At 30.9% G+C, this 112,736-nt stretch carries 139 protein-coding genes and 1 other RNA gene (1 of these 140 running past the window's edge); 66 read left to right on the top strand and 74 right to left on the bottom strand.

From position 1 onward, the window contains the following. From purQ to HA151_RS04160, 5 genes are all read right to left on the bottom strand, one after another. Window positions 1–156: the 5' end (the start) of a phosphoribosylformylglycinamidine synthase subunit PurQ gene (gene purQ, locus HA151_RS04180; RefSeq protein WP_025945869.1), read on the bottom strand. It extends 510 nt beyond the left edge of the window; the window shows 156 of its 666 coding nt (coding positions 1–156); its start codon is at window positions 154–156; its stop codon lies beyond the left edge, outside the window. Window position 157: 1 nt separating this feature from the next. Then, entirely contained in the window at window positions 158–412 is a 255-nt protein-coding gene (gene purS / locus HA151_RS04175; RefSeq protein ID WP_011376342.1) for a phosphoribosylformylglycinamidine synthase subunit PurS, read from the bottom strand. A gap of 99 nt (window positions 413–511) precedes the next feature. Further along, window positions 512–676 carry a hypothetical protein gene (locus HA151_RS04170; protein WP_209106259.1) on the bottom strand — a complete coding sequence of 55 codons (165 nt, stop codon included), beginning with the start codon at window positions 674–676 and terminating at the stop codon, window positions 512–514. 45 nt (window positions 677–721) lie between these two features. Then, the gene (locus HA151_RS04165; protein ID WP_209106258.1) at window positions 722–1,786 is read right to left on the bottom strand and encodes a GTP-binding protein; all 1,065 of its coding nucleotides are present in this window, start codon (window positions 1,784–1,786) and stop codon (window positions 722–724) included. Between the two features lie 9 nt (window positions 1,787–1,795). Further along, window positions 1,796–2,308 (bottom strand): pentapeptide repeat-containing protein, encoded by a 513-nt coding sequence (locus HA151_RS04160; protein WP_209106257.1) that lies wholly within the window; start codon window positions 2,306–2,308, stop codon window positions 1,796–1,798. A 63-nt stretch (window positions 2,309–2,371) separates the two neighbouring features. On the opposite strand from HA151_RS04160, the gene HA151_RS04155 reads away from it, so the two are divergent. From HA151_RS04155 to ilvD, 3 genes are read left to right on the top strand one after another with little or no spacing between them, the layout of a single operon-like run. Further along, window positions 2,372–2,989, top strand: a complete 618-nt coding sequence (locus HA151_RS04155; RefSeq protein ID WP_209106256.1) for a uracil phosphoribosyltransferase — start codon at window positions 2,372–2,374, stop codon at window positions 2,987–2,989. 29 nt (window positions 2,990–3,018) lie between these two features. Next, on the top strand, window positions 3,019–3,309 hold the full coding sequence (locus HA151_RS04150; RefSeq protein WP_032526055.1) for a hypothetical protein: 291 nt from the start codon (window positions 3,019–3,021) through the stop codon (window positions 3,307–3,309). Between the two features lie 23 nt (window positions 3,310–3,332). Beyond that, window positions 3,333–5,006 carry a dihydroxy-acid dehydratase gene (gene ilvD / locus HA151_RS04145; RefSeq protein ID WP_209106255.1) on the top strand — a complete coding sequence of 558 codons (1,674 nt, stop codon included), beginning with the start codon at window positions 3,333–3,335 and terminating at the stop codon, window positions 5,004–5,006. Window positions 5,007–5,027: 21 nt separating this feature from the next. Here ilvD and HA151_RS04140 read toward each other — a convergent pair whose 3' ends face one another. The 7 genes from HA151_RS04140 to glpX all read right to left on the bottom strand — a co-directional run bounded on the left by HA151_RS04140 (window position 5,028) and on the right by glpX (window position 11,977). After that, entirely contained in the window at window positions 5,028–5,414 is a 387-nt protein-coding gene (locus tag HA151_RS04140) for a hypothetical protein (RefSeq protein WP_011818278.1), read from the bottom strand. Continuing rightward, window positions 5,404–5,952, bottom strand: coding sequence for a CIA30 family protein (locus HA151_RS04135; protein ID WP_209106254.1), 549 nt, complete (start codon window positions 5,950–5,952; stop codon window positions 5,404–5,406). The genes HA151_RS04140 and HA151_RS04135 overlap by 11 nt, the downstream gene beginning before the upstream one ends. A gap of 30 nt (window positions 5,953–5,982) precedes the next feature. After that, window positions 5,983–6,720 (bottom strand): 6-phosphogluconolactonase, encoded by a 738-nt coding sequence (gene pgl, locus HA151_RS04130; protein WP_209106253.1) that lies wholly within the window; start codon window positions 6,718–6,720, stop codon window positions 5,983–5,985. Beyond that, window positions 6,708–8,126, bottom strand: a complete 1,419-nt coding sequence (gene gndA / locus HA151_RS04125) for an NADP-dependent phosphogluconate dehydrogenase (protein ID WP_209106252.1) — start codon at window positions 8,124–8,126, stop codon at window positions 6,708–6,710. Before gndA ends, pgl begins: the two co-directional genes overlap by 13 nt. 94 nt (window positions 8,127–8,220) lie before the next feature. After that, window positions 8,221–9,516 carry a glucose-1-phosphate adenylyltransferase gene (locus tag HA151_RS04120; RefSeq protein ID WP_209106251.1) on the bottom strand — a complete coding sequence of 432 codons (1,296 nt, stop codon included), beginning with the start codon at window positions 9,514–9,516 and terminating at the stop codon, window positions 8,221–8,223. 139 nt (window positions 9,517–9,655) lie between these two features. Further along, entirely contained in the window at window positions 9,656–10,957 is a 1,302-nt protein-coding gene (locus tag HA151_RS04115) for a glutamyl-tRNA reductase (RefSeq protein WP_209106250.1), read from the bottom strand. Window positions 10,958–10,975: 18 nt separating this feature from the next. Continuing rightward, complete coding sequence (gene glpX / locus HA151_RS04110; protein WP_209106249.1) at window positions 10,976–11,977, bottom strand: class II fructose-bisphosphatase; 1,002 nt, start codon at window positions 11,975–11,977, stop codon at window positions 10,976–10,978. Window positions 11,978–12,164: 187 nt separating this feature from the next. On the opposite strand from glpX, the gene rpe reads away from it, so the two are divergent. Next, the gene (rpe, locus tag HA151_RS04105) at window positions 12,165–12,920 is read left to right on the top strand and encodes a ribulose-phosphate 3-epimerase (RefSeq protein ID WP_209106248.1); all 756 of its coding nucleotides are present in this window, start codon (window positions 12,165–12,167) and stop codon (window positions 12,918–12,920) included. Window positions 12,921–12,943: 23 nt separating this feature from the next. Here the strand turns inward: rpe and ccsB are convergent, their stop codons facing one another. The 5 genes from ccsB to HA151_RS04080 all read right to left on the bottom strand — a co-directional run bounded on the left by ccsB (window position 12,944) and on the right by HA151_RS04080 (window position 17,828). Further along, complete coding sequence (gene ccsB / locus HA151_RS04100; protein ID WP_209106247.1) at window positions 12,944–13,873, bottom strand: c-type cytochrome biogenesis protein CcsB; 930 nt, start codon at window positions 13,871–13,873, stop codon at window positions 12,944–12,946. Between the two features lie 112 nt (window positions 13,874–13,985). Further along, window positions 13,986–14,714 carry an LPS export ABC transporter ATP-binding protein gene (gene lptB, locus HA151_RS04095; RefSeq protein WP_209106246.1) on the bottom strand — a complete coding sequence of 243 codons (729 nt, stop codon included), beginning with the start codon at window positions 14,712–14,714 and terminating at the stop codon, window positions 13,986–13,988. 94 nt (window positions 14,715–14,808) lie between these two features. Beyond that, complete coding sequence (locus HA151_RS04090; protein WP_209106245.1) at window positions 14,809–15,177, bottom strand: DUF309 domain-containing protein; 369 nt, start codon at window positions 15,175–15,177, stop codon at window positions 14,809–14,811. An 11-nt stretch (window positions 15,178–15,188) separates the two neighbouring features. Continuing rightward, on the bottom strand, window positions 15,189–16,985 hold the full coding sequence (gene typA / locus HA151_RS04085; protein ID WP_209106244.1) for a translational GTPase TypA: 1,797 nt from the start codon (window positions 16,983–16,985) through the stop codon (window positions 15,189–15,191). A 135-nt stretch (window positions 16,986–17,120) separates the two neighbouring features. Next, window positions 17,121–17,828 (bottom strand): M15 family metallopeptidase, encoded by a 708-nt coding sequence (locus HA151_RS04080; protein WP_209106243.1) that lies wholly within the window; start codon window positions 17,826–17,828, stop codon window positions 17,121–17,123. A 113-nt stretch (window positions 17,829–17,941) separates the two neighbouring features. Here HA151_RS04080 and chlP point away from each other — a divergent pair, with 113 nt between their 5' ends. Beyond that, entirely contained in the window at window positions 17,942–19,282 is a 1,341-nt protein-coding gene (chlP, locus tag HA151_RS04075) for a geranylgeranyl reductase (RefSeq protein ID WP_209106242.1), read from the top strand. Here chlP and glyS read toward each other — a convergent pair. Beyond that, a complete protein-coding gene (gene glyS, locus HA151_RS04070; protein WP_209106241.1) occupies window positions 19,263–21,425 on the bottom strand; it encodes a glycine--tRNA ligase subunit beta in 2,163 nt (720 codons plus the stop codon). The genes chlP and glyS overlap by 20 nt on opposite strands. 87 nt (window positions 21,426–21,512) lie before the next feature. On the opposite strand from glyS, the gene HA151_RS04065 reads away from it, so the two are divergent. After that, window positions 21,513–23,300 (top strand): NADPH-dependent assimilatory sulfite reductase hemoprotein subunit, encoded by a 1,788-nt coding sequence (locus HA151_RS04065; protein WP_209106240.1) that lies wholly within the window; start codon window positions 21,513–21,515, stop codon window positions 23,298–23,300. 3 nt (window positions 23,301–23,303) lie between these two features. Here the strand turns inward: HA151_RS04065 and HA151_RS04060 are convergent, their stop codons facing one another. The 11 genes from HA151_RS04060 to HA151_RS04010 all read right to left on the bottom strand — a co-directional run bounded on the left by HA151_RS04060 (window position 23,304) and on the right by HA151_RS04010 (window position 33,840). After that, window positions 23,304–23,987 (bottom strand): M15 family metallopeptidase, encoded by a 684-nt coding sequence (locus HA151_RS04060; RefSeq protein ID WP_209106239.1) that lies wholly within the window; start codon window positions 23,985–23,987, stop codon window positions 23,304–23,306. A 57-nt stretch (window positions 23,988–24,044) separates the two neighbouring features. Next, complete coding sequence (gene recG / locus HA151_RS04055) at window positions 24,045–26,501, bottom strand: ATP-dependent DNA helicase RecG (protein WP_209106238.1); 2,457 nt, start codon at window positions 26,499–26,501, stop codon at window positions 24,045–24,047. A 22-nt stretch (window positions 26,502–26,523) separates the two neighbouring features. Beyond that, window positions 26,524–27,600 carry an adenylate cyclase gene (locus HA151_RS04050; RefSeq protein ID WP_245151588.1) on the bottom strand — a complete coding sequence of 359 codons (1,077 nt, stop codon included), beginning with the start codon at window positions 27,598–27,600 and terminating at the stop codon, window positions 26,524–26,526. 9 nt (window positions 27,601–27,609) lie between these two features. Then, complete coding sequence (gene tsf / locus HA151_RS04045; protein WP_209106237.1) at window positions 27,610–28,266, bottom strand: translation elongation factor Ts; 657 nt, start codon at window positions 28,264–28,266, stop codon at window positions 27,610–27,612. Between the two features lie 44 nt (window positions 28,267–28,310). Next, entirely contained in the window at window positions 28,311–29,015 is a 705-nt protein-coding gene (gene rpsB, locus HA151_RS04040) for a 30S ribosomal protein S2 (RefSeq protein ID WP_075487803.1), read from the bottom strand. A 129-nt stretch (window positions 29,016–29,144) separates the two neighbouring features. Beyond that, window positions 29,145–30,056 carry a glycosyltransferase family 2 protein gene (locus HA151_RS04035; RefSeq protein WP_209106236.1) on the bottom strand — a complete coding sequence of 304 codons (912 nt, stop codon included), beginning with the start codon at window positions 30,054–30,056 and terminating at the stop codon, window positions 29,145–29,147. Window positions 30,057–30,118: 62 nt separating this feature from the next. Continuing rightward, window positions 30,119–30,268, bottom strand: coding sequence for a hypothetical protein (locus tag HA151_RS04030; RefSeq protein WP_011376314.1), 150 nt, complete (start codon window positions 30,266–30,268; stop codon window positions 30,119–30,121). Between the two features lie 17 nt (window positions 30,269–30,285). After that, a complete protein-coding gene (locus tag HA151_RS04025; protein ID WP_209106235.1) occupies window positions 30,286–31,014 on the bottom strand; it encodes a DevA family ABC transporter ATP-binding protein in 729 nt (242 codons plus the stop codon). 14 nt (window positions 31,015–31,028) lie between these two features. Beyond that, window positions 31,029–32,201, bottom strand: coding sequence for an ABC transporter permease DevC (gene devC / locus HA151_RS04020; RefSeq protein WP_209106234.1), 1,173 nt, complete (start codon window positions 32,199–32,201; stop codon window positions 31,029–31,031). Next, window positions 32,201–33,115: an HlyD family efflux transporter periplasmic adaptor subunit gene (locus HA151_RS04015; protein WP_209106233.1), complete on the bottom strand. Its 915-nt coding sequence runs from the start codon at window positions 33,113–33,115 to the stop codon at window positions 32,201–32,203. The genes devC and HA151_RS04015 overlap by 1 nt, the downstream gene beginning before the upstream one ends. After that, window positions 33,115–33,840: a phycocyanobilin:ferredoxin oxidoreductase gene (locus tag HA151_RS04010; RefSeq protein ID WP_209106232.1), complete on the bottom strand. Its 726-nt coding sequence runs from the start codon at window positions 33,838–33,840 to the stop codon at window positions 33,115–33,117. Before HA151_RS04010 ends, HA151_RS04015 begins: the two co-directional genes overlap by 1 nt. Before the next feature lie 41 nt (window positions 33,841–33,881). On the opposite strand from HA151_RS04010, the gene HA151_RS04005 reads away from it, so the two are divergent. Together HA151_RS04005 and HA151_RS04000 are read left to right on the top strand one after the other, a co-directional pair. Beyond that, entirely contained in the window at window positions 33,882–35,147 is a 1,266-nt protein-coding gene (locus HA151_RS04005; RefSeq protein ID WP_209106231.1) for a M16 family metallopeptidase, read from the top strand. Continuing rightward, entirely contained in the window at window positions 35,141–36,358 is a 1,218-nt protein-coding gene (locus HA151_RS04000) for a M16 family metallopeptidase (RefSeq protein ID WP_209106230.1), read from the top strand. The genes HA151_RS04005 and HA151_RS04000 overlap by 7 nt, the downstream gene beginning before the upstream one ends. Window position 36,359: 1 nt before the next feature. Here HA151_RS04000 and HA151_RS03995 read toward each other — a convergent pair whose 3' ends face one another. Further along, the gene (locus tag HA151_RS03995; RefSeq protein ID WP_209106229.1) at window positions 36,360–36,569 is read right to left on the bottom strand and encodes an NAD(P)H dehydrogenase assembly family protein; all 210 of its coding nucleotides are present in this window, start codon (window positions 36,567–36,569) and stop codon (window positions 36,360–36,362) included. A 105-nt stretch (window positions 36,570–36,674) separates the two neighbouring features. On the opposite strand from HA151_RS03995, the gene ftsH reads away from it, so the two are divergent. Then, window positions 36,675–38,588: an ATP-dependent zinc metalloprotease FtsH gene (gene ftsH, locus HA151_RS03990; RefSeq protein ID WP_209106228.1), complete on the top strand. Its 1,914-nt coding sequence runs from the start codon at window positions 36,675–36,677 to the stop codon at window positions 38,586–38,588. Here ftsH and clpP read toward each other — a convergent pair. Further along, the gene (clpP, locus tag HA151_RS03985; RefSeq protein WP_348535620.1) at window positions 38,585–39,175 is read right to left on the bottom strand and encodes an ATP-dependent Clp endopeptidase proteolytic subunit ClpP; all 591 of its coding nucleotides are present in this window, start codon (window positions 39,173–39,175) and stop codon (window positions 38,585–38,587) included. The two genes, ftsH and clpP, sit on opposite strands and share 4 nt — an antisense overlap. Before the next feature lie 32 nt (window positions 39,176–39,207). Between clpP and psb29 the strand changes: the two genes are divergently transcribed. Then, window positions 39,208–39,852, top strand: a complete 645-nt coding sequence (gene psb29, locus HA151_RS03980) for a photosystem II biogenesis protein Psp29 (protein WP_209106226.1) — start codon at window positions 39,208–39,210, stop codon at window positions 39,850–39,852. A gap of 140 nt (window positions 39,853–39,992) precedes the next feature. Here the strand turns inward: psb29 and petN are convergent, their stop codons facing one another. Further along, entirely contained in the window at window positions 39,993–40,094 is a 102-nt protein-coding gene (petN, locus tag HA151_RS03975; RefSeq protein ID WP_011376303.1) for a cytochrome b6-f complex subunit PetN, read from the bottom strand. 115 nt (window positions 40,095–40,209) lie between these two features. Between petN and HA151_RS03970 the strand changes: the two genes are divergently transcribed. Further along, window positions 40,210–40,482 carry a DUF2103 domain-containing protein gene (locus tag HA151_RS03970; protein ID WP_209106225.1) on the top strand — a complete coding sequence of 91 codons (273 nt, stop codon included), beginning with the start codon at window positions 40,210–40,212 and terminating at the stop codon, window positions 40,480–40,482. A 258-nt stretch (window positions 40,483–40,740) separates the two neighbouring features. Here the strand turns inward: HA151_RS03970 and HA151_RS03965 are convergent, their stop codons facing one another. Further along, window positions 40,741–41,010 carry a hypothetical protein gene (locus HA151_RS03965; RefSeq protein ID WP_209106224.1) on the bottom strand — a complete coding sequence of 90 codons (270 nt, stop codon included), beginning with the start codon at window positions 41,008–41,010 and terminating at the stop codon, window positions 40,741–40,743. A gap of 194 nt (window positions 41,011–41,204) precedes the next feature. Here HA151_RS03965 and HA151_RS03960 point away from each other — a divergent pair, with 194 nt between their 5' ends. The 3 genes from HA151_RS03960 (at window position 41,205) to HA151_RS03950 (ending at window position 42,217) form a co-directional block, all read left to right on the top strand. Then, on the top strand, window positions 41,205–41,570 hold the full coding sequence (locus HA151_RS03960; protein WP_245151587.1) for a hypothetical protein: 366 nt from the start codon (window positions 41,205–41,207) through the stop codon (window positions 41,568–41,570). A gap of 87 nt (window positions 41,571–41,657) precedes the next feature. Further along, on the top strand, window positions 41,658–41,834 hold the full coding sequence (locus tag HA151_RS03955; RefSeq protein ID WP_209106223.1) for a hypothetical protein: 177 nt from the start codon (window positions 41,658–41,660) through the stop codon (window positions 41,832–41,834). Between the two features lie 32 nt (window positions 41,835–41,866). Further along, window positions 41,867–42,217: an alpha-2-macroglobulin gene (locus HA151_RS03950; RefSeq protein WP_209106577.1), complete on the top strand. Its 351-nt coding sequence runs from the start codon at window positions 41,867–41,869 to the stop codon at window positions 42,215–42,217. Window positions 42,218–42,527: 310 nt separating this feature from the next. Here the strand turns inward: HA151_RS03950 and HA151_RS03945 are convergent, their stop codons facing one another. Beyond that, complete coding sequence (locus HA151_RS03945; protein WP_209106222.1) at window positions 42,528–42,710, bottom strand: hypothetical protein; 183 nt, start codon at window positions 42,708–42,710, stop codon at window positions 42,528–42,530. Window positions 42,711–42,851: 141 nt separating this feature from the next. Between HA151_RS03945 and HA151_RS03940 the strand changes: the two genes are divergently transcribed. Then, a complete protein-coding gene (locus HA151_RS03940) occupies window positions 42,852–43,046 on the top strand; it encodes a hypothetical protein (protein ID WP_209106221.1) in 195 nt (64 codons plus the stop codon). On the opposite strand, the gene HA151_RS03935 is transcribed toward HA151_RS03940, so the two are convergent. Then, window positions 43,037–43,246 carry a hypothetical protein gene (locus HA151_RS03935; protein WP_209106220.1) on the bottom strand — a complete coding sequence of 70 codons (210 nt, stop codon included), beginning with the start codon at window positions 43,244–43,246 and terminating at the stop codon, window positions 43,037–43,039. The two genes, HA151_RS03940 and HA151_RS03935, sit on opposite strands and share 10 nt — an antisense overlap. A 134-nt stretch (window positions 43,247–43,380) precedes the next feature. Here HA151_RS03935 and HA151_RS03930 point away from each other — a divergent pair, with 134 nt between their 5' ends. Beyond that, the gene (locus tag HA151_RS03930; RefSeq protein ID WP_209106219.1) at window positions 43,381–43,557 is read left to right on the top strand and encodes a hypothetical protein; all 177 of its coding nucleotides are present in this window, start codon (window positions 43,381–43,383) and stop codon (window positions 43,555–43,557) included. A 57-nt stretch (window positions 43,558–43,614) separates the two neighbouring features. Here the strand turns inward: HA151_RS03930 and HA151_RS03925 are convergent, their stop codons facing one another. Next, a complete protein-coding gene (locus HA151_RS03925) occupies window positions 43,615–43,818 on the bottom strand; it encodes a hypothetical protein (RefSeq protein WP_209106218.1) in 204 nt (67 codons plus the stop codon). A 225-nt stretch (window positions 43,819–44,043) separates the two neighbouring features. Between HA151_RS03925 and HA151_RS03920 the strand changes: the two genes are divergently transcribed. The 9 genes from HA151_RS03920 to HA151_RS03880 all read left to right on the top strand — a co-directional run bounded on the left by HA151_RS03920 (window position 44,044) and on the right by HA151_RS03880 (window position 53,051). Then, window positions 44,044–44,412: a CopG family transcriptional regulator gene (locus HA151_RS03920; RefSeq protein ID WP_209106217.1), complete on the top strand. Its 369-nt coding sequence runs from the start codon at window positions 44,044–44,046 to the stop codon at window positions 44,410–44,412. Between the two features lie 134 nt (window positions 44,413–44,546). After that, entirely contained in the window at window positions 44,547–45,866 is a 1,320-nt protein-coding gene (locus HA151_RS03915) for a DUF2130 domain-containing protein (RefSeq protein ID WP_209106216.1), read from the top strand. 96 nt (window positions 45,867–45,962) lie between these two features. Beyond that, the gene (locus tag HA151_RS03910) at window positions 45,963–46,244 is read left to right on the top strand and encodes a translation initiation factor IF-2 N-terminal domain-containing protein (protein ID WP_209106215.1); all 282 of its coding nucleotides are present in this window, start codon (window positions 45,963–45,965) and stop codon (window positions 46,242–46,244) included. A gap of 85 nt (window positions 46,245–46,329) precedes the next feature. Further along, the gene (locus HA151_RS03905; protein WP_209106214.1) at window positions 46,330–46,743 is read left to right on the top strand and encodes a competence protein ComC; all 414 of its coding nucleotides are present in this window, start codon (window positions 46,330–46,332) and stop codon (window positions 46,741–46,743) included. Window positions 46,744–46,778: 35 nt separating this feature from the next. Beyond that, complete coding sequence (locus HA151_RS03900) at window positions 46,779–47,765, top strand: ligase-associated DNA damage response exonuclease (RefSeq protein WP_209106213.1); 987 nt, start codon at window positions 46,779–46,781, stop codon at window positions 47,763–47,765. Window positions 47,766–47,767: 2 nt separating this feature from the next. Then, a complete protein-coding gene (locus HA151_RS03895) occupies window positions 47,768–49,408 on the top strand; it encodes an ATP-dependent DNA ligase (protein ID WP_209106212.1) in 1,641 nt (546 codons plus the stop codon). Next, the gene (locus HA151_RS03890; RefSeq protein WP_209106211.1) at window positions 49,405–51,891 is read left to right on the top strand and encodes a ligase-associated DNA damage response DEXH box helicase; all 2,487 of its coding nucleotides are present in this window, start codon (window positions 49,405–49,407) and stop codon (window positions 51,889–51,891) included. Before HA151_RS03895 ends, HA151_RS03890 begins: the two co-directional genes overlap by 4 nt. Further along, entirely contained in the window at window positions 51,892–52,536 is a 645-nt protein-coding gene (gene pdeM / locus HA151_RS03885) for a ligase-associated DNA damage response endonuclease PdeM (protein WP_209106210.1), read from the top strand. Between the two features lie 212 nt (window positions 52,537–52,748). Then, window positions 52,749–53,051 carry a hypothetical protein gene (locus HA151_RS03880; protein ID WP_209106209.1) on the top strand — a complete coding sequence of 101 codons (303 nt, stop codon included), beginning with the start codon at window positions 52,749–52,751 and terminating at the stop codon, window positions 53,049–53,051. A 177-nt stretch (window positions 53,052–53,228) separates the two neighbouring features. Here the strand turns inward: HA151_RS03880 and HA151_RS03875 are convergent, their stop codons facing one another. The 4 genes from HA151_RS03875 to pstC form a co-directional block, all read right to left on the bottom strand. Then, on the bottom strand, window positions 53,229–53,375 hold the full coding sequence (locus HA151_RS03875) for a hypothetical protein (protein WP_002808068.1): 147 nt from the start codon (window positions 53,373–53,375) through the stop codon (window positions 53,229–53,231). A 394-nt stretch (window positions 53,376–53,769) separates the two neighbouring features. After that, window positions 53,770–54,579 (bottom strand): phosphate ABC transporter ATP-binding protein PstB, encoded by an 810-nt coding sequence (gene pstB / locus HA151_RS03870; protein ID WP_209106208.1) that lies wholly within the window; start codon window positions 54,577–54,579, stop codon window positions 53,770–53,772. Next, window positions 54,580–55,473: a phosphate ABC transporter permease PstA gene (pstA, locus tag HA151_RS03865; protein WP_025952644.1), complete on the bottom strand. Its 894-nt coding sequence runs from the start codon at window positions 55,471–55,473 to the stop codon at window positions 54,580–54,582. 6 nt (window positions 55,474–55,479) lie between these two features. Beyond that, window positions 55,480–56,427 carry a phosphate ABC transporter permease subunit PstC gene (gene pstC / locus HA151_RS03860; RefSeq protein WP_209106207.1) on the bottom strand — a complete coding sequence of 316 codons (948 nt, stop codon included), beginning with the start codon at window positions 56,425–56,427 and terminating at the stop codon, window positions 55,480–55,482. Window positions 56,428–56,605: 178 nt separating this feature from the next. Here pstC and HA151_RS03855 point away from each other — a divergent pair, with 178 nt between their 5' ends. After that, the gene (locus HA151_RS03855) at window positions 56,606–56,812 is read left to right on the top strand and encodes a hypothetical protein (protein ID WP_209106206.1); all 207 of its coding nucleotides are present in this window, start codon (window positions 56,606–56,608) and stop codon (window positions 56,810–56,812) included. An 18-nt stretch (window positions 56,813–56,830) separates the two neighbouring features. Here HA151_RS03855 and HA151_RS03850 read toward each other — a convergent pair whose 3' ends face one another. Continuing rightward, window positions 56,831–57,151, bottom strand: coding sequence for an ArsR/SmtB family transcription factor (locus tag HA151_RS03850; RefSeq protein ID WP_029975563.1), 321 nt, complete (start codon window positions 57,149–57,151; stop codon window positions 56,831–56,833). 118 nt (window positions 57,152–57,269) lie between these two features. On the opposite strand from HA151_RS03850, the gene HA151_RS03845 reads away from it, so the two are divergent. The 3 genes from HA151_RS03845 to chrA are packed head-to-tail and all read left to right on the top strand — an operon-like array spanning window position 57,270 to window position 60,820. After that, on the top strand, window positions 57,270–58,292 hold the full coding sequence (locus HA151_RS03845; protein WP_209106205.1) for an ArsJ-associated glyceraldehyde-3-phosphate dehydrogenase: 1,023 nt from the start codon (window positions 57,270–57,272) through the stop codon (window positions 58,290–58,292). Between the two features lie 11 nt (window positions 58,293–58,303). After that, window positions 58,304–59,563 carry an organoarsenical effux MFS transporter ArsJ gene (arsJ, locus tag HA151_RS03840; RefSeq protein ID WP_209106204.1) on the top strand — a complete coding sequence of 420 codons (1,260 nt, stop codon included), beginning with the start codon at window positions 58,304–58,306 and terminating at the stop codon, window positions 59,561–59,563. 30 nt (window positions 59,564–59,593) lie between these two features. Beyond that, window positions 59,594–60,820, top strand: a complete 1,227-nt coding sequence (gene chrA / locus HA151_RS03835) for a chromate efflux transporter (RefSeq protein ID WP_209106203.1) — start codon at window positions 59,594–59,596, stop codon at window positions 60,818–60,820. Window positions 60,821–60,866: 46 nt separating this feature from the next. Here the strand turns inward: chrA and pstS are convergent, their stop codons facing one another. Continuing rightward, window positions 60,867–61,841: a phosphate ABC transporter substrate-binding protein PstS gene (gene pstS, locus HA151_RS03830; protein WP_209106202.1), complete on the bottom strand. Its 975-nt coding sequence runs from the start codon at window positions 61,839–61,841 to the stop codon at window positions 60,867–60,869. A gap of 356 nt (window positions 61,842–62,197) precedes the next feature. On the opposite strand from pstS, the gene HA151_RS03825 reads away from it, so the two are divergent. Further along, entirely contained in the window at window positions 62,198–63,379 is a 1,182-nt protein-coding gene (locus tag HA151_RS03825) for a porin (protein ID WP_209106201.1), read from the top strand. A gap of 120 nt (window positions 63,380–63,499) precedes the next feature. Here HA151_RS03825 and HA151_RS03820 read toward each other — a convergent pair whose 3' ends face one another. The 7 genes from HA151_RS03820 to HA151_RS03795 all read right to left on the bottom strand — a co-directional run bounded on the left by HA151_RS03820 (window position 63,500) and on the right by HA151_RS03795 (window position 68,511). Next, window positions 63,500–64,639: a sensor histidine kinase gene (locus tag HA151_RS03820; RefSeq protein WP_245151586.1), complete on the bottom strand. Its 1,140-nt coding sequence runs from the start codon at window positions 64,637–64,639 to the stop codon at window positions 63,500–63,502. A 2-nt stretch (window positions 64,640–64,641) separates the two neighbouring features. Then, window positions 64,642–65,370: a response regulator transcription factor gene (locus HA151_RS03815; protein WP_209106199.1), complete on the bottom strand. Its 729-nt coding sequence runs from the start codon at window positions 65,368–65,370 to the stop codon at window positions 64,642–64,644. A 193-nt stretch (window positions 65,371–65,563) separates the two neighbouring features. Next, a complete protein-coding gene (locus tag HA151_RS03810) occupies window positions 65,564–65,833 on the bottom strand; it encodes a c-type cytochrome (protein ID WP_245151585.1) in 270 nt (89 codons plus the stop codon). 138 nt (window positions 65,834–65,971) lie between these two features. Further along, window positions 65,972–67,027, bottom strand: a complete 1,056-nt coding sequence (locus tag HA151_RS03805) for a potassium channel family protein (protein WP_209106197.1) — start codon at window positions 67,025–67,027, stop codon at window positions 65,972–65,974. Window positions 67,028–67,210: 183 nt separating this feature from the next. Beyond that, entirely contained in the window at window positions 67,211–67,342 is a 132-nt protein-coding gene (locus HA151_RS09340) for a hypothetical protein (RefSeq protein WP_011818220.1), read from the bottom strand. 77 nt (window positions 67,343–67,419) lie between these two features. Beyond that, window positions 67,420–67,773 (bottom strand): DUF1499 domain-containing protein, encoded by a 354-nt coding sequence (locus HA151_RS03800; protein ID WP_025890629.1) that lies wholly within the window; start codon window positions 67,771–67,773, stop codon window positions 67,420–67,422. Between the two features lie 354 nt (window positions 67,774–68,127). Continuing rightward, window positions 68,128–68,511 carry a DUP family protein gene (locus HA151_RS03795; protein ID WP_209106196.1) on the bottom strand — a complete coding sequence of 128 codons (384 nt, stop codon included), beginning with the start codon at window positions 68,509–68,511 and terminating at the stop codon, window positions 68,128–68,130. Window positions 68,512–68,794: 283 nt separating this feature from the next. Between HA151_RS03795 and HA151_RS03790 the strand changes: the two genes are divergently transcribed. After that, window positions 68,795–69,106 (top strand): DUF3303 domain-containing protein, encoded by a 312-nt coding sequence (locus HA151_RS03790; protein ID WP_011818215.1) that lies wholly within the window; start codon window positions 68,795–68,797, stop codon window positions 69,104–69,106. A gap of 310 nt (window positions 69,107–69,416) precedes the next feature. On the opposite strand, the gene HA151_RS03785 is transcribed toward HA151_RS03790, so the two are convergent. Further along, window positions 69,417–69,659: a hypothetical protein gene (locus tag HA151_RS03785; protein WP_209106195.1), complete on the bottom strand. Its 243-nt coding sequence runs from the start codon at window positions 69,657–69,659 to the stop codon at window positions 69,417–69,419. A gap of 22 nt (window positions 69,660–69,681) precedes the next feature. Then, complete coding sequence (locus tag HA151_RS03780) at window positions 69,682–69,918, bottom strand: hypothetical protein (protein WP_209106194.1); 237 nt, start codon at window positions 69,916–69,918, stop codon at window positions 69,682–69,684. A gap of 948 nt (window positions 69,919–70,866) precedes the next feature. Between HA151_RS03780 and HA151_RS03775 the strand changes: the two genes are divergently transcribed. The 4 genes from HA151_RS03775 (at window position 70,867) to HA151_RS03760 (ending at window position 71,860) form a co-directional block, all read left to right on the top strand. Further along, complete coding sequence (locus HA151_RS03775; RefSeq protein ID WP_209106193.1) at window positions 70,867–71,118, top strand: molecular chaperone DnaJ; 252 nt, start codon at window positions 70,867–70,869, stop codon at window positions 71,116–71,118. Between the two features lie 17 nt (window positions 71,119–71,135). Beyond that, window positions 71,136–71,291, top strand: a complete 156-nt coding sequence (locus HA151_RS03770; protein ID WP_012007524.1) for a hypothetical protein — start codon at window positions 71,136–71,138, stop codon at window positions 71,289–71,291. Between the two features lie 87 nt (window positions 71,292–71,378). Beyond that, window positions 71,379–71,606, top strand: a complete 228-nt coding sequence (locus HA151_RS03765) for a hypothetical protein (RefSeq protein WP_209106192.1) — start codon at window positions 71,379–71,381, stop codon at window positions 71,604–71,606. Continuing rightward, complete coding sequence (locus HA151_RS03760; protein WP_209106191.1) at window positions 71,606–71,860, top strand: hypothetical protein; 255 nt, start codon at window positions 71,606–71,608, stop codon at window positions 71,858–71,860. Before HA151_RS03765 ends, HA151_RS03760 begins: the two co-directional genes overlap by 1 nt. A gap of 534 nt (window positions 71,861–72,394) precedes the next feature. Here HA151_RS03760 and HA151_RS03755 read toward each other — a convergent pair. Continuing rightward, window positions 72,395–73,060, bottom strand: coding sequence for an SDR family oxidoreductase (locus HA151_RS03755; protein WP_209106190.1), 666 nt, complete (start codon window positions 73,058–73,060; stop codon window positions 72,395–72,397). A 166-nt stretch (window positions 73,061–73,226) separates the two neighbouring features. On the opposite strand from HA151_RS03755, the gene HA151_RS03750 reads away from it, so the two are divergent. From HA151_RS03750 to HA151_RS03715, 8 genes are all read left to right on the top strand, one after another. After that, a complete protein-coding gene (locus tag HA151_RS03750; RefSeq protein ID WP_209106189.1) occupies window positions 73,227–73,433 on the top strand; it encodes a hypothetical protein in 207 nt (68 codons plus the stop codon). A 60-nt stretch (window positions 73,434–73,493) separates the two neighbouring features. Next, a complete protein-coding gene (locus HA151_RS03745) occupies window positions 73,494–73,685 on the top strand; it encodes a hypothetical protein (protein WP_209106188.1) in 192 nt (63 codons plus the stop codon). After that, window positions 73,675–73,884 (top strand): hypothetical protein, encoded by a 210-nt coding sequence (locus tag HA151_RS03740; protein WP_209106187.1) that lies wholly within the window; start codon window positions 73,675–73,677, stop codon window positions 73,882–73,884. The genes HA151_RS03745 and HA151_RS03740 overlap by 11 nt, the downstream gene beginning before the upstream one ends. A gap of 181 nt (window positions 73,885–74,065) precedes the next feature. Then, window positions 74,066–74,278 (top strand): TIGR02450 family Trp-rich protein, encoded by a 213-nt coding sequence (locus HA151_RS03735; protein ID WP_209106186.1) that lies wholly within the window; start codon window positions 74,066–74,068, stop codon window positions 74,276–74,278. 97 nt (window positions 74,279–74,375) lie between these two features. Further along, complete coding sequence (locus tag HA151_RS03730) at window positions 74,376–74,549, top strand: hypothetical protein (RefSeq protein WP_209106185.1); 174 nt, start codon at window positions 74,376–74,378, stop codon at window positions 74,547–74,549. A 525-nt stretch (window positions 74,550–75,074) separates the two neighbouring features. Beyond that, a complete protein-coding gene (locus HA151_RS03725) occupies window positions 75,075–75,329 on the top strand; it encodes a chlorophyll a/b-binding protein (protein WP_209106184.1) in 255 nt (84 codons plus the stop codon). 92 nt (window positions 75,330–75,421) lie between these two features. Continuing rightward, window positions 75,422–75,619, top strand: coding sequence for a hypothetical protein (locus HA151_RS03720; RefSeq protein ID WP_209106183.1), 198 nt, complete (start codon window positions 75,422–75,424; stop codon window positions 75,617–75,619). Between the two features lie 6 nt (window positions 75,620–75,625). Beyond that, a complete protein-coding gene (locus HA151_RS03715; protein WP_209106182.1) occupies window positions 75,626–75,808 on the top strand; it encodes a hypothetical protein in 183 nt (60 codons plus the stop codon). A 492-nt stretch (window positions 75,809–76,300) separates the two neighbouring features. Here HA151_RS03715 and HA151_RS03710 read toward each other — a convergent pair whose 3' ends face one another. Together HA151_RS03710 and HA151_RS03705 are read right to left on the bottom strand one after the other, a co-directional pair. Continuing rightward, window positions 76,301–76,534 (bottom strand): hypothetical protein, encoded by a 234-nt coding sequence (locus HA151_RS03710; protein WP_209106181.1) that lies wholly within the window; start codon window positions 76,532–76,534, stop codon window positions 76,301–76,303. Between the two features lie 2 nt (window positions 76,535–76,536). Next, window positions 76,537–76,827 carry a DUF1651 domain-containing protein gene (locus tag HA151_RS03705; protein WP_209106180.1) on the bottom strand — a complete coding sequence of 97 codons (291 nt, stop codon included), beginning with the start codon at window positions 76,825–76,827 and terminating at the stop codon, window positions 76,537–76,539. Window positions 76,828–77,019: 192 nt separating this feature from the next. Between HA151_RS03705 and HA151_RS03700 the strand changes: the two genes are divergently transcribed. From HA151_RS03700 to HA151_RS03690, 3 genes are all read left to right on the top strand, one after another. Further along, window positions 77,020–77,247, top strand: coding sequence for a hypothetical protein (locus HA151_RS03700; protein ID WP_209106179.1), 228 nt, complete (start codon window positions 77,020–77,022; stop codon window positions 77,245–77,247). Window positions 77,248–77,324: 77 nt separating this feature from the next. Next, window positions 77,325–77,582 (top strand): Notch domain-containing protein, encoded by a 258-nt coding sequence (locus HA151_RS03695; RefSeq protein ID WP_209106178.1) that lies wholly within the window; start codon window positions 77,325–77,327, stop codon window positions 77,580–77,582. Between the two features lie 237 nt (window positions 77,583–77,819). Beyond that, a complete protein-coding gene (locus tag HA151_RS03690) occupies window positions 77,820–78,569 on the top strand; it encodes an NAD-dependent DNA ligase (protein WP_209106177.1) in 750 nt (249 codons plus the stop codon). A gap of 138 nt (window positions 78,570–78,707) precedes the next feature. Here HA151_RS03690 and HA151_RS03685 read toward each other — a convergent pair whose 3' ends face one another. The 6 genes from HA151_RS03685 to HA151_RS03660 all read right to left on the bottom strand — a co-directional run bounded on the left by HA151_RS03685 (window position 78,708) and on the right by HA151_RS03660 (window position 81,119). Beyond that, window positions 78,708–78,875: a hypothetical protein gene (locus tag HA151_RS03685; protein ID WP_209106590.1), complete on the bottom strand. Its 168-nt coding sequence runs from the start codon at window positions 78,873–78,875 to the stop codon at window positions 78,708–78,710. Next, complete coding sequence (locus tag HA151_RS03680; protein WP_209106176.1) at window positions 78,850–78,990, bottom strand: hypothetical protein; 141 nt, start codon at window positions 78,988–78,990, stop codon at window positions 78,850–78,852. The genes HA151_RS03685 and HA151_RS03680 overlap by 26 nt, the downstream gene beginning before the upstream one ends. Next, on the bottom strand, window positions 78,987–79,286 hold the full coding sequence (locus HA151_RS03675) for a DUF1651 domain-containing protein (protein ID WP_209106175.1): 300 nt from the start codon (window positions 79,284–79,286) through the stop codon (window positions 78,987–78,989). The genes HA151_RS03680 and HA151_RS03675 overlap by 4 nt, the downstream gene beginning before the upstream one ends. Before the next feature lie 85 nt (window positions 79,287–79,371). Further along, window positions 79,372–79,620, bottom strand: a complete 249-nt coding sequence (locus tag HA151_RS03670) for a DUF1651 domain-containing protein (RefSeq protein WP_209106174.1) — start codon at window positions 79,618–79,620, stop codon at window positions 79,372–79,374. Window positions 79,621–79,726: 106 nt separating this feature from the next. Beyond that, window positions 79,727–79,911: non-coding RNA, 6S RNA (gene ssrS / locus HA151_RS03665), on the bottom strand. A gap of 17 nt (window positions 79,912–79,928) precedes the next feature. Continuing rightward, entirely contained in the window at window positions 79,929–81,119 is a 1,191-nt protein-coding gene (locus HA151_RS03660; RefSeq protein ID WP_209106173.1) for a 5-(carboxyamino)imidazole ribonucleotide synthase, read from the bottom strand. A 125-nt stretch (window positions 81,120–81,244) separates the two neighbouring features. Between HA151_RS03660 and aroB the strand changes: the two genes are divergently transcribed. After that, window positions 81,245–82,336: a 3-dehydroquinate synthase gene (aroB, locus tag HA151_RS03655; protein ID WP_209106172.1), complete on the top strand. Its 1,092-nt coding sequence runs from the start codon at window positions 81,245–81,247 to the stop codon at window positions 82,334–82,336. Here the strand turns inward: aroB and HA151_RS03650 are convergent. After that, entirely contained in the window at window positions 82,333–83,523 is a 1,191-nt protein-coding gene (locus HA151_RS03650; RefSeq protein ID WP_209106171.1) for an SAM-dependent methyltransferase, read from the bottom strand. The two genes, aroB and HA151_RS03650, sit on opposite strands and share 4 nt — an antisense overlap. 31 nt (window positions 83,524–83,554) lie before the next feature. Here HA151_RS03650 and HA151_RS03645 point away from each other — a divergent pair, with 31 nt between their 5' ends. Beyond that, window positions 83,555–84,352: a TPM domain-containing protein gene (locus tag HA151_RS03645; RefSeq protein ID WP_209106170.1), complete on the top strand. Its 798-nt coding sequence runs from the start codon at window positions 83,555–83,557 to the stop codon at window positions 84,350–84,352. Window positions 84,353–84,375: 23 nt separating this feature from the next. On the opposite strand, the gene HA151_RS03640 is transcribed toward HA151_RS03645, so the two are convergent. Continuing rightward, on the bottom strand, window positions 84,376–85,149 hold the full coding sequence (locus HA151_RS03640) for a TIGR04168 family protein (protein WP_245151584.1): 774 nt from the start codon (window positions 85,147–85,149) through the stop codon (window positions 84,376–84,378). A gap of 118 nt (window positions 85,150–85,267) precedes the next feature. On the opposite strand from HA151_RS03640, the gene nadA reads away from it, so the two are divergent. Further along, on the top strand, window positions 85,268–86,227 hold the full coding sequence (gene nadA / locus HA151_RS03635) for a quinolinate synthase NadA (protein ID WP_209106575.1): 960 nt from the start codon (window positions 85,268–85,270) through the stop codon (window positions 86,225–86,227). Here nadA and HA151_RS03630 read toward each other — a convergent pair. From HA151_RS03630 to HA151_RS03620, 3 genes are read right to left on the bottom strand one after another with little or no spacing between them, the layout of a single operon-like run. Then, window positions 86,224–87,579 (bottom strand): S41 family peptidase, encoded by a 1,356-nt coding sequence (locus tag HA151_RS03630; RefSeq protein WP_209106169.1) that lies wholly within the window; start codon window positions 87,577–87,579, stop codon window positions 86,224–86,226. The genes nadA and HA151_RS03630 overlap by 4 nt on opposite strands. A gap of 43 nt (window positions 87,580–87,622) precedes the next feature. After that, window positions 87,623–88,840: a (E)-4-hydroxy-3-methylbut-2-enyl-diphosphate synthase gene (gene ispG / locus HA151_RS03625; protein WP_209106168.1), complete on the bottom strand. Its 1,218-nt coding sequence runs from the start codon at window positions 88,838–88,840 to the stop codon at window positions 87,623–87,625. 34 nt (window positions 88,841–88,874) lie between these two features. After that, window positions 88,875–89,378, bottom strand: a complete 504-nt coding sequence (locus HA151_RS03620) for a uracil-DNA glycosylase (RefSeq protein ID WP_209106167.1) — start codon at window positions 89,376–89,378, stop codon at window positions 88,875–88,877. 162 nt (window positions 89,379–89,540) lie between these two features. On the opposite strand from HA151_RS03620, the gene HA151_RS03615 reads away from it, so the two are divergent. The 5 genes from HA151_RS03615 to HA151_RS03595 are packed head-to-tail and all read left to right on the top strand — an operon-like array spanning window position 89,541 to window position 94,560. After that, entirely contained in the window at window positions 89,541–90,719 is a 1,179-nt protein-coding gene (locus HA151_RS03615; RefSeq protein WP_209106166.1) for a pyridoxal phosphate-dependent aminotransferase, read from the top strand. A gap of 12 nt (window positions 90,720–90,731) precedes the next feature. After that, window positions 90,732–91,625 carry a putative selenate ABC transporter substrate-binding protein gene (locus HA151_RS03610; RefSeq protein ID WP_209106165.1) on the top strand — a complete coding sequence of 298 codons (894 nt, stop codon included), beginning with the start codon at window positions 90,732–90,734 and terminating at the stop codon, window positions 91,623–91,625. Beyond that, window positions 91,622–92,362: an ATP-binding cassette domain-containing protein gene (locus tag HA151_RS03605; protein ID WP_209106164.1), complete on the top strand. Its 741-nt coding sequence runs from the start codon at window positions 91,622–91,624 to the stop codon at window positions 92,360–92,362. Before HA151_RS03610 ends, HA151_RS03605 begins: the two co-directional genes overlap by 4 nt. A 4-nt stretch (window positions 92,363–92,366) precedes the next feature. Continuing rightward, window positions 92,367–93,866, top strand: a complete 1,500-nt coding sequence (locus HA151_RS03600) for a PhnE/PtxC family ABC transporter permease (RefSeq protein ID WP_245151582.1) — start codon at window positions 92,367–92,369, stop codon at window positions 93,864–93,866. Window positions 93,867–93,915: 49 nt separating this feature from the next. Beyond that, window positions 93,916–94,560: a GDSL-type esterase/lipase family protein gene (locus tag HA151_RS03595; RefSeq protein WP_209106163.1), complete on the top strand. Its 645-nt coding sequence runs from the start codon at window positions 93,916–93,918 to the stop codon at window positions 94,558–94,560. A 16-nt stretch (window positions 94,561–94,576) separates the two neighbouring features. Here HA151_RS03595 and HA151_RS03590 read toward each other — a convergent pair whose 3' ends face one another. From HA151_RS03590 to HA151_RS03580, 3 genes are read right to left on the bottom strand one after another with little or no spacing between them, the layout of a single operon-like run. Then, window positions 94,577–95,320, bottom strand: a complete 744-nt coding sequence (locus HA151_RS03590; protein WP_209106162.1) for a TIGR00297 family protein — start codon at window positions 95,318–95,320, stop codon at window positions 94,577–94,579. Window positions 95,321–95,322: 2 nt separating this feature from the next. Further along, entirely contained in the window at window positions 95,323–96,096 is a 774-nt protein-coding gene (locus HA151_RS03585; RefSeq protein WP_209106161.1) for a 16S rRNA (uracil(1498)-N(3))-methyltransferase, read from the bottom strand. A gap of 9 nt (window positions 96,097–96,105) precedes the next feature. After that, complete coding sequence (locus HA151_RS03580; RefSeq protein ID WP_209106160.1) at window positions 96,106–96,549, bottom strand: DUF3531 family protein; 444 nt, start codon at window positions 96,547–96,549, stop codon at window positions 96,106–96,108. Window positions 96,550–96,632: 83 nt separating this feature from the next. On the opposite strand from HA151_RS03580, the gene HA151_RS03575 reads away from it, so the two are divergent. Together HA151_RS03575 and hslO are read left to right on the top strand one after the other, a co-directional pair. Further along, window positions 96,633–97,259 carry an ABC transporter ATP-binding protein gene (locus HA151_RS03575; RefSeq protein WP_209106159.1) on the top strand — a complete coding sequence of 209 codons (627 nt, stop codon included), beginning with the start codon at window positions 96,633–96,635 and terminating at the stop codon, window positions 97,257–97,259. An 8-nt stretch (window positions 97,260–97,267) separates the two neighbouring features. Further along, window positions 97,268–98,170: an Hsp33 family molecular chaperone HslO gene (gene hslO, locus HA151_RS03570; RefSeq protein WP_209106158.1), complete on the top strand. Its 903-nt coding sequence runs from the start codon at window positions 97,268–97,270 to the stop codon at window positions 98,168–98,170. On the opposite strand, the gene HA151_RS03565 is transcribed toward hslO, so the two are convergent. From HA151_RS03565 to HA151_RS03555, 3 genes are read right to left on the bottom strand one after another with little or no spacing between them, the layout of a single operon-like run. Beyond that, window positions 98,171–98,845 carry a CPP1-like family protein gene (locus HA151_RS03565; protein ID WP_209106157.1) on the bottom strand — a complete coding sequence of 225 codons (675 nt, stop codon included), beginning with the start codon at window positions 98,843–98,845 and terminating at the stop codon, window positions 98,171–98,173. Window positions 98,846–98,896: 51 nt separating this feature from the next. Next, on the bottom strand, window positions 98,897–100,534 hold the full coding sequence (locus HA151_RS03560; protein WP_209106156.1) for a peptide chain release factor 3: 1,638 nt from the start codon (window positions 100,532–100,534) through the stop codon (window positions 98,897–98,899). Between the two features lie 31 nt (window positions 100,535–100,565). Continuing rightward, window positions 100,566–101,261 carry a class I SAM-dependent methyltransferase gene (locus HA151_RS03555; protein ID WP_209106155.1) on the bottom strand — a complete coding sequence of 232 codons (696 nt, stop codon included), beginning with the start codon at window positions 101,259–101,261 and terminating at the stop codon, window positions 100,566–100,568. Between the two features lie 135 nt (window positions 101,262–101,396). On the opposite strand from HA151_RS03555, the gene nrdJ reads away from it, so the two are divergent. Both nrdJ and HA151_RS03545 read left to right on the top strand, forming a co-directional pair. Then, window positions 101,397–103,730, top strand: coding sequence for a ribonucleoside-triphosphate reductase, adenosylcobalamin-dependent (gene nrdJ / locus HA151_RS03550; protein WP_209106154.1), 2,334 nt, complete (start codon window positions 101,397–101,399; stop codon window positions 103,728–103,730). 84 nt (window positions 103,731–103,814) lie between these two features. After that, window positions 103,815–104,081 (top strand): RNA recognition motif-containing protein, encoded by a 267-nt coding sequence (locus tag HA151_RS03545; protein ID WP_209106153.1) that lies wholly within the window; start codon window positions 103,815–103,817, stop codon window positions 104,079–104,081. Here the strand turns inward: HA151_RS03545 and HA151_RS03540 are convergent. Continuing rightward, a complete protein-coding gene (locus HA151_RS03540; RefSeq protein ID WP_079317583.1) occupies window positions 104,078–104,272 on the bottom strand; it encodes a hypothetical protein in 195 nt (64 codons plus the stop codon). The genes HA151_RS03545 and HA151_RS03540 overlap by 4 nt on opposite strands. Before the next feature lie 306 nt (window positions 104,273–104,578). On the opposite strand from HA151_RS03540, the gene HA151_RS03535 reads away from it, so the two are divergent. Together HA151_RS03535 and HA151_RS03530 are read left to right on the top strand one after the other, a co-directional pair. Continuing rightward, window positions 104,579–104,680, top strand: a complete 102-nt coding sequence (locus HA151_RS03535; RefSeq protein WP_209106152.1) for a DUF4278 domain-containing protein — start codon at window positions 104,579–104,581, stop codon at window positions 104,678–104,680. Window positions 104,681–105,037: 357 nt separating this feature from the next. Then, window positions 105,038–105,187, top strand: coding sequence for a hypothetical protein (locus HA151_RS03530; RefSeq protein WP_209106151.1), 150 nt, complete (start codon window positions 105,038–105,040; stop codon window positions 105,185–105,187). Window positions 105,188–105,245: 58 nt separating this feature from the next. On the opposite strand, the gene HA151_RS03525 is transcribed toward HA151_RS03530, so the two are convergent. Beyond that, entirely contained in the window at window positions 105,246–106,076 is an 831-nt protein-coding gene (locus HA151_RS03525) for a prepilin peptidase (RefSeq protein WP_209106150.1), read from the bottom strand. Window positions 106,077–106,152: 76 nt separating this feature from the next. Here HA151_RS03525 and HA151_RS03520 point away from each other — a divergent pair, with 76 nt between their 5' ends. The 6 genes from HA151_RS03520 (at window position 106,153) to HA151_RS03495 (ending at window position 112,339) form a co-directional block, all read left to right on the top strand. Continuing rightward, complete coding sequence (locus tag HA151_RS03520; RefSeq protein ID WP_209106149.1) at window positions 106,153–106,614, top strand: type IV pilin protein; 462 nt, start codon at window positions 106,153–106,155, stop codon at window positions 106,612–106,614. Window positions 106,615–106,676: 62 nt separating this feature from the next. Further along, on the top strand, window positions 106,677–107,168 hold the full coding sequence (locus HA151_RS03515; protein WP_209106148.1) for a hypothetical protein: 492 nt from the start codon (window positions 106,677–106,679) through the stop codon (window positions 107,166–107,168). A 109-nt stretch (window positions 107,169–107,277) separates the two neighbouring features. Continuing rightward, window positions 107,278–108,465, top strand: coding sequence for a prepilin-type N-terminal cleavage/methylation domain-containing protein (locus tag HA151_RS03510; RefSeq protein ID WP_209106147.1), 1,188 nt, complete (start codon window positions 107,278–107,280; stop codon window positions 108,463–108,465). Then, entirely contained in the window at window positions 108,462–110,120 is a 1,659-nt protein-coding gene (locus HA151_RS03505) for a GspE/PulE family protein (protein WP_209106146.1), read from the top strand. The genes HA151_RS03510 and HA151_RS03505 overlap by 4 nt, the downstream gene beginning before the upstream one ends. Window positions 110,121–110,126: 6 nt before the next feature. Beyond that, window positions 110,127–111,170 (top strand): type IV pilus twitching motility protein PilT, encoded by a 1,044-nt coding sequence (locus HA151_RS03500; RefSeq protein ID WP_209106145.1) that lies wholly within the window; start codon window positions 110,127–110,129, stop codon window positions 111,168–111,170. Window positions 111,171–111,172: 2 nt separating this feature from the next. Next, complete coding sequence (locus tag HA151_RS03495; RefSeq protein WP_209106144.1) at window positions 111,173–112,339, top strand: type II secretion system F family protein; 1,167 nt, start codon at window positions 111,173–111,175, stop codon at window positions 112,337–112,339. On the opposite strand, the gene HA151_RS03490 is transcribed toward HA151_RS03495, so the two are convergent. Beyond that, window positions 112,336–112,736 (bottom strand): hypothetical protein (locus tag HA151_RS03490; protein WP_209106143.1); only part of this gene is annotated, 401 nt, incomplete at its 5' end. The genes HA151_RS03495 and HA151_RS03490 overlap by 4 nt on opposite strands.

Raw genomic sequence — 112,736 nt, 5'->3', positions numbered from 1 at the left:
TCCAGGTAAAACTATTGCATCTACATCACTTAAATCTGAAGACTCATGCCACAAGTATTTTGTTCTTATGTCTAGACAACCTTCCAATGCCCATGAAACATCACGATCACAATTAGAACCAGGGAAGACAACAACTCCTACAGTAAAATTATCCATCTTATAATTTTTCTAGTGAATACTCATAATCTTCAATAACAGTATTTGCGAATAACCTATCACACAATAAATCAATTTTTTCTCTTACTTCGTTTTCACCATTACCTTCTATTTTCACTTCAATCATTTTTCCTATACGTAATGATTTTATTCCCTCGGCTCCAAGTTTTATAGAAGCAGATTTAGTAGCTTCCCCTGCTGGATCTAAAACTGAGGGTCTTAGTCTTACAAAAACTTTTACAGCAAATTGGTCCAATTAAAAATTAATTTCTACTAGAAGATTAGTTTAAATTTTAATAAAAAGTACTATTGATTAATAAACAAATATTTTTTTACCTTAAGGTTTTCTGAGTTTTTAAATGTCTATGTAGCCTCTACCAAAACAAACTAAACAAGTTTTTCTTGAATTTTCAGGTGTTTTAAAATTTCCTGACCCTCCACATTTTGAACATTTTATTTTATTAATTGAAGAAACTTCGTTAGAGATTATTTGTTTTAAAGCAATTTTTGGATTTTCCATCTTGGGCTATCTACTAATTAAGTATCCCGACAAGTAACTATAAAGTCAAATTGCTATTTTTGGTTCACTTAAAATCTTAAATTTCTCTTTAATTTTTTTATTGAAAGTTTTTATGGATTTTTCATCAAAGGAAATTATTACTAATTCAAGCCCAGCATTATCATTTGGTCTCCAACAATTGTCTGGAGCTTCTTCAAACCAAGTATTAATTTTCTTTCCAACAATTTGTATTTGTAAAGGCAATGATTTGTTTGGTATCCAAATACGTCCTTTTATTCGAAGAATGTTTAATTCATCCAAGATTTTTGACATCTCCTTTTCAAAGTCATTTTTTTCAAGGAAATAATTTAATTTAAATGAATCTGTTACAAGCTCAACATGATTATGGTCATGTTCTTCCGTTAAAAATTCTTTATAAGTCTCTTTTTTAAAATTAAAATCAAATAGATAATTTAAATCAATTTTGCCATTCCTGGATTTAAGGACTGGTGTAGATGAATTTAGACTTCCTTGAATTTTATTTTTTACAACGTCAAACTGATCATCATTTAAGATATCTGATCTAGAGACTAAAACGATATCAGAAACTTCTAGTTGCTCCTCAAAAAGTTCATCTATAGTGGCGTTATGATCAATTTTATCTGTTTCGTTATATTGTTTTGTTATTTTATTTAAATCATTAATTGGTGAACCATTTAGCATTGATTCTCCATTAACGATACCAACAACAACATCAAGGTAGATGGAAGACCTAATCTCAGGCCAGTTAAGCGCTTGAATTAAGGGAATTGGTAGTGCCAACCCACTTGTTTCGATAATTATTGATTCGATAGGAGGATTAAATTCTAGGAGAGCTTTTATTGATGGAACAAAGTCATCTTGAACAGTACAACATAAGCATCCATTATTTAATTCGATAACGCAGTCGTCTTCAGATTCATCACATTTATCACAACTTTTAATCAAATCACCGTCAATTCCAACATCACCAAATTCATTAATTATTAAACCAAATTTTTTATTACTCTCTTTTAGTAGATATCTTAGAAAAGTTGTTTTACCTGAACCAAGAAATCCCGAAACAACAATAACTGGAATTTTTTTTTTCATCTTTGATTATTAACAACCTAAGCTATATTCTGTACTCTCTCCTGTAGAACTATTTGTGCCATTAGCAATCGCACATAATTGTTTTTGTTGTGTACGACTTAGAACAGCATCAGTAAAATCTGCACCATCTATTTTTGCGCCTTCAAAATTACTCTCCATTAATAAAGCATTAGTAAAATTAACATCTGAAAGATCAGCATCTGTAAAGTCTGTTGCATAAGCCAGTGCATCTCTTAAATTTGCTCCCGTAAAGTTTGAGTTTTGCAATTTACTATTATTGAACACCGCCCCTTCTAAATTACTTTCACTGAAATTAAACCCATTCAAATCAAACTTAACATATTCGTTTCCGCTTAAGTCTTGACCATGCATATCTGGCTCTAAATTAAGGTCTTGCTGGTTTCTAATCTCAGGAGGTCTTTTAGCCCATGCAGAATTTACAAAATTAAAAAATAAAATCCCAACGAATAACAAAGTAATTAATGCATTCTTAAGTGAGGGGAAGACAATTGATTTAATCATAATAAGACTGTATTTTAGAACTTAAGTATTTAAAGCTTGTAAGAGTATCTTAAAGGAAAATATATGGCAATGTCACTAAAGGTTATTGTTCCTCCTCATCCATTAATAAAACATTGGCTTTCAATATTGCGAGAAAAAAATACTCCAAATATTTTGTACTCAACAGGATATGAGCAATTAGGGAAATGGCTTACATATGAAGCATTACGTAATTGGCTGCCATATAAAAAAGAAATAGTAAATACTGATAATGGAGACGCAGATGGATTCTTTATTAATAATGATTATCCTATAAAAGTGCTCGCAATGATGCCCGAAGGTTTATCTCTTTGGTTTGGATCTAAAGAAGTAATTCCTAATTCAACCCTCTCATTAGGAGAACTTCCTAAAACTATTGAATCAAATGAAGGAATTATATTTTATTCAGAACAAATAACAACAAAATCAGCAACCTTAGAAACTTTAATTAAATTAAAGGAATTAGGTGTTGATTCAAATAGGATTCTTTTAATAACTGCTATTTGCTCAAATAAAGGGTTAAATGAAATTGCGAAATTACTCCCTAATCAGGTAATTTACACGTCTTGCATAGATGAGGAAGACGAAAAAACACAATTATTAGTCCCGGGTATTGGAAATCCTCTATCGCGTTTAAGTACTATATTTCAAGATAAGAACTAATATAGAATATAGGAGTAAATATTTTACCAATGTCTGAATACAGAGATTCGTCTTCAAATAATCTTTTATCATTAATAAGCGGTGCTTTTATTGGAGCAGCAGGTCTAGCTTGGTGGTTAATATCCGAAGCAGACAAAAGAAAGGAGGAAAAAAAACAAAAAGCAATGATGTATTCTTCCAGAATTCAAGACGGCTCAGAAGCGATTGATTCAAATAAAAATATAAATGAAGTTGAAGGAGAGAATCTGGAGAAGAAAGTTGAGCAACTTAATTCTGCAATTGCTGATGTGAGGAAGCAACTTGAAGAGTTGGGGCAATAGAATAAAAAAGGTTCTCAAATAATATGAATAAACTCAGATCATCTGCAATAACCCAAGGTGTGCAAAGATCCCCTAACAGATCGATGTTAAGAGCTGTTGGATTTAATGATGAAGATTTTAATAAACCTATTATTGGAGTTGCAAATGGATACAGCACCATAACACCATGCAATATGGGTTTAAATAAGTTAGCTCTAAAAGCTGAAGAGTCAATAAAAAGATCAGGTGGGATGCCTCAGATGTTTGGGACTATAACAGTAAGTGATGGTATTTCCATGGGAACAGAGGGCATGAAATATTCTCTAGTTTCAAGAGAAGTTATTGCTGATTCAATTGAAACAGCATGCAATGCTCAGAGTATGGATGGAGTACTTGCTATAGGTGGATGTGATAAAAATATGCCTGGTGCCATGATTGCGATTGCAAGAATGAATATTCCCTCAATTTTCATTTATGGAGGGACAATAAAGCCTGGAAAATTGCATGGAGAAGATCTTACTGTTGTTAGTGCATTTGAAGCTGTTGGACAATTAACATCAGGCAAAATTAATGAAGAAAGGCTAATCCAAGTTGAGAAAAATTGTATTCCTGGTGCTGGTAGCTGTGGAGGAATGTTTACAGCAAATACAATGTCTGCGGTTATTGAAGTATTAGGGTTAAGTCTTCCTCACAGTTCCACTATGGCTGCTGAAGATCTTGAGAAAGAACTAAGTGCAGATAAAAGTGCTGAGATATTAGTCTATGCAATAGAAAAAGATATAAGACCTCTAGACCTAATGACAAAGAAAGCATTTGAAAATGCAATATCAGTAATTATGGCAATTGGCGGATCAACAAATGCGGTATTGCACATCTTAGCTATTGCGAATACTGCAGGAATAGATATCAACATTAATGATTTTGAGAGAATCAGACAAAAAGTACCCGTTATTTGTGACCTTAAACCGAGCGGTAAATATGTGACGGTGGATCTTCATAAGGCAGGTGGGATTCCACAAGTAATGAAAATACTTTTGAATGCAGGATTAATTCATGGCGATTGCAAAAACATTGAAGGCAAAACCATCTCAGAATACTTACAAAATATTCCAGATAAGCCACCAACAAATCAAAATGTCATAAGAGACATAGATGATCCTCTTTATAAAAAAGGACATCTAGCTATATTAAAAGGTAACTTAGCGAGCGAAGGTTCTGTAGCCAAAATTAGCGGAGTAAAAAACCCTGTATTAACAGGTCCCGCAAAGATTTTTGAAAGTGAAGAGGATTGTTTAAAATCGATATTAAATAACGATATCAAAGCTGGTGATGTCGTTGTTATTAGAAACGAAGGTCCTGTAGGAGGTCCAGGAATGAGAGAAATGTTAGCTCCAACATCTGCGATTGTTGGTCAAGGGCTAGGAGAGAAGGTGGCTTTAATTACCGATGGCAGATTTAGCGGGGGTACCTATGGTCTTGTTGTGGGTCACATAGCTCCAGAGGCTGCTGTAGGAGGAAATATTGCTCTAATAAAACAAGGTGATTTAATTACAGTAGATGCTGTAAAACAACTTATTGAAGTTAATTTATCTGACGAAGAATTAGAAAAAAGAAAAAAAGATTGGGTAAAACCTATTCAAAAATACAAAAGAGGAATTCTTTCAAAATATTCGAGAATCGTAAGCACATCAAGTTTAGGGGCTGTTACTGATTTATAAATCTGCTCAAATTTTATTTTCTTAATCAATAAAACTTTTTATCCTATTTGCTAAATTTTCCAATCTAGCGCTGTATTTGGGTGAGTTACATTTTTTCCCATTATTGCTATCCATCCATAATGTTTTAACTCCACACCATAATATTGGTTCATCAGGGAAGTTAAGCTTAGAGATTACTAAAACCAATTCTTTATTTGATTTAAAAAGTTCTAACTCAAGATCATAAATTTCTAATCTTTTACCTTCTTTATCTCGACATAAGATATTAACTGTTAAATCAATATCTTCATCTTCGAATTCGTATTCACCATTTATTTTTACTACAGAATGTACAAAAGGTTTATTTGTTAAATCTGCTGACTTAGCGATTAAGCTCTCTATATTTTTAGGTGGATTTTCAAACAACACTTATCGATTTAATTAAAACTTTTATTGAACCCTGTTTAAACTTATTATTAAGTAATCCATCATCACCGAACTTAGAGTGTAGTAGTTGCAATCTTTTAATTTTAGATGGCTTGAATTTAAATGGAAAACGTACTTTATTAGCTCTTACTGAAGGTTTTAACTCACTAAAAGGAATTTGAACATTTGTTGTCCCGAATTTTTTTGTTGGGAATGATTTAATCCATCTAAGTCCACCCGGAATAAATTCGGTTAGTCCTAGTAAATCATCTTCACAAGCGACAGCAAATTTAAAAGTTCTTCCTTGTCCATCAATATTTAATTCAAAGGATGAATACTCAGATACATTTAAAGAAGGTTTATATATAGACGATCTACAACTAACAAATCCTCCTGCTTTCTCTACAATATTACCCTTTAATATCAACCCCGAATTTGAAGTTTCGCAAAAAGCTGAACTTGATCCACCCATAACAGTATCATTTAATGTTTTCCAACCGTCGAACTCCTTTTTCTGGAATAAAAATTTTTTCTTACTCATTAAATAATTTGAATTATTAATAGACTTTAACTAAATTTTTAATTCTTTTGCTGATTCCTGATCACAAAATATTGAAATTTGATTAATAGATTTTATCAATTTTGATGGTGTTCTATCTGGTGGCTCTTTTTCATCTAATAACCTCTCAAGAGCAACTCTTTTAGAAGCTCCACTAACTAAAAATACTATCTTTAAAGAAGCTGAAAGAACCTTTGGAGTTAATGAAATTCTTTTTAAACCTTTACCTTCATTAAAAATAACAAAATCATCTACATTATTATTTTTTTGATAAGGGAATAGTGAGGCTGTATGACCATCGTCTCCAAGACCTAATAATGTTAAATCAAAAGTTGGAGGGTTTGATCCGCATTTTTCAAATAATTTAGAAATAAATTGATTTTTTGTAGCTTCATCATCAGCATTTAAATCATTGAAAATTTCATAAAAAAAAGCTTTAGATCCAAAATTAGTTAACAATGAATTCTTCAACATTAACGAGTTACTCAATTCTGAATTTGGATTAACACATCTTTCATCCCCTAAAAAGACATCAACCATATCCCATCTAAGATCACTTTTTGATAAAAGCTTATAGACAGATTTAGGAGTTGAACCTCCACTTACACAAAATTTAAACCTGTCTTTCTTTTTTAAAGTATGAATAATGTGACTTTCAATAAACTTAAAAACCGCTGTAGATAGGTCTAACTTGTCTTTGTAAATGTAAATTGTATATCCATTTTTAACCTTTTCAATCATTTCATCCATTCAGTATGAAAACTACCTTCCTTATCAATTCTTTCATAAGTATGAGAACCAAAACAGTCTCTCATTGCCTGAACAAGATTCTGAGGAAGTCTGTTGGTTCTGTAACTATTCAAATAATCTAAGGTACTGGATAGACACGGGACTGGTATACCAGCTTTTGTGGATAAAGAAACAACTTTAGCTAAGTTATCTAATCTTGTCGCAATTTCATTATTGAACCAATCATCAAAAATTAAATTTTTTAGATTAGGATCTTTGTTATAAGCATCTTGAATTTTACTTAATAATTTTGATCTGATTATGCAACCACCTTTCCATATTTGAGCAATTGACGGCATATTCAAACCATAGTTATATACTGCAGATGCTTCTCTTAAAATATCCATACCCTGGGCATAGCTAGCAATTGTGGCAAGGACTACAGCATCAAATAAAGGTTTCATTCCATCTGATTTATTTCCTAAATCAAAATCCTCTATCTCTTTAGATGGAATAGTTTTTTCAATCTCACTACGTTGCTCTTTTAAAGAACTCATTACTCTTGCATTTAAAGATGCATAAATAGTTGGGACTGATACCCCCAGTTCTAGAGCACTTACAACAGTCCATAACCCTGTACCTTTCTGCCCAGCTTTATCTAATATTTTTTCCACGACATCATCTCCAGTTATCTCATCTTTTGTATTTAGACAAATCTCTGTTATCTCAACAAGATAAGAAGCTAGTTCATCAGTGTTATTCCAAATACCAAATACCTCTGACATTTGCTGACCGTTCATACCTTTGACTCTCTTCATAAGGTCATAAGCTTCTGCAAGTATTTGTTCAATTCCATATTCAATTCCGTTATGAACAGTTTTCACAAAATGACCTGAGCCTCCTGGTCCAACATATGCAACACATGGTCCGTCTTCAACTTTGGCAGCCATTTTTGTTAATAAGCTTTCTATTGCATCATATGAAGCCTTAGTACCACCAGGCATCATACTTGGACCCTCTAAAGCTCCTTTGGCCCCTCCAGAGACTCCCATCCCAATATATCCAAAACTTTTACTTTCAAGAGTATTCACCCTTCTTTCTGTATCTTTAAATTGAGAGTTGCCGCCATCTATTAATAAGTCTCCTTCCTCGAGATATCCAGAAATATTATCAATGACAGCATCTGTTGCAGGCCCAGCTTTTACCATCATTAGAATTCTTCTAGGTCTCTCTAGCTTGTTAACAAATTCTTGAAGAGTTTCAGCTCCTTCTATATTCTTCCCAAGTCCTCGACCTTGTAAAAATTCTTCAGTTTTTGAGTAAGTCCTATTAAAAACTACACTAGAAAATCCATTTCTCTCTGCGTTAAGAACTAAATTTTCGCCCATAACACCAAGACCTATTAAACCAAAATGTGCCTTGGACATAAAAAATTAAAAAACTCGATAAATACAGTGTGCCTGCAACTTAACAAAATTGCTCAAAAAAAAAACTTATGTCAGCGAAAAACGATGGAAAATTTTAAATAACAGTTCCGTTTGCAATGGTTGCATTTTTAACTACTACAACAATTCCATTTCTGATATAAAAGCCTAATTCTGGCTTATCTGCTTCTTCTACTCGATCTTTATTAATGATCACGACATTATCGCCAATTCTTGTATTCTTATCAAGAATTGCTCTTTTTACAGTAGTCCCTTCGCCTACTCCAAGTGGAGTTCCGCCCCCTTTTCTTAATTCAATCCTCTCTTCAGGGGATTCAAAGAAATCGGCTCCCATAACAAGAGTATCCTCAAGAACCGAGTCACTTTCAATCCTGCTTCTTACACCTAAAACACAATGTAAAATACTGCATGACTTCAAGATTGTGCCTTCACAAACAATTGAATCAGTAATTTGAGCATCTACAAGTTTAGAAGGGGGTAAAAATCTAGGTCTAGTATAAATTGGAAATTTCTCATCATAAAAACTAAATGGAGGTTTTGGTTGCTCAGTCAATGCAAGGTTTGACTCAAAGAATGCTCCAATTGTGCCGATATCTTCCCAATAATCATCGAATACATAACTTTTAAGAGTATCGCCTCTATTTAGGGCTTCTGGAATTATGTCCTTACCAAAATCCGTATAATTAGGAAATTTATTTAGAAGATCGAAGAGAGTATTTCTGCTAAAAACGTAAATCCCCATAGAGGCTAGATATGGTTTTTCGGCAGCTGACTCTTTACTTAATCCGAATTTTGAAGTATCTACTGCCATTGCCTTCAACTTCTCTCCAGTAGGCTTTTCACTGAATTCTTTTATATTTCCTAAATCATCTGTTCTCATGAGGCCAAAACCTTCTGCTTGAGATTCATCCACTGGCAAAGCTGCGACAGTTAAGTCAGCTCCATTATCTCTATGATGTTGAACGAATAAACTGTAATCCATTCTATACAGTTGATCACCTGACAATATTAAATACTCGTCAACATCCCATTCTTGAAATAGCCATTGGTATTTTCTTACAGCATCAGCTGTACCTTCAAACCACTTCGGACTATCAGGAGTCTGCTGCGCAGCCAAAACCTCCACAAATCCTTGGCCAAAAGGTCCATTTAAATTATATGTTCTTCCTATATGTCTATTTAGAGATGCACTATTGAATTGGGTCAATACGTACATTTTTTCAATGCCTGAATTTATACAATTACTAATTGGGATATCTATTAAACGATATTTACCTGCCAACGGCACAGCAGGTTTAGCCCTCATTTTTGTTAGAGGGTAAAGTCTAGAACCTTTTCCTCCTCCGAGGATTATGGCCAACACACGCTTCATTAAATCTAATGGAGGTAGATATACAACTATTTAAAGTAACTGATTATGGACATATTTAGAAATACAGATGGTCAGTTTACAAAGGTATTTCGATAAATCACTAGAAAAACTTAATATAAATCGAAAAAAATTAGTAATTTTAATCCTCTTCTACCAAAGAAAACAATTTTTCAACGATTTTCAAAGAAACTTGTCTTTCTTCTCTTGACTGAGGACTTCTCAGCTTGGTAACAGGCGTGTGAAGTATTTTATTGATAATTCCCTTAGTAAGAGCTTCCACAACTTTTCTTTCTCGAGCCGAAAAATCTGGCCCCATCCTGCTAAGTGCTTTTTGCAATTCCTCTTTTCTAATCAACTCCAAATCTGATCTAAGTTTATTAATTACTGGAACCGCCTCTAAACTTGCCCACCATTCTAGAAAAATTATCATTTCTTCTTCTACTAAAGATTCCGCTTCCTTTGCTATTTTCTTTCTAAATTCTTGATTTCTTGAAACGACCTCTTGTAGGTCATCCACATCAAATGATTTTACAAATTCATGGTGTTTGACATCATTAGATATATTTCTAGGCACACCGATATCTATAAATTTAAGTTTATTACTCAAATTTAATTTTTCAATTTTAGCTAGATCAATTATTGGCTCTTCAGAAGCTGTACTTGTGAAAACAAGGGAACATATTGATATGCTTTCATCTAATTCGTTTAACCCCCTACAAACAATCTCTAAGTCAGGGAAGTCTAGAGCAAGATTTAATGCTCTTTCAATATTTCTATTAACAAGAATAAGTTTTTGACATCCTTTTGATTTTAAATGAGTTATTAGAAGCCTACTCATTCGTCCGGCACCAACTACAAGAACGTTCTCTGATTCCAAACTTACAAGAGTATCTAAACCCTTTTCTTGTCCAATTTTTAATTGAGCAAGTTCTACCGCTGCTGAACTTATTGATACGGCTCCAGTTCCTAAATTAGTTTCGGATCTTACTTTTTTACCTGTACTAACTGATTGAGTTAATAATCTATTAAGAATTGGTCCAGTGGATTGATTCTCTTGACCTAATCTCATCATTTTTTTTACTTGAGAAAGAATTTGTCCTTCCCCTAGAACGAGGCTATCGAGTCCTGCCGAGACTTTCATCAAATGCAAAACTGCTTCTTCCTGTCTAAAGCAAAAAAGATGTGGATTTAAATCTTCAAAAATAATTCCAGAATATTCTGATATGAATTCAGTAATGGATGAAATCCCAGTATTTTTATCCTTTACTAGCGCATATATTTCAAGCCTATTACAAGTACTTAAAATTGATACCTCCAGTATATCAGAGAAAGCTTTTAATGCCTTCAATGATTCTGTTATGGATTGGTCAGGAATACTTAACTTCTCACGCACTTCGACAGGTGCCGTGCGATGACTCAGTCCGACGACAACAATATGCATAAAATCAAAAGTGGATTTTTAAAGGCTGATACTCTTAGCACCATCTTTTATATGGACAGTATTTGTGAACCTTGCAGTACTATCTAATGTACTAATAACTAGACTACTTGTTCTAACACAATCTTTTTCAAATTTAACTCCGTCAAATAATAATCCATCAGTTATTCCACTTCCAGCGAAAACAACATTTTCCCCCGATGCTAATTCGTTAGCTTCATAGATTTTATCTATATCAGTTATGCCCATTTCATTAAGACGTTTTATATTGCCTTCTTTTGTGTAATCAGCCCATTCAGAGGTTTGAGCGATTGCTGGATCATAGACTAGTTGTCCTTGAAAGTGTCCGCCTAGAGCTCTCATCGCAGCGGCTGAAATAACACCCTCTGGAGCTGCACCTATACCCATCAAGCAATGTGTTCCAGTTCCTGCAAAACCACATGCAATTGCGGCTTGCACATCACCATCAGAAATCGGCTGCACTTTTGCACCACAGCCTCGAATCTCTTTAATTAAATCTTTATGCCTTGTTCTATCCATTACAACGACGGTTAATTCATCAATAGCAAGTTCCAAGCAATCACTGAGAATTTTCAAGTTTTCACTAGCCGAATTTCTGATATCTACCTTTCCTTTAGCAGCAGGAGGTGCCGCTAATTTGTTCATATAAAAATCAGGTGCATTAAAAAGACCACCTGTGTCTGAAGCTGCCAAAACAGCCATAGAGCCTCTTTGATTATTTGCACAAAGATTAGTTCCTTCACAAGGATCTACTGCAAAGTCAACCCCTGGACCACTTCCACTACCAACCTCTTCACCTATATAAAGCATAGGTGCTTCATCTCTTTCACCTTCTCCAATAACAATTTTCCCTTTCATTTCTATTTTGCCCATTCGCAATCTCATTGCTTCGACAGCTGCAGCATCAGCTTCATCTTTTTGACCAAGTCCTGTTAGTTTTGCTGATGCAATTGCTGCTTGCTCGACAACTTCGAGAATTTCTTGAATTAAAGTTTGATTCACAATTAAATTTTTGAGGATTTTCTAAAAGGTTTTGAGTATGATCTCACAAAAAACGTCATTTTTTATGAGAAATATTATGCTAGTAAGCTTTTTTAACTCTTTACAGCTGTTACTTTATCAGGCCGTGACTTGAAATTAGGAATAAACAACTAAATATAGTATCTTTATTAAATATTTTAAAAATTAAATGACTGAGTCAAATCAAACAAATTTAGCTGGTGTTAATAGGCCAATTCAAATAATTCCTTCAGTTTTACCAGCAGATTGGGCAAATATGGGTGCATGTGTGAAAGAGCTCGAGGAAGCTGGGGTAGATAGAATTCAATTTGATGTAATGGATGGTAATTTCGTACCAAATCTTACATTCGGTCCTGAAATGATTGCTGCATGCAGGAAATATTGCGATGTCCCTTTCGAAACTCAATTAATGGTAAGCCAATACAACTGTGAAACCATGCTTGAATCTTATGTAAACGCTACAAAAGGGGCTAATGGTGAACCAGGGGTGGTAATAGCTCATGCCGAAGCAAATATTCATTTGCATAGAGTTCTCGGAAAAATAAGAGATTTAGGAGGATCTCCTTCTGTTGCATTAAACCCTCATACTCCTTTTGAAATGATTAAAAATATTATGGATATGGTTGATCATGTTTTGGTTATGACAGTTAATCCAGGCTTTGGAGGACAAGCTTATATACCAACAATGCTTAATAAAATAAGAGAGATAAGAAACTTTATTATCGAAAAGAACTTAAATGTAGATATTGAAGTTGATGGGGGGATAAAAGCAAATTGGACTATTGCACAATGTGCCGATGCTGGTGCCAATTGTTTTATTGCAGGTAGTGGGATGTTTGCTTACCCAACATTAAAAGAGGGATGTGATGACTTGAGAAAAGTTGCAGAAGAAGCACAAAAAGGGAATGTTCTTTCAGAAACTTAATAAATATTCAGGGTGATTAAAAATCATCCAAAAATCCAGCCATAACTATGCAATCCTATTCCTAAGAAATTAACCCCTAAATAACATACTAAAACCACTAAAAAGCCTGTAGATGCTAATAATGCAGGTCTGCGGCCTTGCCAACCCTTGCTTATTCGCATATGCAGATAAGCAGCATAAAACAACCATGAGATAAATGCCCATGTTTCTTTTGGATCCCAACTCCACCATGTGCCCCAAGCCTCATTAGCCCAGACCGCACCAGAAATTAAACCGAGAGTTAAAAGAACAAAGCCGATTAATATAGAACGATAACTTAATGTATCTAATTCTTCTGAATGAGTAAATTCAATAGGTGCAACTAAATCATTTAAAGGATAGTTATTAGAAATTTTGAACCCCCCAATACCTGTTGAACTACTCCTAATTTGAAGCGGATTATTTTTATTTATGAATAAAACAGATACTGAGAGTAAAGAACCTATTATTAGTGCCGCATAACTAAGCATTACGACACTAACATGCATTACTAACCAACTAGATCTTAAAGCTGGAACCAAGTTGGATGATAATTTCAAATCATCAGGCAACACAAAGCAGGCAAAGGCCGCAGTCAGTAACTCAATAGGTATTGCAATTGAGGGAATTATTGGAGATTCGTATTCCCTTTCAATCAATAGTTGTCCCAATGTAATCCCCCAAGCAAGGAAATAAAGAGATTCATATAAATTGCTAATGGGAAAGTGTCCAGAAATTGACCACCTAAAAAGTAATTGTAACGATATTAATAAATTCACTAAAATTGTTAAGAGTCTTACAGTAAAGGAAGGTTTTTTTTTAAAAACTGCGACTAATGATATTGGTAAGTTAACTAATAAGAGATAAAACACTAAAAGACCCAAGACGGAAACTGGGTCGTATATTAAATTTTTAAAAAGATTATCTAGTATCATCCAAGAAATTAACCTGGTTTTAATATTTTAAGACAATCAAATAATAATTTAAATCATCCCTATATGAGTAAATCTTTAATAATAAAGTTTTAATTTATTTTGCAAAAAGATTTCAAAGTTTGAAATTTTCTCCTAAATAGTACTTCTTGACTATTGGATTATCAGCTAATTCACTTGATGATCCGTTAGCTAAAATTTTTCCCTCGCTTAATACATATGATTTGTTTGTAATTAAAAGGGTTTCCCTCACATTATGGTCTGTAATAAGAATCCCTACCCCGTCACTACTTAATTTAAGAATTAGTTTCTTTAAATCATTCACAGCCAGAGGATCGATCCCAGCAAAGGGTTCGTCTAATAACAAATATTTAGGTCCTTTTCTACCTACAGTGAGAGCCCTGGCTATTTCACATCTCCTCCTCTCTCCTCCAGAAAGTTGATAACCATAATTATCTACAAAATTATTCAAATTAAATTCATTTATTAGTTGTTCTCTTCTATTTCTAATTGCAGCTCTACTATATGATGAATTCTGCAAAGCCAAATCTATATTATCCTTAACAGTGAGGTCTCTAAATATACTCGCTTCTTGAGTTAAATAACCCAACCCAAGTCTTGATCTAATCGGGAGAGGGAGATTTGTTATATTTTTACCATTCATAAAAATTTCACCTTTATCAGGTTTTATATTCCCAACTGCAAGGTTAAATGTAGTAGTTTTCCCGGCACCGTTAGGTCCCATTAAACCTACAACCTCCCCTGGATTTACAGTTACTGAAACATCATTTACTATTAATCTTCCTTTAATTGAAAGAGATACATTATTAATTTTTAGGTTCATTTGCCTTGAGATCGATTAGTTTTCTTATTTTCTTTAAAAAAAAACGAAATAGTAAATATAAATTTAATTGAAGATAAAAATATGATCATATTCATCAAAGAAGTTTCAAAAAAGGCTTATCACTCTCATTTAAGAGCTCTTTATATTGTAATTTCCTCAATAAATTTTCCAAACATCGGCAGAAGGATTCAAGATCAATTCCTAAATTAATCTTGGTTCTAGTTTTTATCCTCCCTAAACCCTCTCCAAGCAAAATAGTAGCTCCATTTAAATTACCCTTACTTAAGTGAAACTGAGAAACAGATACTTGTAAAATTCCTTGGATAACTTGTCTTTCGTCACCATCAACGGAATTCCATATTTCTTCAAAAGCATCATGAGCCTCATACCATTCATGATTGTTAAAAAGTTTTAAAGCATTAAAAAGGGAATCTTTAAAGCTTTTTGTACTTTCTTCGTTCATGAAACTAATTATTAATTTTTTTTCTTTTTATTTATTTTTCTCATTCTTATCGAATCCGGTGTAACCTCTAGCATCTCATCTGGACCTATATATTCAAGTGCTCTTTCAAGTGTAATATCAACAGGCGACTGCAATGTATCAAGTTCCTCTGCACCTGCAGACCTCATGTTAGTCAACTGCTTAGTTTTACATATATTCAACTCGAGATCTTGAGGTCGATTATTCTCTCCAATTATCATTCCTTTATAAACTTTAACTCCAGGTTTAATAAAATAAACTCCCCTATCTTCAGCATTCTTTAATGCATAAAATGTAGCCACGCCTTCCTCAAAAGCTATAAGAACTCCATTCCTCCTAGTTTCAAAATCTCCTGTTTTGGGTTTATATTCATAAAAAGAGTGACTCATGATACCTTCACCTCTCGTTATACGAACAAATTCACCGCGAAATCCAATAAGTCCTCTTGATGGCACAAGAAATTCTAATTGAGTTCTCCCATCTGAACTTGTTTGCATGTTTTTCATTTCTGCTTTTCTTGATCCAAGTTTCTCTATACATGAACCAACGGATACTTCAGGCACATCTAAAACCAAAGTCTCAATAGGCTCACATTCAACATTATCAATTTCTCTAAAAATTACTTGAGGTTGTGAGATTTGAAACTCAAACCCCTCTCTTCTCATTGTTTCAATCAATATACCTAAATGTAATTCTCCTCTTCCTGAGACTGAAAATCTATCAGGAGAATCAGTTTCTTCGACCCTTAAGGCAACATTTGTTAAAAGTTCCCTTTCCAATCTATTTTTTAATTGTCTACTAGTAACAAATTTCCCTTCTTTACCCGCAAATGGAGAATCATTAACAACAAAAGTCATATTTAATGTAGGTTCATCAACTTTAATTAATGGAAGTGGATGGGGAGAATCGGGACATGCTATGGTCTCACCAATATTGACGTCATCGAAACCAGAAACGGCTACGATATCACCTGCGAATGCTTCATTTATATCAATCCTTTGTAATCCTTCGAATCCTAGAAGTTTACTAACTTTACCTTTAATAGTTTTTCCATTTTCTTTAATTAAACTAGCTTGTTGACCATTTTTTATAGTTCCATTATGAATTTTACCAATTACAATTCTGCCCAAGAAATCAGAATAGTCCAAAGTAGTTATTTGTAGCTGAAGAGGCTTATTTTCATCACCTACTGGAGGTGGAACATGTCTGATAATAGCTTCAAAAAGAGGCATCATATTGTCACTGTTAGATTCCATCTCTTCTTTTGCGAAACCAGATAGGCCGCTTCCAAAAAGATAAGGGAAATCACACTGATCATCATCAGCTCCTAATTCCAGAAACAAATCCAGTACTTTATCAATTGCTATTTCTGGTACTACTCTTGGTCTATCAATTTTATTTACAAAAACTATAGGCCTAAGTCCTTTTTCTAATGCTTTTTTTAAAACAAATCTTGTTTGAGGCATAGGTCCCTCATTTGCATCAACGATAAGCAGACAACCATCAACCATTCCCAAAACCCTCTCGACTTCTCCTCCAAAATCTGCATGTCCTGGTGTATCTATAATGTTAATTCTGGTATCTTTGTAGTTAACTGCAGTATTTTTTGAAAGTATTGTTATTCCTCTTTCTCTTTCAAGATCATTTGAATCCATTACACATGTAGGAATGACTTCATTGTCTCTAAATATTCCTGATTGAGATAACAATGCATCAACAAGAGTTGTTTTCCCATGATCTACATGGGCAATAATTGCGACATTCCTAATTTCTTTTATCGTAGATGACATTTATAAGATTTATATAAATAGTTGATTGACTTTATTAAGGCTAACTCAAAGAATGCTTATTATGAGAATTTTCTCTTTAAGACTTTGAAAAACATAATCATATTGAACAATTTAATTAATGAATTAGGTTAATGACTATCTATTTGAACTTTCAAAAACTTTTAAAGCTTCAATTGATCCCTCATATCTCCAATGCCAAGGTTCATAATCTATATATTTATTATCTTTGGAGAACGATAACTTAAAGTGAAATTTAGCGGCATTCTTCATTAACCATTTAAAGGCGTCAGTATTTTCGAATTCGGTCTCAAAGTCTGTTTCTCTTTGGGTAGCATCACCAATATCAATTGCAAATCCAGTACTATGTTCAGAATAGCCCGGGGGTGCTGAAACCCTAGCTCTTTCTGCAGCTTCTTGATTTCTAAAAGATTTTAAGGAATAGAAGATTTCATTTTGCAAATTTATTGATCTATATCCACTCAAGAAAACTAAGTATATCCCGTCCTTTTTTGCTTCGGCTCTCATCTTTAATAAAGAATCACGCATATCAATATGAACTTCAATATTTGGCTCAATAAAAACTAATTTCTCCTTAGAAATTTCAGCATAGGGTAAATGGCCCAAAATTCTATGGTCATGATTTATTTGAGCCTGAAAATTGAGGTTGCGGAGAGATCCTATTTCTATATTTCTAACTAAACGCAATGCAAAGATAGCAAAAAGGAAGAAAAGAAATGGAGAAATTATTAATAATTTTTTTAAAAATATTGAGTTGGAATTATCTAAGTAGATTCTTTTGGCTTGAGGTAAATCAAATTGATTTAGATCTTTGTTTTGTTCCAATATTTAGAGAAGAATTTGGAAAACATATTTCGATATTAACTATTATTTTAAGAAATGCACTTTTATAAGCAAAAAAGATGTAGCTTTTATATACAGTATTATTTTTTTTTCGTATGTTGAGGGTAGCTGTTATTGGAGGAGGTCCAAGTGGATCATGTGCTGCAGAAATACTTGCTAAAGCTGGTATAAAAACTTGGCTCTTCGAGAGAAAATTAGATAATGCGAAACCATGTGGAGGAGCTATTCCTCTTTGTATGGTAGAAGAATTTAATTTACCTGAATCAATTATTGATAGAAAAGTAAGGCATATGAGAATGATATCTCCATCAAATAGAGAGGTAGATATAAGTCTAGATAGAGTTTATGGGAAAAGCGACAATGAGTTTATTGGGATGTGCAGAAGGGAGGTTATGGATGCTTTTATGCGTAATAGAGCATCAGACCTTGGGGCCACACTAATTAATGGACTAGTTACTTCTATTGATACTGGCAATAATAATCAAGGGCCATACAAACTCTCCTATTCTGACTTTACGAATGGAGACAAGAAAGGGGAACTTAAGGAGCTTACTGTTGACCTTTTAATCGGAGCTGATGGAGCCAATAGCAGAGTAGCAAAAGCAATGGATGCAGGGGATTACAAAGTCGCTATTGCATTTCAGGAGAGAATTAAACTACCTAAACAAGAGATGAGTTACTACGAAGATCTTGCTGAAATGTACGTCGGTACTGATGTTTCTCCAGATTTTTATGGGTGGGTATTTCCTAAATATGATCATGTTGCAGTGGGTACTGGAACCATGCAAAAGAATCAGTCATTAATTAAAGGACTTCAAGAGGGAGTAAGGAATAGGGCAAAGAAAAGACTTGTTAATGGTGAAGTAATAAAGGTAGAAGCACATCCTATCCCTGAGCATCCAAGACCAAGAAGAGTTGTCGGTAGAATGGCTTTGGTTGGTGATGCAGCTGGTTATGTTACGAAGAGTTCTGGAGAGGGTATTTATTTTGCTGCAAAGAGTGGAAGAATGTGTGCTGAAGAAATTGTTCAGGCATCAAAAAACGGTCAAGTAATTCCGTCAGAAAAAGATTTAAAAAACTATCTTAAAAAATGGGATAAAAAATATGGAACAACTTATAAGGTACTAGAAATACTTCAAAATATTTTCTATAGAAATGATTCTGCGAGAGAAGCCTTTGTTGAAATGTGTGATGACATGGATGTACAAAGACTTACTTTTGATAGTTACTTATACAAAAAAGTTGTATCCATGAAACCTTTGCAGCAGCTTAAAATTACGATGCTTACACTTGGTTCGATTTTAAGAGGGAAAGCCCTAGCACCCCTAAAATATAAACCCGTTGATAGTGCTGTTAGGGAAAATAAAGAAGTAGAAAAAATGCTAGAAAATTATTCAATAAAGGGAGGAATTAAAGTTAAGAGTTCAAAAGTGTAAAGTCAGCTATTTTAAGAGAATAATTTCTAATTAAGCTCAACAAATTGAGTCTATTATTTCTTATTTTTAAATCCTCTGACATTATGAGGACTCCCTTTTTATTATCAAATAAATCCTCGATGGTGTTTACATTTTTCTCAAACAAATTTAAAAGTTCCAAATAATTGCAATAATCTTCTGAAAAAAGTTTTTCTAATTCTCCAATAAATTCAAAAACTTTCAATTCACAATCTTTTTCAAAAAGTTTTGTGTTTACATAATCTCCTGCTGAGAGAACGTCTCTTGAAAGATAACTATTATTTGCTAATTTGCTTACCCTAGTAATTACCTTTTGGATCTTAACAAAATTATCCTTTTCGTTAAAATTGATAATAGATTTAATCCTATTTTTAAGATCAACAATATTCAATACTCTTTTTTGAGATAATTCATTAGAAGAGCAAACGGCCTTTATTAATTCTTTACTTAGTGACATTTCTTCTAGATGACTAACAATTCTTTGAATTAAAAATTCATTTAAATCATTAAATACTGTTTCTCTTGAGAAGTTTAAATTCGGAAATACGATTTTCCAAAAATCAATAAGTTCGTTGAATAATTTATCTAAAGGTAAATCAAGTTCATAATCCCAAATTATTTTAATCACTCCATTCAAATTTCTTCTTAAAGCATAAGGATCAGATGATCCACTAGGACGTTTACCAGAAATAAATATACTTATTAAAGTTTCAACCTTATCTGCTATGGAAACTATTGCACCATATTTTGTGGATGGCAAAGCATCTTTATAAAAAGAAGGTAAATAATGTTCAGCGACAGCTAAGCAAACATCCTCAATAAATCCCTCATTTTTAAGATATTTACCACCCATTATTCCTTGCAGCTCAGGGAATTCGAAAACAATTTCGCTACATAAGTCGTTTTTACAGAATCTAGCGGCTTCTATTATTTTTGTTTCTTCTATAGATTTATCATTTAAAAACTTAAGAATTGTTTTAGCAACTACCTCTATCCTTTCTACCCTCTGAAATATATTTCCAAGTCCTTTCAAATATGAAACGGATTTAAGCTTTTCATTTCTATTGATTGAGGCAACTTTTTTGTCACTTTCTACGAAAAATTTTGCATCTGAAAACCTTGCCCTTAATACTTTCTCATTACCTTTGGCAATATTATTATTTGATTCTTCCAGACCATTTGAAATAAGGCAGAAAGTTGTACTAATATTTTTTTCAGAGCTTAAATCTAGTTTAGAAAAACTTTCGTTTTTCAAAAAAAGAGGAACGTATCTCTGATGATTTTTCATGACTGTTGAGAGAACTTCAACCGGAAGATCTAGAAATTCATCACTAAATTTGCCAATAATTAACTCTGGCCATTCAACCAAATCAGTTAGTTCATTTAGTAATCCTTCTGAAAGGTCAGGTTTCAGATTTAAAGATTTGGATGCCTGATTTATTAAACTTTCAATTTTTTCTTTTCTTTCATTTCGAATAGCCATTACTCTATTTCGTTTCAATAATTCAAAAAAATCATCAAGATTCTGAACTTCTAAAACTTCATTGATTAGCCTATGACTTTTTGTTTTATTACTTATTTTGATCTTTGGATCACATTCATCAAGTTCAAAATCAAGAATTTCTTCATTATAAACAGAGGCAATCCACCTAATAGGTCTTGAAAATTTCATGTTCCCAGCCCCCCATTTCATAAATCGAGGGCCTTGAAGACTCTTTACTAATTTTGGGATAATCGAAGACAAAGAAATTTTTGTTGATAATCCTTTCTCAACTTTCTTTCCAAATACAAAATCACCCTTTTCTGTATTTTTTATTTGTAGCTCACCTACATCTATATCTAAGCTATTAGCAAATCCTAAAGCAGCATTAGTAGGACATCCATTTAAATAAGCTGAATTTGCTTTAGGCCCTTTTCTTTCTATTATCTTATCTTCTGCATAATCAACTAAACCTTCGAGAAGAAGCACTATTCTCCTTGGTGTGGAGGTAACAACTATATGTTCGAATTTGATTAACTTTTTATCCAATTCAAATTCTATTAGAGATTTAAATTGCTTTAGAACAGAATGAGAAAATTTTGCAGGCAACTCTTCTGTTCCTATCTCAAGTAAATATTTAGACAAGAAAAAAATATGACTTCACTTACTATAATTTACTACCAGTTAAATAAGCTTTTCGCTAATGTATAAAAAGAGATATGTTTTGGTCCTTTGATCAAGGTTGAGAAAGTAAAAAAGAAAAAAGATTCTGCAAATGAAGAGACTGTTTGTTTAGCAAATGGACTAGAAGTTTCTAAATTTGAGAATTTCAAAAAAAGTAGCCAATTTCTTAAGGAACCACTTGCTACGGAATTAGTTAATGAAAGTGATCATTTTACTAATGATGCAGTTCAGTTATTAAAATTTCATGGTAGTTATCAACAAGATAACAGGGAAAATAGAAGGCCGGGCAAAAGTAAAGATTGGCAAATGATGCTTAGGTTAAGAAATCCAGGTGGTGAAGTTCCTGGGAAATTATTTTTAGCATTAGATGAATTATCTGAGAAACTAGGTAATGGAACACTTAGGGCCACTACAAGACAAGCCTTTCAAATGCATGGAATCAGAAAGGAGAACCTAAAGGAAGTAATTCAAACAATAGTAAATTCAATGGGCTCTACATTAGCTGCATGTGGAGACATAAATAGAAACGTTATGGCTCCTGCAGCTCCATTTGATTCACCAGACTATAATATTGCAAGAGCATTGGCAAAAAAAGTTGCAGATCTTCTCACCCCAATGGCTGGCCAAGGCACTTTTTTAGAACTTTGGGCTGATGGAGATTTAGAGTACACCATAAAGCCTGACAAAGATATTGAAGCAATTAGGAAGCTCCAATTTAAAGATAATGTTTTTAGTGGGATAAAAGATGAGCCTCTTTATGGTTCAACTTATTTGCCGAGAAAATTCAAATGTGCCGTGACAGTTCCTGGGGACAATTCTGTTGATCTTCTTACCAATGACATAGGAATAGTTGCCTTTACTTCTAGAGATGGAAACTTAGAAGGGTGCAATTTTTATGTTGGAGGTGGCATGGGTCGCACACATAATAATGAGGAGACCTTCGCCAGAATTGCAGATCCACTTGGATATGTTGAAGAACCTGATGTTTATGAATTAATACAAAGCATTGTGGCTATTCAAAGAGATTATGGTGATAGAAAATCAAGAAAAAATTCGAGAATGAAATATCTCCTTCATAGAAAAGGTATTAAATGGTTCAAAAAGATACTTTCTGACAAGTATTTCAAAAAAGAAATTAAAAAAATCAGAAAAGAACCTGATAAAGTTCTTATTGATTACCTAGGTTGGCATAAACAAAATAAAACCTCCCATTTTGTAGGTTTACCGTTATTATCAGGTAGATTATCTGGAGAGAAGAAGAATACCATCACAAGTATCGTTAAAAAATATAATTTAGATTTAAGACTCACACCTAATCAAGATATTTTACTTTGTAATATCGCCAATAAAAACAAAGGTGAAATTCAAAAATCTCTATCAAAAATTGGATACGAAAATTTAGAAAACATTAATGAAATTCAAAGACACGCTTTAGCTTGTCCTGCTTTACCTCTTTGTGGTCTTGCAATGACTGAAGCTGAAAGAATATTACCTGATGTACTAAAAAGAATTGAAAATTTACTATTAGATCTAAAAATACAAAAGACAATATTATTCAGAATGACAGGATGTCCGAATGGATGTACCAGGCCTTACATGGCCGAATTAGCACTTGTTGGAAGTGGGCAAAACAAATACCAATTATGGTTGGGGGGAAGTAAAAATCTACAAAGGCTTGCTAAACCATTTTTACAAAGAATGGAACTCAACGATTTAGAAAAAACTCTTCAACCATTATTTGATAATTGGAAGAGTAATTTGGATTTGGATTTCGGAGATTTCATAAATACTCAAGATGAAAATTATATATTGAATTTACTAAATGAAAATCAATAGATTTTAAATTTTTCCATAAAGGGCATTTGCTTTTTTATTTTTCCAAGCCCATAATTGATCACCATAACTAAAATGCCACCATTCATTAGGATGTTGAGCAAATCCGAATTTAGTCATAATTTCCCTTAATAAATTTCTTCTACCATTCCAAATAATTGCGTCTTCATTCTTTATGTTTGCATAAAAATAAGGATTTGAGGTCTCATCCATTTGATCAACCATGCTTCCCATTTCAACAAGATTTCCGTCTTTATCTGATAAACAAACATCCAATGCACCCCCAGTTGAATGAGGGGGAGGACACCTAGTGTCATAAGAAGGATATGCCCAAAATTTTTCAACTTTTTTTAAAATGGATGGATAAGATTTTATATTTTCAAAAGAAATATTCATATTGGATTTTTCACACTCTAATAAAAATGCTCTTTTAAACATAAATTCCTGGACTTCTAAAGGTCGCCAACTGTCATAAATTAAAAGGTTAAAACTACTCTTTGATATCAAATAATCATTTACTTTTACTAATCTATTTACGACCTCCTCTCTTAATTTCCAAATAGAAGTTTTATCTTTATAAGGTGCTCCCAAATGAGAGTAAGGATGGGGATCTAAAAACTTTAGGCAGCCAGGTATAGCTATTAATTTATCTCCATTATCTTTAATTGGTATTTTATTCCAAATTTTCAATTGAAATTTGCAATTGATTTATAGTGGCATATATATCAAAAATTACAATGATATTTTTCAATTTAAGAAATCATGAATGAATTTATTATCAGAATTATCAACAAGTATATTCCTTAAAACAATATTTTCTTTTAAATCAGGATCATCACTAACAATCTTATTAGCCTCTTCACGAGCCTTATCAATAAGAAATTTATTATTAGGTAAATTGTCCAGTACAAAATCAGGCAATCCGGATTGTCTATATCCTAAAATCTGGCCTGGTCCTCTAAGCTCCAAGTCTTTTTCAGCAATATAAAAGCCATCATTAGATTTTTGCAAAACGCGAAGTCGTTTATTTTCTAATCCATGTTTATCAGGGGTTACCAGATAACAAAAAGATTTTGTTGATCCTCTACCAACTCTCCCCCTTAATTGATGTAGCTGGGACAACCCAAATCTCTCCGAATTATAAATAATCATAATTGTGGCGTTAGGCACATCAATGCCAACCTCAATTACTGTGGTTGAAACTAATATATTAATTTCATTCTTTAAAAAAGAATTAATTACTTCATTCTTTTCTTGTGAACTTAATTTGCCATGTAATAAACCAACTTTTTTGTTAAAAAAGACCTCTTCTGATAAATGTTTGAATGTTTTCTTTGCGGAGCTTAAATTCATTTTTTCTGAATCTTCTATAAGTGGCAAAATCACATAAGCTTGCTTTCCCTTATTGATCTCATCTTCAACAATCTTGAACAAGTTAGTTAAATCGTCTTCTGAAATTATTTTAGTTGTAATAGGAACTCTCCCAGGAGGGAGTTCTGTAATTTGACTCACATCTAAATCACCATAAATAGAAAGCGCAAGAGTTCTTGGAATTGGCGTTGCTGTCATTGATAACAAGTTAGTATTTTCTCCTTTATTTAATAATCTATTTCTTTGAGTGACTCCAAATCTATGTTGTTCATCAATTACGACCATGCCTAATGCATTAAAGATGACTTTATCCTCAAATAATGCATGAGTACCTACGAGGATATCAACTAAACCATTGTTCAAATTAGAAAAAATTTCTTTTCTCTTTTTTTGAGGAGTATTCCCAGTAAGTAGTTCGACAGAAACTAAAAGGGGATTCAAAAATTTTAATAAATTTTTGTAATGCTGTTCTGCTAATACCTCAGTTGGGACCATAAATGCACCTTGCAGATTTTTTTCAACGACTAGTAAAAGAGACGCTATTGCAATTATAGTTTTACCGCTTCCCACATCTCCCTGAAGCAATCTAGACATTGGGACGGGACGAGATAAATCTTTCTTAATTTCATTTAAAACATTTTCTTGTGATTTTGTTAATTCAAAAGGAAAAGTATTTAAAAATTCTTTTAATAAAGATTTCTTTTGAGGTAATTTTCGGGAAATTACATTTTTATTAGTCTTTCGTTTTCTAAGTAGGAACTTTATTTGAAGTAGGAATAACTCATCAAAAACCAAACGTTTTTTTGACTCAATTAGTGCCTGTTGAGTTGGTGGGAAATGAATATTAATCAAAGACTCTCCTTTTGATAATAAAGATAATGAATCAAGTTGTTTTTTATTTAAAATTTCTGGATATTGCTTTGCATAAATTAGTACCTTTTTCATAAGTTTTATAAAACTCATATTTGATAATGTTTCACCTATTGAATACAAGGGTAATATTTTTCCTGAGAAATTAAAATTATCGTTGTTATCCTTAAGAATTTCAATCTGCGGATCTACAAAAGTTTTGCCATACTCTGTCAATTTAACCTTACCGGAAATTGCTAATTTGGTTCCAGGAGTATACAAAGATTTTTGAGATGTGAAGAAGGAGTAAGATCTAAATCTTCTTCCTAAAAAAAATTTTGTAACCTTTATTGAAGACGTTTCATCAGAAACTAAAATATTCATTATTGATAAATTATTATTTTTTTTACTCTTATGGATATAAAATCTTTTAACGTTTCCGATGCAGGTGTATAAATTATCTGGTTTTAAATTTATTATCTTGACTCTATTCGTATAGTCTAGATATGTTCTTGGGAAATAATTAATTAGATCTTTTATATGAAATATCCCTAATTCATTAAGCTTATTTGTATAAACTTTTCCAACATTTTTTATTAATGAAATATCTGAATTAAAAGACAAATTTGAATCAGCTTTATTAAGAAAAACATTATTAGAAATATTATTAGAACTTTCTTTTTCTAGAGTTTTACTTAGTTTATAAAGATTTTTTCTTGTATCTATAATTAACCTTTTTCTTTGATTTTCATCTAATTTATTATATTCATTATATTTTTTCGAAAATTCATAAAATATCCTTAAATATTCGTCTGAGAGATTTAGATTATCTAGTTTTTTTAATGATTCATGCAAATAATCATTAAAATATTTTTCTCTTCCTAAAGTATTAATGAATTTGTTTTCAGTTTCAATAGTAAGAGATTTTTGAAGAGGTCTTATCCAATCTTTAATTAATTTATTTTTATTCCCGCTAATAGTCACACCTGAAAAAAGATTTGTTTTTTCAACGTATCTTATTCAAAGTTATTTCTTTTTGCCTCCAGTATTTCTCTTTTTTAATCAAACGCTGAAATTGATTTTTTAGCTCATTTATTTTATTCCTTTGAATAGAAAGATTTAAATTTTTAAACTCTAACTCAACAGTAGATATATAGAAGAAAATAATACTTTGAAGATTAACATCGTTTGATGATGACTGATTTATATTGAATTCGAAATTAATAATAAAAGGTTGTGGGTGTTTTAGCATCAATTTTTTGCCTACTAAGTATAAAAAGGAATCTTTAGATATCATCTTTTTTATTAAATTGGCCTTAAATAATTCTTGGTTAATCTCATGTGAAAGATTCAATAGTACATTTTCCAATGACTTATCTATTAAATCAAAATTTTTAAAATTTTGATATTTGGGTGAAATATCCATTTGATTGATATTGTCTTTTTCTGAATATCTTGATTTTTCGATCTTCCCTTCATCTATTAATTCAAGTAGAGAGGAAACAAATTGTTTTTCAATTCCTATATTTTCAAAAATATTGTTATTTGATAAATTATTATTTTGATAATTATTATCTAAATCAAGTAATACTAATTCCTCAAAATTATCAGCTTGATAATATCCAGAAGTATTAGAAATATCTTTATTAATCTGGAACTTAATAGGCTCTTCTAATTGAAAACCATCTTCATAATGAAATTTTGATTTTTGATCAATCTTTGTTTTTAAGGATCTTTCTAAGGTCTTAAAATCAAATTCCTTATTTTTGTTTTTCTCAATTTCACATATTTTTAATTGTTCTACTGTTAAAAAAGGCAGATAATTACAGATTAATTTACTTATTTTTTTTTCAAAGAAGCAAAAAAATTCATTTTCATTTAAGGAATTATTATTAATTGTTGGATAATTATATATTTCGTTAAGCCCTTTTTCTATCGAAACATAAAGAAGATCTCTAACGAGATTAAAATATAATTCATATTCTCTATGGATATTGCGAATTAATTTTCTTTTTTTTATGTCTGCTCTCTCTAATTGAGAATTAATTTCATCAATATTTAAGTAATTATTGAAATTATTCAAATTATTAAACTAGTTTGATTGCATTGATGCAACCTCTTCAGCGAAGTCCATCTGATTTTTTTCAATACCTTCACCTAACGTATACCTTGTAAAACGTCTTACTTTGATATTTTCCCCAATTTTTGCAGCTGCTTGTTTAACGAGATCCTCAACAGTAAGAGAACTATCTTTAATATAAGGTTGTGAAAGCAAAACCAGCTCATTAAGTCTTTTCGCTATTCTCCCTTCAACTATTTTTTCTTTAATTTGTTCTGGTTTTCCTGATAAATCATCTCTCCCCATTTCAATCTGCTTTTCTTTCTCTACAACATCTTTTGGTATTTCATCAACTGAAACATACTCAACATTTGGACAGGCTGCTACCTGCATTGAAACATCCTTCAACAGCGATTGAAATATATCACCTCTAGCGACGAAATCTGTTTCACAATTCAACTCTAGTAGAACTCCAACTCTTGATCCAGTATGAATATAACTACCAATTGAGCCTTCAGCCGCAACTCTTCCTGATTTCTTTTCAGCACTAGCAATGCCTTTCTTTCTTAACCATTCCAAAGCTTTATCGACATTTCCGTCAGTTTCATTAAGTGCTTTTTTGCAATCCATCATTCCCGCGCCAGTCTTATCTCTAAGATCTTTTACAAGTTTTGCTGTAATGTTTCCCATTTGAATTAATAAAAAATAGTAATTAGTGAATTTTAAATTGAAATTTAATTTTTTCTTTCAGAATTAGAACCTTTTCTGCCCTCATTTATAGCATCTGCAAGTCTTCCTAAAATAAGTTGCACAGATCTAACTGCATCATCGTTACATGGAATTGGGACTTCACACAAGTCAGGATCACAGTTTGTATCCAGCATTGATACTAGTGAGATATCTAATTTCCTAGCTTCAAGTACTGCATTAGATTCTCTTCTCTGATCAACCAAAACAACTACGTCTGGTAATCTTCTCATACCCTTGAGTCCGCCCAAGTATTTTTGTAGTCTTTCAAGTTCTCTCCTTAAAACTGCAGCTTCTTTTTTAGGCCTCATTGCTATTGAGCCACTACTTTCCATTCTTTCAAGATCCTTTAATCTTTCAATCCTAGCTTTCATTGTGGTCCAATTAGTCAACATCCCTCCAAGCCATCTTTGATTTACATATGCAGCCCCACATCTAGTAGCTTCCTGAGCCACTACATCTGATGCTTGTTTTTTTGTGCCGACAAATAGGAAACGTTTACCACTTTTTGCAGCGTTTCTGGTCCATTTATACGCATTGTTCATACACAATGCCGTTTTTACGAGATCAATAATATGAACTCCATTTCTCGCGCAATATATATACTTAGACATCTTGGGATTCCAACGTCTAGTTTGATGCCCAAAATGAGCACCAGCTTCCATCATTTCAGATAGTGATACAACAGCCATAATTTAAAAAGGGGTTTCGGGTTGGCCTCCATCTGACGGGGAATTTATATTAATAAATCACCCGAAACTGTCAGATGTGTGGATTAAGTTTTGATAATTCTAGCAAGTGATGTGTATTTCTAAAAGTTTTTAACTTGATTTGGTTAACTGTTTTATGTAAATCATATTTAAAGGGATCCTGAGTATCTCAAGTGCAAGTCTATTTCTTTTTATATCTACTAAAAATTTTAATAAAGGGAGAATTCTATCAACACTTATTAATCCACCTAAGCAAAGAATTTGCCAAAGTAAATTATGAAGAGGCGTTAATTGAATCATAAATCTTACCCTCAAATTTGGATGTTTCTTGTAAAACACTAAAGCCATTTTGGCCCTTTCTTTTTCTTGAGCTACTAATGATTCTATTTGTTCGCATTTAAATGGTGGATGCCAATGAAAACCTACTGCGTTTGGACATTTAATTAATTTTGTCCCAATTTTTTTTAATCTTTCTCCAAGTTCTAAATCCTCCCAACCGTAAAGACTAAAAGATGTATCAAATAAGCCAACGCTTAAAATCAATTCTTTTGATATCGCAACATTTCCAGTCGCGAAGTAAGCAAAAGAAGTATCTATTATTTTATGTTTTTCACTCTGAGGATTTAAAAAATTAGATGTATTGACAACCGAGCCATAAGTAAAACATTTTTTTTCATTTTTTCTCCAAGAGGCAAGTAATTTTTCTACGTGGCAATTTATAAAATCATCTAAAACTATTAGATCACTATCAATGAATATAATAATTTCATATTTTGATTTAATTACACCAAGATTTCTTCCTAGTGCAGGTCCTCCATGTTCTTGTTGAAATAGAACCACATGTGGGAGATTATTTTTGTTGTTATTTATCCATGAGCTTGTTCCATCCGTGGATCCATCATCAACAACTATTACTTCATAATTACTGATATTTGTATTTAATTTTTGATTCTCAAGCGCAATGAGACATTTCGCTAATATAGGTTTTCTATTGTAAGTCGGTATTACAATACTTACATTCATGATCACGCTTTAAATATTCATAATATATTGAACTCCAAGGAGATAAAAGTAAAAAATATTTCTTAATCAGCTGCCCCGCCATTATTTGCTGTACCTGTAACGTTTCCACCGTCGGGTCTTCCATCAGTTCTTAATTTTCTTTTTTTGAACTTTCTAGCATATGCTCGATTACGTTCTTGCTTTTCTTTTTTTAAATTCCTTCTCTTTGACATGAAATTTTTACTTTTAATTATATTAGCTCACTATGAGCACTAAATATTTTACCATCTTCCATGTTTAATATCCTATCCGCCATATCAGAAATTCTTGGATCATGAGTCACCATGAGTACAGAACAGTTTTGTTCTTTTGCTAGTTTTCTTAAAAGGGTTACTATTTCTCTTCCTGTGACGCTATCTAAAGCAGAAGTAGGCTCATCAGCTAGTAAAAGTTTTGGGTTGGCAGATAAAGCTCGAGCAATTGCTACTCTTTGTTTCTGCCCACCAGATAAGTCATTTGGCAACTTTTTATGATGGTCTTCTAATCCTACTGCTGACAACCAATTTCGTGCGATTTCACGTCTTTGCAAATATGTTAAACCTTTTATTAAATCTGCCCCCATCTGAACATTTTGTTCTGCTGTCAAACATCTCAGAAGATTGTGTCCTTGAAAAATCATGCCAATACTTCTTCTAAGAATCTGACGCGTTTTCCTTGATGCTCCATTTAACTGGTTATCTAATACAGTTAAATCGCCACTTTGACAGGTTCTCAGTGCACCAATTAAGGTTAAAAGAGTTGTTTTACCACATCCAGAAGGACCTTTTAAAAGAACTAATTCTCCATTATCAATATTTAAATTAACGTCATTAAGAACTTGTTTTTTATTTTCATTTTCTCCATAAAAGTGACTCAAATTATTAATTGAGACTGTTTTAAAGTTTTTAACATTATTTTTTGATTCAAAAGCTTTAGACATTTATATTTAAGTCATTAAAAAATTTCGGCAGGATCGGCATCAACCAATTTACGCATCGCAACAGCAGCGGAACCCATACACATTGCCAAAACCAATACAAAAATTAAGATCGTTTTCTCTGCATCCATTATGATTGGGAGTTTAGTAGAACTTCTTATGACTGAGTAAAGTATTTGACCGGAAAAATAAGCAGGCAAATAACCAAACAATGCTAACAAAAACCCTTCTCTAGCTACAACAAAGAAAAGGGACTTAAGTCTATACCCCATTGCCAATAAAGTAGCGTACTCTGGAAGGTGATCTGTAACGTCACTATAAAGAATTTGATAAACGACCACGCACCCTACAACGAAACCCATCAATGCTCCCAAACTAAAAATAAAACCTATTGCAGTACTATTTTTCCAGTAATTCTTCTCAAATTCTATAAATTGATTTTTTGTAAGAACTCGAACATCGTTTGGTAGAGAGTTATTTAAAATTCTTGAAATCAATTCAGGATTAGATCCTTTTTTTAGCTTTACCAAACCAATTTCTATACTTCCAGGTGGATTTGCAGGAAAAAGTCTTAAAAAGGTTTCTCTGCTAGTTATTAAATTACCGTCTGCGCCAAAAGATGGTCCCAACTCCACAAGACCTTCAACAATTACCCGTTTCCCAGCAACCTCAGTCTCAACTTTTTTTTCTGATAAAAACCATTCTTCAATTGGTCCAAATTCAGGTCTAGAAAGTTTGTCAAAAAGGACTCTAGATGGATTTCTTAATTTATAAGCATTTTTGGAGAATCCATCATCTAAAAGAAGTGAATCAGAGGGATTAAATCCTAACGCTAATATCGATCTAGTTTTAAGATTTTCGGGATTTCTCCAAAGTAGATAATTTAGATTAACGGGAGCAGTTTTTTCAACATCATTTACTGCAAGGGTTTGAATCAACCTTCTTTTTGGGAAACCACTCATGCTTATAGAACTTTTTGATCTGGGACTTATCAAAACAAGATCAGCATCTAGTAGTTTATGAATAGTTACGCTCGTATCAAATAAACCATCTCTGAAACCTAATTGCATAAACATCAAAATCCCTGCAAAACTTATCCCTGCTATGGCAACTGCGAGCCTTAATGGTTGCCTGGTTAATAACAACCAAGCTAAAGGTATTTTTCTGAATTTCAAAAAAGAAAAACTCATTAAGGGATAAATTTCGCAATAACTTTCATTCCAGCAAAATTTTTCACGATGTCTATAGAATCTTGATCTAGTTTTACAAGTACCTCGATAATTCGCGCATCAGCATCTCCCGTTGGATCAGTCGATAAAACTTTTCTTTGTTTTACCTGAGGACTTATCCTAATTACTTTTCCCTTAAGATTTTTTTGAAAACCTCCATTCTCACTACTCAATTCAACATTCTGAGAGATAAAGACTCTATCGATATCTGATTCATAAACCTCTATCAGAGCTTGCATTTTTTGACTAGAACCAATATCCAATATCCCATCATTTTTAGGCCTTTCTCCAACTCTAGTATTTATCCCAAGGATAAAACCATCAATTGGACTCCTTAGTTTTGAATTGAATAGGTCTATTTTGATAATTTTTTGATCTCCAATTAGGTTTATCTTTTGTTTCTGCAACTTTAATAATTCATCTTTTCTCTGAGAAAACTGAACAAAAGAATATGCATCTTTGCTTAATGCCAATTCATACCTCTGAATTTGATCTTTCTTAAGGGTAATTTCATCGTCAATAATATTAATAAGATTTTCATTTCTTTCTAGATCAGAAATTAACTTTTTTCTATTTTCAAAAATTGCAAGGACATCTCCTTTTTTCACAAAATCCCCTTCATTAACCAAGATTTCTACAATACGAGGGGATGAGCCAAACTGACTTATAGGAGCTTCTAACTGCCTAATCTCTCCCAAAGGAGAAAGTTGACCTAGTGCAGCAACAGCTGTAATTGGGGGTACAAAATCTTCATTTATTTCCTGATTTAATTTAGAACTAGATTTACTATTGCTAGAACAGGAAATAATCCCAAGAGATAATGGAGTAAATAATAATAAATAAATTAATAAATTTTTAAATGTTTTTAATTTCATTAAAAATCAAAGAGAACACTTTTTATATAATTATCTACCCATTTTGCATCAAAATATTTTAAGAGAACCATGCTTGTCTTCTCGTTTTTCATCTGTTGCAAACAATAATTCCTTTGATAATTTATTCTTTCTTGAATAATTTCCTTCTCATAGTCAGGTTTTGCCTCTTTATTTAGTTTGATCAAAATATCGAGATATTGATCAACTACTCTACAAAAATCATTTTTTTCAGAATTACTTTTTAGAGAAGCAAAAAATACATTTTTAGAAAAAATTTCACCCCAGTTAGGAATTTCTCTCAATGAGGTGAAAGAACTTTTATCAACTTCAGAAAGAAATTTATCGTATTTCGAACCTTGATTTTGAGAAACAGGAGATAAGTCAACAATTGCAGCAGAAACAATATCATTTATTTTTACTAAATCCATCCCAAAAATTGGTATATCAAACTTTGGATCAGGAAAGAAAACACAGTGTAAAATTTTAAGACTCTTTGAAAATTCTGCCACTTCGATATGGAGCTTTCTAAATCCGTTCGCTTTATGAAATTCGTTCTCTATATAAAATTCTCTACCTATCTCGTTAGATATTATGTTAGTAAGATTTGGATCAACTTTTATACTCTTGAGGTTCTCAAGCATGGATCTATGCTCTCTAATATTTCGCAACAAGTCCAAAATAAGAGGGTCTGTTAATTTTGTTTTAGTTAAGGATTCAGACAACAAGGCTAAAAAGTACCAAAATAGAGTTTAATAAGAGAATTCAGATGAATGTAGGAGACGTTAACTACTATACCCACTCAAGCGAAACTAAATGTGTATTCGTGGATAATAAAGAATTACCACTCATAAGCATTGATATGTGGTGCAAAGCAGGATCTTCATTTGATGAGGTTGGTAAAAACGGGACTGCTCATTTTCTAGAACATATGATATTTAAAGGTTCTAACAAAATAATGCCAGGTGAATTTGACCACAAAATTGAATCACTAGGCGGCTTGAGTAACGCTTCTACTGGTTATGATGATGTTCATTACCACGTTCTCGTTCCACCAAATAACTTTAGAGAATCACTTGCTCTTTTGACAAATATTGTCGTTTCTCCAAATTTAAATCCTTATGAATTTCTAAAAGAAAAAGGAGTAGTAATTGATGAAATAAAACAACAAAATGATCAGATTGAAGAAAGATTATTTAACTACTTTTTGAAAAGGGTTTGGTTAAATCCTAATTATGCTAATTCTATTTTGGGAACTGAAGAAAGTATTAATAAATTGGAGATTAATGATATTGTGGAATTTCACCGAAAACATTACAATACTGAGAAGATTTGTATCGCAATTGCTGGTAATCTTTCGAAAGAAATTTATAAAAATTTTGAAGAAAGTGATCTATCTGGTATCAATAAAAATCCAATATATAAAGTTCCAAATTTTAAAACTCAAAACAATAACCTACCCTTAAAAATCAGGCATGGAAGAGAGTTAATTAAATTTGATAATTTAGAGTTTTCAAGAATATTTATGGCTTGGTTTATCCCAAACCTAAATGATCAAAAAAATATTATTGGACTCGAGATATTAGCATCAATACTCTCGGTAGGAAGAAACAGCAGATTAGTGAAAATTTTAAAAGAAGATAGTAATCTTGTTGAATCAGTATATGTAGATGTAAATGCTGGAGAATTAGGTGGGCTGTTCATATTAGAAGCAAGTTGTGAATCGAAAGATATTAATTTAGTAGAAGAACAAATTAATAAAATAATAGATGAAGTTTCTAATTCAAAAGCCTTGACTTTGGATGAAATAAATAAGGCTATAAATATTGTTAAAAGTAATTATGTATTTAATTTAGAGACACCTACACAGCTATCTTCGTTCTTTGGAAATGAACTTCTTTGGGGCAGAAAATCTTCAATCAATAATTTAGAAAGTTATTTGAGGTATTGGAATGACTTGGATAATTTTAAAGAGATCACAGAATATATACGGGCAGATAAATTTACTTTAATTGCGTCCTCTAGTAAATGTTAAAAAGATATTTTTTAAATCATAAAAAAAGAAATTTTTCTACCGCTTCAATTTGGATAAAAGGAGGTAGTGATATGGATAGTATCAATCAAAAAGGGATAAACAAGATCCTTTGTTCATTACTTACCAGAGAATGTGAAGGTTTTAATAATTTTGTTCTTTCTGAGTATATTGAGTCCCATGGAGCAGAATTAAATCATGAAGTCTTTGAAGATGGAATTCTATTAAGCATTAAATCGTTAAATGAACATTTCAGTAAATTATTTCCTCTATTAGAATTAATTATCAATAAACCAATTCTATCGGAAATTGAATTTCGAAAAGTAAAAAAATCCTCTATTGATTTAATTAAAAAGGATAAAGAGAATCCATTCAACATCTGCTTTGAAAAATGGAGAAAAATTGTTTACTCAAATCATCCATATGCTTTTAATACAATTGGTAATTTAAATGATGTTTCAAAGATTACCCATAACGATGTTTTGCGTGAGTTTAAAAACTTCAAAAATAGAGAAAAGTATCTAATTTCAAATAATTCTGAAGTAAATGGAGAAAACATTGAATCATTAGAAAAAATAATCGTAAAAGAAAAACCATTAATTATTAAAAATGATTTAAGTCCTATTAAAAGATTGGATTACATAAATAATTATTCAAATCAAACAATAATTATGATAGGTAACCAAACTTGCTCACGTAGAAGCCGTGAATACCTACCTTTAAAAGTTTTGGAGTCATATTTATCTTATGGAATGAGCGCTGCTTTATTTAAACTTTTTAGAGAAAAAAATGGCATTACCTACGATCTTGGTGTTTATTATCCAATAAGAAGTGACAATGCCCCATTTTTAATTTACTTGTCAGTATCCAATCAAAAAGCTCTATTCGCTTTTGAACTTTTATCATCACTATGGAAAAATTTGCTTTTAAACCCTTTGGTTGAATCTGAAATATATTTAGCAAAAGAAAAATTAAAAGGTTCTTTTCTTTTGGGAAATCAATCATTAGATGAAATTTTACAACGAAAGATCCAATTAATTAGTTATGGCAAAACACAACTCTCTGAGATCAATTTAAATTCAAAAATAGACGAAATATCTTCTCTAGATATTCTTAAAGTAACTAATAAATATCTTTCGAAACCTTTCTTGAGTATTTCTGGTAATAAAAAAATATGTTTAGAAATTACAAGAATGTGGGAAAAAAATTTTTGAGTTAGATTTTCTCAATTTTATTAATATCAATTAAAAAGCAACCTCTTCTAAACTTCACTTCGACAGTATCTAGAGATTTTATTGATAAGATTTCCCCAATTTCATCAATTGCTACTAAATCCGGAGGTCTTAACATTGGCATATTATCAGAAGTCTTTAAGTAGGAGATCGGCGCTATCAGCTTAACCTTATCTCTTATTTCAAATTTCATTAATAAACAAAGTATTCATGAATAATATAAGCATAAACTTAAAGAAAATATCAACGAAATGAACTGATTCATTCTAGAATCAGATAATCAACATCTTACAAATTAATGAATCAGAAATTTAAAACATTAATTTTATGGGCTTTACCTATACTTTTAGTAATCGCGCTTTCCTACCAATTTTTATCTTCTAGCAATATTGATTCACTTAAATCAAATGGAACAACAGTTGCACCTAAAAACTCAGCGGTAGCAAGAGTTAGTTACGGCAGATTTTTAGATTACATTAAATCAGGAAGGGTAACATCAGTAGATATCTTTGAAGGAGGAAGAAATGCAGTAATAGAAACAATAGATTCTGATTTGGATAATAAAGTTCAAAGATTACGGGTCGATCTTCCAGGATTAACACCAGAACTTATAAATAATTTAAAAAATGAGGGAATAAGTTTTGATGTACATCCTGTCAAAACAGCACCTCCTGCACTAGGAATTTTAGGTAATCTACTATTTCCAGCCATATTAATTGGGGGTTTAATTCTTTTAGCCAGGAGATCAAATGGTATGCCTGGAGGTCCTGGACAAGCGATGCAATTTGGTAAATCAAAAGCAAGGTTTGCTATGGAAGCTAAAACAGGAGTTGTTTTTGATGATGTAGCAGGTGTTAATGAAGCTAAACAAGATTTACAAGAAGTTGTTACTTTTTTAAAAAAACCAGAAAAGTTCACTTCCGTAGGAGCAAGAATTCCTAAAGGGGTCTTATTGGTCGGTCCTCCTGGAACTGGGAAAACCCTTTTAGCAAAAGCTATCGCTGGAGAAGCAGGAGTACCCTTCTTTTCATTATCAGGTTCTGAGTTTGTTGAAATGTTCGTTGGTGTTGGTGCAAGTAGAGTAAGAGACCTGTTTAAGAAGGCAAAAGAAAATAGTCCTTGTTTAATTTTTATTGATGAAATCGATGCAGTAGGAAGACAGAGAGGTGCGGGAATTGGAGGTGGTAATGATGAGAGAGAACAAACTCTTAACCAACTTCTTACTGAAATGGATGGATTTGAAGGTAATAGTGGAATAATAATAATTGCAGCAACAAATAGACCCGATGTTTTAGACTCAGCTCTCATGAGACCAGGTAGATTTGATAGGCAAGTAACTGTTGATGCACCAGATATCAAAGGAAGACTATCAATACTAGAAGTGCATGCAAGAAATAAGAAACTTCAAGATGATTTGACACTTGAAAGTATTGCAAGAAGAACTCCAGGTTTTACGGGCGCAGATTTAGCAAATTTACTAAATGAGGCAGCTATACTTACTGCTAGACGAAGAAAAGATTCTATAGGTATTTCAGAAATAGATGATTCAGTAGATAGAATTGTTGCTGGTATGGAAGGTTCACCGTTAACTGATGGTAGAAGTAAAAGGTTAATTGCATATCATGAAGTAGGCCATGCACTTATAGGTTCGCTAGTTAAAGCTCATGACCCTGTTCAAAAAGTAACCGTAATACCAAGAGGTCAAGCCAAGGGTTTAACTTGGTTTACTCCTGATGATGAACAAACACTCGTAAGCAGAGCCCAACTAAAGGCCAGAATAATGGGAGCACTAGGAGGTAGAGCAGCTGAGGATGTTGTTTTTGGTAAAGGCGAAATCACAACAGGAGCAGGCGGTGATTTCCAGCAAGTTGCTTCTATGGCCCGTCAAATGGTTACTAGATTTGGAATGAGTAATCTAGGTCCAATAGCTTTGGAGGGAGGAAATCAAGAAGTTTTCGTAGGTAGAGATTTAATGACTAGGAGTGAAGTCTCTGATTCTATTTCCAAACAGATTGATGAAAGTGTAAGAGTTATGGTTAAGGATTGTTATAAAGAAACTTATTCTATCGTAAGTAAAAACAGAGAAGCTATGGATAAAATAGTTGATTTATTAATAGAAAAAGAGACTTTAGATGGTGAAGAATTCACAAGTATTCTTTCAGAATTCACCAATATTCCCGATAAAGAGAGAACTCCTCAATTGCTGGGTTAAACTTTCACAGGTTTCTTATCTAGTACTAAATCTATTAACCCATACTCAACAGCTTCAACAGGAGACATGTAAAAGTCTCTGTCAGTATCTTCTTTAATGGTTTCATAATCCTTACCCGTTCTCTCGGATAATTCAGTATTAAGTCTTTCTTTTAAAAACAAAATTTCATCAGCTTGAATTCTTATATCACTAGCTTGCCCTCTAGCTCCTCCTAGTGGTTGATGAATCATAATTCTTGAATGTCTAAGACTACTTCTTTTTCCTTTTGTACCTGCCGCCAACAAAAAAGCACCCATGCTAGCTGCTAAACCCACACAAACTGTATGAATATCAGGTTTAACGTGTTGCATTGTGTCAAAGATGCCTAAACCATCGTAGACTGATCCACCTGGTGAATTTATGTACATGTAGATATCTTTTTCAGGATCCTCAGCTTCAAGGAATAGTAATTGGGCAACTATTCTATTAGCAGTTTCGCTAGTTACCTGTTCCCCCAAAAAGATGATTCTTTCTCTTAATAATCTAGAATAAATATCAAAGACTCTTTCACCACCACCGGATTCTTCTAAAACTAAAGGGATCATAATAATATTTATCTGTTTATTAGATATTAACGATATTGAGTCAACATACGCTAACCTTATTAAGGTTTACATATAAAAAATTGAAAGAAAAATTGACTGTTTCAGATAGCAAAAAGTTATTTCATGAACGATTCCCTTACGTTATTCCAGGTCTATACAAAAGAATAGTTGATGAAATGCTTGTCGAATTAAACCTTTTAAATCATCAAAATGAGTTTAAACAAGATTATCTCTTTTGCATTGGTCTCACTGAAACATTCAAAGAATTAACAAAAGGATACAAACCTGAGAAACATTTGGACCTACTATTTGAATCTTTATGCGGTTCTAGCAATTTTGAATCAAATGAAATAAAGGAAATTTCTCAAAAAACTCTAGAAAAATTTAAGAATAAGTCGTCAAAGGATATATTGAGATTTTTAAAAGAAAAAAGTGAATCCAAACCTTACCCTTCAAGGATATTGAACTTAGGGATTTATATATTAATTTCAAAGGCCCAAGATTTTAAAGATCAAAAGGAATCCGAAATAAATAATATGATATCTGATATTTTTGAGAACTTAAGTTTGTCTCCTAATAAAGCAGAAAAAGATATTGGAATTTACAAGAACAGCATATCAAAACTGGAACAAGCAAAAGAATTAATGGAAGAATTAAGAATAAAGGATAAGAAAAAATAATAATTATTTTTTTAATCTTTTTTTATCCTTCCAGGAGACATAAGATATATAAATTACAGCCAATGTTATAAGTATGAGTAATCCGAACGATGTTACAATAAGAAATTTATTTAAATAAACTTCATAAGTTAAGAATGAAATCATATGTCAATAGAGCCATCACCATTTCTACCCCAAACAACCATGGCGATTGAAAAAGTAAAAATTGCAGCTAATGCAGCCCAACCTATTTGAAAGATCATTAGATTTGAATCACTTCTATAAATATAACAGAACTTAAAAAAAAATTTTCCAATTCTAAGATAAAGTTATTTCTCAGAAACAAAATTTTCTAAATAGAATATATAAAAAATTAAATTGGGAAGACTAGTTTTAAATCATAGTACAAACATTGAAGGACTAATTCCAATACTTCAAAAATTAGCCTTAAACGTTAATATTAAAACAATAACTCCTGCTGTAATATCAAGAGTAAGGGGTAAATCTTCTAAGTTAATAATTAGATTATCAGTAAAAACTATAAACGGATATAAAGCAATCGCAAGAAAAGGGAAGACAGCTCAAGAAGTTTTTATATCAACAGATTTGAGTAAAGATGAACTCAAAAAGATCATAAACAACTACAATTAAATAAAAAAAAGGATATTAAATCATAACTTAAATTCAAAATGGCAATGAAAATAGTATTTAATTTATCTTTTTTTTTAATAACCTTCTTCACATTTAATAATTCATCACTTTCACTCACTGATTACCAAATAAAAAAATTCTGCGAAAAGGAGAGAAAGCAATTAAATTGCGTAAAAGAATTGCGAGAAAAAAAATCTAATCTTAAAAAGGGCTATCCAATAGAAATTCCCGTAATACCTTATAGAAATTAATTACAATTTAAATTTCAAATTCTGATTCAAAATGATCAAAAGCATTTTGGTACCTTGTTAAAAGTCCTTCTGAATTATCATTAAATCCTAATTGCTCATAATCTCCTTTTAATTCATCATATAAAAAGACAACTTTATTGAAAGCACTCATATATTCTTTTTGTATATCTTCATCGTTTATATCAAAAATTTTTGCCAGAACTAATTCAACATTTTTTTTTGATGAATATATTTTTTTCTCGAAATCTTTATTTAACTTCCTTCTTTTTTTTGCCATTTATGAATTTTATTTTAACTACAAATTTACAATACTAAAATTCATAGTTAAATTAAATTAAAACTTATAAAATAAAAATATAGTCTTCAAATCAAAATAAAACCTCTATATTCCAAATAAGTCAATACGATGATAGGAAAAAAAAACCAGTTAAAATCAAATAGTTTAGAAACGAAAATTATGATTCAACGAAAATGATTAAATCTGAAACCTCAAAGAAAAAAAAAGATAAAGATCTTCCATGGTGGGTAGAATTTCTATTTGTTCAAATAGGTTTACCAGATACTTTACTAATAAAAATTTTAAAGGCTAAAAAGAAATCCAAAGAAGTTTTAAAAAACAATAAAAAATCTCTATTAGCATTTTTATTTTTCTTCACTATAGTTGCTTATTTTTATCCAGTAATTAAACATGCAAAAAATAAATTAGAATGCGAAGCCATTGCCAAAAATTACATTATTAAAAACAAAAATATAAAACAAATTAATAATAAAGAACTAAAAATGCTATCTACTAATTTTTGTTATGGTGGTGAGGAAATTTATGAAATAGAAAATTGAAAAAATTAAATTTTAATAATTTCCTTTTAATAACTCATCAAATACTATAATTATTATTTAATTGCAATCAAATTATATTTTAATGCAATGAACGATATAGAACAAAAGAAAGAAAATGTAAAAATGCATTTAAAAGATTTAAGACAAAATTTAAAAAAAATGCATTTAGCAGTTACAGAAGAATTAATTTTGCCCCAGGCAGATGAAGTAAAAATATTGATGAACAAAATGGATCAACTATTAAATTTAATCGAATCAAAATAAACTATACTTTAAACATAATGGGGTTAAAAAAAATGAAAAGAATAATAAATTTTTCAAAGATGCTTTTAGTTTTAATTTTTTTAACTTCATGTAAGACCTCAATCAATAAAGACTTACCCGTAATTAATAATGAAATAGATATTAAAGATAACGTTCGTTCAGAAAAGAAAAGAATGGAAATAAAGTTTTCTTGTGGAGAGGATGGTATTTCAAAATACTTAGATGATGGATGGATTATCATAAAAGAAGATTCTCAAGAAAAAATTTGCACTTGGCAATCAGTTCCTGCCACAAAAAATTGTGATATGGAAAAAGATAAAGGTTGTAAAATAACAAAGCCAGATAAAATTGGTGAAGAAAAGATTTATTTATTAGAAAAATAAATTTACTCTATGACTCAAAAAGCAGATCGTTTAATTGATTTAATTTTTAAAAAATTGAGAAGTTATAAGGCTAAAGAAATAAACTTAGAAAAAGAAAATTTAAAAAAATTCATCTATTCACTGTTTAAAGAAAATTGAATTCAAAAGCAAAATAATGAAAACTGTTATAGTTATATAAATTTTAAAGATATGATTTTAAGTAGCTTTTCTCCCTTAACTATCGTACTAATAATAACTTTTATTTTTAGCCTATATTTTTTATTTAAAGTTACCTCTAATCAAAAGAATTAAAATTTTTCTTACATAATTTCTAAATAATAGGATCATCTCTTAGAAGTAAAATTGTATGCTTGTTTAAACCATCATTAATCCATTCCTTATATTCATCTAAAACAGACTTCCTATCAAAATTATCTAGTAAATTAATTCTTTTTTTTGCATTATCTAGTGCCTGTTTAATACATAATTCATAATCTTTGGAATTTTCTTTCATAAGATTTTTATTTAATCTTATATAAGATGTATTCTTATTTTGTATTAGGAATTACAATAATAACCTTTCAATTGATAAGAGTATCAAGCAATACTGAACTATTTTTTATATATTTGTAATAATAAAGTTTTTAAAATTTCTATGTCATACGAAGCAGGCAGTAAAGAATGCAGACATTTAATAGATGCTAAGGAAAGTCTTCTATCAGCGATGGAAGCCCTGAGCAATATAAATTCCACTGATTTATTACAAATCCAAATTAAAGAGATCTACAATAAATTAGAACAAATGCACGATAACCGTAAAAAAATAGAATCTGCTACAAATTATCTATAATTTCCAAATTGACTTTTTATCTTTTTAACTCTTTTATCTGAAATCAGTTCAAGCAAAGATTCTAGTTGTGCATGTACTTCCTTTGCTTCATTAGCATCTGGCAATAAATCATCTTTAATAAGCATTTGATGCATTTCTCTAAGCTCTAACCTTATATATCTTAGGTGAGAACTTACTTCCTCTCTCTTAGTCGCACTCATATTTGCTTTTCGTTCATTTCATTATACATTATTGCGTTTTTATAAGACCTAAATGATTATTGCTAGGTTAAGTTATGATTTTGATTGGATAACTAATCAACTTCTAAAAGTTATGATAAAGTAAAGTATTTTTCATGAAAAAGAAAAAAAAATCTAGACAACCCCAGGCCAAGTCAAATAAGAAAAATCAAGAATTAGGTCAAACAAAAAATTCTGCAAAATTAGTTCTATTTCTTTTTGGAATAGGCCCATTAATAGGTATAACCATATTCCTTTACAGTAAAGGCTTTTTTAATTCGCCAAATTTGTAAGTCATTACTATTCCAAATTAATAGTGAATAATTAATTAAAAAGCATTATAAAAATAGTTAAAGAAATTTTTTTAACGAAAATATTCTAAATTCAGCCAGTTTTCTTGCATTATCTGGATTAGAATTTAAAAAAGGATGATCAGATAAAAGTTCAAAAACTTTATCAATCTTTAATCTTAAATCGTCACAATCAACATTCTTCCATTCCTCATCAAATGACATTGCGAAGCTGTCAGCATTGTCATAAAGTTTGTCTTTCATAAGATTTAAAATTTAAATTGTAAAGATTTTAAAATTTTGCCCTCATCATTAAAGCAATTTGGAAAAACGTTCAAATTAACCTAGATGAATTCTTAATAAATAACTTTTTTAAAAGGTTTTGATAATTATACTTTCTTTAATAACTAAACCATACATTTATTACGATCAATCAAAATCCGATCAAATTTGACAGAAATGTTACAATAACGTCATATGGAAAGTCTTATGGAAAATAAAGTTAAAAGGATAGGATATCTTCCTAGAAAAAGGGTCCTTGAAATCATTGATGAAATATCCAAAAGCGAATCTATAAGCCGTTCAAAAGTTGTGGGCATATTGGTTGAGGAAGCCTTAGATGCCAGAGGAATTGCAAACTTTGGATATAGTAATATTAATAAATCAAATTTATACAAATCGGATATTTACAAAGAAGCTCAAAAAAAGAGTATAAATTTAAAAGATGCAGAGGATGAATTTGTTGATGATAGTGGTTATACAGTTTCTTCTCACAAAACATTAGATCGTTCAATTTCATCTTCAGACATAGAATTGGCAAATAAAATTAATATACTTAAAGAATCTGGATTGATATAGCTTTCATTTAAGTATTTATTTTATTTTTTAATGCATAACATTGAATCATTGTTTATTCTTAGTCAAGAATAATATTCTTTTTTTACTTAATTAGAATATTAAATCCCTTCTAATATTAATTTTGCAATTAAAAAATGAAAGATATTAAATGTCCTTCATGTGGTAAAACTTTTCGTATAGATCCCAGCAGCTTTGAAGAAATACTTCTTCAAATAAAGGATGAAGAATTTAATAAGCAAATAGAACAACGACTTCTATTGGCGCAAGAAGATAATAAAAAAGCTTTGGAAATTTTAAAACGTGAGTTAAAAATACAGTTAATAGAGCAAAATCGTATTAAAGAATCTGAGATCCAAACTCTTGAATCTAAATTAAAAATAGCTGAAGAAAAGAAAACAAATGCGCTTAATGATTTAAAAAATCAAGCAACAAATAAAATTAATTCATTGAATAATCAATTAATCAAATTGAAGGATGAAATTAAAAACCAGTCTTTAATTTCAGAATTATCCTTAAAAAACAAAGTTAGTGAAGCTGTTACTAATTTAGAAAAAGAGAACTCAGCATTAACAAATTCCATTGAAAAGATGAGGCTCGAGCATTCAATTAATGAAAAATTAATTGAAGAAAAGTTTAAAAGTAAAATTAGTGAAAGAGACCTGACTATACAGGAGTTAAGAGAAATGAAATCTAGATTATCTACAAAGATGGTTGGTGAAACATTAGAAATCCATTGCGAAACCCAATTTAATCTTAATCGTGCTTCTGCGTTTAAAAACTCATATTTCGAAAAAGATAATGATGCCACCTCTGGAAGTAAAGGTGACTATATATTTAGAGAATTTGATGAAAATAAAACTGAAGTCGTATCTATAATGTTTGAAATGAAGAATGAAAGTTTAAATGGAACTAATAAAAGAAAAAACGAAGATTTTTTAAAGGAATTGGATAAAGATAGAAGACAAAAATCTTGCGAATATGCAGTCCTCGTATCGCTTCTAGAACCAGATAGTGAACTATATAATGCTGGAATAGTAGATGTTTCCCATAGATTTCCAAAGATGTACGTCATAAGACCACAATTTTTCTTACCAATCATATCTCTATTAAGAAATGCCTCTATGGAAACCTTAAAATACAAATCACAAATTGATTTAATGAAACGAGAGAATTTTGACATAACTAATTTTGAAAGTACTCTTGAGCAATTCAAAAATGCAGTTGGCAAAAATGTTTCACTTGCCCAAGATAGATTTAATGATGCAATTTCAGAAATTGATAAATCAATAACCCATTTACAAAAAACTAAAGAGGCTTTAGTTCTCTCAAAAAAACATCTTTTGTCCGCAGACACCAAATCACAAGATTTAACAGTAAAGAAATTAACTAGAAATAACCCCACCATGAAGAAAAAGTTTAATGATTTAAATAATTTCGAAGGTGAAGTAGCCTAATTAGAAATTTTTTTGAAATTAATAATAGTTAAAAAAATATTTAATTTCTAAATTATAAATATACTATTAATAATAAATTTCATAGTAAAGAAAATAATGTCTATCAACACTCCTATTTTCAGTATTGCCAAAGATCTTAATGTCGAAAGTAATAGAATATTATTAGCCTGCAAGAAACTTGGAATAAACGCTAAAGGTGCGACAAAAAGATTAAATGAAGAAGAATTAGAAAAAATTAAAAGTTATTTTGAAACGGGCAAAAATGCGTCAGATGAAGTAATCAATTTAAAAAAACATAAGACCAAAAGCAGTTCTAAGAAAATTTTAGAAAAGGTAAAAATAAAATATTTTGCAAACAGACTTATTCGCAAATCTTAAATAAAAATAATTTTATCTAACTACTTAAAGAAAGAAGCCACAAAAGAAAAAAATAATAAATTATCATAAGTAAAAATACTTAAAAATGAGCATAAACAAAATTTTAAATTCTCTCGAAAGATCCTGGGAAAGAGATAAAATTCTTTTAAATATAAAGAAGGGGTTAGGAACAGATGAGATAGTTAATGAATTTCTTGTAAAAAACGAAAGACAAATTAAAGAATTAAATTCTTTATTAAAACCAGAAGATATTGATGTATTAAATCAAGTAGAACAACTATCAACTTGCGAATCTAAATTAATAAATGAGATTAAAAATTTAAATTACTTAGATAATAATGAAAAAGATCAAATAATTAATAAGGAAAAAATTTTTCCATCTAATAGAGTTTCCATTAACATGATTAGATCATTCATGATTAACTGGAGCAATAAAGTTGTGGTTATTGCTTTACTAACAATTTCAGCCATAGCTTTATCAAAACAAGCGTGGGCATAATTAGCTAAATTAACTTCATTGTTAGAGATGTAGTTTTGAGAACAAAAAAAGAAGATTTAATTAGATACAAAGATGGAAATCTTTACTGTGAAATTGCCGATATTTGGATTGATCCAAGTAAGCCAGTAAAAACAGCACTTATAACTCATGCTCATTTTGATCACTTTACATTTGGCTGTGAAGAATACATTTCTACTAACGAGACTGCGATACTTCTTAAAGAAAGAGTTGGAGGTAATATAAAAATTAAGACTTTTGATTATGGTGAAGAATTTAAGATAAATGGCATTAATATTTCTTTTCATCCTTCCGGACATATCCTTGGATCTAGTCAAATAAGATTTATTTTTGCTGAAGAAAAATGGCTAGTTTCAGGTGACTTTAAGCTTCAAAAAGACAAGACTTGCAAAAAACATGAAATAGTAAAAACTGATTATTTAATAAGTGAATGTACTTTTGGTTTACCAATATTTAAGTGGGATGCAACTAATAAAATAGCAAATGATATTTCAAAATGGATAACTAATTCACCAGAAAAAACTTCTTTACTTTTCTGCTATTCACTTGGAAAAGCTCAGAGATTATTAAACGAAATTAGTCAAACAGGTTTTAAAGGTAATATTTATTCTCATGGCAGTATTCATAAAATAAACAATATTTATAAAAAACTTGGAATTGATATTCAAGATACTATGAAAATCGAAAATAAAAAAAAGATTGATGAACTTAAAGGAAGTCTAATATTATTACCGCCATCTTTAAGTAAAGGCTCCTATTTAAAAAATTTCAAAAATATTCAAACAGCCTTTGCTAGTGGATGGATGTCAATAAGAGCTCTAAGAAAAAGATCCGGATACGATAAAGGATTCGCAATCTCTGATCATGCAGATTGGGATGGAATTCTAGAAGTCATAAAAAAGTCAGAAGCAAAAAATGTATTTTTTCATCATGGAGATAGTGAAGCCTTAAGTAAATATTTAATTGAAAAAGAATCAATAAATGTTCTTTTCTTCAGCAAATAAATATGAGCTTAAAAAATTTTTCAGAATTATTTGGGGATCTTGATTCAATTAAAAGTACAAATAATAAAATTGAAGTTTTAAAAAGTTATTTTTTATCAAATGAACCAATAAATAATTCATGGGCAATATATCTATTAACTGGAAAAAGTAGTAAGAGATTTATTAGTGGAAGATATTTAAAAAATCTTTTTTCTCAACTATATGAGTATCCGCAATGGTTAATTGATACATGTTATTTAAAAGTTGGTGATTCTGCTGAGGTAATAACGTTATTACTTAAAAATAAAACTACTTCTAGAAATAAAAAATTATCAGACATAAGTCTCAATGAATTACTAAGCAAAACAATACCTGCATTATCAAAACTTGATGAGGGGGAGAAAAATTTAGAAATTAAAAATCTTTGGGAAACACTGCCTGAAGATAACCATCTAATTTTTAATAAAATTCTTACAGGAACTTTTAGAGTAGGAGTCTCTATTGGATTAATCACAAAATCAATATCAAAACTAAATAATATTGATGAAGAGATTATTTCTCATAGGTTGATGGGTAATTTCAAACCTTCAATTGAATCATATGAATTTTTAATAAACAAGAATATCAATCTTCAAGAGTTAAATTCCAAACCATTTCCATTTCTTCTAGCAAATACCATTGAAGATAAAATATTCAAAAATTCAATAAATGATTTTCAATTTGAATGGAAATACGACGGTATTAGGATGCAATTAATTAAAAGATCAGGCAATGTTTCGTTATGGACAAGAGGGCAGGAATTAGTAAATGAATCTTTCCCAGAATTAGTAGAGAAAATGTCGTATATAAAAGATGATTATGTTCTTGATGGGGAATTATTAGTTTGGAATTTTAAAGAACAAATTGCATTTGATTTTTCTTTTCTTCAAAAAAGAATAAATAGAAAATCTCCTACTAGATCAATCCAAATAAAATATCCAATTATTTTTATTGCTTATGATCTTTTAGAGATTAATGGAAGAGATATAAGAGAAATTAAATTAGAAAATAGAAGAATTAATTTAGAAAAATATTATTTAAAATGGCAAAAGCAAACTGAGAATAATATCTCTGATATTTTCAAATTATGTGATTTAATCTATCCTAAAGATTGGTCTGATGCTTTAACTTATAAAGAAAAATCTCGAGAAAATAATACTGAAGGATTAATAATTAAGAAAAAGACTTCTATATACGCGTCTGGGAGAAAAAAAGGTATTTGGTGGAAATATAAAGTTGATCCTATGCAACTGGATGCAGTTCTAATTTACGCTAAAGGCGGCAGCGGTATAAGAGCTGGTCTTTATACAGATTATAGTTTTGCATTATGGAGAGACCAAGAATTAGTTAAATTTGCAAGTGCATATTCTGGTTTAACGAATATTGAGATTAAAGAGCTAGATAAATGGATCAGGAAAAATACAATAGAAAAATTTGGTCCTGTTCGATCTTTAAAACCAGAAATGGTATTCGAAATATCTTTTGAGAAAATACAAATTTCAAAACGTCACAAGTCAGGCATAGCAGTAAGATTTCCAAGAATAACAAAATGGAGAAAAGATAAAAAAATTAATGATGCAGATAGCCTAGAAAATGCTTATAAACTTATGAAAAAGATATCATGAAAAATATTTCGCAAAATAGTAGGCAAAATAATTTAATTTCTAAAATTAAACAGTTTTTCTCCTCAAATGGATGGGAGCCATTACCCTACCAGATCGAATCATGGTCAGCATTTTTAAATGGAGAGAATGGAATAATACAAGTTCCTACTGGATGCGGAAAAACTTATGCTGCATTAATGGGGCCTCTATCACAGATAGAAGATCCCAAAAATCAAAAAAGTGTAAAAATATTGGTAATAACGCCTTTAAAAGCCCTAAGTAGGGATTTAAAAAATTCCATACAGTTAGCAGCTTTGCATTTTAACAAAGAAATCACTGTTCAGATTAGGAATGGGGACACCACCCCATATGAAAAGAAAAAGCAGTTAGCCAAACCACCTAATATTCTTATTACAACTCCAGAGTCTTTATCTCTTTTACTTTCTAATAAAGAATCAAATAATCTTTTTCAGGATTTATCGTCAATAATTATTGACGAATGGCATGAATTGATGGGTAGTAAAAGAGGAAACCAGTGCGAATTATCATTAAGTTGGCTAAGAGGCAATATAAAAAATTTACAAATTTGGGCAATGTCTGCAACTATTGGGAATATCGAAGAAGCGGCAAGAGCAATAGTTGGTATAAGCGCTATTAAACCCAAAATAATAAGTACAAATATTCAAAAAGAGATTGAAATTATAAGTGTTTTACCAGAGGAGGAAACTACCTTTCCATGGAGTGGACATCTAGGGATTAGAAGTCATTCTTCACTTTTAAAAATATTGGATAAAAATAAAAGTACCTTATTATTCACTAATACAAGGAATCAATCTGAAAGATGGTACCAATGTCTTAAATTTTTTCTGCCAGAGATGGAAGACAAAATCGCACTTCATCACGGCTCCCTTGATAAAGAAGATAGAGAGAGAGTTGAAGAAGGAGTTAAAGACGGATTAATAAAATGGGTAGTCTGCACCAGCTCTTTAGATTTGGGAGTTGACTTTCAACCTGTAGATCAAATAGTTCAAATTGGCAGTGCAAAAAATATCGCTAGACTTATTCAAAGAGCAGGGAGAAGTGCGCATAGACCGGGTGGAAAATCGAAAATAATTTTTATGCCTACTAATTCTTTAGAGTTATTAGAGATTAGTTCAATGAGAAGAATTATAAAAAGGGGAATATATGAAAAAATAAGACTTCCTGAATTATCTTATGATGTTTTGCTTCAACATCTAATAAGTTTGGCATGCGGAAATGGCTTTGATCCGAAAATTGAGAAAGAAAGAGTTAAAAGTTGTTGGAGTTATAGAAACTTAAAGGATCAAGATTGGAATTGGTGTCTTGACTTTTTAGAATATGGAGGGAAATGTCTTAAAGCATACCCAAAATATAAAAAGATAGTTAAAGAAGAATCACAAAATAATAATGAAAACTTTAAATATTTTGTAAAAGACAAATCTTTAATAAGAATGCATAAGTTCAATATTGGGACAATTACAAGTGACAAATTTGTGAAAGTCAAATATATGAAAGGTAAATCCTTAGGCAATTTGGAGGAGAATTTTGCTTCAAAATTAAATCCAGGAGATACATTTTACTTTGCCGGCAAAATGCTTCAATTTGTAAGAATAAGAGATATGATTTTATACGTTAAAAAATCAACAAAAAAAAGTTCTCTAATTCCTGCATGGGTCGGAGGTCAAATGGCAATTTCTGATCTACTTTGTGAGAGTTTGAGAAAAGAAATAGATATATGCAACGAACTAGAAAATTATGATTGCTTAAATCCTGAACTCAATTCATTACGCCCAATATTTAAGAAACAAAAAGTTCTTTCAAATATTCCAAAGAATGATGAATTCCTCTTAGAAATATATAAAACCAAGGATTTATCAAATCTTTTTGTTTTTACACTTGATGGCAAATTTGTAAATGAAGGAATTGCATTTTTATGGGCTTTGAGATTAGCAAAATTAAAACAATCTACATTTAGTATTACTGCCAATGATTTTGGATTCAGCTTAACTACCGCAGAAGATTATGATTTTTCCATAATAAAAAAAGAAGCTGATTACTTTTTGAATAACAAAAAATTAGAAGAAGATCTAGAAAATGCAATTAATTTTTCAGAATTAACAAAACGTAGATTTAAAAATATTGCCCAAATAAGTGGACTTGTGAATCAAAATAATCCAACCAAAACAAAAACCTCCTCTCAACTTCAAATAAGTTCAAGTCTTTTTTACGATGTCTTTACTAAATATGAAGAGGGCCATCTTTTGATAAAACAATCGCATCAAGAAGTTAAAGAATATCAATTAGAAAATAAAAGAATATCTAGATCATTAGAAAGATTAAAAAATTTAAAAATGCTATTAAATGAGATAAAAACTCCAACTCCTTTTGCTTTTCCTTTATTAGTTGAAAGACTTAAAAATACTTTAAGTAATGAAACAATAGAAAAAAGAGTAGAAAAACTTGTAAAAAAATATAGTGATTAAATGAAAAAAAGTTCTTTTAAATTTTGTTGGGAAGATACATTGCTTGAGATGCTTCCTTCAAGATCCTTATTTCTACCTCAAACAAAAGAATTGTTGATTTGCGATATTCACCTTGGGAAAGCTGATTATTTTCAGCAAAATGGTATCCCTCTTACTAATAATTCAGATGAAAGTAATTTTACAAGAATAAAAAAAATAGTAAAAAAACATAGTCCTGAAAAGTTAATAGTTTTGGGGGATTTATTTCACAGTAAATTTTCAATAGACAAAACTCTTCAAAAAAAAGTTGAAAATCTTCCTAAACTACTACAAACCAATGTTGAACTTGTCCTTGGAAATCATGATACAGGTTGTGATATTAAAAATATAAAAATTTTTGATATTAAAAAAACAAAAAATATTATTTTCAGTCATGAGCCAGTTGATTTAGCTGATAATAGAATTTTGAATATTTGTGGACATTATCATCCAAAACTCTATTTGAGAAACAAAGGGGATAGTTTATCTTTCAGGTGTTTTGCCATGGATAAGAGTAAAAATACTTTATTTTTGCCAGCATTTGGAGACTTAACAGGAGGCTATCCCTGTAAAAAGTCATTTAGAAAATGGGCCATTGTTTCTGAAGAAGAAATAATTGAATTATGATTGTAAGTCTAAAAACCTATTAATCTGTATTAAATTTTGCATTTAAATATACCTATTAATACTTAAAAGTCTCAGTTAACATTTTCCCCAATTAATTTAAATATATTTGTTTTCAATAAGTAAACTTAGACAAATTAAAAATATGTTCATCTGATGACCCTTTCTTTACCTGAGAATCCACGTTATAAAAAAATTAGACGCATTTTATAGAAATGAAAAAATTTATTGCTTTGATTTTTTTTTCATTAATTATTTTTCCATTAAAGACAAATGCTAATGAGAATTTTTCAGTTGAGATAGAGGCCCTAAAACTTGTAATGGAAAAATACAAAGAAAATACTAAACCTAATATTGAATTAGATGTAAGCAAGGAGAAGCCAATTTACATGGCTCTTAAACAAGACGAATGTAATGCGACCGTTGAGGTTACAGAAAAAACAGGCTTAGAAGTAGTAAGTACTGAATTCTTCGATGTAAATGTCTGCAAGAAAGAAATATATAAAGTTATCAACTGAACAAGCAAATAATATTTGTAAAACCCAAATATTGAAAGAGGTCTTTTACTTAAAGAAGGTAAGACCTCGAGACCTAACAGAAAACTTTGGAACGGGTTCTGCATACCCAATTAATAACTACAATTGAATTGTAGAGGTGTAATTAAAAGTACAAAACTAAAATTATTTTTTAAAAAATTATTTCTTCTTTGATAATGTTTGTGATTCTTCTCTAGACATTAAAGCTTCTATTTGAGCGAGAACTTTTTGTAGTTCATCCGTTTTTGTAAGAGATGCTTCTGCTACTTCTCTTAATTTTTCTAACTGTTCTTTAGTTTTATCCATGATAAATAAAATTAGAAATTAACCACCTTTAAAAATGGTTTTAATACAGATTTTTCACTCCCACACAGATTCATATTCTCTCTTTTTTTCATAAAGTCAAATAAATTTCCTTTAATTAAAGTTTTATGAGGACTTCCAATTAATTCCTCATTCATTATTAAAATCATAAGATTACCCTCAAAAGAAATACTTTTAAATTACGAAGTAAATACAGGCAACCCTATTGTTGCAGTGGTTATAAGAGCCCCTGCAAAAATCAAAAAAGGTAGAAAAGGATAGTTTTTCAAAAAGAAATTAACTAATTCGAAATAACTATATAGGTATTTATACTATTTGTCTACCCCTGAGCTTTCTTAAAAGTAAAAATTATTCTCTCAAAAGTAAAAATTTAACATCAACCAAATTTACCTGATATGTATTCCTGAGTGGTTTTTTCTTTTGGTGAATTAAAAATTTTCTTTGTCGAATTAAATTCGGCAAGATAACCAACCTTTCCTCCATCACCATCTTCATATTCAATAGCATTAAAAAATGCAGTCATATCACTAACTCTTAATGCCTGTTGCATATTATGAGTAACGATTATTATTGTGTAATTCTTCTTAAGTTCATGCATTGTCTCCTCTATTTTTAATGTAGAGATAGGATCCAAAGCTGAACAAGGCTCATCCATGAGAATTATTTCAGGTTCAATTGCGATGGTTCTGGCTATACATAGTCTTTGCTGTTGTCCACCAGATAAAGAATAACCACTATCATTCAATTTATCCTTACATTCGTCCCATAAAGCAGCCTTTCTTAGTGAACTTTCGACTAATTCATCCATATCTCCCGTAAAGCCATTGATTCTTGCCCCAAATGCAATATTTTCATAGATAGATTTAGGAAAAGGATTTGGTTGTTGAAAAACCATCCCAATTCTTCTTCTCACTTCAACTGGATCTACTCTTTTATCGTAAATATTGGTTCCATCAAAGAGTACAGTTCCTTTTAATGAACAATTGGGAATCAAATCGTTCATCCTATTTAATGATCTAAGAACAGTTGATTTACCACAACCTGATGGTCCAATAAGAGAGGTTATATTTCCTTTTTTAAAATTACAAAAAACATTTCTTACTGCTTCAAAAGTTCCATAGCTAATAGAAACATTCTCAAGAGATAAAATGATATTCTTAGGTATTTTTTTATAATTTTTAATCATTTATACTCTCTTAGTTTTCTCTGTAAAAGCGGCCAAAATCCTTGAAAATATATTTACTGATAGTATCGACAAAACAAGAATAAAGGAAGCTGCCCAGGCTAGTTTATTCTGTGCATCATAGGGTTCAAGTGCAAAATTATAAATAAGAACTGCTAAAGAACCCATCTCATAAAACAAATCTCCAAAGCCTGTTATGTAGTAGTAAGAGAATAAAGCCGTAAATATCAAAGGTGCTGTTTCACCTGCAGCTCTCGCTATTCCAAGTACAACGCCAGTAGCAATAGATCTAAATGCAGATGGCAAAGTAACTTTTAATATAGTTGTATACATACTTGCTCCAACACCAAGAGAAGCATATCTCAATTCATTAGGAACCAACTTTAAACCTTCGTCAGTGGTCTTAATCACAGTAGGCAACATCAATATTGAAAGTGCCATACCTCCGGCCAAGCCACTGTACATACTTCCAAATAAGATCTTTGTTGAAACAATTAAGGCATAAATAAATACACCGGCAATAATCGAAGGGACTCCAGCTAAAACATTTACACCAAATCTAATAAACCTTGAAAAAGCACCACCTTTAGAATATTCGGCCAAATATATTCCACCACCAACACCTACTGGTATGGCAATAATTGAAGCAATGGTAGTTATTATCAATGTCCCTATTAATGCAGGATTAATACCCCCTGCATCTAAATCATCTCCAGGAGGATTTGGTTCTAAAGTAAATAGTTCTGGTGTGATTTGAGATCCACCTTTGATAAGAATATAAGTGACTAGAAAAATCAAAGGCAGTATTGCTATCAGCGCACAAATTACTGATAAAGAAGTAAAGAATTTATCTCCTATATTTCTTGATAATCTTTTCTGGTAATAAAGTGAATTCATAATTATCTAATATTTGAGACTAAATTTCTTAACTAGCCATTGAGCAAAGATATTGACCACTAAGGATAAAATCATGAGTACAAAAGCTGCATAAAAGAGTGATGAAACCTGACTTCCATCAGCTTCACCAAATTGGTTTGCGAGCATAGAGGAAATAGTATATCCAGGAGATAATAGAGACCAACTAAATGCATTGGAATTACCAATAATCATTGTGACAGCCATTGTTTCACCCATTGCCCTTCCTAAAGCCAATAGAACACCTGCCATAATTCCTGATAATGCTGCCGGCAAAATTACTGAAAATATTGTTTTCCACCTGCTTGCTCCGATTCCATAGGCTGCATTTCTCAACTTTTTAGGAACTTGATTAAGAGAATCTCTAGCTATAGCAGTCACTATTGGTAAAAGCATTACTACTAAAATTAATACTGCTAACAAGGAATTCCTACCTGTAGGTTCTGTACTGAATAAAGGTATCCAACCAAAGAAATTATGTAAAAAAACAAAAAAGGCTCTAAAAAAAGGTTCCATAACAAATATTGCCCAAAGTCCCAATACAACTGATGGAATAGCTGCTAATAATTCAACAAAAGAACCTATTATTTCTCTAACAACTTTAGGTACAAAGTCTTCGGTAATAAATATTGCAGTTCCAACGCCCAAAGGGATAGTTATTAATAACGAAAGAAATGAAGTTACTAATGTGCCATATATTGCAGTAAAAGCTCCGTATTCATCTTTTACTGGGTTCCATTCAGAGGTTACTAAAAACTTCAATCCATACCTTGAAAAGGATTCAAATGACTGAAAAAAGACTACTAAAATAATTCCTAAAAGTATTATTGCTACGAAACTAGACAAGACTAGAGCAGTATTCTTGAAGATAATATCTATATTTTTTTCGATACCGAATCTTTTACGATTCTTGAAAAGAGTTAATTTCTCTTCCATTAAAAAAAGAATATCTCTATAAATCTACTACTAAATGTTGTAAAAGACTTTAAGAGGGGTTAAACGTATAAGAAAGTCATGAAAAGTAAACATCCTTCAGCTTAATTTCTTCAAAAATTTTTTCTTTAACTTTACTTAACCATAGGTGAATATTATTTACTGAATAACAACTGAGGGAATGTCTAAATATAAGAAATTCATTGCTCAAATCAAATATAAAGAAGTAATATCTTCCCCTGTATATTTTATTCCTGTTTTGCTTCTATCCATAATGATTATTATTGAAGGTTTTCACATCTTTAACCACAAACAAAACTGCAAAACTAAAGCTGAGTGGATGGAACAATCAGGAATGACTTATGACAGGGAATCAGAAGTTAATTAATAAAATCTAAAATATAATTTATTCGCAACAACGTTTTCTATTTGAGGAATAATCTGTCAAAGAAGTTATCCATTCCTTTATCAAAAAGAGAGATTCTTTATTTAGGCTGTAATACACCCATCTACCTTCTTGCCTGTCTGCGATAAGACCAGCTTCCTTCAAAATTTTTATGTGATATGAAATTCTTGATTGAGATAACTTAGTTAATTTCATAATATCGCAAACACAAACTTCTCCCTCCATCATTAGGTCTATTATTTCTAGCCTAAAAGGATCAGAAAATGAAACCATCAACTTAGATATATCTTCTTTTTTTACTTTGCTAATATCTTTTAACAATTTTAAAGTAAGTAAATTTTCCTAAATATAGCTTAAATAAAAAAGATTTCATTAATCAAAACATCTTGATACATCAAAATATTTTGATATATAATTTATATAGAAAATTTCAACAGATATGAAAATTGGAATTAATGGTTTTGGAAGAATTGGCAGATTAGTTTTCAGAGCATTATGGGACAGAGCTGATATTGAAATAACTCATATAAATGAGATAGCAGGAGATTCGAATGCTGCTGCGCATTTACTCGAATTCGATTCAGTCCATGGTAGATGGGTTAAAGATATAAAGGTTAAAGAAGAAGAAATAATAGTAGATGGAAAGAAATTAACCTACACATCTTTTAAAAATTACCTTGATGTTCCTTGGGAAAAATCTTCTGTAGATATTATTTTGGAATGTACAGGAAAGAATAAAAAGCCAGACAAACTAAATCCCTATTTTGATACTCTTGGGATGAAAAGAGTAATAGTAGCTTGTCCAGTCAAAGGAATTGTTGCAGAAGCTGAATCACTGAATATTGTTTACGGTATAAATCAAAGTCTTTATGACCCTTCCAAACATAAATTAGTAACTGCAGCATCCTGCACTACAAATTGTTTAGCTCCGATAGTAAAGGTAATTAATGAAAATTTTTCTATTAAACACGGTGCTATTACAACTATTCACGATGTAACGAACACTCAAGTTCCTGTAGATTTTTATAAAAGTGATCTGAGGAGAGCAAGAGGATGTATGCAAAGTTTAATACCTACTACCACTGGATCTGCTAAAGCTATCGCTGAGATCTTTCCAGAATTAAAAGGAAAATTAAATGGACATGCAGTAAGAGTTCCTCTACTTAATGGTTCTTTAACAGATGCAGTTTTTGAATTAAATAAAGAAGTGACAACTGAACAAGTGAATATGGCACTTAAGGAAGCTTCAGAAACTTATTTAAAAGGAATTCTTGGCTACGAAGAAAGGCCTTTAGTTTCTGCAGATTATGTAAATGACTCTAGAAGTTCAATAGTTGATAGTTTATCAACTATGGTTGTTAATTCAAATTTATTAAAGATATACGCTTGGTATGACAACGAGTGGGGTTACAGCTGCAGACTTGCAGATCTTACTGAATATGTAATCAAAAATGAGATTTAATTTATGTCTTTATGAAGTTATCTAATATTCAACAATATAGTGTCGTAACAGCAAACTATTGGGCGTTCACGCTTACTGACGGCGCATTAAGATTATTAGTTGTTGGGCACTTTCATGAGCTAGGTTACACAACTCTTCAAATTGCTTTACTTTTCCTTTTTTATGAGTTTTTTGGGATAATTACTAATCTTTATGGTGGTTGGATAGGAGCAAGATATGGATTAAGGCTTACTTTGTGGATTGGGACTATCCTACAAATCATCGCTCTTTTTATGCTTATTCCAGTTAAGGAAGATTGGCCGGTAATTTTTAGTGTCGCATACGTTATGGTTGCTCAAGCAGTTAGTGGGATAGCAAAAGATTTAAACAAAATGAGTGCTAAAAGTGCTGTTAAGACAGTAGTTCCAGAGACAAATGATGGCAATGATACTGGCCAAAAACAACTTTTTAAATGGGTTGCTATTTTAACTGGATCTAAAAATGCTCTTAAGGGAGTTGGCTTTTTCTTAGGTGGACTTTTATATAAGTTATTTGGATTCAATAATGCTGTAGGAATTATGGGTTTTGGACTCTGCTTAGCCTTTTTATTGACATTAATTTTGCCTGGAGAAATTGGCAAGATGAAAACCAAACCAGCTTTTAATGATCTTTTTTCAAAATCAAATGCAATAAATATTCTTTCAGCAGCAAGATTTTTTCTTTTTGGAGCAAGAGATGTTTGGTTTGTTGTAGCTCTTCCAGTATTCCTAGATATGGCCTTTGGTTGGGACTACATGGAAATAGGATTATTTCTTGGGGCCTGGGTAATAGGTTATGGAATTGTTCAGGCTTCGGCTCCAGCAATTAGAAAGATATGGTGCCAGAAAGAAAGTCCAGATCGTAAAGCTATCCAATTTTGGAGTGCCGTATTAATGGTAATACCATCTTTGATAGGAGTCGCATTATGGAGAGAAAGTTCTCCATCGATAGCAATAATTTTAGGACTTACTATTTTTGGATTTGTTTTTGCAATGAATTCCTCTACACATTCTTATATGATTTTGGCCTACTCTGATAATGAAAAAGTCAGTTTAAATGTTGGCTTCTATTACATGGCAAATGCTGCTGGAAGACTAGTTGGAACATTATTATCTGGCTTACTATTTATGATTGGAAGAAATCCGAGTATTGGTCTTCAATATTGTCTTTATTTTTCATCACTTCTAATATTATTATCTTGGATTTCGAGTCTTAAATTACCATCAATCAAACAAAGCTTATCATCACCATAAAAACTAATTTTTTGAAATTAGAATATTTAAATGGCAAAAATATCCTTAATTGAACTTGTAAAAATTTTCCTAAAAATTGGTATTTTAAGTTTTGGAGGACCGTATGCTCATATTTCCTTATTCGAAGATGAACTTATAAATAATAAAAAATTGATTTCAAATCAATCTTTTGAAAAAGGAATTGGATTATGTCAAATACTTCCAGGTCCAATATCTACTCAATTAGCAATATATATAGGTCTTAAAATTAATGGATATTTTGGTGGATTGGTATCCGGTATATGTTTCATTATCCCAGGATTCGTTTCGGTATTAGCTCTTAGTATTTTTTGGCAAATTGGATCAGGATCAAAATTCTTAACAGATTTAATTTATTTCAATCCTCCTATTATTGCAGGAATTATTTTTTCATTCTCTTTAGTTCTATTAAAAAAAAGATTAAAGTTTGATCGAATATTATTCTCTAGCTCAATATTATTTCTACTTATATTTGCCAAATATAATAGTATTCAATTTCCACTCATAACAATTCTTACTATTGCAGGATTGATAAATATATTATTACGGAAATTCAAAGATAATTTTTACAGCTTGATCCCTTTATCTATATTTTCAACAACCTCATTTTTGAGTAGTACACTCTTTTTAGATATTTTTAAATTCTATAATTTTTTGAAGGATTCTTTAAACTCAAAGTTTTTAATAAATTATCTTAATCTGTTTGTTTTCTTCTTCAAATCGGGACTTTTTATTTTTGGAGGGGGACTAGTAATCATTCCTCTAATGAGTGATTATGTTGTCTCACAAGGATGGTTAACAAATAATGAATTTATAGATGGGATAATGATTGGCCAGATAACACCTGGTCCTGTCTTATTAACTACAAGTTTTATTGGATACAAAGCTGGATTTACGATCGGAGGAATAAATGAAGCTTTAAAGTATTCATTTATATCAACTTTTGCAATTTTTTTACCAAGCTTTTTATTGATTTTTGTTTTTGGGAAAGGCTTCATAAAAAACAGAATTAAATCGATTAATTACTTTATCGAAGGAGTCATCAATACAATTCCTGGAGCAGTTATTTTCTCTGGCTTTAATTTAATTGAAGATAGTTTTTCATCAAAATTCTTTTTAATTAGCTCTATTTTTATAGTTTTAATCTCCACAGTATTATCGTTTTTAAAATTAGTTCCAACATACATACTTATTCTCTTTTCTTTAATATTAGGTTTATCAAAATATTTTTTTGCATAAAAAAAGGAGGAAATAAATTCCCCCTTTTAAATGTTTGTCTTACGATTTATTTACCGATTCTTTTTACTGCAGCTCTTGATTTCTCAAGAATTTCGCCTTTCAAAGGAACAAATCCTAGTGATGGAGCTTTGTCTTGATACTCATCACTTAATAATGTATTAAAGGCTTCTTTGATTGCTTTAGTGTTTCTACCATTACCTTCTTCATAGGCGAGTATCCATGTCAATGAAGCGATAGGGTACGCTCCTTTTGCCGTTGGATTAGGGTTCTTACCAGCAAGATTTTCATCTAAAGTAATACCATTAAGAGCTTTTGCTCCTGCTTCAACTGTAGGCTTTAAATATTCTCCAGAAAGATTTTGGAGTGCAGCGGCCTTAACATTACCTTTTATATAAGACTGGTTAACATAACCAATTGCACCAGGAGTATTTTGTATAACTCCAGCTACGCCAGAATTACCTTTTGCTCCAACGCCTGCCGGCCATTTTACAGACTTACCAGTGCCTAATGTCCATGTTTTTGAAAACGCTTCCATAGAGTTTGTAAAGGCTTTAGTTGTACCTGATCCATCAGAACGATGAGTCCAAGTCAATTTTCCAGGTGCACAACCAACTTCCTTCCAATCTTTTATCATACCCATAGCTACCTGAACTGCTTGTTCTTGGGTAAGTTTCAAATCGCAATCGTAGTTATATCCAAAAGCAATAGTTCCACCAACCATAGGGATCTGAACTAAACCTCTAGTAACTTTTGCTATGTCCTTATCTTTCATAGGATCGTCAGAAGCACCAAAGTTTACAGTCTCATCAATAAATGCTTTTCTTCCAGAACCAGAACCAACAGCTTGATAATTGACTTTTGGACCTCCATCATTTGATAAATCTTTAAACCATCTAGTATAAATTTTGGCAGGGAAAGATGCTCCAGCTCCACTTAACCTCACAGAAGAAGTTGAGGTTCCACAAGAAGCAACCAGAGTCATTGTTGAAGCTAATAAAAAAGCTTTTTTAGCTAATTTCATTGTTGAAACATCAAATAATAGACTTCATATTTATAGCATTTAATTTGAAAACAAATACTCTTTAACTTAAAGCTTATCTATTAATTAATTAGTTCTTAATCCTCTCTTAAACTAAATCTTGATTAGAGCCTTTTACGTATGGTTTTAAAAATATTTAAAAATAAACTTGGATTAATTTTTAACTTTTATTGATAAAAATTTTGAAATTTGGAGATAATTTTCCTTTTAGTTTAAGAAGAGTTTAAGATCTATTTAAATTCTCCTTTTTACATTATTTCTTACCCATTTCTTAACTTTAAGACGTTTTAATAATTTTGGATACAAATCCATGTATCTAATTTTACGTGTTGAGGAACATGAAACTTTTTCAAAAATTAATTACTGCTCCTGCCTTAATTTCTCTGGCATCTGGCTTTGCAGTTCCAATTGCTGCTCAGGCTTCCGAAATTGTCAACATTGAAGAAATGGATAGCTACTCTAATAGTCAAAAACAATCTTCAAGAATTGACAGTAAAACATTCACTAATAATTTTAATGAAGATATTGCGAACCTAAAAGGAGGAGTTGACGGTCCTGAAGCTCGTGTAAATTCAATAGAGGCTGGAAGTTTCTCTGAAACAACTACGATGAAAGGTAAAGTAGAATTCCTTCTTGGTGCTGCTGATACTGCAGACGATACAGAAGAAGCTCTTTCTTTCAACTATCATTACGAAGTTGACCTAAATACTAGTTTCACTGGTGAAGATAAACTTAACATTGAATTTGCCGCAGGAAGTGCTAACGGAAATAATACTGTTTCTGGAATCACAGATTTTGGTGAAGCTCAGGATGCGCTGCAGATAGAAGATGTAAACTATACCTTCCCTATTGGTGGTTGGGAAGTATCTTTCGGAGAATCAATGGATGCTTCTAAAAACTGGCCAAATGCTTGTAAATATTCTTCAATTGTCGACAACATGGAAGACTGTGGAGCAACACGCTCTGTAGATATGGGTGGTGATATTTCTTTCAGTGCTGGCTATGAATTTGATAATGGCTGGGCAGTTGGTTTTGGTGCTTCAGCAGATGATGGAGAAACCGCTTTAGGTGCTTTCACTCAGGAGAGTGATGACCGTATTGGTATTGCCTTTGGATACGAAGTTGATAAATATGGCTTTACCGTTGCCTATGGAAACATGGAGGATGCTACAAATAACATTGCTCTCTGGGGGTTAACTGCCTACTGGACACCGGAGGGATTAGGTACATTAAGTGGAGGTCTTGAATTCGGAAATCCTGAGGGTGGAGTAGACAATGATACTACTCAATGGTTATTAGGATACACAACAGATCTAGGGCCTGGTGAATTCCAGATTGGTATAGGAACCAACGGACGTACAGTAGATGATGCAGCCGAACTAATGGCCTATGAGGTTGGTTATGAATACCCAATTAATGATTCAATGACCATTAAACCTTTTGCTTACGTTGCTGAAGTTGCTGGAAATGGCAATGGCGACACTACCGGCTTGGGAGTTCTCACAACCTTCAAGTTCTAGAACCTACAGGGAAAACTTATAAATGTTTTTCTAATCAAAAATTTAAAGGCTCCAATTTTGGAGCCTTTTTTTGTTTCATATTACTTTAATTTGATTATTCAAACTAAAAAATCTTAAAGATTACTCATTAGTGAGTTTAAAGATAGTCTCTATGATCGCTCCGCCTTCTTTATGATTAAAAGCCTTTATAAAACCTTTATTGTTATTGATTATTTTTTTTGTTATTGAAAGACCTAAACCACTACCACTTTTCTTGAATTTTGTCCTTGATGGATCACCTCTATAAAAACGAGAGAAAATATCATTAAATTCATTTTCTTCTAATCCAATACCTTTATCTCTAACTCTTATAACAACAGAGCTATCTCTTTTAAAAATTTCAATTTGAATTTCTTCATTATCTGGGGAATAACGAATAGCATTGTCCAAAATATTTATAAAAGCTCTTTTTAAATTTTCAATATCACCAGATATAAAATATTTTGTTGGTATCAGTAAATTTAATTTTACATCTTTTTTTTCTGCAAGTGGTTTTATGGTTTGCCAAGATTCCATAACTAAATCTGAAATAGATACTTTTTTATTTTCTTGAAAAGCGTCGTTACTTTCTAGCTTAGAAAGTTCTAAAGTTTCTTCGACCATTTTTCTTAATCTTTTAGATTCTTTCTTAAGTCTTTTAACAAGATATCTATCTTTCTTTGATACTACTGCCTCCAGTCTTTCGCCTATCAAAATAAGAGATGTAAGAGGTGTTTTCAGTTCATGAGACACATCATTGATTAATTGATTCTGTCTTTTTTTTATGGATTCAATTGATAATTTACTCTCCAACAATATTAAATAATTTTTTTTCCTTGCTCTAACAATATTTACAGAAATGGGTTCCCCCGAAATAATGCAATCTAGGCTGATTGGGAAATCTTTTTTTCTTGAATATAAAATCTTATTTCTTAGTACTTCGAGCTCATTAATATCATTAATTGCTTTTCCAATAACATCTTTATATTTAATAAACTTAATGAGAGATAAACCTTTCTGATTGATAAATTTTATTGTTAGATCAGATGACAAAATCATCCATCCTTGAGATGAATAATCTAACCAAGATAAAATTTGCTGTGGTTTAACTTTATCAAATGGAAAATCAAAAATTTGTTGGTTCTTAGTTAATTCAATATTTTTATTATTTTTTGAAAATCCTTTAACCTTGGTTTTCCATTTCTCATAAAAGAAAGTTAATACCTCTTGTAGCGTTTTCATTTTCATCCAAACTTATATCCAAAGCCTCTAACAGTTTTAAGAAACTTTGGAGATGAGGGATCTTCTTCTAATTTCTCTCTGAGCCACCTAACATGAACATCTACAGTTTTAGTATCACCGATAAAATCAATTTCCCATATTTTTTCAAGTATTAAATCTCTTGACCATACCCTTTTAGGATTTTTCATAAATAATTCTAATAATTTAAATTCTTTTGGAGATAATGTTATTTCTCTATCGAAAGAAGTTACCCTACATTCTTCCAGAAACATTTTTATATGATTAAACTCTATGACGGTTTTTGAGTTTTCTAAACTTTTTTTATTACGATTAGATCTTCTTATTAAGGCTCTTGATCTGGCAATTAATTCATTTAAACCAAAAGGTTTTGTTAAATAATCATCAGCACCAACCTCTAATCCAAGAACCCGGTCTGATTCATTATCTTTAGCACTTAAAATTAATATAGGTGTATAATTTTCTTCATTTCTTATTTTTCTGCATAACTCTAATCCATTAAGACCTGGCAACATCAAGTCAAGAATTATAAGGTCTATATCATTTCTATTATTATCGCCAATAAAATCTGAGGCACTTAAACCATCTTTAAAAGTTAACACTTGAAAACCTTCGCCTTTCAATGATTCACTTACTGTCAGCCTAATACTCTTATCATCCTCTACAAGAAGAATTTTTGAGCCCTGCAGACTTTTATGATCTTTAATAGTCATTTGAAAACCCAACAAATTAATTTTATATAATCAAATTTATTTGATGTAATTATTTCATATTTACTTTACAATTAATGCTTATTTTTATTTGATCTTATTAGCTTTTTAATTTGTCCTTAAACCTGTTTATTTAATATAAAAATGCTTCTTTAGTTTTCCTCATACAAACATATTAAAGAAGCAAACTTTTTATCTACTCCCAACCCTTTTCTGCATTTTGAATAATCCATTGTGCAAGAACCTTATCCTCTCCATCCTTCAATTTATTTTTATAACCTTTCATAAAACCAATACCATCATTAGCAATTTTTGTTATTGAACTTACATCAGCTATTCCTCTTTTTTCAAGGTCGGAAAGTTTTAATGATTTAGATCCTTTTAGAACGACTGATCCACCTCTTACATGGCATCCTGCACAAACATTTCTAAAAATTGTTTCTCCATCTCTAATATCGGAAGCCATTAAATATCTATTATGCAAAGAGGTTTGAAAAATAATTATTAAAGTTATTACAGGAATTACGAATAGAAATTTAAATATTTTCATTTGATTTATTTGGCCCACAATTAATTTAGCAATTAATTCTGAATCTCAATCTAGCTATTTTAATAACTCCACTGCTACAACTAGATTTCCTAGTAGTCCGTTCAAAATATTTAGTTGTTCTTTACTACCAAATGCTATTAAAACCTGACCCGGTTGAAGTATAAAGTTCCCTCCTGGATTAGTGAACAATTTTTCATTTTCTTTAATAGCTAAAATTTTTGCCCCACTCTTTTTACCTATTCCAAGTTCAGAAAGTGATCTTTTCTCTGCTGTTTCAAAAAGACTAATATCATTACTTAATTCAAATTCTTCAATTTCACATTCACTTCCTGCAAGCAGATCAAGAAAGTCAATAGCAATAGGTCTTAAGGCCATTGAGGCCATTGCTCTTCCTGCTGCGATATAAGGACTTACTACTATACTTGCTCCAGCTAATCTCAACTTACTTGCAGCTTCTTCAGTTCCAGCTCTTGCAATTACTCTTATAGAACTTCTTATCCCTTTAGCGCTTAAAACCACATATAAATTAGCAGCATCATTGGGCAAAGTAACAACCAAACTTTTGCATTTTTCTAATCCTGCAAGTTTTAAGGTCTCGTCAAGAGTTGCATCAGCACAAAGCACTTCTAAACCATTTTCTTCAGCAATCTTTTTTCTATCTTCATCGCTTTCTACAACAATAATTGGAATATTTTGCGTTTTGATTTGGTTTGATATTTCCTGTCCTACCCTCCCATATCCGCACAAAATTACATGATTTTCCATTTTTCTAAGAATTCTTTTAAAACGTAATTCGTTTACTCTTTGAAAATAGCCGGATTCGAATAATCTAACAGCTTTTTGAAAGGTAAATTGAATAAAGATCAATCCGCCTACGATTACTAAAACAGTTACGATCCTGCCTTCAGGGCTTAAAGGTTGAACTTCTCCAAAACCAATAGTGGTTATTGTGATCAGAACCATCCATAAGCAATCACTCCATTCCCATCCTTCTGTTATTCGATAGCCAATTGCACCTAAAAAAAACAGAAAGAATAAAGAATAAATAAGACCAAACCAAGGCCTTAAATAGTCTTTTATAAAATAGAACTCAAATAATCTAAGCTTCATATCCCTTATTATCGTTAACTATTCAAAAATTTCAAAAAAATTTTCTATTATGTTCCTAAAACTATTTATTTGTTTAAGTGAAATACGTATTAAGCAGGATAATAATATTTATTTTTGTAGCTGTTTGCATTAAACAAATGATTACTGTCTCAGGTCTTATTTAATGTTTCATAAAAAGTTAATTTAAGGTTTTACTTGTACTGATTCAATAAGAAAATCAGAAGCTGCTTTTAACCAATCCGCGACTGTAAGACGAAGGTCAGGTTGAGAATATACAAGCGCGACAATAATTCCAACTAAGATTATCTTCACCATGGCAATTCAAATATTCTTATGAATTAAAGCACAACTATTTAGTAAAAAGAACCTTAAATTTATAAAAAATAGATTAATTAAAATTTCTCTAATTGATTAAACAAGTATTCCACTCTTCTGAGATTAACTCCTAAATCAGATTGACCTAATCTTGCTGCAGATCTTATCTGAATAATTCCTTTTGATCTATCTACATAACTTCTAACATCAAGCTTTAAAATTTCGAGGTCATCTGGAAATCTAAAAATTAAGCTTCTACAAACACCTCTCCAATAATTTCTACCACTTTCAATAACTTCTGTACGAGGTAACCCTTCTGCCAGAGAAACAAGTTGAATAAACTTTTGATCAACATTTATTAGTTTCTTTTCTACTAAGACACTATTTAATGGATTAGTTATTGGAGCAAGACCTTGAATGGAGGAAACCATATTTTTAAGAAAGATATAGATGTTCTAACCGATTTCATACACAAAGTGAGAGAAAAAAGTAAATAAATTCCCCATAAATTTAATCTCTTTATAAAGATTCCTTATTTTTTGATCAAAATTCTAAAATTTGAGATTCTTAATTATTTTTTTTGATAATGATGGTTGTCTACCTTTATTACTAGTTAGTTTCCTAACCCATAAAAAAACTCCCACAAACAAAAAAATTTCAACAATAATTCCAACCTTTATCAGACTCATTTTTTATCCTCTTTCTTCTTGTTGGTGCCCTCAATGTATGGCACAAGAATATTTAATAACCACTTTTTAAATGAATTTAACGGTTTCATAATCTTTTTACTTGCCTTTTCTCCACAAACTCCTCCTTTTAATGAGATCCTCTATATTTGGCCAAGCTGCTATTAATTCTTTAAGTGCTTTTCTGTTAGGAGTATAGAAAACACATGACAATAGACTTATTACATAAAGTATGAACCATAACTTACTTTCTGAATAAGCTAAGAACAAAGAGAAAAGAAAACTTCCAATAAAGAAAAAGAAAAATGACCTATTTACTATTTCTAGTGGAGTTCTTTTAAGTCTGTAAAATTTAATCTTTTTTTTGTCCGGTTGCGTATCTTTCTGAAATTTACTTTCGTACGAATTAATTATTTCTTCTTCTAGAACTTTTTCATACTCTAAATTATCAATTGGATCGATTTTATCCTTTTTATTTATCATTTGTATCTATATAGTACAAATATGGTAACTAATTAAAGGTATTTTAAAAAGTATCAAATTTTATCTGTTAACTGGAGCTATACAAACAGATCATGGTTTTGAAAATACTTCAAGATTGTCTTATTTATAAAAGATAAGTTAGTCAAAATATTCTTTTTAATTTTCTCAAATCTTTCGGTCATTTAAAACAATCACTTCTATAAACTTCATAGCATTAATTAAATTGGGAGGCAATATCTAAATCTAGAGTTAAAATAGTTTAGAGATTCTAATAATAATCTATATGCAAAGGTATTTGATTTCCTACGAATTTACAGATGGCGAGGATCAAGAAGAAGGTGCAGAAATGCTAATTAATTGGTACGAATCAGGTGGGCCCCAAAACAGACCTGAAAACTATGAGGTTCATTCTTGGATTTTTATGGTTCAAAATGGGATTGGACATTCTGTAGTGAGTGCAGATTCTCTTGAGACAATTTGGAAGCAATGGCATCCCTGGAGAAGATTAATGGATATAAGTATTCAGCCTTGTATGGATCTTGATGAAACAGTCGGATTATTCAAAAAACAAAAAATGAATACACGGATAGTCTAAAAGAATTTCTGACTTCCATATATAAATTTCTTTTTAGTAGCACCTAATACTACATACATATCTCACTACGTTAAAAAGGATAAGATTAATTTTCCATGATGAATGATTCTTATCACATTTACTTCAAAGGAGAAATTCTTTTCAAGAATTTAAGTAAAGATGAATTCGAATTTGTTTGGGGAAAACTTTATACATCTTATATAAATGCCCTAAACAAAGAGCTAACCTACGAATTAATTAGTGAAAACAATATTATGGAGCCTGCGTTTAACCTTGAGCCATCTTACTAAAAAAGGGACTAAATCCTAGATTATGAATAAAACAAGAAAAGCTTTCTCTCGTTTATTTTGAGGTACTCTTTCTCTTCTTTAGTTATATCTAAAGCAATTTTGTTTGCTTCAACTTCGACATTAGAACTATAAGTTTCAAAATTTTCCTCTTTTTTAAATAGTGCAACAATGCCAATTTGTGTTATGAACCAAATAAAATGATCAGTTTCTCCAATTGGCTCCTCTTTTAAAGAGTCAATAATCAAATCGCTTGCTGAATCCATTTAATTTATTTGTGTGAGACTTTTAATTGCCTCCATTGCAAAACCTTACTGCCTCAGAATTAGTACCCCCATCTTCAATAATTTCGGCAACACATTTATTGAAAAGTTTAGACTCTTTTTTTACTGAACAGAATCCAAAAGCAATCGCAGCTAAAGCTATTGCAGATACGAAACTAGAACCGAGTTGTATAAAACCATAGGCAAACATAATGTTTTTCTTTCCAGAACATTTTTTTGAATCCTTTTTTTCTTCTGTCATTTTAATAATTTAACTCCTCCAAACTTATTTGATTAATTTTACGATTGGGAAGTGTTGCCATAGAGAAAACCGAATCAAGACTTAATTTAAACAGGTGAGACAAATTTTCAAAAATTCAAGTTCCCTTTTATTTTTCTTAACTTTATTTGTCAATTTGATACATAATTCAAAAATAAATTTTTTAATTTTTTCTCAACACTAGTTTCTTGAAAAGATCATTTTTATAAATATAAAAGTAATGATCCCACAGTCATAACAATAGATTATGATGCCTTTTAAACTATATTTAAACTTTTCTTGATGAAGTATTAATACTTAAAAAGTATTGCAGAAAAGCTTGTTTTGATCATGCTCCCCGAGAGTTATCCACTTTTTTAGTGTTTTTCAACAGGGTTTTCCACAATATGTTGATTAAATTAAATCTTCTATGTGCAAAATAAAATATTTTCTCTTTTTAAAAAAATATTTCAACATTTTGTTTTGATGATTTGTAAGATCTAAGTTGTAATTTTTTTAAATTGTTTTTCAACTTATGAATTTCCACAAAATAAAAAAAATTTCGACTTCTGAAATCAAAGAAAAATTTAAGAAATCAAAGTTTGATGTACTTACTAACGAAAATGATTTTTTAGTCAAAAATCTAAAAAAGCCTGGATAATCTACAGGATTTCACGAAAATAAATTTTTTTCAAAAAACTCATAAATTTAAAATTTTTTACTCTACTATTTACAACAATTAATTTTTTAAACTAGTTCATCAAATATAAATTTTCTATTAAAATTAAAAAATAGAACTCCAACAATAAACATTAAGAAAAAAATTCAGTTATATTTAAATAATCTCTATTCGAGATCTGATTAGAAATATTAACGGTAAATTCATAGGGCTTATTTTAATTATTTATTTATTCCTTTTACCTATATTTGAAAATTAGTTCCAGTTAAAAGATGAATACTCAAGAACTTAAAGTCAACTACAAAAAGCTTTTAAACAAAGCTGTTAAAGCAAACGGACGTAAAGAAACAGTTTCTTACTTAAATCGTGCTGCTAAAATCAAGTCAAAACTCTACTCAAATACTAAAGTAAATTGCTTTAGATGTAATGGAGCAGGTTTTCTAAGAATTTCATTAGATGAGACTAAAACGTGTCTATCTTGCTATGGAAAGGGTTTTTTAATTAAAGAAATTCAGCAGGTTTAAAACAAATTTGACTATTAATGAAAGATCTTATTCAAGCTCACAAAAAATTAATTAAAACAGTAAAAGAACAAATGGGATTTTCTGATTATGGGATGTACTGGTTGGCTTTCCTAGAAGGGGGGTTAACTATATGGTTGCTAGATAGAATATTTTTCCACTGGCTAAAGTTTTAATTTTGATTTAATATCAAATATGCTTTAGGCGTTAAAAATTAATTTGTCGAAATCATTTTAAAGGTTGTAGCATAGTAAAAAACTAATATGCAATTACTGGGATTAATTCTTCTTCTAGCTAGTAGCTGGTATCTATGGAAATTAACAGCAAACTTTCTTGATGAACCAACAAAAAAAGAGCTCACTAATAGTTTTAATAACCTCAAAAATAAATTCTCTGAGGGGAAACAAAATTTCTCTAAAGCAAAAATAAGCGAAGCTTGGGAAAAATATAAAGAAGAAGGCGGTGCCTTATCTAATAAAGAAAAAAGCTAGTGGACTTTTTTATTATTACAAGTTTCACTAAAGATATTTCTAGAATTGATATAATTGGTATTTTGATTGGCCATTTAATTTTTGGTATTGCTTTGACACAGCTTTTAGATTGGACGTGGTTAAAGAACCTTATGAGTGAAGAGGATAGAACAAGTATGCTTAAAAGTTATACATGGAAAGACTTATTAGTAGATGGAGCAATCGTCACAGTAGTTCTAGGAATAATCTTTTTGATAATTAGCATTTTTCTATAAATGAACATAACTTACATCCTTTTATTTTTTTTAATGTTATCAATTATGATTTTCACTCAAATAATCAATTCCTCCGATAAATCAAAATAAATGACAGAAGTAACTAGCAACTCCTCAAGTGGTTGGTACTTAATCGCTTTAGTAAGCACTTTATCTTTTTTAGCCTTAATTTACTTCGGCCAAAAAAGTTAGAGTACATTTTGAAAGACTATTTAAATTCATAAAAAAAACTCTACAACCACAAGAGATGCAGAGCTTTTGATTATTAAATAATTGATTTATATAAATCTATTGATTATAAAACCTTTTTTCTTAATTAAAGAAAAAGAGACCGATGAATGTGATGAAGATACTGAATTCACGGCCCCTTTGATAACCGCATTTTTCGGTAGATACGACAATGAATCACCTCCTTTACTAATGTTTTTTTAAAGATAACTAAAAGAATTAAACAAGGAAAGAAATACGGTAAAAATTTAAAAGTTTTTTAACAAATCTTCGCTATAAATCTATTTAAGATAAAAATTATAGATACTACCAAGGCAAAACTTCTCCGTTGGCATGCCAAAAAGTACCAGAATTTTTTTTATTTAGAGAATCAATACGTTTTAAAAGGCCATTTGCTGATTCTTCAGGACTAATTCCATTTCTTGTAAAGCCAGTCATTCTTGTACTCACTAACCCAGGATGCAAAATAGCTACATAAATATCATCATTTGATAAATCTATAGAAAGTGATTTTGCTGCCATGGACAAGGCAACTTTAGACATCCTGTAACCATAAGAACTTCCAGATGAATTATCTTCAATAGATCCCATTCTACTTGTGATAAAAGCAACTTTAGAAAATCTTTTTAAAAGATGTTTAAGTGATTGAGTCATACATATGGGGCTCAATGCATTAACTTCAAATTGACGCAAAATACTATTCTTATCTAAGTTTTCGAAAGAATTAAATTCATAAATTCCTGCATTATGAATTAAGCAATCTAAATTTACTCCAGATAATTTTTTACACAAATTTGTAATCGACTCATTAGAAGTAATTTCTATATTCTCTTCAACTCTCACTCCTAAATCTTTAAGTTCTTTTGAAGCTTTCCTACACGTTGCAATTACATTATCTCCCCTCTTATGAATTTGCTTACATAATTCTAATCCAATACCTCTATTTGATCCTGTAATTAGATAGGTCGGCATCTTTAAGCTAAAAGATAAAAAATTAATCTAAATCCAAATAAAAAAATTCAAACTAGAAAAAGAAAAAATTTATAAATTTTAAAGTTTATTGAGGTTATAATGTTTATTATATTCAAAAGATTTTATAAAAGAAAGCAAAGATATTTTTATCATAAAAATTTTATGTATGGCAATTTTCAATCAAGAATTTATACAAGAGATTATTAGGTTAACGTGGAGAAATCCTGCTTTTATGGCTATAGCTATTGCATTAGTCTGGCTTATCCCACAATTATTTATCAGAAAAATAATGGCAAAAAAATATGAACAAAAAAAATTAGAAATTCAAAAAAATAAAATTCAGAAGCTGTACCCAACCAATACTCCTAAATAAGATTTTTATTTATAAGATGATCTAATGAATCAAAAAATACTTTTTGCATCTAAGTAAAAAATGACCTACAAAATAATTAGAATTGATGGGAAAGATGACGAATTAACCGCCCAAAGTTTTGATAATTATTCAGATGCATACGATTTATTAGAGGAACTATATGGAGATTTATGTTGTTCAGATGCTGATTATGGAGACATAACCTATTACGATATTGTGGAAAATAATTTAAAAAATATTAATGGAAAATAAAAAATGGTCTCCATCCCAAGAAGAAAATATAGGGGTAATAACGAGTGTATATGAATTCATTAAGGAAGAACTTTCAGAACTTCAAAAAGAAACTGGATGTCCCGATTCATTTATTTATGATTTTATTGGCAAAATTCAGAATGAATGGCATCCTGAATCTTGCCACTCCATAGTTAGAAATAAAAAAGAGAAAAATTAGAAAATATTAAATCTTCAACTTAAATTTATAAAACTTCTTTAATATAACCTGAATTTAAAAATATTAAATCATGTTTATTAGAATACTAGGTATCGTACTTATCCTTGGTACGATTGCATATTATGGTTTAGTTTTGACTGGGCAAAGCAACCTTTAGTTTTTTCAAGTTTAAAAATTTCTCATGAAATGGCCTCCTAGTCTTTGTTGGACAGCACCAAAAACTATTAACGGTAATAGGCATTTTCAAGTTAAAGCTTATGGTGGTAAAAATGAAGATAGATGGGTTGATATTTTTCCAACCAAAAATAAAAAAGATATCAAAAGGATCTCATGGGCAAAACTAAAATCAGAATGGACTTCTGGATGGTTAAGGCTCCCAAAAGATAAAGATTAATTTGTTTATGTAAACAAATATTATTAACCAGAAAACTGTAAAAAATAATACCTAATACAAAAAAAATAACTTCTAAAATTTTAAAAAGCTGTTTAATATGAACCCAGAACCGAAGAAAAAACTCCCTAATAAAAAAGTTATAAGTTCAGCAAAATTTGAGGCTAAAGAACAATTTACAAAATCTGCATTAGAAAATTTAAAAACAGAAAATGAAAGACTTGTTAATTCCTTAAAAAAATCTGGGGAAATTAAAGAATCAAAAAGAAAATAGACTTACAGTATTAAAATTTTTTTATTATTATATTAATTTACAGGTTGAGAAATGATTGAAAAAATCTCACTAGCAAATTCTCATTTACCTCAACTTATTGGGTTTGTACTCATGTCAATTGGTTATACATTAGGCAATAAGTTTTACCTTCCAGAAATCAAACAAAAGTAATATTTTCTAGTTACTAAAAACATTTAAATAAATAACATTGAAAATATATTCCTACTAAGAACTTTTCTATACTTATTTTTGATTTGGAAAAACAAGACTTTAAAGCTAATACTGAAAATTAATTAAGATTAGTCTTAAGATAAAACTGGTACATAAATGTAACATTATGGCCTTAAATAATTTGAAATCCAAAGAAAAAGTAAGAATTCATACTAATTTTTTTTAAATATGTTACATTCGTTAATAATTCAAGTTAAGGTTTCCTCTTTCAATAAAACAGAAAAAGGAAATGTTTGATACACAAAATGTCATTTATTCTTTTTCTTACTAATTGATCACATATGAAATATAAAAATGGATGCTCTTACTAGTTTTATAGTTGTTATTATCGCAATTACAATTCAATTCTCTTTATATGCGATCAAAAGGTTACAAGAACCTTTAGAACCAAATTATTTGATAGTTAAAAATTCAAAAAAAATAAAAAACTATATGGGTAAATATTGGAAAAATGCCGAAATAACAAATGGGAGATTAGCTATGATTGGTTTTACGGCTTTAATAATAAATTACGGCTTTTTTGGTTGGATAATTCCTGGTTTTATTTAGGCTAATTTTTAGGATTTAAGAGTAAATAAATCTCTCCTTCAAGACAAACTCCCCTTTTTTAAAAAAAAATTTTATTATAAATAAAAAAACGATTGAGTAATTCTGATTTTGATAAAAATGGATTAGACAGTCAAGGAATACATTGGCTTCAATATGCTGCTTTTGCTGTCTCTAGTTTTGCAATATTTACTACTTGGGCATTTTTTTATGATGAAAGATTCCACAATTTTGTAATGAATATTTTTAGAGTTATTAACTGCAGTGGATTTAACTGTAACGGAGCTTTTTGAAATTCTATGGCTAATCCAGATCAAAAAACAATATTGATTGATAATGCCTATGTGGAAATTAAGAATATTTGTACAAATCTTCAAAAAGATACTGATGCTTCAAATTTAGAAGTTAAAAGTTTACTAAAACTAATTATGAAAGAATGGGAAGATAAGCAAAAACGCATAACTGGTTTTGGATTCAGATAATTTTTACAACTATCCAGAGGCTCATATGATATTAAATATTTTTAATATGAATAGATTTTTTATTCTGAAGATTTAATATTCACAACTTTTTTTTGAAAAGAATTAAAAAGGAATGAACCCCAAATAGAAGATTCATCCCTAAATTAGCATTAGTTTTATCAAGATTTGAATTATATAAACTAACTCCTCTGGTGGACTGTCAATCATGAGATCCCTCCGATTCTACAAATTAAACTTAGGTCTTACTTATAAAGAAAGTAAATCGGTATAAATGCTGATTAATTATTTTCTAAAATGTTTGAATTAAAGAAGCTAATTCTGGCGCATCTAATAAAAGTGCAAAAAATGTAAGCACAACTAATAGAAATATGGAAAAGTAAAATTGAATCATATTTCACAAACTACTTAAAAGTTTTTTTCTAAGTTGTATAAAATAATGCTTTATTTACATAATTAAATATCTACACCAACAAAAGGTTAATCTGAGAATCATTAAGATGCTTCAGGAGAAAATATAGTCCTATTTTCTTGCCAATACACACAACCTTTAAGTAAATGATCACCCTGAGGTATAAGTTTTTCGTATCTTGGACAAATCAAAACTGTAGCAAAAGTTTCTGTAGTGTTGTAGCGAAAGTGATTGCAAGTAATACAAATCTTTGTACGTTTTCGTTTTAGTATAGGTTCTTTTAGATATTCCCATTTTGACGGATTTAGATTAATCATTATTACTGGAATTTATTAGTAGCAATTTGCCAACCTCCTGAAATTAATTCATTCCATGTTTCACAAGCACACTCAATAGAAAGAAGTCTTGAATTTTTAAGTTGGGCTGGCTCACCTAATTCATTCGCATAGAAAAGGTGAGTATATACTTTTAAGTTATCAGATACAGATCTCTTATAACTCTCAAAAAAAATTAACAAACCACTTTTTTGGTTAAACAACCAGCCAGTTGGGGGGTCAATAAGGCTGCCACGATAAAAATTAGTCCAAACATTAGCGACTCCTGATGTCATAAGGATAATACAGTTGTACTATTAATATAAATGTACTATTTGCCGACGTCAAGTATTTCTCCAAGTAATTATTTAAATACGAGCTTTAATTTTCTGAAATAATCAGCAGTAAACTTCTTATTTGGTAATAGGGTATACAAGTAGTTCCCTCAAAAGAAAAATATCATTAAAGAATAATTCTAAAAAAATAAAATGTATCGAAATCCCTTTTATTTAGGATGGAATAAAGGTTGGTCTTTTCTATTTTTTTTAGAAGGTGGCATCGCAAAAATTGAAGCAAAAGGTTTCGGTATATCTATTACAACAGAAATTGAGAAAGGAGAATCACCCTTAGAATCTGCAGATAGATTAGTCTGGAAAGAGCAAAGGATTAGAAAATCAAGATATTATTCTTGGGTTAGATCTGTTAATGAAAAATAATAAATTAATCAGTCCTTCAATTATTAAAGTAATTTGTTGACAAGCAATTTAAAATAAAGTTTAGTTATTTATTTTTCGTGTCCAATAAATTTTATGAATGGTGGCAAAACCATAGAAAAGTTTTGACCTATGGGGCTTTTATCATCTTGTTTGGCTTTTATTTATCTCCTCTTGTAAAAGAAGCAAAATATAAAAACCAATGCATTAAATACTCTACTAAAGGGGCATTAACTAAATTTAATAAAGACGATATCGGAGAAACTTTATTAGAAGAAACAGGTTTAAATATTGATGAACTAGCAGAGATTGAAGGTTATAAGAATTGTATTAATTAAAAAGTTTGCAAAAATTTCGCTGAGTTTTTCAAATATTAATGGTATTTTTAAGCTTACTTTATTAACTTTATTATTAATATCTATATAAATAAGTCCTTAAGAATATATATGATTGGCATATCTAAAAAACAAATTTTTTTATTTCTTTTAGGGACTGTTAAATATGAAGACAGAGAAAAATGGATAATAGATAAACCAAGTTTGATACCTATCCAAAAACGTAAGCCAAAGTATTAAATGAAGACTTATTTAGAAGAGCGAATTGAGTGGTATGACGATAATTATAGAGATGGTAATGCTTTAATATCTGATAAGCAGTTTGACCAACTTGAAAAGAATTTATTAAGAACAAATCCTAATTGCGATTACTTTAAAAAGAAAAATAAACTTGTTTTACCTTCATTAGAAAAGGATTCAATAGATGAATTTTTGAAAGGATTATTAGAAGATACCAGATTATTAATTGAACCTAAAATTGATGGTTGTGCTGTTGCTTTGCAATATAGGGATGGAACCTTTGAGAAAGCAATTTCAAGAAAGGGGACTGATGTTACTAGTAAAATTATTAAAATCCAAGATATTCCAGATAATCTTGCTTTAAAAGGAATTCTTCAAGTTAGAGGCGAGTTATTCTCACCCAACAAAAGTCCAAATATCTCCCAGAGAATTGCTTCTGGATTTCTCAGAGCTAAAGAAGGATTCTTTGAGGGTCTTAGCTTCTGCGCATTTCAAATACTTAATTCAAAACTTAACCAATATGAGTCCAAAAAGAGTCTTTCCAAACTTGGCTTTACGATCCCTCAGGATATTTCATGTAACTTTACGAGCCAAGTTCAAGTATTTAGAAAACAATGGCTAGAAGGGAAGCTCTTTAGAAAATATCCAACAGATGGAATAGTAGTAAAAATAAATTCTAGAAAATTACAATTAATTAGAGAAAAATCAAATTTAGATTATCCTTATTGGCAAGTTGCAATAAAAAGTTAGTGGAATTAGTACACCAGATTTTCCCTACATGGCATATTTACTTGGACATGTTTTTGATTGGCTTTGCAACATACGGTTTTCTAAGAATTAAAAAAAAAATAAAAACCAAATAAATAATTCATAAATAAAGTTTTTAAATCATTCATGTTCCTTAAGCATAGATTTAAGTTGTTCGCTATCTAATTGCTCGAGATAATTTCTCATTGCCAACCAAGATCTTCTGCTTTCTAACTTTCCGCTTTGTTTAAATAAATTTGCAGAAACTTGATCTATCAATTCTTTATGTGTCATATTTGTATTCTTCATCAAGTTCAATGACAACACCATTAAAAAATTCTGCTAATAATTTTGATGGGTCTTGTACAGATATCTTTCTATCAACTTTTGATAGTTTTTTTTTGATTGGATTTAAGTTAGTCATACTGATTCAGGTAATTCAAGTTCTTCAAAAGTCCAACCTTCCAATTGAAGGTCATGCCATTTATCCCAAGCATTATCCAAATACATTTGAGTTGATGATTTAATTGCCATTGGCTCACCAAGATCATTTGCATAATATGTATGAGTAAAGATTCTCATACTATTTCTTGGAGATTTTTTATTCCTTGTAAATAAAATTAATCTGCTGCGATCTGGGCTAAGCAACCAACCACTTGGTGACTCATTACGATAACCGTAAGAAAAATTAGTCCAAACATTAGCTCCTCCTAAAGTCATTAATAAATAATACATATGTACTATTAGTATAAATGTATTGGAAATGGATCGTCAAGTTTCTTGGCAAACAAATTATTTATACTCATCAAAAATAACTTTTAAATATACTTGTCTTCCTCCAACCTTCTTCCAATAACTGCTTATATTCTTTTCTTGCATCTTCAATAGTTTCTACTCTTGAACCCTTCATAACTGGTTTACTAGATCTTTTATAAATACACCCATAACTAATCTCCATTGCATTAATACTTGGAGATGGTTTAGAAATATCCTCAAATGGTTTGAATACTTTTATTCGATTTCTTTGCTTATTTATCAAAGTAAACTCTTCCATTACTGTTGTTACCGATTGCTAATAAGTTCCTGCATTTTGGTCCTTCACCACTAATCATGAAAAATAAAATACCTACTAAAAGCTTGTTATAGCAAGCATTCTAGTAGGTAACACCGGATCCCCGTCAGTTCTCTGCTGCATCGACCTGGAAATGCCAGAAGAGGATTCAAAGTGGGCTTTCGTTTCCGATTACAAGATCGGTTTACTACCGCATCACGACAGTCTCCTCATGTCGAAAGAGAGTCAGATCAGAGCACATAAAGAAGAACTTAACCAAAGATCCAGTGACTTAACTCTAACTTATTTTTTTATCCATTTGGAGATGGCCATATGTCTCGTACCATAGTTAACAAAACTTGTGCCTCATCATATCTTTCTGAATGCGTTTTACCATTTAATAAAAATGTAATGTGAGCCATTTTTCTTCCCAGAATTTCTCGAGATTTACCGTAACAATGAATATTAGAACCTTCAATTTCAGATAACATTTTAATTCTGGTTTCCATTGAGATTGGGAAATTCTTTTTTAATCCCAGTAGATTTATCATAATTGCCCCTTCACAGTTCATTTTAATTTCAGGAGGCATTATCCCAGAAGAAATGCAAACATATTGATCAAACTGACTTGAGGTACAAGCTTCAATAGAGAAATGAGCTGAATTATGTGTTCTAGGAGCTATTTCATTAATTAAAAGACCATTATCGCCATAGAAGAATTCAATAGCTAAAACTCCAACGTAATTAAGTTCATTAACTATTGAAGAGAAAATATTTATTGCAAATAAGTTCAAATCATATTCATTTGTTCCAGGTGCAAGAACCCAATCACAAACATGGTTTGATTGGAATGTCTCAACTATTGGAAAGAATCTTATCTTACCGGCCCTATCTCTCGAACCAACAAGAGCCAATTCTTTTTCATACTCTATCCATTCTTCTATTAACCATTCATCAGAATTATTCTCTGTTAAAAAAGAATCTAAATCTTCTTTTGTCTTTATTTTTCTGTTCCCTTTGCCGTCATATCCACCTTTATTTGATTTTGCCATTAGAGGAAAAGTCCAATTATTGATTTCCTCATCCGAGAGATTTTTAAAATCTTCAATACTTATCCACTTTGGACAGGGAATATTCATCCTATCTATTAATTTTTTTTGAGAAAACCTATCTACTAATGGTTTAATGGCATTAAGGCTTGGAACAAAAATATCTTTATTGCCAATTAAATTTAATTTATCAATTTTTATCCATTCATTTTCAAAAATTATTTTTTCACACTCATTAATTAATGATTTATTACCTCTTATCTTTAAAGGATCAGCTTCTATGACATGATCTGCTTTTAAACCAGCAGGGTCATCACAAGATTTTGTCTGCACACATACTTCTAAATCTCTTTTTTTTGCTGCCTCGGTTAACATCAATGCAAGCTGACCCCCTCCAATTATTCCTAGGGAATAATTTTTCTTAATATCGTTTATATTTTTTTTAAAACTCATAGCATGATTTTATTACCATTTCTAATTCTTAACAACTGAATTTTTAAGTATCTAAAGCTTAGATTTTGCTAATATATAAAGTATTTAATACCAAATATTTATAAATTTTAACTAGGTAATCAATTGTGAATAAGAGAAAAATATTAGTCCCATTAGGTGATAAGTCATACGAAGTAACTCTAGAAGCAGGGATACTGAATAATATCAGCGAAGAACTTTTAAAAATTGGAATAACAAAGAAAAGAAAAATACTTGTGATTTCAAATGAAGAAATATCAAATTTGTATGGTGAAAAATTCTTAAATAATTTAAAAGATAATAAATTTCAGGCCAAAATGTTCCTCATCAAGGCTGGAGAATCATATAAAAACTTAAAAACCTTAAGTGAAATATATGATGTAGCATTTGAATTTGGCTTAGATAGAAATTCAATAATTATTGCACTAGGAGGAGGAATTGTTGGAGATGTAAGTGGTTTTGCTGCTGCGACTTGGCTGAGAGGTATCGAATATATTCAGATTCCAACAACATTATTATCAATGGTTGATTCATCTGTGGGAGGGAAAACAGGAGTAAATCATCCAAAAGGTAAGAATCTAATTGGAGCTTTTAATCAACCTAAAGCAGTTTTTATTGATCCAGAAACCTTAAAAAGTTTGCCCAAAAGAGAATTTAGTGCAGGCATGGCTGAAGTAATAAAATACGGAGTAATAAGAGATAAAGAACTTTTCGAATACCTAGAAATTGAAAAAAACAAAAATGAACTTATAAATCTCAAAAATGAATATTTAATTAAAATAATTAATAGTTCAATTAAAACAAAGTCTCATGTTGTTTCTCAAGACGAACATGAAAATGGTGTTAGAGCAATATTGAATTATGGTCATTCTTTTGGTCACGTTATTGAAAACTTATGTGGATACGGCAAATTCCTTCATGGTGAGGCAATATCAATTGGCATGAATATTGCGGGGAAAATAGCAATTGAAAAAGGGTTATGGTCTAAAGAAGAATTTGAGAGACAGCGAATTCTCTTAGAGAGTTATGATCTCCCTACCGAGATTCCCAAAATAAATAAAGAAGATGTTCTAACAATACTTATGGGTGATAAAAAAGTTCGTGATGGCAAAATGAGATTTATATTACCGAAAGAAATTGGTGCTGTTGATATATATGATGACGTAGAAGATTCATTATTTTTAAAGTTTTTTTCTTAACGCAAACAGGTTGAATTTATATTCATTTTCTTCTCATTAAACTTTTTAAAAACAAACCACTTAAAATCACCTAAACAAACCGGATCAACAAGTCTAAGTAATGCTTCTCTCCTTAAAAGAGCATTTGATAAATTTTCCTTAAATTCTTTCTGAATCCCATAAAGTCTCTCTGCTAATCCAAGCGCCAACAAAGCCTCTCCTTGTTTATTTATTCCATCAGTATTAAATCCAAGAGTCTCAGCATCATTAATTAAAGTTTCTATGCACACATGAGATGTTAAATCGCAATTTCCAGGAGAATCTAGGACATTATTCTTCATTTTTTGATTTTCATATGAAACTATCGTCCCATCAGAATTCTTAGAGTTATAGTATTTTTTAGCTTCTTTAGCGTAATCAATTATCAATAAAATACCATTATTGATTTTCCCATAAATAGCTTCTAACCATTTTGAGTTATCTACATGCCATTCTGTCGTCCATCCTTCAAGAGCATCTTCAGGCGGAATAGTTATTCCTAACTCACTTTTAGCAAGTTCAAAACTTTTTTCCAATTCGCGTGTAATTGGCATTTCATCAAAAAATAATTTATGAGATTTTTTGTCTATAGAAACTGCTTGTCGAATTAATTTTCCCTTTGAGAAGGTTATTCTTTCTACTGGCAAAGCATCCAAAACCTCATTTGCTAGAACTATTCCATTTATATTATTTTCCTCTACTTCATCCAAACCTTTCCATAAAATATCAATACCTAAGTTCAAAAATTCCTCCAATTTATTTTTTTGTTTTTCTACCATCCCTTCATTAGGTTCAATAATTACAAAAGAAACTCCTTCTAAAAAATTTTTGCTGTTTTCTAAAAAATATTTAATTAATCCACTCATAAAGCTTCCATCTCCAGCCCCAAATTCAGTTACAGATAATGTCTGATTAAATAAAAAACTACTTTTGAACTGAATCAACCAATCTTCTATTTGTTTACCAACCAAAAAAGCAAAATCATCAGATAAAGATGGAGATGTGACAAAATCTCCTCGAACGCCTAACTCAGCTTTACCGCTGCCGTAATAACCATTAATAGGATCATTTAATGCAAAATTCATAAAGTCATAAAAACTTATAGTCCCACCCATTTTTATTATTTTTTTTACTAACCAATCTGGATTATTCGCGGGTAAGCTATTCATCGGCGAAAATATAAAGAGACAAAACTTATTTATGCCTTCAAAGATTAACTATTTATTAGGAATATTTCTATCTATTTTAGTTTTAATTTCACATAAACCCGTTTTCGCTATAAATAATCCAAATCTCTTACCTGAAGAAAAAACACCAGTAATTGATTTAGCTAAAACATTAAGCCCTAATCAGAAAAAATCTTTAGAGGAAAAGCTCAATAGTCTAGAAATTGAAAGTGGGTGGAAAATTAAATATTTATCTCAGTTTGAAAGTTCTCCTGGTAGTGCAATAAAGGACTATTGGGATTTAGATGAGACAAGTTTGTTGATAGTTGCGGATCCTAGAGGGGGAAATTTGCTGAACTTTAACGTAGGAGAGGCTTATTTTAATTTTATGCCAAGGTTATTTTGGGTTGAACTTCAAACAAGATTTGGCAACCAATACTATGTTAAAGATCACGGTGAGGATGGTGCAGTATTAGATGCAATTGATTCAGTAAAGATTTGCCTCGAAAGAGGAGGTTGCCAAGTTGTCCCTGGCCTACCCAAAGAGCAATATATATGGACTTTATGTACATCAATTCTGGGAGGTTTAGTAGCAGGTTTCGCATCTGCTCCAAGAAAAGAAGGTCAAGTCATATCAATTGGATTTTTAGCTCTTCTTTCACCTTTATGGGGAATGTTATTCGGAATTTTTGGTTTGGCACCGATAATATCTAGAACAAATGATTTATTACCTTTATTTAAAAATGGTTTAGCTTTTACAGCCGCAGGAATTGCGGGTTATATCTTATCTCAAACATTATTTTCAAGATATGAAAAGCCCAAAAATACTTAAAATATGATCAGAGATATTTAACCCTAAAAAAATTTATCTTCTTCACGAATTTCGCCAGACTCTGAATACCATCGATGAGAAACATGCCTTAATTCCTTATTTTCAAACTCAATCCATGAAAAGTTAATTAGCAATTTCCCATCTTCATCAGTTTTATATCTTGGCACTACAGCAGTGTTGAAATAAATTGTTCCTTTGCTATCAATTTTAAACATTTCTCTTAAACCAAGATTTCTTTTAAGCCGTTTGTGCATATGACCAAAAATTACAAGATCAACTTTTCTTCTCTTTTGTATTTGAGAAATAGCAGCAGACAAATCTCTATCTCCCCAATCTAAAGAGGGTAATTTCCAGTCCTTCCCACAAATGCTTTTAGGTTCTGAACCTAAACCCGAAGGACCAGCATGAGACATAATTATTAGAGGTATTTCTTCAACAGTCTCTTCTGAACATTTGATAATTTTATTTATTGAATCTTGTTCGGTTATAGGTCCATAAACGCCTTTAACTTCTTTTGCAAGATAATATCCGCCGCCAGAACTACATGGTCTAGCAGACAATAAATTTATTTGATTATTAAAAACTTTCAAATCCCATGCACAATATTTTTCACCAAGAACACGTATCTGCCTTGAGAGAGTTTCGCCTGTAGAATCTTTCCCTCTATCATGATTTCCTAAAATCACAAAAGTAGGAATTTTGATCTCATTGATTTTTTTAATTATTTTGACACTTCCATCAGAAATATCACCAACAAATAAAACGATATTTGGTTTGATAATCGATAAAACTTTCAAGTCTAATTCAGACCATTGACCATGACAGTCACCAACAATAGCAATTTTTAAATTTGTCAGAATTTTTTCTGTTTAAAGGCATATAATCTATTTAGAGATATTCTAAATCCTGACCAGTATAACTTCTACTGCAAAACAGAAATCATTTCAAAACGAAGAGGATTTGATTTCTGAAATAAAGGAGCGTTGCAAAAAAGCTAATGCAATTATTCTTGCGCACTATTATCAAGCTCCAGAGATTCAGGAAATTGCAGATTTTATTGGCGATTCATTAGATCTATCTAGGAAAGCTGCAAATAATGACGCAGATATAATAATTTTTTGCGGTGTACACTTTATGGCCGAAACCGCAAAAATACTTAGCCCTAATAAAACAGTCCTTTTACCAGATCTTGACGCAGGATGCTCATTAGCAGACGATTGTCCTTCAGATAAATTTCAAAAGTTCAGAGAAGAAAATCCAGATCACTATGTCGTAAGTTATATAAATTGCACTGCAGAAGTAAAAGCTCAAAGTGATCTGATATGTACAAGCAGTAATGCAGTCTCATTAATTAAAAAGATACCTGAAGATAAAAAGATAATATTTGCGCCAGATCAGAACCTTGGGAGATGGGTACAGAAAAATTCAGGAAGAGATCTTAAATTATGGCCTGGCAGCTGCATTGTTCATGAATCATTTAGTGAAGAAGCACTTCTAAAATTAAAATATCAAAATCCAGGATCAAAAGTCATCGCTCATCCTGAATGTAGTCAAAATTTACTACTTCTATCGGACTTTATTGGATCAACAAGTAAACTGCTTGATTTCGTAAGTAAAGATCCATCTAAAACTTACATGGTATTAACTGAACCCGGAATAATCCACCAAATGAAGAAGAAAGAACCTAACAAAATTTTTATTGAAGTCCCAGATGTAGAAGGTTGTAAATGTAACGAGTGTCCATATATGAAATTAAATACCTTACAAAAAATTCTTGATTGTTTGAAAAACAATTCCCCGTCTATCGAACTTGACCCAGAAATAATAAGAAGAGCCTATGTACCGATAAAGAGAATGCTAGATATGAGTAATTAATTTAATGCAAATACCTGATCTTTTTTATTAATTTTTAGGAATGCATTAAGGTTTGTAGTGTTTGGATTAAATTCACTTATCTGATTATTTCTTTTAATTATATTTACTAGCTCTTTTTCACCAGCTCTATATTGTTTATCTTTTCTAGTGCCGATCTCTCTTTGAAGAATAGGGTTAATATTCATTTTTACTTCTATGTCTGGAATAATTCCAGATTTGTTTATATCAGTGCCGTTTGGAGTTAAATACTTAGCGACTGTAACAGTAAGACCTGAACCATCAACTAAAGTTCTCATGGATTGAACTAGACCCTTACCAAACGTTTTCTTGCCAACTAATTTTCCTCTTTTGTTATCTTTTATTGCACCTGAGACTATTTCACTAGCACTGGCAGAACCCTCATTAACTAAGACAACTAAGGGCTTTTTTGTTAGAGCTTGACCGTTTCCTTTTTTTGTTTCTTTTAAACCATCTTTACTTACTGTACTTACTATTACTCCTTTGTTAATGAAGTGCCTTGAGATATCAATGCTTGATTCTAATAAACCTCCTGGATTACTTCTCAAGTCAAGAACATATCCTGAGACTTTTTTTGTTTCTAAATCCCTAATAGCATCTCTAGTCTCCTTTGATGCATTTGCATTAAATTGTTTAATCCTTACATAGCCAATTAAGAAGCCATTTTTAGTTTGGTTGACTTTACTTGATACAGATTTTATTTCAATTTTTTCTCTTAATAAATTCTTAAAAAAGGATTTAGAACCTCTAAGAATTTCAAGCTTTACTTTGGTACCTCTTTTTCCTCTTATTAATTTCACGGCCTCCTCAATATTCATACCTTCAGTAGAAATTCCATCTATAGACAATATTTTATCTCTAGCTTTAATTCCAGCATCAAATGCAGGGGTGCCCTCTATAGGAGAAATGATTATTAAATCATCAGATTCTTTATCTTTAACTATTTGGATACCAATTCCAGTTAATTCACCAGAGGTATCTATTCTCATTTGATTAAATTCCTTAGGTTCCAAAAATCTTGTATAAGAATCATCTAAATTAGAAAGCATATCTCTTATCGCATCATATGCTTCATTGCTATCTGAATATGTTTTTGATAAAACTTCTTTTCTTAGATTAATCCAATTGGACTTTTGAAATTTACCGCTTGAATCAAGAAAATCTCTATATACAATTTGCCAAACATGATCAATTACTTCTTTATAACTATTATTTAAAACTGTTGCTTCTGCAAAATTATTTAAAAATAGCCCAGAAAAGGATGTCGCAAACAGAATTATAAATTTTTTTTTAAGCAATTTTCTTATCTTAAAAGGATTTCTATACTTTTTCATTATAAAAAGAATTTATTTTTAATTTCAAAAATTTGATAAATCCTTAAGGATCAATCCATTTTCCATCATCCTTAATAAGTTGAATTAATGCATTAACCCCTTCATCTTCAGGTACTCTTTTTATCTCTTCTTTCCTTCTATATAATGCAATAGTTCCTTTGCCTTTCCCAACATAACCATAATCAGCATCTGCCATTTCTCCTGGTCCATTTACTATACATCCCATTATTGCTATATCTAAACCAGTCAAATGTGAAGTGGCGTTCCTAACTTTATCTACAACTTCTTCTAAATTGAAGAGTGTTCTCCCACAACTAGGGCAACTGATATATTCCACCATCGTTTTTCTTAGTCCTAAAGATTGCAAAATTGAATAGCAAACTGGTATTTCCTTCTCTGGAGCTTCTGTTAAAGAAACCCTGATAGTATCTCCTAATCCCTCTGCTAAAAGCGTTCCAATTCCAGCAGTACTTTTTATCCTTCCATAATCGCCATCTCCAGCTTCAGTCACTCCTAAATGTAAAGGGTAGTTATATCCTTCTGAGTCAAGTCTATCTGCGATCATTCTGTAAGCTGCCATCATGACTGGAGCCCTAGAAGCTTTCATAGAAATTATTATGTTATGAAAATCAAGCTCATCACAAATTTTGACAAACTCCATCGCAGATTCTGTCATTCCCAATGGCGTATCTCCATAAGTAAAAAGCATCCTCTCAGATAGAGAACCATGATTTACTCCAATCCTTAGAGCTTTGTTTTCAGCCTTTAAAACTTCAACTAAAGGAGTAAATCTTTTAAGTATTGTTTGTTTAATAGTTTCAAATTCCTCGTCTGTATATTCAGTTCTCGTGGGGTCTGATTTTTCAAACACAAACAATCCTGGGTTAATTCTTACTTTATCAACATGTTTTGCAACCTCCATCGCAATTTTCATACCATTATGGTGAACATCCGCTACCAAGGGGGTGTTGATATTATTTTCTAATAATTTTGCTTTAATATCTCCTACTGCTTTTGCGTGCGCTAAGGAAGGGACAGTTAATCTTACAATTTCACAACCTACTTCATGAAGTCTTTTGATAGCTAAGTAAGCATTTTCGACGTCCATAGTATCTTCATTTATCATAGATTGAACTCTTACTGGATAATCACTTCCAATAGCTACATCACCAACCATTACTGTTCTAGTTATCCTTCTCTCAATATGAGTTGAATATCTTTTGGAGAGACTATTAACCTCTTTTGATTGAGTTAATGACATTAAAATTTTTGATATTCAAAAAGTATCAACTAAATTATACGGCATATAGTTTACTACTTACATTCTCTAGGTCATTCAAAGTTAGATGGTATGGTTTATTGATTTCTTTTGAAGGAAATCTCAACAAATAAGATGGATGAAAAATTACCATAATTTCTCTCCCATCTTTTTTAATCCATTGACCTCTTAAATTACTTATAGGATCTTTAACTTCTAAAATAGCTCTCATAGCAGTAGAACCAGTAAGTAGTATGAATTTGGGATCAACTAGCTTTATTTGCTGTAATAACCAAGGTTTATGAATATTAATTTCTCTAGCAGTGGGTTTTCTATTATTTGGTGGACGACATTTAATTACATTACAAAAATAAACATCCTTCTTATAATCAATCCCTGCTTTTATTAATAATTCGTTTAATAACTTACCAGATTTACCTACATAAGGTTTTCCTTCTAAATCTTCCTGTGCTCCAGGTGCCTCACCAATTATTAACAAATTTGCGAATACACTTCCTCTCCCAATTACTAACCTTTTCACCGAAAATAAAAACTTTAAATATTTTTATCTTAAGAACTCAAAACATGAAAATAAAATAGATTAAGAAAATGAACTAAATTAAACCATAGTGTGATAGTTTTATTTATTCTTAATTTATGCATTTGTCATTATTAAAAGTCATATTAGAAAAGTCATAAGTCAATGAGTGAAGTTAATTTATCTGATCGGGCACTTTCAATTGAGCCTTCTCTTACATTGCAGATAAGTGCTAAAGCAAATCAATTATCTGCAGAAGGAGTAGATATTTGCAATTTAAGTGCAGGAGAACCTGATTTTGATGCCCCTAAAGAAGTTATAGAGGCTACAAGTAAAGCTATATTCGATGGATTTACAAAGTATGGGCCCGCAGCGGGAAATTTAGATCTCCGAAAAGCAATTGCAAATAAACTTCAAATTCAAAACGATTTAAATTATGAATTTGAAAATGTAATGGTCACAAATGGTGCTAAGCAAGCAATATATAATCTTTTCCAAGTCTTGTTAAATACTGGAGACGAAGTTATTATTCCTTCTCCATATTGGTTAAGTTATCCCCAGATGGTTAGATTGGCGGGTGGGAAGCCAATTTTTACAAATTCTTCTGCAGAAGATGGATTTAAAATAAATATAAAAGATTTGAAGTCTAAAGTCTCTTCAAAAACTAAATTTATAATTATCAATTCTCCTAATAACCCTACGGGAAGAGTTATGTCAAAGGAAGAATTATTACAAATTTCCGAATTAGCCAGAGAAAATCCAAATATCAATATTTTATCTGATGAGATTTACGAACTAATCCTTAAAAAAGAATTTAAACACTACAGTTTATCTTCATTAGCAAATGACTTAAAAGATAGGATTTTTATAATAAATGGATTTGCGAAAGGATGGGCCATGACTGGCTGGAGGATAGGTTATTTAGTAGGTTCCAAAGATGTAATCAAAGCATCCTCAGCATTACAAAGTCAAAGTACAAGTAATGTTTGCTCTTTTGTGCAAAAAGGTGCTTTAGAGGCTTTAAAAATTAATAATGAATTTTTCTCAATGATAAATACCCATTATGACCAAAGAAGAAGTCTTCTCTTTGAGGGCCTTAAGAATATAAATGGTATTTATATTGAAGAACCTAATGGAGCATTTTACGCATTTCCAAAACTACCTAACTCTTCAATTACTTCTGTTGATTTCTGCAACAAAGCTCTTCAAGATTATGGATTAGTTGTTGTACCTGGAAAAGCTTTTGGGGCTGACGAATGTATAAGAATATCTTGTGCCGCTTCAGAGATTAAAATAAAAGATGGACTACAAAGGCTTGAAAAAGCAATTTCTAAATATTATTGATTAAAGCCAATAATGATTAATTTAAAAAATTTACTGCTAAGTTCATCTATCTTATTTTCTATTTTTTCATCACAAGTTCTTTCAAATCCTAAAGTTTTAAAAGTTGGAGCAATACCAGATCAAAACCAAGATGTTTTGGACAAAAGATTTAATTTATTTTCAAAAGAATTATCCAAACAACTTGATGTAAAAGTTAAATACATACCTGTTACTAATTATGTTGCAGCAGTAACTGGATTTAGAACTAAAGATTTAGATTTAGTTTGGTTTGGAGGTTTATCAGGAGTTCAAGCAAGATTACAAACTCCTAATTCAATTGTCATAGCTCAAAGAGATATCGATAAGGAATTTAAAAGTGTTTTTATAGTAAACAAAAATTTAGAACTTAACTCAATTTCAAACATTAAAGAGCTTAAAAAACTAAAGAATTTAAGATTTACTTTTGGCTCTGAAAACTCAACTTCTGGAAGATTAATGCCAGAATATTTTTTAAATCTAGCAGGGGTAGAAATTAAACACTTTAAAGGGAAAAAAGCAGGTTTTAGTGGGAGTCATGATGCCACTATAGCTTTAGTTAATAGTGGGGCATTTGATGCTGGAGCTTTAAATAAACAAGTTTGGAAAAACAACCTTAAAAATAATCCCAAAAGAATAAGTAATTTAGAATTATTCTGGATCACCCCAGAATATGTTGACTATCATTGGGTAGCTCAAGGGGATCTTGAAAATAGATTCGGGGAAGGGTTTACAAAAGAACTTAAATCAGTAATTCTAAATTTAGATATAAATCAAAAATCACATAAAGAGATATTAGATATGTTCAATGCAAAAAGATTTATAAATGCAGAAGCAAAACAATATAAAAATATAGAGGAAATCGGTAGGAAATTAAATAAAATTAGATGAATAATACTCTCTTAGAATTAAAAAATATATCTTACAAATACAAAAATAATCTGATTCTAAATAAAATAAATTTAAAAATAAATTCTGGGGAGAAAATCGCACTTTTAGGTAAAAGCGGTTCAGGAAAAACTACGCTTATATCAGTACTTAATGGCACTATCAAGCCAACTCAAGGTGAGGTTAAATTATTCAATAAAAGTTTCGAGGAATTAGATATAAAGCAGAAAAGTAAGATAACAACTATTTGGCAAGATTTAAGATTAATAGAAGATCTCTCTGCAGAACAAAATGTTAATTGTGGACTACTAGCTGAAAACAATTTTTATTTCGCTTTTAAAAATTTACTAAATATAGGTTCTTTTAAGAAGGCTCATAAATATATGCAATTATGTAGACTTCCTAACTCTATTTACGACAAAAAAATCAGAACACTATCTGGGGGGCAAAAACAAAGGGTGGCTATAGCTAGATCATTAATTCAAGGATCAAATATATTACTAGCAGATGAGCCTTTTAATAATCTAGATCCCAAATTAATAATTATAATTAAAAATCTGCTGCTAGAAAATGAAGATAAAAATAATACAAAAAAATACCCTAAGACTTCATTAGTTGCATTACATAGATTAGATTTGCTGAACGATTTCGATAAAGTTATTGGAATGAGGGATGGTAAAATTTTTTTCAATATCAAAAGAACTAACTTAAAGAAGCTTCATTTAGATAAAATATATTAATTTGTTGAATAAATTAAAATTAAACCATACCTCATTATCTTTTCTTCCAATTTTGGTTTGCATACCTCTGGGGTATCAATTAATAACCAATATTCATTTTGGAGGATTTAAATTATTCCAAGAATTCTTAATTTCTGCATTTAATCCCAAGATCGATAATGAAATTATTCTTACCGTAATTAATCGATTAAATGAAACTATCTTAATTAGTTTTTTTAGTTGGTTGGTAAGTATTATTTTTGGAGCAATTTTTGGAATATTATCCTCAAATATTTTTTATAAAATCTTTAATATTCCAAGTTTTTTCTACAGCATAATAAGGTTCTTTCTAACAATAATTAGATCTATTCATGAATTAGTTTGGGGAATAATATTAATGCAAATATATGGCATAAATTTTTCAATAGGAATAATTGCTATATGTATTCCTTATATTGCTGTAAATTCAAAAGTTTTTGCTGAACAATTAGAAACTATTGACTACAAAAGTTTTGAATCTATAAATCAAATAAATGCACCTAAATTTTCATCTTTATTAACTTTAATATGGAATCCAATAATAAATACATTTAAAAACTTTGGTTTATATCGATTAGAGTGTTCAATAAGAAGTACGGTTATTTTAGGACTTTTTGGGATTGGAGGGATAGGTACCAGTATTTTTTTATCTTTTCAAACTTTAAATTTTAGAGAGTTATGGACTTATTTATGGTCCTTAGCAATTTTGATAATTCTTTCTGGATTAATATTCAAAAAAATAAAATTTAATACTACTAATAAAATCCTATCTATTTTTTTTATTGCAGTTTTTTTCATAACAATTTTATTTTCTTTTTCATATTTTCTTTATTTTATTTTTAATAATTTTGAAAATTTTAATTCCCTCAGTTCTCTGTTTAAATCAAGCTCAGATTTAGGATTATTTGATTTCTTAAAGCTTATATTAGAAACAATAATTTTAAGTCTTTTATCAACAGGAATAGCAATTAGTTTACCTCCATTAGTAATAGGAATTTTTAACAATAATACTTCTAAAATTTTTATAAAAATTTTTGCATTTTTATTACGTTTAATACCTACACCTTTAATACTTCTAACTCTATTAACTTTTAATAATCCTTCTTTATCTTTAGCAGCTTTAACATTAGGTCTTCACAACGCTGGCATTACAAGCAAATTACTTTTTACAAATCTAGATAGCCAAGATAGGAGAAATTACATTGCAATGAAATCTCTGGGAATCTCAAAAAAGACTAGTTGGCTTTTAGGTTTATTTTCTCAACAAGCAAAAAGTTACTTGGCATATTGCGCTTATAGATCTGACATCATTATTAGAGAAACTGCAATTGTTGGGGTCATTGGAAGTGTTGGTCTAGGTTGGCAATTGCAAGAATCACTAAGTTCCTTCGCATGGCAAGAAGTTACAATAGTTTTGATAGCTTATAGCTCCATCGCAATAGTTGGCGAATTAATAAATGGTAAAATCAAAAATAGTTTAACTTGATTTGTAAGAATAATTTGTTAAATCAAGTAATTATTTTTTCCCAGTTATAGTGATTAGTTTACCAAAACAGCTAGTTGTAATTGGAGATAGCTCAGTTTATGGATGGGGAGATAATGAGGGTGGTGGATGGTGTGAAAGGCTTAGAAAAGATTGGTGCAATAACCACAATGGACCAGTTATTTATCAACTTGGAGTTAGGGGAGATGGGATAGAAAAAGTTTCATCTAGATGGGAAAAAGAATGGTCATCTAGAGGAGAAACGAGAAGAAATAAACCTAAAGCAATCCTGCTAAATGTTGGTCTTAACGACACTGCAGCAATTGGTCAGAAAAATGGAAGACATCAATTAGATATAGATGGATTTGAATATGGATTAGAGAGGCTAATTAATGAAATGAAATCTCAAACAAATGTCTTTGTTATTGGTCTGACACCTGTTGATGAAAGCAAAATGCCGTTCGCAGGATGTCTATGGTACTCAAATGATTTTTGTAATTCTTATGAAAGAAGAATGGAGGAAGTATGCCTCAATCAGAATGTCCCATTTCTTCCTACTTTTAGAGAAATGTACTCTGATAAAAGGAGTGAAAATTGGATTACACATGATGGAATTCATCTAAATTCAGAAGGTCATTTCTGGCTTTTCCAAAGACTGAAGAGCTGGGAGATTCTTACAAAATGGAAGGAATCATAGGTCTTTCCAAATATTTTTAATTTAAAAAATATGAATATAAAATTAGCGCAAAGATAGCAAAAACAGAAGCAATACTTGTCTGAATAGCATTTACCAATTCATTACTCAATTTATATTTATTTTGAAATTTAGCACCAATAATACTTTCAGAAAGTGTTGCCAAAAATCCAGAAAGCATAACAATTATAAAATGATATTTTGTAGAAATAATTGATAGACGAAGCATTATAAAAGCCATAAATATTGATCCAAAGATACTAGCTAAAGTTCCTTCTATACTTATCCCTCCTTCAGTTCCTCTCTCAACCTTTTTAAGTGAGGTAATTAAATACGTATCTTTCCCAAATCTTTTCCCAATTTCACTACCAAAAGTATCCGCCAATTTCGCTGAAAAACTTGCAGCAAAACCTACTTTAAAAAAAACTTCATTAGCAGGATTAAATTTAGTCATCATTGCAAGAAATAATCCTGTAGCTGCAGATCCCCATACATTTTCAGGTCCTCTTCTCCCACCTCTTTTTTCAGCTATGCCTTGTTCTTTTTTAAATTTATAACCTACTTTAGTTACGATAGATCCAAATAATAAATAAAACACAACTGATATCCAACCCTCCCATGACAAACATCCCCACAAAATTGTGCCTAAAATGCCTGCACTAATCCAACCACCTTTTGTCATCAAAGGAATTTTGCAGAAAATACAAATCAAAATAAAATTAATGCAAAAGCCTATAAAAAATTCATTTATAATTAAACTCATTTTTATCTAATTAATTTAAAATCAATTCTCCACTGATTTAAAATTGATGATGCATTAATACTAGCCGTTGAAGTTCTTAAGATAGTGTCAGAAAGTTTAACAAAGGTAAAATTATTTTTATTAAAAAAATCAATTTCTTTAGAGGACCATCCACCTTCAGGTCCAATTACATTCCAAAAAATGCCCCCTTTTTTATTTGCAAATTCTTGCTGTTTTCTTAACCAATGATTTAAGTCATATATTGTTTCTTCTCTAGTTATAGAAATCGAAACTCTTTCTTGATTATTTCTACTTTTTAGCCATTCAATAATATCCATACCATTTAAAATAGATGGTTTCCATAATCTCTCACTTTGCTCAACTGCTTCTTTGATAATTGAATTCCATCTCAAAAGCTTTCTAGAAAAATTTAAATTTTTGTTTACCTGTCTTTCTGAAAATAATGGCTGTATAAAATCTATTCCTATTTCAGTACACATTTTTAAAATATCCTCAAAACCACTTTTTGGTATAACAACAGCTATGCCTAATAAGTAATTTTCTTTTTCTTGAAATAAGTAAGGTTTTTTTAATTGAATTATTTCTAAACAATCATTTTTAACTTTTTTAGCTTTCCATAATGAACCTTCTCCGTTAGAAATAAATATTTCTTTACCATTTTTTATCCTCATTACTTTATTTATATAATGAACCTCTTCTTTAGTAAGTTCTAAATTATTGTTCTTAATATTTTCAATTCTTTCATGGGAAATAATTAATCTTGTTAAGTCTTCCATCTAAAACACTTAATCTTTGAAAACTAAATCTTCATGTTCTTCAATCGCCCAGTCATTATTTTCACCCCCAATAATTAACTCCTCAATTTTTACATAATTATTTGATATCTCATTTAAAGAATTAATTAATATATCTATTGAAATAGAGTCTGAAGTTCCAAAATCAACCCAACATCTTCCCCACAGGTTTTGATATTCCATAATTCCTAAATTATGCATTAAGGCTGGAAGAGATGCTTTTTTTTGGTCATTATCATATGACATCCAACTTAAATCGGAACCCTCTTCATGAGTTTGCAAATTTTCAGAATTAAATCCACCTAACCTTCCTAAAACGTACCAACTATCAAAAACACCATCTAAATAATTTTTTTCATCTTGAGTTGGTAATTCTGAAAACCTTATCCATATCCAACAATTAAAAGGATCCACTTCCCTAAAAATAATATTCATATTGTTTAATAGCTTTTTAGATCTATAGCTATTATAAGTAAGTTATTACTAGATTAAAATTCATACCTATAATTTAATTAATAATGCTTGATTTAAAAGAAATATCTTATCAACCCCAAACTGGTGAAAGGAAAATAATAGACAATTTGAATTTAAAAGTTTATGAAAATGAAATTATTTTAATTTGCGGCAATAGTGGTTGTGGGAAAACAACCCTTCTAGAATTAATAAGCGGATTAACAACTCCACAAAAAGGTAAAATTACTTGGAAGAATAAAATATTATCTTCTAGACAAAGAAGATGGTTTTGTGGTGTAGTATTCCAATTTCCTGAGAGATATTTTATAGGTACAACCATTGGGAAAGAATTAAAAATAGGCCATAAATCTTTAAGAGAAAAAAATATAGAAATAGTTTTAAATAAAGTTGGTTTAAAAAAAATAAATCTGACCCAACCACCAGAACAACTTAGTGGTGGACAGCAAAGGCGATTAGCTGTAGCAGTTCAACTACTTAGAAACCCTTCTATTCTTTTACTTGATGAACCAACTGCTGGATTAGACTTCTCAATGAGAAATGATGTAAAGAATTTAATTCTCGATCTAAAAAATAAAAATACAATTATTATTGTTACTCATGAACCGAAATTATTTAACGGGATTCCGTCTAGGATGTTAATCATGGAAAAAGGGAAAATCAAAAACTTTTGAAAGAAACTATGAAGGATAGGATAGTAAGGGCTACTGCAGCAAATGGAGGAATAAGATTAGTTGCGGTTTTAACAACAGAATGTTCTTTAGAAGCAAAAAAAAGACACGGTCTATCTTATTTAACAACCTGTATCTTAGGAAGAGCATTTAGTGCTTCACTACTTTTAGCAAGTTCGATGAAGATAATGCATGGGAGAGTAACTATAAGAGTTAGATCAGACGGACCTTTGAAGGGATTGCTAGTTGATGCGGGTAGAGACGGCAAAGTTAGAGGTTATGTAGGTAATCCTGATTTAGAATTAGATCTAGTCAAAATAAATAATAATAAATATTCCTTTAATTTCACAAAAGCATTAGGCACAGGATATTTAAATGTTATTAGAGATAGCGGAATGGGAGAGCCCTTTACAAGTACTGTTGAATTAGTTAACGGAAATATTGCCGAAGACTTAGCTTCATATTTATATCATTCAGAACAAACTCCCTCTGCTGTATTTATTGGAGAAAAAATTCAAAATAAAAGTGTTATTTGTAGTGGAGGATTATTAGCTCAAGTTTTACCTAAAAAAGATACCGACCCTTTATTAGTCTCACTACTTGAAGAAAGATGTAAAGAAATTAATTCTTTTAGTGAAGACCTATTTCAGTCAAAAGACAATCTTCTTTCCTTAATAAGAAATATATTCCCCGATATTGATGATAAATCAATATCTGAAAAAGCTCGTTCCCAAGAAGTTAGTTTTAAATGCAAGTGTTCCAAACAAAGAAGTTTAAATGCAATGAAAATGCTTGATAAGAGCGAGTTGGAGGATATCCTCAGGAAAGATGGTAAAGCAGAACTAGTTTGTGAATTTTGTAAGAATAAATATCTTATAAATTATGAAGAAATTAAATCAATGATAGATAATTAATTATAAGAAAATTACGCCCAGCCATAAAATAATCATCGCAGGAATACTTTGAATTTTTTGTATTGATAAAGAATTGTTTGATATTTCCTGAATGAAAGAATTAGTTTCAAGCAATCCGCCGAATATTAATCCTATTGAGAGAAAGGTAACACTCCAACCTAGGGAACCTATAAATCTTTTACCCGATTTAATTTGCGTATAGGTAAGTATTAGTGTTGAGACAGAGAGCAAAAGTCTATTATTTGAATCTGGACTGATAAATAACAAAATTAAAAATAATAATCCAAAAGATATTTTTATTGAAAGATTATCAAATGAGGGGGTGGTTATTTTTGGCAGGCTATACTGGCTTGAGTTCTTAGAGTTATTATTTAAATTTTTTATCTTAGAAAGAAGTGGGAAATTATTATTAGTAAATTGATTAATTTGTTTTTCTTTTTTTGAGGCACTCACAGCTTCATAGCTTACATTTCCTGATTGCCTAGCTTTCAAACTCCCCATGAGTAATTGATCAAAGGAAGATTCTATTTTCGCTTTTAAAATTAAATCTTCACCAGCCTCTTTAACTTTAATATCTCTAGCCTTCTGAATATCCTCAAAAGCAGCACCTTCATTTACACCTAAAATTTCATAAGGTGATTTATCGCTATTATTTTTTCTATTGTTTGAATCCAAAATTTTTTACCAATACTAACAGATTAACTAATTTTATAATCCATTAAGACTTTATAAAACAATTGGTTCGACTCCACTAACAACGGGAGCAACTTTGTTTAAATTTAATTGATTATTGTCTTCAACAAATTGATTAAGATTCCACTCATTTTTGAAAAGAATGACTGGCCTATTCCAACAATCTTTAACTATTTTACAGTTGAATATTCTGCCTAGTTTTTCAATAGCTGGCCATCCATCAGAAATCCATCTAGCCAATTGATATGGCATTGCTTCAAGATTTGCATCTACACCATATTCACTTTTTAATCTGTGAGTTACTACCTCCAACTGCAATTGGCCAACAGCTGCGAGTATAGGGTCTCTTTTGCTCTCGTCAAAGTCATAAAGAATCTGAACAGCACCTTCTTCGCGAAGTTCATTAACACCCTTTCTAAAGTTTTTAAATGCTGAGGGATTTGGATTTCTTAGCCAGCTGAATATTTCAGGACTAAAGGATGGTATACCTTCGTACTCAAGATGTGTACCAGTATAAAGAGTATCTCCAATAGAAAACATACCCGGATTATTTAAGCCAATAACATCTCCAGGATAGGCATCATCAACTACTTCTCTATCTTGACCAAATATTTTTTGTGGTCTTGATAATCTGATTGTTTTCCCAGTTCTGGAATGTTTAACTGACATATCCTTTTCAAATTTTCCACTACAAACTCTTATAAAAGCAACCCTATCTCTGTGCTTTGGATCCATATTTGCCTGAAGCTTAAAAACAAAACCACTAAATTCATCACTTGCAGGTTCAATGTCCCCTTTATTACTATTTCTTGAAGTTGGCTTTTGAGCCATTTTTAAAAAACTATCTAAAAATGGCCTTACACCAAAATTAGTCATAGCAGATCCAAAGAAAACTGGGGTTAAAGAGCCATTAAAAACCTTTTCTTTTTCAAATTTCGATCCTGCCTCATCAAGAACCTCCAATTCTTCAAGTGAGTTTTCAAGTAAATCTCTCTCTACATATTTTGATAGCTCTTTATCTTCAAGACTTAATCTTTTCTCATTCGATTGTCTCCCTCTCACGGCTTTATCAAATAAAATCACTTCTCTCGAAAATCTATCAATAACTCCTCTAAATTCATCGCCACTCCCAATTGGCCAGTTAATAGGTAAAGTATCTAATCCAAGTTCTGATTCAATTTCATCAAGTAAAGAAAATGGCTCTCTTCCTGGTCTATCCATTTTATTTATGAAAGTAAATATGGGTATTTTTCGCATCTTGCAAACTTCAAACAACTTTCTAGTTTGAGGTTCTAATCCCTTAGCAGCATCTTCCAACATAACTGCATTATCAGCAGCAGCCAATGTTCTATAAGTATCTTCGGAGAAATCTTGGTGTCCTGGGGTATCTAATAGATTGATTACTGATCTTTCATATTCAAATTGTAATACAGTTGAAGTAATAGAAATACCTCTTTGTTTTTCAAGTTCCATCCAGTCTGACGTAGCTTTTCTCTGATTACCCCTAGCCTTTACAGCTCCAGCCTGTTGAATGGCTCCTCCATATAAAAGAAGCTTCTCGGTAAGCGTCGTTTTCCCAGCATCTGGATGTGAAATAATGGCAAAATTTCTTCTTTTATTTACGGCATTCAGTATGTCTTTATTGTTTAAAATTTTAGTACCTAAGTTCATCTATATAATATAAAGAACATACACTTAGTTCTTAAACATTACCATAGACTATTAAATATTTATCACCGTCTTCAAACACATCTAAAGAGGATAGATCATTTTCTAAAGTGAAATTTTTTAACTCTTTTAAAGTATAAGAAGCTCTTAAAGATGCATAATAATCATTAGTTAAAATCTCATTATATTTTGTTGAGCATTGTGCTTTAAGTTCTAAAGCGGACTTTTCATCCAATGGCCTTTTCAAATCCTTATGAAAATTTATAGTGATATTACTAGACAAACTTCTTATTGTGTTGAAGAAATCTTCAAGATTGGTAATGTGATGGATCAAACTGTTACTTACGAGTAAACTAATTTTTTTTTTAATTAAAAAATTATTTGATTTAATGTCTTTGATATTTGAACAGATATAGCGTAAATTTTTTAATTTTTTTTGATCATTAGAAATATTTTTATTATATTCTGCTCTCAAAATCATCTCTTTAGAACCATCTATTCCAATTACTTCAGTATCAGGCCATTTTATTGCTAACTTCTCAGAAATATTTCCTGGGCCGCATCCTAAATCAACTATTAAATCTTTTTCACCTAAAGAAATATTTTTTCTCAAAAGATGATGATTTATTTGATTAATTAGATTAACTTCCCCTTCTGAAAAATCAGCTTCGTCATAAGAAATGACCTGCTCTTTTTCTTCCATTAATTCAGGTTCAGGGATTCTTTCCATGTACTTTCTTGAAACAAAGATTTCATATTAAACATAATTCTACACAAACCGTTAAATAGTGGTAAGAATGGTTGCAGACGCCACAGGTAGAGTTATTCTTCCAGTACGGGTTATTTTACATACGTTTTTTTTATCGTGACTGTTGCACCAAATAAAGCTTCTTCAGAGAGCAATTCCAATAATCTTAAAAAAGATGATTTTCCAAAGACTGCGCCAGCAGCTTATCCTGTTTTTTTCAGATCTTACAGTAGGAAAACTATCTCTGGCAAAAGAGAGAACTGGAGTGAAGTAGGTGAAAGAAATTTATCAGGCTTAAAAGAATTAGGAAAACTTTCTGATGAAGAATTAATCTTAATGAGAGAGATGCAAAGCAACCAAAAAGCCCAACCTTCAGGAAGATGGTTATGGATTGGAGGAACTCCTTGGATTAATAAGAACCAAAATTTCTCAGGAGCATACAACTGTACTTCCACAAATCTAATTGATTGGGAGGCCTTTGCTTTAATGATGGACTTAGCAATGATGGGATGTGGAACAGGTGCAATAATTGAACCACATTTCATAAATAATCTACCAACAGTTTTAAACAAAATAAATATTAAATCAGTCAGTGAAGTTGGAATAACTCCCAAAGATCAAAGAGAAGAAAAATCATCTTTAGAAATCAAAGGAAAAGATCTTTATATCAAAGTTGGAGACAGCAGAAGAGGGTGGGTAGATAGCTATAAATATCTTCTTGAGGCATCAAGTAACGAGAGTCTTGAAAGTGAAATTGATGTTTATATTAATTTGGAAGACATTAGGCCTGCTGGAGAATCATTAAAAGGTTTTGGTGGTATGGCAAATCCTATTAAATTGAAAGATCTCTACTCTAGAGTCGCATCACTTCTTGGAAAGGCAATTGGGAGGAAATTAAGTACAGTAGAGTGTTGTTTATTAATTGATGAAGCTGCAGTAACCATAGTTGCTGGGAATATAAGAAGAAGTGCTGGAATGAGACAATTTGCTTCAGATGATAAGGAGGCAGCATCGGCAAAAGAAAATTTATGGAGTCAAGATGAGAATGGTAATTGGAGAATAGATCCTGAAAAAGATGCCCTTAGGATGGCTAATCATACTAGGGTTTACCATACAAAACCCACTTATCAAACTATTTTGGATGCTGTAACAAAACAATTCCATTCAGGTGAGGGTGCGATTCAATTTGCTCCAGAAGCAATCGCAAGGTCAAATGCAGATATTCTTAAAGATGATGAATTGAGAAAGGAATTTATTGAAATATACTCAGAACAAGGTAAGGAAGAAGCGAGAAATTGGATAAATAGTAGTTATGGTCCATTTTCTGAAGAAGAGCTTAATCACAGGATGAGTAGATATGGACTTAACCCCTGTGGGGAGATCTTGGGAAATGATTTTCACTGCAATTTAGCTGAAGTTCATTTAAATCAGATTGATCCAGGGGATTTTGAAGAGCAAAAAAAAGCTTTTAAAGCAGCAGCTCTTTCTGTAGCTTGCTTACTTAATCATGAATTTGAAGTTGAGCGTTATAGAAAAAGTAGGGAATATGATCCCATTGTAGGGGTAAGTTTTACTGGATTATTTGATTTTTGTGTTCATGCCTTTGGTACACCATGGTTGAAGTGGTGGGAAGCAGGAAGGCCCGACAATGAAGAGGGAAAGGCTTTCAAAAAACAGGAAGCTAAATTTTTAGATTCTTGGAGAAAAATAGTAAAAGAAACTGTCTGGGAATATTGTGATAAACATAATTTAAGAAGGCCAAACCGATGTACAACTGTTCAGCCAGCTGGAACTAAAAGTCTTCTAACCGGAGCGGCTCCAGGATGGCATCCGCCAAAGGCACAAAGATTTATAAGAAGAATAACTTTCAGGAAGAATGATCCAATTGCTTTAGCTTGTATGGATTATGGTTACTCAGTTGTTCCATCTCAATCTGATAAAGATGAAAATGGTTGCTTGCTTGATAATCCATTTGATCCAAGATGTACAGAATGGCTAGTTGAAATTCCAACAGAAGTTAGCTGGGCGAATATAGATGGTGCTGACCAGATAGACATCAATAATTTCTCAGCATTAGCTCAATTTGATTTTTATATGCAAGTGCAAAAATTCTACACAGAGCATAATACCTCTGCAACCGTAGAATTTAGGGAAAATGAAATCGAGGATTTAGCGAAAGCTATTCATAATGCGATAGAAAATAATGAAGGATATATTTCTGCGGCATTACTAGCTCGATTTAGTGCCAACGCAACATTCCCGAGATTACCTTTTGAACCAATTAGTAAAGAGGAATATATATCATTACAAAATAAGGTTATAGAAAGGAAAGTTAATAATGATTTCTTTGATGCTCTCAATAAATACGATATTGGTGAACTTTCTGAAGCAGGGCCAGCAGGTTGTGATTCAGATAAGTGCCTTCTTCCTTTGGCTAAGCCGGAAAACTAATTTATCATTTGTAAATAAAAAGAAAAAATTAGTTTTTAAAACTATGATTTATGGCTACCTCTTAAATAGGGACATAAATTATTTATGACATTAAGCTTAAATATTGGGAACTTATTTAATGATTCCTCTAGTCATGCCTTGGTTGATGAGCTAAGAAAGAGAACATCGGAAGAGGAAATATTAGATTTTGAAGAAAAATTTAATTCCAAAAACGAAAAAAATCTACATATTTATATATGTAGATTTTTAAAAAACAGATCAATATCTAGGGGACTAGCCTCCAAATGGTTAATAACAATAATTAATAACAAAGAATCTAAAATAGATAGTTTGCAAAAATTAAATAATTAGGTCAGCGTTGAAAGTTTCCATAGAGCTATTCCAAAAATTGAGAACCCCATAATAAAAGTAAAAGCTAAAGCATTTACCAACTGAACCTTATCATTCATCCTGTTTGCGAATGGTAGTAATTGAGCAAATAATGGAGTTTCTTCAACTATTGCAGATTTTTTTACTGTAGGTTTTTTGCTTCTAGAAAACATAAAACAAATTCTATAATCTTAAGAATTTTACAGTTAAAAGTCGATTAAATAAAAATTACTTCCTAAAAACGAACAAAATGTAACCTGGATAAATTTTCAGAATACTTACTGCATGTTTGTAAAAAAGAAATCAAAATTTTTATTGAAAATATTAAGAATATTAATTAAAAACATAGACAAGATATTTTAAAGCATGTTAATCTAAATTTGTAGCAACCGCTACCAAAACGTTCAACTTGCTTAAAGCAAGCCGCAAATCGACTTAAGCCATGGAACGGGGACTTAAGCGAAACCGGAGCTTAAAAAATGACTCTTATTTACAGAGGACAAAAGTACATCCAGAACAAAGAAGTTGCGAAGAAGCAGCACAACGAACTTACCTACAGAGGAAAAGCTTATACAAGCTAATTCCTTCCTTGTAAAAAAGGAAAAAAGCCGCTCATAGCGGCTTTTTTTTTACAAATTAAGATTAAAAAAATTAATCATCATATATTTTTCTAATAAGGGTTAAATTAGGATTAATGGATACAAAAGTCGCTATTAAAACATAATTCTGCAAAGACATATTTAATTAAGAGTTAAACCAAATAACTTCCAAACTTCATTTAGATTAATAAAACGTAATTATAGTTTCATAAATCCTCTCTTAGTACATTATTTATTTAAGATAATTTTATGAATTTAACCCGTATAAACGTAACTTATACTTCCCTATAAGTTTTAAAATAATACCATTATTTAAAATTTTTCAAATAATTAATATCAATGACAAATAATAAACCTCTATTCAAGGCTCCTTATGACATAAAAGATGTAAGCGCTCTTTTCGCTATAGTAGCTTTTGTATTAATAATTTCTGCAATAGTTGGAAATAACTTATTTGGTTTATTTCAAGAAAATGTTAATTTTGGATAAAAATTCAATAAAGAGATTATCTTTAAATCTTATGATTTGAATTTTTAAATACCGACGGCTACATTAATTTGCCATATATACTCAAAATAATTTGATCGTTACCGAAGAACCAAACCATTAAACCACCAATAGCCAAAAAAGGAGCAAATGGGATAAATTGATTTCTTCTTAAAATATTCATACTTAATCCAAATATCACAAAAATAGCTGCAAAAATATATGAAATTCCCACAGACAATAAAATACCAACAGGTCCCAACCACACAGATATCATTGATATTAATTTAGAATCTCCCTGCCCTAATGCTTCTTTTTTAAAAATATATTTTGCAATCTTTCTTATAAGTTCAAAGAATAAATAAGAGACAATTATTGTTGCAAAAGCTCTTATCAAATCATATAAATTAGAATTTCCAACAATAAATTTAACTAAAATTAAATTAATAAACCCAAATAAAAATCCATAATTAATTAACTTTTGAGGAACCCAGAAATGGTTGATATCTATCAAACTTATTAAAAAAATTATTGAGAAAAAGATCCAACTGAATAAATTTCTAAAAATTTCATTGGTAATCGAGGAGTGAATTTGTTGTGATGAAAAATTTAAAATAACAAAGAAGACTCCCGTCAAAAACTCTATGATCGGGTATGAAATACTAATTTTATTTTCACAATTTCTGCACTTACCTTTTTGAATAAGCCAACTTAATAAGGGTATATTTTCTCGCCAAGAAATTCTTGATTTACATTTTGGACAAAAGCTTCTTGGTCTAACTATTGATAATTCAAGAGGTAACCTATAAATCACAACATTGAAGAAACTCCCAAAACAAATCCCGATCAAAAAACTTTTTATCAGTATTAAATTATTAAGTTGAGAAGCCATTAATAAACTTTGTTGTAATTATTTAATCTTTTGTATATAATCTTTAAATAATAGATCATGTTTTGTTTTTTTTACTATGACCTTATTACAAAATTTTCTAAAAAATAAAAAAGTCCAAAAAACACTTGCTACAAAGCCAGGAGAGGAAGGTTTCTCACTTGTTGAGTTAGTTGTTGTTATTGCAGTTCTTGCTATCTTATCTGCTGTAGCTATTCCAGCATTTGTAGGAGTTCAAGCAAATGCAAGAGCTTCAGCGGTGAAAAACGGTTTAGCAAACGGTGTTAAGGAGTGCGTCATTCGAGCCTCAGATAATCAAACAACTTTATTCGCGAATGCCCAATCATTCCCTGGAAACTACAGTGGATATACTGTTTCTGCAGGAGCAGACGCAACGTGTTACAGCGCATTGGCTACTAATACTGCAAACCCAACTACTGAGTCTAATTTCATTATCCAAATGGACCCCGCGAATGGTCAAGTAAATAAAACATGTAGTAGGCCTAATGCTCCAGGATGCTCAGCAACAGGTACTTGGTGATTTTATCAAAATCATTTTGAAAACCTCAATTGATATTTTCAATTGAGGTTTTTTTTATAAAAATGCAAAATAAATTCAAATTAATTTTTACATTTATCTTTTTATTTCTAACATCAAGTTGTGGTGGGAAAAATGAAGATAATTTTGACTTTAGTGATTTCAAAGTGCCTGTCAAAGAAAGTATTAGTAATGAATCAAAACCAATCGAGAAAAAAAATTTAAATACCATTCAATATGAGTTGAGACCTTTTAGAAATAGAGAAGAAATCTTATCTTCGTTTAAATTTGAGAAAAAAGATCCATTTAAGTTAGATTCGCAAACCTCAAATAAATTATCAGATATTAAATTAAAAGGTTTTCTTACTATTTCAAATAAAAACTATGCTGTTGTAAATTATTTAGATAATGAAGGATCTATAAACACTGAATCTATAGGTGGGGAAAATACAAATTTATTGCCGAAAGGTGCATTGATTAAAGAAATTAATCCAAGTGAAGGGTATGTATCAATTTCTTACCTAGACGAGCTTTTTATTTTATCTTATGAGGGCTAATTGATAATTAAATTATAATATTATTTTTGCTCTTAATAAATATATGGTGTAAATATCTCTTTAAATATATAATTACTATACATATCGAATAAAAGTTTGGATATTAGTCATGAAGATATCCATTAAAAATAAAAGAAATTCATATTTTGAAAAAGGGTTTACACTTATAGAATTAGTTGTTGTAATAGCTGGTTTAACAATACTTGGTGGCATTGCGATTCCAAGTGTATTGACAAATATCAAATTAGCTAAAATTGATGAGGCGAAAGCAATTATGAATGGATACATTTCTGATTGCCTTGGACAATATAGAATCTCGACAGACCCAAACAAATTTTATAGCGATGCTCGACCCGAAAATCTAGATGAAGTTAAATTAGCAACCCTGGGATACAGGGTTGAAGGTGGAAAGGATAAATGCTCATGGACAGCCTTAGAACCTTCTGATGATAAAGATAGTTTATTATACTCTTTTGATTACAGAATATCTGCAGATGGAAAAGTACTTAAAACAGGCATACCAACTGCAGATAGAAGTTTAAACTCATGTAGAGGTTGGGCAGGCGCAAACTGTAGTTTGTCCCCAGAAAAAGCTGCCCAATTTGCTGCTGCTGCCGCTTTAGCAGCTAAAAAAAATCAATGTCTTACCGCTTATGCCCAATGGAAAGTGGATAACGGTGATGGTAATACCGTCACATGGAACAACGACACAAATGCATGCGATAAAACAGTTTGGCTATTCAACGGTACTCCTGTTGCTGATCAAGCTGCATATGATGCTCTCGTAAAACAAAAATATGGAACAGTTTGTCAAGAATGGAAAGATCAAAAAAAACAGAGTGGTTACATAAGTAAAAAAGATGATGATGGGTTGGGTATTGGTGAAACAATCGAAGAGTGCAATAAGGCCAAATATTGGTTTCATTCAGGACAAGAACCATTTACTACACAAGTCGCCTGGTACAATTTCAATCTTGATTATCAGGCTCAGGCATGTAATCAAAGTAAAACAACAGCCATAAACAATAATCATAAAGGGTCTTTTGTGTATGGACCACATTCAATCCCTACTCCACCATGTGGAAGATCAGTATATCTATGTGGTAATACAGAATATCAAACTGAAGAAGAATATAATAAGTCTTCTTGTTACACTCCTCCTGGAGGAGGCGGGGGCGGTAATCAACAGCCTATTGATAGGTGTATGGGTGTAGGCTCACCAACTTATTGTGTTTCTCCATTTTTCATAAATAATTACGATTGCAGGTGCTACCCAGGAGGGATTTGGAGGCGATGAGTAAGGCACAATACACTGCATCAAGTGTAAGAAAATTAGTTGATAAATATTTCTCTCTTCAGTGGTGCAGAGATAATCTTGTTGTGCCCTTATATCAAGAAACAACTCTTCCGATGAAGCCAGGAATAATTAAGATTGCTGTTGCAAATTATTCTTATTTAGGTACTATTGCCGAACCAATTAAACAGAGGTTGGCTCAATCAGATCAAAAATGTGAATTTGTTGAAAAAACTCAAGAAGAAATACAAGAAATTCTTGATTTGGCTTCTGAAGAGAGATTTATAAGTGGAGATAGCATAGAAATATCTCAATTTGATGAGGATGCTGTCTTAGAGGCTATTAAAGAAACATCTGAGAATGATGAAGATACATTTGATTTTGAATTTGATGATGATAACGAGGAACTTGAAAAAGAGGAAGATAGTTTAGATTTAGCTATAGAAATGATGGAAAGTAAGATTCAAAAAGCTGCTGGGATGGTTCTAATAAATTCCAAGAAAAATAATGTATCTGATATACATATCGAACCAAAAGAAGATGGATATAAGATCAGAGTAAGAAAAGATGGAGTAATGCAAAAATTTATGTCTATGACAAGAAGGCCAGGTATGCAATTAGTTACATGTCTAAAAAATATGGCCTTAATGGATATTGCTGAAAGGAGAGCTAGTCAAGATGGCAAAATCCTTAGAAAGTTTGAAGGAAATAGACTTGAATTTCGTTGTTCAACCGTACCAAGTAAACATGGTGAAAAAATGGTTTTAAGAATTTTAAATAGCGATCCCTCAGCCTTAAACTTAGATACATTAATCCACATTGAAAGTGTCCGTAAAAACTTTAGAAAAATAATGAATGCTTCAAATGGAATTGTCATAGTATCCGGCCCAACCGGTTCCGGAAAATCTACAACATTGGCGGCTGCATTACAAGAAAAAGATAATGGTGAACTAAATATTGTTACTGCTGAAGATCCAATTGAATATGATTTAGGCGGTGATATAAACCAAGTCCAAGTAAATAATGCAAAAGGTCAAACATTTGCAATGCTACTTAGAACTTTCCTAAGACAAGATCCAGACGTAATTTTGATAGGTGAGACAAGAGACCCCGAAACTGCAGAATCATCTATGGATGCTGCCGAGACAGGGCATCTTGTATTTACTACTCTTCATGCCAATTCATCATGTAGTTCATTAACAAGGCTATTAGACATGGAAGTCCCAAAATATAAACTTAATGCAAGCGTGAGGGGTGTTTTAGCCCAAAGGCTTTTAAGAAAAGTTTGCACTGGATGCTCTATTAAAAGACCAATTTCCGAGAAAGATGCGACAGATTTCCAGATCAAAAGAAATACTCCTATCATGTACGCAAATTCACTTTCTGCCGAAGAAAAAGCAGCTAGAAAAAGAGAAAATACTCTTTGTCCCCAATGCCAGGGTTCCGGATATAAAGGACGTATTGGAGCTTATGAGTTATTACTATTAGATAGGAAAATACAAAATGCAATTTCTAATGGCATGACAAACAGAGAGGTTGAAGAAATAGCAGTAAATGAAAACTCTATGCTTACACTAACTCAATACGGTGTAGAGTTAGTCAAAGAACATCTAACTACTATCTCTGAAGTTATTAGAGTTTGTAAATCTGATCACTAAATCCCCATGTCTATTGCCAGAGAAATAGTTGGTTTTGCTATGAAAGCAGGATCCTCTGATATACATTTAGAAGAGGAGTCGCCAATTGCGGTAAGAGTCAATTCTGATATAAAAATTAGTCCTCAAAGTCTAAGATCAGAGGATATGGATCAACTACTTTTAGAGTTGATGGGGGCTGACAAATTAAATGAATTTAATAAAACTGGCGATTTAGATACATCTATAGGACTTGAAGGGTTATCAAGATTAAGAATTAATGCATACGTTGCAAATGAAAAAAGATGCCTGACTTTAAGACTTCTGCCAAATGATTTACCAAATTGGAAAGATTTAGGTTTGCCAGATGCTTTTATAAATTTAGCTAAATTGCACAGAGGATTGGTTTTATGTACAGGTCCAACAGGTTCTGGGAAATCTACTACTTTGGCTGCATTTATTAACTGTATGTTAGAAACACAATGTAGGCATGTTTTAACTATTGAGGATCCGATAGAGTTCATTTTTGAACATACCAAAAATTCAATAATTCATCAAAGAGAAGTCAAAAGAGATACTCACTCTTTTTCAACTGCCCTTAGAGCTGCCTTAAGAGAGGATCCTGATGTTATATACATTGGAGAAATGAGGGATCTTGAAACAATACAACTCGCAATTACCGCCGCCGAAACTGGGCATCTAGTTTTAGGTACTTTGCATACATCTTCTGCATCAAAAACAGTAGAAAGAATTGTTGATGTATTCCCTGCAGATCAACAAGAACAAGCCAGATTACAAGTTTCAACCTCTTTAGCAGGTATAATGTCTCAAACGCTTTGCAAAAATACAGAAGGGAAAAGATCATTAGCCTATGAGTTAATGGTCAATACACCAGCTATTGGTAATTTAATAAGAGAAAAAAAAGTTAGTGAAATTTACTCTCAGCTTCAAACAGGTAGTCAACTCGGAATGAATACATTAGAACAGTGTTTAAATCAATTATATTCAAATGGCTTGATTACTGAAGAAGAGGCCTTAGGGAAAGCCTCAAATAAAAAAGCTATTAAATTATAACTATGGCTGAGTATGGTTCAGTTCCAATAGTTTCAAAAAAAATTACGAAGAGATCTCCTCCTCTTGTGATTTTTGGAGTAACTTTTGGCGAATCATCTTACTTAGATTTTGAACCAGATACTAAATTAAAAGTAAAACAAGATGATTTACTTGTTTTCTTCCGCCAAATGTCAGTAATGCTTAAAAGTGGAGTCCCTTTAGCTCAGGGATTAGAGTTATTGGCAGAAAATATGACTAACAAAAAATTTGGCGCTTGTATATTTGATATCTCTAGAAAGCTTAGCGGAGGAGAAGATCTATCAAGCTGTCTATCTTCTTATCCAAGAATATTTGCTCCTATAACCGTAGGTTTAATTGAAGCAGGGGAGGCTGGTGGTATTTTGTCAAAAGTTTTAGAAAGATTAGCATTATTACTGGAAGCACAAAGTAAGATAAAAGGCCAAATAACAGGAGCTTTAATTTATCCAATCGCAGTTCTTGTTTTAGCAGTTACGATAAGTCTTGCTTTGTTAATTTTTATAGTCCCGACTTTCGATGAAATGTTTAAAAGTATGGGTGCTGAACTACCAGCATTGACAGGTTTAATGTTGAGCCTTTCAAGAGTGGTTACTTCTTTAGGATTTTTTGTTGGAGCTCCAATTATTGGTTTTATATTAATTTATCTTTTTAAGACTAGTTACTCTACGAAACCCGGAAGATTATTTATTGATAAATTATTTTTAAAAATACCTCTCTTTGGAGATCTTCTTCTTAAGTCAGAGATAGCCTCAATGTCTGATACTTTAAGTACTTTAATTAATTCAGGAATATCATTAGTTGAAGCTATCGAAAGATGTATCAATGCCTCAAATAATGCAGTAATTAAAGAAGCTCTTACTCGATCAATATCCTTAATAACTCAGGGCCAGGAACTTAGTTTTGCTTTTAGCACATCAAAAGTAATGCCCAAATTATTAGTTTCAATGGTAAAGATTGGAGAAGAAACTGGCGCTTTATCATTTATGTTAGAGAATATTGCGAACTTTTATAAAAGAGAAGTAGAAGAGGCTGTAACAGTCCTTACAAAAGCTATGGAGCCAACAGTTATTTTCGTTGTTGCAGCTATTGTTGGAACAATTGTTATTTCATTATATTTACCTATGTTTGATTTAATAAACCAGATGGGTTAATCAATATCCAAAAAAGTTGTATCCATAGTAAATTTATCTTCATTTTTATCACTTGATTCTTTTTTATTTTTCATAATTGATTCTTCATCTTTACCATAATTAACTTTTTCTTTAGATCCCTTTTTATTCTTTATATCTAGATTTGGCAACGGAGGTAATTCATTCTTTTTCTTATCTTCTTCTTTCTTAATTACTGTTTTTTTAACTTCCTCTTTTTTCTTTATATCTAGATTTGGCAACGGAGGTAATTCATTCTTTTTCTTATCTTCTTCTTTCTTAATTACTGTTTTTTTAATTTCCTCTTTTTTCTTTATATCTAGATTTGGCAACGGAGGTAATTCATTCTTTTTCTTATCTTCTTCTTTCTTAATTACTGTTTTTTTAACTTCCTCTTTTT

It is taken from the genome of Prochlorococcus marinus XMU1419, from assembly GCF_017695955.1.
Taxonomy (GTDB): Bacteria; Cyanobacteriota; Cyanobacteriia; order PCC-6307; family Cyanobiaceae; genus Prochlorococcus_A; species Prochlorococcus_A marinus_AD.
The sequence above is the reverse complement of the archived record's forward strand: the minus strand, read 5'-3'. Positions and strand labels throughout refer to the sequence as shown.

Excerpts from the sequence above, each read along its gene's own strand:
- HA151_RS04170 (WP_209106259.1), bottom strand. The coding sequence starts at position 676 with ATGGAAAATCCAAAAATTGCTTTAAAACAAATAATCTCTAACGAAGTT.
- HA151_RS04165 (WP_209106258.1), bottom strand. The coding sequence starts at position 1,786 with ATGAAAAAAAAAATTCCAGTTATTGTTGTTTCGGGATTTCTTGGTTCA.
- HA151_RS04160 (WP_209106257.1), bottom strand. The coding sequence starts at position 2,308 with ATGATTAAATCAATTGTCTTCCCCTCACTTAAGAATGCATTAATTACT.
- HA151_RS04155 (WP_209106256.1), top strand. The coding sequence starts at position 2,372 with ATGGCAATGTCACTAAAGGTTATTGTTCCTCCTCATCCATTAATAAAA.
- HA151_RS04150 (WP_032526055.1), top strand. The coding sequence starts at position 3,019 with ATGTCTGAATACAGAGATTCGTCTTCAAATAATCTTTTATCATTAATA.
- ilvD (WP_209106255.1), top strand. The coding sequence starts at position 3,333 with ATGAATAAACTCAGATCATCTGCAATAACCCAAGGTGTGCAAAGATCC.
- HA151_RS04135 (WP_209106254.1), bottom strand. The coding sequence starts at position 5,952 with ATGAGTAAGAAAAAATTTTTATTCCAGAAAAAGGAGTTCGACGGTTGG.
- pgl (WP_209106253.1), bottom strand. The coding sequence starts at position 6,720 with ATGGATGAAATGATTGAAAAGGTTAAAAATGGATATACAATTTACATT.
- gndA (WP_209106252.1), bottom strand. The coding sequence starts at position 8,126 with ATGTCCAAGGCACATTTTGGTTTAATAGGTCTTGGTGTTATGGGCGAA.
- HA151_RS04120 (WP_209106251.1), bottom strand. The coding sequence starts at position 9,516 with ATGAAGCGTGTGTTGGCCATAATCCTCGGAGGAGGAAAAGGTTCTAGA.
- HA151_RS04115 (WP_209106250.1), bottom strand. The coding sequence starts at position 10,957 with ATGCATATTGTTGTCGTCGGACTGAGTCATCGCACGGCACCTGTCGAA.
- rpe (WP_209106248.1), top strand. The coding sequence starts at position 12,165 with ATGACTGAGTCAAATCAAACAAATTTAGCTGGTGTTAATAGGCCAATT.
- ccsB (WP_209106247.1), bottom strand. The coding sequence starts at position 13,873 with ATGATACTAGATAATCTTTTTAAAAATTTAATATACGACCCAGTTTCC.
- lptB (WP_209106246.1), bottom strand. The coding sequence starts at position 14,714 with ATGAACCTAAAAATTAATAATGTATCTCTTTCAATTAAAGGAAGATTA.
- HA151_RS04090 (WP_209106245.1), bottom strand. The coding sequence starts at position 15,177 with ATGAACGAAGAAAGTACAAAAAGCTTTAAAGATTCCCTTTTTAATGCT.
- typA (WP_209106244.1), bottom strand. The coding sequence starts at position 16,985 with ATGTCATCTACGATAAAAGAAATTAGGAATGTCGCAATTATTGCCCAT.
- chlP (WP_209106242.1), top strand. The coding sequence starts at position 17,942 with ATGTTGAGGGTAGCTGTTATTGGAGGAGGTCCAAGTGGATCATGTGCT.
- tsf (WP_209106237.1), bottom strand. The coding sequence starts at position 28,266 with ATGGGAAACATTACAGCAAAACTTGTAAAAGATCTTAGAGATAAGACT.
- rpsB (WP_075487803.1), bottom strand. The coding sequence starts at position 29,015 with ATGGCTGTTGTATCACTATCTGAAATGATGGAAGCTGGTGCTCATTTT.
- HA151_RS04035 (WP_209106236.1), bottom strand. The coding sequence starts at position 30,056 with ATGAATGTAAGTATTGTAATACCGACTTACAATAGAAAACCTATATTA.
- HA151_RS04030 (WP_011376314.1), bottom strand. The coding sequence starts at position 30,268 with ATGTCAAAGAGAAGGAATTTAAAAAAAGAAAAGCAAGAACGTAATCGA.
- HA151_RS04025 (WP_209106235.1), bottom strand. The coding sequence starts at position 31,014 with ATGTCTAAAGCTTTTGAATCAAAAAATAATGTTAAAAACTTTAAAACA.
- devC (WP_209106234.1), bottom strand. The coding sequence starts at position 32,201 with ATGAGTTTTTCTTTTTTGAAATTCAGAAAAATACCTTTAGCTTGGTTG.
- HA151_RS04015 (WP_209106233.1), bottom strand. The coding sequence starts at position 33,115 with ATGAAATTAAAAACATTTAAAAATTTATTAATTTATTTATTATTATTT.
- HA151_RS04005 (WP_209106231.1), top strand. The coding sequence starts at position 33,882 with ATGAATGTAGGAGACGTTAACTACTATACCCACTCAAGCGAAACTAAA.
- HA151_RS04000 (WP_209106230.1), top strand. The coding sequence starts at position 35,141 with ATGTTAAAAAGATATTTTTTAAATCATAAAAAAAGAAATTTTTCTACC.
- HA151_RS03995 (WP_209106229.1), bottom strand. The coding sequence starts at position 36,569 with ATGAAATTTGAAATAAGAGATAAGGTTAAGCTGATAGCGCCGATCTCC.
- ftsH (WP_209106228.1), top strand. The coding sequence starts at position 36,675 with ATGAATCAGAAATTTAAAACATTAATTTTATGGGCTTTACCTATACTT.
- petN (WP_011376303.1), bottom strand. The coding sequence starts at position 40,094 with ATGATCTTTCAAATAGGTTGGGCTGCATTAGCTGCAATTTTTACTTTT.
- HA151_RS03965 (WP_209106224.1), bottom strand. The coding sequence starts at position 41,010 with ATGGCAAAAAAAAGAAGGAAGTTAAATAAAGATTTCGAGAAAAAAATA.
- HA151_RS03960 (WP_245151587.1), top strand. The coding sequence starts at position 41,205 with ATGATTAAATCTGAAACCTCAAAGAAAAAAAAAGATAAAGATCTTCCA.
- HA151_RS03955 (WP_209106223.1), top strand. The coding sequence starts at position 41,658 with ATGAACGATATAGAACAAAAGAAAGAAAATGTAAAAATGCATTTAAAA.
- HA151_RS03950 (WP_209106577.1), top strand. The coding sequence starts at position 41,867 with ATGAAAAGAATAATAAATTTTTCAAAGATGCTTTTAGTTTTAATTTTT.
- HA151_RS03945 (WP_209106222.1), bottom strand. The coding sequence starts at position 42,710 with ATGAAAGAAAATTCCAAAGATTATGAATTATGTATTAAACAGGCACTA.
- HA151_RS03940 (WP_209106221.1), top strand. The coding sequence starts at position 42,852 with ATGTCATACGAAGCAGGCAGTAAAGAATGCAGACATTTAATAGATGCT.
- HA151_RS03935 (WP_209106220.1), bottom strand. The coding sequence starts at position 43,246 with ATGAGTGCGACTAAGAGAGAGGAAGTAAGTTCTCACCTAAGATATATA.
- HA151_RS03930 (WP_209106219.1), top strand. The coding sequence starts at position 43,381 with ATGAAAAAGAAAAAAAAATCTAGACAACCCCAGGCCAAGTCAAATAAG.
- HA151_RS03925 (WP_209106218.1), bottom strand. The coding sequence starts at position 43,818 with ATGAAAGACAAACTTTATGACAATGCTGACAGCTTCGCAATGTCATTT.
- HA151_RS03920 (WP_209106217.1), top strand. The coding sequence starts at position 44,044 with ATGGAAAATAAAGTTAAAAGGATAGGATATCTTCCTAGAAAAAGGGTC.
- HA151_RS03915 (WP_209106216.1), top strand. The coding sequence starts at position 44,547 with ATGAAAGATATTAAATGTCCTTCATGTGGTAAAACTTTTCGTATAGAT.
- HA151_RS03910 (WP_209106215.1), top strand. The coding sequence starts at position 45,963 with ATGTCTATCAACACTCCTATTTTCAGTATTGCCAAAGATCTTAATGTC.
- HA151_RS03905 (WP_209106214.1), top strand. The coding sequence starts at position 46,330 with ATGAGCATAAACAAAATTTTAAATTCTCTCGAAAGATCCTGGGAAAGA.
- HA151_RS03895 (WP_209106212.1), top strand. The coding sequence starts at position 47,768 with ATGAGCTTAAAAAATTTTTCAGAATTATTTGGGGATCTTGATTCAATT.
- HA151_RS03890 (WP_209106211.1), top strand. The coding sequence starts at position 49,405 with ATGAAAAATATTTCGCAAAATAGTAGGCAAAATAATTTAATTTCTAAA.
- pdeM (WP_209106210.1), top strand. The coding sequence starts at position 51,892 with ATGAAAAAAAGTTCTTTTAAATTTTGTTGGGAAGATACATTGCTTGAG.
- HA151_RS03880 (WP_209106209.1), top strand. The coding sequence starts at position 52,749 with ATGAAAAAATTTATTGCTTTGATTTTTTTTTCATTAATTATTTTTCCA.
- HA151_RS03875 (WP_002808068.1), bottom strand. The coding sequence starts at position 53,375 with ATGGATAAAACTAAAGAACAGTTAGAAAAATTAAGAGAAGTAGCAGAA.
- pstB (WP_209106208.1), bottom strand. The coding sequence starts at position 54,579 with ATGATTAAAAATTATAAAAAAATACCTAAGAATATCATTTTATCTCTT.
- pstA (WP_025952644.1), bottom strand. The coding sequence starts at position 55,473 with ATGAATTCACTTTATTACCAGAAAAGATTATCAAGAAATATAGGAGAT.
- pstC (WP_209106207.1), bottom strand. The coding sequence starts at position 56,427 with ATGGAAGAGAAATTAACTCTTTTCAAGAATCGTAAAAGATTCGGTATC.
- HA151_RS03855 (WP_209106206.1), top strand. The coding sequence starts at position 56,606 with ATGTCTAAATATAAGAAATTCATTGCTCAAATCAAATATAAAGAAGTA.
- HA151_RS03845 (WP_209106205.1), top strand. The coding sequence starts at position 57,270 with ATGAAAATTGGAATTAATGGTTTTGGAAGAATTGGCAGATTAGTTTTC.
- arsJ (WP_209106204.1), top strand. The coding sequence starts at position 58,304 with ATGAAGTTATCTAATATTCAACAATATAGTGTCGTAACAGCAAACTAT.
- chrA (WP_209106203.1), top strand. The coding sequence starts at position 59,594 with ATGGCAAAAATATCCTTAATTGAACTTGTAAAAATTTTCCTAAAAATT.
- pstS (WP_209106202.1), bottom strand. The coding sequence starts at position 61,841 with ATGAAATTAGCTAAAAAAGCTTTTTTATTAGCTTCAACAATGACTCTG.
- HA151_RS03825 (WP_209106201.1), top strand. The coding sequence starts at position 62,198 with ATGAAACTTTTTCAAAAATTAATTACTGCTCCTGCCTTAATTTCTCTG.
- HA151_RS03820 (WP_245151586.1), bottom strand. The coding sequence starts at position 64,639 with ATGAAAACGCTACAAGAGGTATTAACTTTCTTTTATGAGAAATGGAAA.
- HA151_RS03815 (WP_209106199.1), bottom strand. The coding sequence starts at position 65,370 with ATGACTATTAAAGATCATAAAAGTCTGCAGGGCTCAAAAATTCTTCTT.
- HA151_RS03810 (WP_245151585.1), bottom strand. The coding sequence starts at position 65,833 with ATGGCTTCCGATATTAGAGATGGAGAAACAATTTTTAGAAATGTTTGT.
- HA151_RS03805 (WP_209106197.1), bottom strand. The coding sequence starts at position 67,027 with ATGAAGCTTAGATTATTTGAGTTCTATTTTATAAAAGACTATTTAAGG.
- HA151_RS09340 (WP_011818220.1), bottom strand. The coding sequence starts at position 67,342 with ATGGTGAAGATAATCTTAGTTGGAATTATTGTCGCGCTTGTATATTCT.
- HA151_RS03800 (WP_025890629.1), bottom strand. The coding sequence starts at position 67,773 with ATGGTTTCCTCCATTCAAGGTCTTGCTCCAATAACTAATCCATTAAAT.
- HA151_RS03795 (WP_209106196.1), bottom strand. The coding sequence starts at position 68,511 with ATGATAAATAAAAAGGATAAAATCGATCCAATTGATAATTTAGAGTAT.
- HA151_RS03790 (WP_011818215.1), top strand. The coding sequence starts at position 68,795 with ATGCAAAGGTATTTGATTTCCTACGAATTTACAGATGGCGAGGATCAA.
- HA151_RS03785 (WP_209106195.1), bottom strand. The coding sequence starts at position 69,659 with ATGGATTCAGCAAGCGATTTGATTATTGACTCTTTAAAAGAGGAGCCA.
- HA151_RS03780 (WP_209106194.1), bottom strand. The coding sequence starts at position 69,918 with ATGACAGAAGAAAAAAAGGATTCAAAAAAATGTTCTGGAAAGAAAAAC.
- HA151_RS03775 (WP_209106193.1), top strand. The coding sequence starts at position 70,867 with ATGAATACTCAAGAACTTAAAGTCAACTACAAAAAGCTTTTAAACAAA.
- HA151_RS03770 (WP_012007524.1), top strand. The coding sequence starts at position 71,136 with ATGAAAGATCTTATTCAAGCTCACAAAAAATTAATTAAAACAGTAAAA.
- HA151_RS03765 (WP_209106192.1), top strand. The coding sequence starts at position 71,379 with ATGCAATTACTGGGATTAATTCTTCTTCTAGCTAGTAGCTGGTATCTA.
- HA151_RS03755 (WP_209106190.1), bottom strand. The coding sequence starts at position 73,060 with ATGCCGACCTATCTAATTACAGGATCAAATAGAGGTATTGGATTAGAA.
- HA151_RS03750 (WP_209106189.1), top strand. The coding sequence starts at position 73,227 with ATGGCAATTTTCAATCAAGAATTTATACAAGAGATTATTAGGTTAACG.
- HA151_RS03745 (WP_209106188.1), top strand. The coding sequence starts at position 73,494 with ATGACCTACAAAATAATTAGAATTGATGGGAAAGATGACGAATTAACC.
- HA151_RS03740 (WP_209106187.1), top strand. The coding sequence starts at position 73,675 with ATGGAAAATAAAAAATGGTCTCCATCCCAAGAAGAAAATATAGGGGTA.
- HA151_RS03735 (WP_209106186.1), top strand. The coding sequence starts at position 74,066 with ATGAAATGGCCTCCTAGTCTTTGTTGGACAGCACCAAAAACTATTAAC.
- HA151_RS03730 (WP_209106185.1), top strand. The coding sequence starts at position 74,376 with ATGAACCCAGAACCGAAGAAAAAACTCCCTAATAAAAAAGTTATAAGT.
- HA151_RS03725 (WP_209106184.1), top strand. The coding sequence starts at position 75,075 with ATGGATGCTCTTACTAGTTTTATAGTTGTTATTATCGCAATTACAATT.
- HA151_RS03715 (WP_209106182.1), top strand. The coding sequence starts at position 75,626 with ATGGCTAATCCAGATCAAAAAACAATATTGATTGATAATGCCTATGTG.
- HA151_RS03710 (WP_209106181.1), bottom strand. The coding sequence starts at position 76,534 with ATGATTAATCTAAATCCGTCAAAATGGGAATATCTAAAAGAACCTATA.
- HA151_RS03705 (WP_209106180.1), bottom strand. The coding sequence starts at position 76,827 with ATGACATCAGGAGTCGCTAATGTTTGGACTAATTTTTATCGTGGCAGC.
- HA151_RS03700 (WP_209106179.1), top strand. The coding sequence starts at position 77,020 with ATGTATCGAAATCCCTTTTATTTAGGATGGAATAAAGGTTGGTCTTTT.
- HA151_RS03690 (WP_209106177.1), top strand. The coding sequence starts at position 77,820 with ATGAAGACTTATTTAGAAGAGCGAATTGAGTGGTATGACGATAATTAT.
- HA151_RS03685 (WP_209106590.1), bottom strand. The coding sequence starts at position 78,875 with ATGAAGAATACAAATATGACACATAAAGAATTGATAGATCAAGTTTCT.
- HA151_RS03680 (WP_209106176.1), bottom strand. The coding sequence starts at position 78,990 with ATGACTAACTTAAATCCAATCAAAAAAAAACTATCAAAAGTTGATAGA.
- HA151_RS03675 (WP_209106175.1), bottom strand. The coding sequence starts at position 79,286 with ATGACTTTAGGAGGAGCTAATGTTTGGACTAATTTTTCTTACGGTTAT.
- HA151_RS03670 (WP_209106174.1), bottom strand. The coding sequence starts at position 79,620 with ATGGAAGAGTTTACTTTGATAAATAAGCAAAGAAATCGAATAAAAGTA.
- HA151_RS03660 (WP_209106173.1), bottom strand. The coding sequence starts at position 81,119 with ATGAGTTTTAAAAAAAATATAAACGATATTAAGAAAAATTATTCCCTA.
- HA151_RS03650 (WP_209106171.1), bottom strand. The coding sequence starts at position 83,523 with ATGAATAGCTTACCCGCGAATAATCCAGATTGGTTAGTAAAAAAAATA.
- HA151_RS03645 (WP_209106170.1), top strand. The coding sequence starts at position 83,555 with ATGCCTTCAAAGATTAACTATTTATTAGGAATATTTCTATCTATTTTA.
- HA151_RS03630 (WP_209106169.1), bottom strand. The coding sequence starts at position 87,579 with ATGAAAAAGTATAGAAATCCTTTTAAGATAAGAAAATTGCTTAAAAAA.
- ispG (WP_209106168.1), bottom strand. The coding sequence starts at position 88,840 with ATGTCATTAACTCAATCAAAAGAGGTTAATAGTCTCTCCAAAAGATAT.
- HA151_RS03615 (WP_209106166.1), top strand. The coding sequence starts at position 89,541 with ATGAGTGAAGTTAATTTATCTGATCGGGCACTTTCAATTGAGCCTTCT.
- HA151_RS03610 (WP_209106165.1), top strand. The coding sequence starts at position 90,732 with ATGATTAATTTAAAAAATTTACTGCTAAGTTCATCTATCTTATTTTCT.
- HA151_RS03605 (WP_209106164.1), top strand. The coding sequence starts at position 91,622 with ATGAATAATACTCTCTTAGAATTAAAAAATATATCTTACAAATACAAA.
- HA151_RS03590 (WP_209106162.1), bottom strand. The coding sequence starts at position 95,320 with ATGAGTTTAATTATAAATGAATTTTTTATAGGCTTTTGCATTAATTTT.
- HA151_RS03585 (WP_209106161.1), bottom strand. The coding sequence starts at position 96,096 with ATGGAAGACTTAACAAGATTAATTATTTCCCATGAAAGAATTGAAAAT.
- HA151_RS03580 (WP_209106160.1), bottom strand. The coding sequence starts at position 96,549 with ATGAATATTATTTTTAGGGAAGTGGATCCTTTTAATTGTTGGATATGG.
- HA151_RS03575 (WP_209106159.1), top strand. The coding sequence starts at position 96,633 with ATGCTTGATTTAAAAGAAATATCTTATCAACCCCAAACTGGTGAAAGG.
- hslO (WP_209106158.1), top strand. The coding sequence starts at position 97,268 with ATGAAGGATAGGATAGTAAGGGCTACTGCAGCAAATGGAGGAATAAGA.
- HA151_RS03560 (WP_209106156.1), bottom strand. The coding sequence starts at position 100,534 with ATGAACTTAGGTACTAAAATTTTAAACAATAAAGACATACTGAATGCC.
- HA151_RS03555 (WP_209106155.1), bottom strand. The coding sequence starts at position 101,261 with ATGGAAAGAATCCCTGAACCTGAATTAATGGAAGAAAAAGAGCAGGTC.
- HA151_RS03545 (WP_209106153.1), top strand. The coding sequence starts at position 103,815 with ATGACATTAAGCTTAAATATTGGGAACTTATTTAATGATTCCTCTAGT.
- HA151_RS03540 (WP_079317583.1), bottom strand. The coding sequence starts at position 104,272 with ATGTTTTCTAGAAGCAAAAAACCTACAGTAAAAAAATCTGCAATAGTT.
- HA151_RS03535 (WP_209106152.1), top strand. The coding sequence starts at position 104,579 with ATGACTCTTATTTACAGAGGACAAAAGTACATCCAGAACAAAGAAGTT.
- HA151_RS03530 (WP_209106151.1), top strand. The coding sequence starts at position 105,038 with ATGACAAATAATAAACCTCTATTCAAGGCTCCTTATGACATAAAAGAT.
- HA151_RS03525 (WP_209106150.1), bottom strand. The coding sequence starts at position 106,076 with ATGGCTTCTCAACTTAATAATTTAATACTGATAAAAAGTTTTTTGATC.
- HA151_RS03520 (WP_209106149.1), top strand. The coding sequence starts at position 106,153 with ATGACCTTATTACAAAATTTTCTAAAAAATAAAAAAGTCCAAAAAACA.
- HA151_RS03515 (WP_209106148.1), top strand. The coding sequence starts at position 106,677 with ATGCAAAATAAATTCAAATTAATTTTTACATTTATCTTTTTATTTCTA.
- HA151_RS03510 (WP_209106147.1), top strand. The coding sequence starts at position 107,278 with ATGAAGATATCCATTAAAAATAAAAGAAATTCATATTTTGAAAAAGGG.
- HA151_RS03505 (WP_209106146.1), top strand. The coding sequence starts at position 108,462 with ATGAGTAAGGCACAATACACTGCATCAAGTGTAAGAAAATTAGTTGAT.
- HA151_RS03500 (WP_209106145.1), top strand. The coding sequence starts at position 110,127 with ATGTCTATTGCCAGAGAAATAGTTGGTTTTGCTATGAAAGCAGGATCC.
- HA151_RS03495 (WP_209106144.1), top strand. The coding sequence starts at position 111,173 with ATGGCTGAGTATGGTTCAGTTCCAATAGTTTCAAAAAAAATTACGAAG.